Source organism: Curtobacterium sp. SORGH_AS_0776, from assembly GCF_031453355.1.
Lineage (GTDB): Bacteria > Actinomycetota > Actinomycetes > Actinomycetales > Microbacteriaceae > Curtobacterium.
Genome location: NZ_JAVIYU010000001.1, coordinates 1,582,063 through 1,694,558, shown reverse-complemented (window position 1 = coordinate 1,694,558; position 112,496 = coordinate 1,582,063). Strand labels below are relative to the sequence as shown.

Genomic DNA, 112,496 nt, shown 5'->3' with positions numbered 1-112,496 from the left:
GGCTGGTCAGAATTCGCCGCCACCCGCCCCGACTCCGGCGTCTGCTCCCTCATCATACGCCCGGCACTCACACCGGGCAGGCGACCAGTTCGCGCGCTCGAGCGCGAGGTCGCCGATGGGGTTGACGCCGGGTCCGGCGGCGAGGGCGTGGCCGACGAGGGCGTGCAGGCACTTCACGCGGGTGGGCATGCCACCGGCGGTGATGCCGTCGATCTCGTCGACGTGCTCGATCGACTCGCGATCGGCGAGGTAGGACTCGTGCGCCGCGCGGTACTGCTCGGCGACGGTCGGGTCCTCGAGCAGGGCTGCCAGCTCGGGCATGACCTGGTTGGCCTCGAGGGTGCTGACCGCAGCGGTGGCCGCGGGATGGCACAGGTAGTACAGCGTCGGGAACGGGGTACCGTTCGACAGCCGGGGCTTCGTGGACACGACGGTGGGGTTGCCACAGACGCAGCGAGCAGCGATCCCGATGACGTCACGCGCCGGTCGGCCGAGCTGCGCCGAGACGACCTGGATGTCGCGTTCGGAGGGCGGGTCGAAAGGAGGGGTCGTCACGGGTACGTGAGCCTACCGGAGTCCCGCGCGTCGTCCTACTTCGTGTCGCCGGTGCCGGAGACGTCCGGTGCGACGAGCTGCTGCGTGGTCTCGTCGGTGAGCCCCGAGGTCAGCACGGACGACAGCATCGCCTGCACCCAGTCGACCTTCGGCGTCTGCACGGTCGAACTCACGGGCGTGCCGGAATCGGTCGTCGGCGTCGACTCGGCCTTCCGGTTCTCGCTGCCCATCACGAGGTAACTCTCCTCGCCCGGGTACACGTAGAGCAGTCGGTCCCGAGCCTGCGCCTCGATGTACGCGGGGTCGTCCCAGCGCGCGACGTCCTTCTTCTTCTGGGCGACGTCGGCCTTCTGGCTCGCGACCTCGCGCTGCTGCTGGGCGATCTGCTCCTGCTGCTGGATCAGGGTCCGGAGTGACGGTGCGAGCACGACGACGAACAGCACGATGATGGCCAGCATGAGCAGGCTGAACCCGGAGAACCGGATCGAGCGGTACCACGGCTGCTCGGACGAGCCGCCCTCGGGCAGCGCCACGGGGACTCGGCGGACACGGGGCTTCTGGCTGGGCACGGTCCGACGATAACCCGCCGGCGGCCCTGCTGGCGGTCGGCACGCGGCCGTTCGGCGCCCTCTCAGCGGGCGATCCAGGAGGCTCGGCGCACCCCCGGAACGCTGCCAGCGCCCGGCACGCGGTCGCGCAACCCGCCGCGGGCGATCCGCTGAGGTCGCACGATCGGTCGCCCGCGTCCGGCTGAAGCGGCAGTTCGTGCGACCTCGACGGTCGGCGCGCGGCATGCCGTGCGACCTCGGCGCCCGAACGACGAGACGCCGCCCTCCCGGAGGAGGACGGCGTCTCGCGGAGGCGCTGGGTTACAGGGAAGCCGAGCGCGGGAAGGCCGAGCGGCCCGCGTAGACCGCGGCGTCGCCGAGCTCTTCCTCGATGCGGAGCAGCTGGTTGTACTTCGCGACACGGTCCGAGCGGGCCGGGGCGCCGGTCTTGATCTGGCCACCGTCGACCGCGACCGCGATGTCCGCGATCGTGGTGTCCTCGGTCTCGCCGGAGCGGTGCGACAGGATCGCCGTCATGCCGTGGCGCTGCGCGAGGGAGACGGCGTCGAGGGTCTCGGTCAGGGTGCCGATCTGGTTCACCTTGACGAGGATCGAGTTCGCGGCCTTCTCGTCGATGCCCCGCTGCAGGCGCGTCGGGTTCGTGACGAACAGGTCGTCACCGACGATCTGCACCGTGTCGCCGAGCTCGGCGGTCAGGTGCGACCAGCCGGCCCAGTCGTCCTCGGCCAGCGGGTCCTCGATCGTGGCGAGCGGGTAGTCGCGGACGAGCTCGGCGAAGTAGGCCGTGAACTCCTCGCCGGAGAGCTGCTTGCCCTCGAACGCGTACTTGCCGTCGTGGAAGAACTCGGTGGAGGCGACGTCGAGGCCGAGCGCGATGTCCTTGCCCGGCGTGAAGCCGGCCTTCTCGATCGCGGCGAGCAGGAAGTCCAGCGCGGCGCGGTTGGACGCGAGCTCCGGGGCGAAGCCGCCCTCGTCGCCCAGGCCGGTCGCGAGGCCCTGCTTCTTCAGCTCGCCCTTGAGCGCGTGGTAGGTCTCGACGCCCCAGCGGAGCGCCTCGGAGAAGGACTCGGCGCCGTAGGGCACGAGGAAGAACTCCTGGATGTCGACGTTGGTGTCGGCGTGCGCGCCACCGTTGACGACGTTCATGAGCGGGACGGGCAGCGTGTGCGCGTTCGGACCGCCGAGGTAGCGGAACAGCGGCAGGTCGGCCGAGTCGGCGGCCGCGCGTGCGACGGCGAGCGAGGCACCGAGGATCGCGTTCGCACCGAGGCGCGACTTGTTCTCGGTGCCGTCGAGCTCGATGAGCGCGGCGTCGACGAGGCGCTGGTCGGTGGCGTCGAAGCCCTCGAGCGCCGGACCGATCTCATCGAGGACCGCGTCGACGGCCTTGAGGACGCCCTTGCCGCCGTAGCGGGAAGCGTCGCCGTCACGGAGCTCGTACGCCTCGAACGCACCGGTGGAGGCGCCGGACGGGACGAGTGCGCGCGAGACGACCCCGTCGTCGAGCAGGACCTCGACCTCGACCGTCGGGTTGCCTCGGGAATCGAGGACTTCGCGTGCGCCTACGGCGTCGATCTGGGCCACGGGGTACTCCCTACACGTTCGGTTGTGGTGATTGCGGAGTCGATCCTAGCGAGGCGCGGGTGAACACGAGGCGTGCATGACGGGCGACTGTGGAGAACTCACGCCAGCGGGCGGAAGTCCACACCCTCGAGCGAGTGTGTGTCGGCACCCACTGAGGCGAACGCGTCGAACCCCTGCGCGACGAGTCCCGCGAGGAGGTTCTTCATGTTCTTCGTGCGTCGCTCGAGCCGGACACGACGGTGCCCCTCGAGCGCTTCCGCCTTGAGCGCCGCGAGCCGGACCGGGTCGACGTCCTTGTCGTACACGAGCACGACGGCGTCGGACTCGGCGGACTCGGGGAGCGTGACGAGGTCGACGAGCCGCTCGAACCCGAGGGAGAACCCGACCGCGGGCACGTCCTGCCCGAGGAACCGGCCGATCATGCCGTCGTAGCGCCCACCACCGCCGAGGCTGTAGCCGAAGTCGGGGTGCGCGACCTCGAAGATCGTGCCCGTGTAGTAGCCCATGCCACGGACGAGTGTCGGGTCGAAGCGCAGGTCGACGCCCGGGAGCGCCGAACGGAGTCGCTGCAGGTCCTCGAACGCGTCGGCGTCGAGCCACGTGGCTCCCCCGACGGCGTCCCAGTCGGCGGCCTCGAGCGTGCGGATCGTGTCCTCGAGCCCGGGGAGCTCGACGCCGACGGTCTCGCGGAGTTCTGCCGCCACGCCGTCCGGCCCGATCTTGTCGAGCTTGTCGATCGTGATGAGCGCACGGTCGGCGGCGGTCGGCTCGGTGATCCCCCACGACCCGAGGAGCGCGAGGAGGATCCGGCGGTCGTTGATCCGGATCGTGGTGCCCTGGATCCCGAGCGCGTCGAGGGCAGCGGTCGTCGCCCGGATGAGTTCGATCTCGGCGAGCTGCCCGGGCTCACCGAGGATGTCGATGTCGCACTGCACGAACTGCCGGTAGCGCCCCTTCTGCGGGCGTTCGGCACGCCAGACCGGGGCGATCTGCACCGACCGGAACACCGACGGCAGTTCGGCCCGGTGCGTGGCGTAGAAGCGCGCGAGGGGCACGGTGAGGTCGAACCGCAGCCCGAGGTCGGCGAGGTCGAGCGGCGCACCGGCGCGTTGCAGGTCCTCGGTGGAGAGCCCGCGCTTCATGACCGCGAACGCGAGCTTCTCGTTGTCGCCGCCGAGGCCCGAGTGCAGGCGGGCGGCGTCCTCGACGACCGGGGTCTCGATCTCGTCGAACCCGTGGCGCGCGTACACGTCGCGGATCACGCCCAGGACGTGCTCGCGCCGGGCCTTGTCTGCCGGGAGGAAGTCACGCATACCACGGGGAGCCGTCACGGTCGGAGCCATGGATCGATTCTGGCAGATCGACCTCCCCGGCTTGCACACGTTCCGACCGACTGATATTCTTCATCCAGAACCTCGGTTCGGCGGGTGCCTGATCCATCCGACGGACCGATCGCGTGGGCAACGTGCTGCAGTGTGCCCCGCGGTTCGAGTGGGCTGCTCCATCGGCACCGCATCCCTGGTGGTGCCGTCGGCCCGCTCGCGGGCGTCCTCCTTTTTTCGGGTTGGGAGGACGCCCGCACTTCCCTCGCCCGCGGCCCCAGCACCGCGCAACCGCACTCGCACCGCGCACCGCGCACCCGCACCGCTCGGGCGCGGCAGGTCGCCTCACTCTCCGACGCGGCCGGCCGACTCCAGCTCCACGACCGCGGCACGCAGACTGGCGATCGGGTCGATCCCGGTGCCACGCGCCTCCGCGATCATCGCGAGCACGGCGGTCCCCCACCCGGCGTCCACGACGGCACCACCGGCGCCTTCCACCCGCGCATCCCGACCGGGACCCGTGTCCGGAACCGCACCGGCGTCCGGAACCGCACCCGCGGCCCTCGATCGCGCCCCCGCACCCGCAGTACCAGCGTCCGGGACGCCACCCGCGCCTCCCGACCGCGCCCCCGCGCCCGCCGCCGCGACGACGGAGGCGACGACCGCGTCGGAGTCCCCCCGTTCCTCCAGGCGTTCCAGCAGCTTCACGGCCCGCTCCATCGGCGGCATCGCCCGGGGGACCCCGTCGAAGACGCTCCGCCGCGAGGACTTCTCCGCAGCCTTGGCCGCCCGCCAGACGCGCACGACGTCCTCCTCGGTGTCCGCCCGCTCGTCCCCGAACACGTGCGGGTGCCGGCGCACCATCTTGTCCCGGGCGCCGGCGGCCACGTCCTCGAGGTCGAACGACTCCGCGAGTCCCGCGTGGAGGACCACCTGGTAGAGCACGTCGCCGAGCTCCTCGCGGAGTTCGTCGTCATCCCCGGAGTCGATCGCGTCGACGAGCTCGTACGACTCCTCGACCGCGTACCGCGCCAGCGAGGCATGGGTCTGGGCGCGGTTCCAGACGCACCCTCCGGCGGGGTCGAGCAGGCGGTCGACGACGGTGACGAGGTCCGAGACGGCGGTCATGCGGTCATCGTGCCACGCAGCACACGGTGGACGCCGCGGAAGGGCGGCCGGTATGCTGTACGTGGCGTGTCGGGAAGTCTGGTCGACGATCTCCCACCCGACCCTTCTCCGACGGAGCTCCATGCCGGCAATCGTCCGTTCCCCCCGCTTCAGCGCCATCGCACTCCTCACCGCGGCCGTCCTCGGGCTCGTCGTGGCGAACTCGCCGCTCGGCCCCGGCCTCGAGCACCTCTTGCACGTGCACGCCCCGTGGGGTGCGGTCGGACTCGACCTCTCGGTGTCGCACTGGATCAGCGACGGGCTGCTCGCGGTGTTCTTCCTGCTCGTGGCGATCGAGCTGAAGCACGAGCTCGTCGCCGGTGAGCTGTCGAACCCGAAGACGGCGGTCATCCCCGCCATCGCGGCGGTCGGCGGGGTGCTCGTCCCGGCCGGCATCTACCTCGTCGTGACGACGGGGACGCCGTACGGGCACGGGTGGCCGATCCCGACCGCGACGGACATCGCCTTCGCGCTCGGCGTCCTGGCGATGTTCGGTCGCGGGCTGCCCTCGACGCTCCGGGTGTTCCTGCTGGCCCTGGCGGTGCTCGACGACCTCATCGCGATCATCATCATCGCCGTCGTCTTCGCGCACGACACCGACTTCCTCGCGCTGGCCGGCGCCGTCGTCGTGCTCGCGCTCTTCTGGCTGCTCGGCAAGGCCCTGCGCCCCGGGCGTCCCGGCCAGGCCTGGGTCATCGCGGGCATGGTCGTGCTCGGTGTCCTCACGTGGTGGCTCGTGTACCACTCGGGCGTGCACGCGACGATCGCGGGCGTGGCGCTCGGGCTCGTCCTGCCGCGCCGCCCCGGGCACACGCTGCACGAGAACGTCGAGCCGTGGTCGAACGCGATCGTCCTGCCGGTGTTCGCCTTCGCGTCGGCCGCGGTGGTGGTGCCCGCCGTCGGCATCGGGGAGCTCTCGCCGACGTTCTGGGCGGTGGTGCTCGCGCTGCCGGTCGGCAAGGTGATCGGCATCACGCTGTTCGGGGCGGTCGCGACCCGGATCTTCCGGGCGCCCGGCCGCTCGACGCTGTCGTTCTGGTCGATCGTCACGGTGGGGGTGCTCGGCGGGATCGGGTTCACGGTCTCGCTGCTCATGAACGAGCTCGCCTTCGCCCGCAACGAGGAGATCCTCGACGAGGGTGTGCTCGCCGTCCTCGTCGGCTCGGGCATCGCGATCGTGGCCTCTGCCGTCGTGGTCAGCCTGCGGGCGCGTCGGTACCGGGCGCGGCGGGAGCTCTCCGAGGCCGAGGCGAGCGAGTAACGGGGTCGCGCGGGTCCGAGCGCGTCCCGCGGGGTGCTGTCCCGGAACGACATCGTCGCCGTCGTACGACGACCACGATGTCGTTCGTTGCACGCGCGCACTCTTGCACGCGCGCTCGGGCGACGTTGTCGCTGTCGTACGACACCGACAACGTCGCATCGAGTCCGCACCGAACAGCGCGCACGCCCGCACGCGCCCGCCCGCGCGCGCACCGTCGCCACGCAGGCGCGCGACGCCAGCCCGCCCGACTACGCCGCCGGCGTCTCCGCCGGCGCCTTCGACGCCCCGTACACGGCCGTCAGGATGCTCTCCACCCACTGGATGAGCGCAGCGTCCGGCAGGGTCTCACCGTGCGGCTTCGGCAGCGGGATGCTCGCCGCGTCCTGCTGCGGGAACCACCGGGCTCCCGGGAACATCCGCTTGAGCCGCACCTGCGCCGAGTCGGCGAGCTCCTTGCCCGCGACCCGCAGGTTCGACCCCATCACGACGACGTCGGAGAGCCCGACCTGCTGCGCCATCCGGCGGAGGCGTGACACCTCGACCAGGGTGAGCACGGCCTGCGGCGGCTGGCCGTACCGGTCGGTGAGCTCGTCGAGGACCATGTCGATGCCCTCGGCCTGCGCCGCGGGGGCGGAGGCGGCGGAGAGCTTCTGGTACGCCTCGAGCCGGAGCCGCTCGGACTCGACGTAGTCGTCCGGGATGTGCGCGTCGACGGGGATCTCGAGCCGGAGCTCGGTCTGCCCCTCGGCGACGTCCCCGCGGAACTGCGAGACGGCCTCGCCGATCATGCGCAGGTAGAGGTCGAACCCGACGCCCGCGATGTGGCCGGACTGCTCCCCGCCGAGCAGGTTGCCCGCCCCGCGGAGCTCGAGGTCCTTCATGGCGACCTGCATGCCCGCGCCGAGCTCGTTGTTCGCGGCGATGGTCTCGAGGCGGTCCTGTGCGGTCTCGGACAGGGGCTTCTCGGCGTCGTAGAGGAAGTACGCGTACCCGCGCTCACGCCCTCGGCCGACACGACCGCGCAGCTGGTGCAGCTGCGACAACCCGTACTTGTCCGCCTTGTCGATGATGAGCGTGTTCGCGTTCGCGATGTCGAGGCCGGTCTCGATGATGGTGGTCGAGACGAGGACGTCGAACCGGCGCTCCCAGAAGTCGACCATCACCTGCTCGAGCGTCGACTCGGACATCTGCCCGTGCGCGACGGCGATGCGGGCGTCGGGGACGATCTCGGCGAGGTGCGCGGCGACGGACTGGATGTCCTTCACGCGGTTGTGCACGTAGAACACCTGTCCCTCGCGCAGGAGCTCGCGGCGGATGGCGGCGGCGACCTGCAGGTCGGACTGCGGCCCGACGAAGGTGAGGATCGGGTGGCGGTCCTCGGGTGGGGTGGCGAGGGTGGACATCTCGCGGATGCCGGTGACCGCCATCTCGAGCGAACGCGGGATCGGCGTCGCGGACATCGCCAGGACGTCGACGTTCGTCTTGAGCTTCTTGAGCTGGTCCTTGTGCTCGACGCCGAACCGCTGCTCCTCGTCGATGATGACCAGGCCGACGTCCTTGAACTGGATGCCCTGCGACAGGATCCGGTGGGTGCCGATGACGATGTCGACCGTGCCGTCGGCGAGGCCCGCGATGGTCTCCTTCGACTCCTTCTCGGTCTGGAACCGGCTGAGGGCGCGCAGGTGCACGGGGAAGCCGGCGAAGCGCTCCTGGAAGGTCTCCATGTGCTGGCGCACGAGGAGCGTCGTGGGGACGAGCACGGCGACCTGCTTGCCGTCCTGCACGGCCTTGAACGCGGCGCGGATCGCGACCTCGGTCTTGCCGTAGCCGACGTCGCCGGAGAGCAGGCGGTCCATCGGGATCGGCCGCTCCATGTCGCGCTTGATCTCGTCGATGGTGGTGAGCTGGTCGGCGGTCTCGGCGAACGGGAACGCCTCTTCCAGCTCGCGTTGCCACGGCGTGTCCGGGCCGAAGGCGTGCCCCTTCGACGCCATCCGCGCGGAGTAGAGCTTCACGAGGTCGACGGCGATGTCGCGGACGGCCTTGCGCGCCTTCGACTTCGCCGAGGCCCAGTCCGAGCCGCCCATCTTCGACAGGGTCGGGGACTCGCCGCCGACGTACCGCGAGAGCTGGTCGAGCTGGTCGGTGGGCACGAAGAGCTTGTCGCCCGGGTACCCGCGCTTCGACGGCGCGTACTCGAGCACGAGGTACTCGCGCTGGGTCTTCACCGCGTTGCGGCCGCCGGAGCTCACCTCGCGCGAGACGAGCTCGACGAACTTGCCGATGCCGTGCGTGGCGTGCACGACGACGTCCCCGGGCTTGAGCTGCAGCGGGTCGACGACGTTCTTGCGCCGGCTCGCGAGCTTCTTGACGGTGCGCGCGCCCTGCTGGACGCTGCGGCCGTAGAACTCGGCCTCGCTGAGGACGGCGATGCGCGGATCCGGGGTGGCGAAGCCGTGCTCGACGGTGGCGGTCGTGACGACGGCGACGCCGGGCTCGGGAGGCGCGGTGACGGTTTCGGCACGGGCGGCGACCCCCGCGTCGGCGAGCACCTGCACCGCCCGTTCGACCAGTCCCTGGCCCTGGGCGGTCACCACGACGGCCCACCCGTCGTCGGTGAGCTGCTTCACGTGCGCGATCGCGCCGTCCGCGCTGCCGGCGAAGCTCGGGATCGCCTCGGCCCGGACGCGGATGTAGTCGCCCGCCTCGGCCACGGCTTCGGCGTCGGTGAGCACGCGCTCGGCGTCGCCCTCGTCCAGCCCGGAGTCGAACGGGGAGACCGTCCACCAGGTGCGCTGCCCGCGGCCGTTCTTGAGCTGCTGGACGGTGAGGAAGTTGCCGGCGTCGAGGTCGATCGGCGCCTGCGCACCGGCGACCGCGGCGCTCCACGCGGCCTGCAGGAACTCGGTGTTCGTCTCGGCGAGGCTGTGCGCGCGGCCGCTCACCCGCTCGGGCGAGAACACCGCGATGACGGAGTCGTCCGGCAGGTAGTCCGTGACCGGCACGAGGTCCTGCACGAGCGCGGGGGCGAGGGACTCCATGCCCTCGACCGGGATCCCCTCGGCGATCTTCGCGAGCATCTGGGAGAGGTTCGGGAACTCGTGCAGCATCTCGCGCGCCCGCTGCCGGACGTCGTCGCTCAGCAGGAGTTCGCGCGAGGCCGTGAGCTCGACGGAGCCGAGGTCGTCGTCAGTCGTGCGCTGGTCGGCAACGGAGAAGGCCTTGATCGCCTCGATCTCGTCGCCGAAGAAGTCGACGCGGACCGGGTGGTCGGCCGTCGGCGGGAAGACGTCGAGGATGCCGCCGCGCACGGCGAATTCACCGCGGCGGGTGACGAGATCGACCCGGGCGTACGCCATGTCCACGAGCTGCCCGGCGATGGTGCCGAGGTCGTTGCCGCGGGACTCGGTGCGGAGGGCGATCGGCGCGAGGGAGGTGAGGTTGCCCGCGATCGGCTGCAGCGCCGCCCGGACGCTCGCCACCACCACGGTCGTGCGGCGCTCGGCCACGGGGGCGTCCTGCCACGCGGCGAGCTTCCGGAGGGTCGCGATGCGCGTGCCGACGGTCTGCGCGCTCGGGCTGAGCCGTTCGTGCGGCAGGGTCTCCCACGCGGGGAACTCGAGGACCTCGGCATCGGGGAGGTAGCTGCCGACCGATGAGCGGACGGCCTCGGCCTCGCGCCCGGTGGCCGTGATCACGAAGACGCACTGTGGCCCGGTGCGTTCGGCCAGCAGGGCGCCGAGCAGTGGCACGCGCAGACCGTCGACGACCGAGAAGTCGGCGTCACGGGGTGCGGCGCGGAGGACGCGATCGAACGCGGAGGCGCGCGTGAGCGCAGGGATGATGCCCGAGATCGTCACTCAGCAGATGGTACCGGCGGCCCCCGACACTCGTGCAGCCGTGCGCGGGCGGCGAACACGCAGGTGTCGCGGCAGCCGGGGTCAGTGCCGTCGGTCGGTCGGCCTCGTCGTCCGTCGCCAGAGCAGCAGCAGCATGCCGGAGGCGATCCCGGCCACCGCGACCAGGGCGAGCGCGCCGGTCGGCCCGGGGGCGCCCGTACTGGCGAGCGTCCCGCGGACCGCGGCGGTGCCCTCGGCGTCCGGGTCCGGGGCGGCGACCGCCGACGGCGCGGGGGCCGGGACGTTCCGGGCATCGGGAGCAGATGCCACGGGCGTGCTGCTCCCCGTGTCCGGACGCGGGTCGGCCGGAGACGACGCACCGGGCGCCGGCACAGCGCCCGACGGCGACGGTGCCGGTGCCGGTGCCGGGCCCCCGGGCGACGGTGACGGTGCAGGTGCAGGTGTCGGCGCCCCGGTCGACGGCGACGGTACCGGCGCTGGCGCTGGCGTCCCGGCCGAGGGCGGGGCCGGGGTGCCGCCCGACGACGGCGGCACCGTCCCGGTCTCCCCGGACGGTGGTTCCGCTCCCCCGACCGGCGTCGCCTCGACCACGCGGCGCTGGTTGTAGTCGGCCACCGCGATCCGGTCCCCGGGCCCGACCGTCACGGCCGTCGGGTTCATCATCGGCGACCCGTCCGGCGCACCCGACAACGCGACCGCCCAGTCGCCGTCCTGCCGCACGTACACCCGCCCACCGCCGTTGTCGCCCACGACGACCGAGCCGTCCGCCAGCAGGGCGACCCCGCGTAGGCGCACCCGTCCCTGGTCGTCGCGGACGGTGCCGAGGGAGGTCACCGTCCCGGTGCGGCGCTCCACCTGCCAGACGCCGTCCGTGCTGCCGTCCGCCACCGTCAGCACGGAGCCGTCCGCCGACAGTGCGACGCCGGCCGGATCGGTCCACGGGCCGTCGACCGCGCGCCAGACGGGATCGGACGCGGAGGTGTCCGTCTCCCAGAGCGCGCCGCTGCCGGGAGCGGTGGCGAAAAGCCGCGCGCCGTCCACGGCGAGTTCGGAGACCGCACGCGACGAGGGCCCGGGGAAGCGGCGCGCGACGTCGTGCCCGTCCACCACGGCGATCGTCCCGGGCCCGCCGGTCGTGGTGCGACGACCGGCTTCGGCCACGAGCAGTCGGCCGTCGTCCGCCTCGACCAGTGCGGACGGGTTCCACATCGACCGGTCGTCCGTGCCGAATGGGACCACGACCGACCACGTGCCGTCTGGGTCACGTCGGACGACGCCGTTCCCGGCGAAGTCGGCGACGAGGAGGGCACCGGAACGCGTGTACCGAACGTCGACGGGAGCGGAGAACGACGTCGCGGCACCGGGAGCGTCCGTGGTCGCCGTCGTCGGACTCCAGGTCGCCGCTGCCGCCGTGGCGGACGCTGACACGCCGAGCGCCGCAGCCGTACCGGTGACCGCGAGGAGCAGGACGACGCCGACCGCGGACGGCGACCACCATCGAGTCGGTGGACCGGACCGGTGCAGCGCCACGGGAAGACCCCCTCGTTCGTCGGGGATCGGGCATCCCCGGCCAGAACCTACCGACCACGGGGGACGCCGTGGTCCCCCAGTTCGGGGACCGAGCGCTCAGGACGGGGCGTGCACGCGCTGCTGTGCTGCGAGGAGCCCGAGGTCCGCGATCGCCTCGACCGCGTCGGCGCCGTCCGCCAGCAGGTTCGGCAGCGTCTTCTTCTCGGTCGGCGAGAAGTCACGCAGCACGTAGTCGGCCGGGTCCTGGCGCCCGGGGGGTCGGCCGATGCCGATCCGCACGCGGGTGAACTCGTTGGTCCCCGTGGCCTTGATGATGTCGCGCAGGCCGTTGTGCCCGCCGTGCCCGCCACTGCCCTTCAGGCGGACGGTGTCGAACGGCAGGTCCAGCTCGTCGTGCACGACGACGAGGTCGGCCGGGGTGGCGCTGTAGAACCCGAGCACGCTCGAGACCGGGCCACCCGAGGTGTTCATGAACGACCCGGGCTTGGCGAGCACCAGGCGGGGTCCCCCGGGAACCAGGCGCCCCTCGGCGACCTGGTTCGGGGTCTTGTGCTTCTTGAACGTCGCGCCCATGCGAGCGGCGAGTTCGTCGAGGACCATCTGGCCGACGTTGTGACGGTTGCCCGCGTAGCCGGGCCCGGGGTTCCCGAGCCCGACCACGACGAGCGTCTTGCCTGTCATCAGCGTCGGCCAGATGTCCGCGGAGGGGTGTTACTCGGAGTCGGCCGGGGCGGAGCCGCCCTCGGTGCCGGACTCGGCGCCCGCCTCGGCAGCGGCCTCGTCGGCGGCGTCGTCGTCGGCGGTGCCACGCGGGGTGACGATCGCGACGACGAGTGCCTCGGCGTCGGTCTCGAGCTCGGCGCCCTCGGGGAGCTGGAGCTGCGAGGCGTGGATCTGCGTGCCGTCCTCGAGGCCCTCGACGTCGACGACGACGTGCTCGGGGATCGAGGTGGCGAGCACCAGGAGCGAGACCGTGTTGAGGTCCTGCACGTGGATGGTGCCGGAGAAGGACTCGCCCTCGACGACGACGGGCACGTCGACCGTGACCTTCTCGCCGCGGCGCAGGACCACGAGGTCGATGTGCTCGATGATCTGGCGCACCGGGTCACGCTGGACGTCCTTGACGAGGGCGAGCTGGGCCGCACCCTCGATGTCGAGGTCGACGACCGCGTTGGCGGTACGGACGAGCAGCATGGTCTCGTGGCCGGGCAGCGTGATGTGCTTCGGCTCGGTGCCGTGGCCGTAGACGACCGCGGGGATCTTGTCGGCGGCACGGAGCTTGCGAGCAGCGCCCTTGCCGAACTTGGTGCGGACTTCCGCTGCGAGCTTGGTGTAGTCGGCCATGGTGTCTCCTGGTCTCGGGGACGACACCGGGGTGCCGGCATCGTGGGGGTCTGTGGTGTTGCAACTCGAACGCGTGCACGCGTGAGGAACGTTCCCAAGCTGGGCCGGGTCTCCCACCGCGTCGATCACGGCCGCGCATGCGCGGCCCTCGCCGAAGTCAGTCACCGAGTCTAGCAGGACCGATCCGGGCGTGTCGCACCGTGCCCTGGACGTCGGCGCAGGCGGCCTGGAGGCGCGGTGCGGGCCCGCACCGCGCCTCCAGGACGCAGGTGGTCGCGTCAGTGGCCCGCCGCTTCGGCGCCCTCCGGCACCTTGAGGAAGGACAGCACCACGAACGCGAGCACGTAGAGGCCGACGAACGTCCAGACGACGCCGCCGGGGCCGCCCCAGGGCAGCACGGCGCTGACGACGGCGTTGCCGAGGAAGGTCGCACCACCCGCTGCGGTGGCGTACATGGCCATCGCGGCGCCACGGCGCTCCTCGCCGGCGAAGGCGGGGACGATCGCGCCCATCGGCGTGAACCCGGCGAGCATGATGCCGAAGACGGTGCCGGCGGCGGTCGCCAGCCAGAAGCCCCACTCGGAGCCGGCCGGCACGAGGTGCGGGACGTACCACCACGCGAGCAGGCCGATCGCCGAGGCGCCGATGCCGAACCACTTCACGGTGCGGATCCAGCCGATGCGGTCGCCGAGGGCGCCGAAGAACGCGTTGAACAGGATGTTGCCGGCGTAGACGATCACGGTCATCGTCAGCCACTTCGACTGGCCCCAACCGAGCTCCGTGCCGATGATCGCGGGCATGATCACGAACATGCCGAACTCCGGGGCGGTGTTCACGAGCCGGATGAGGACCGCGAGCAGGACCTTCGGGCGCTTGACGCAGACCTCGATGCCGCTCGCGATCACCCGGGCGGCGGAGTGCGAGCGCGGCGCGATCCGACCGAGGCCGGTGGGCTCGTGCACGCCGAACCGGACGATCGCCCAGCCGACCGCGACGAGGAGCAGCGACAGCGCCATCGACCAGGTCTCCCCGGTGTGGCCGCCGCCGAACGCGGGGATGGTGCCGATCGCGATGAGCGAGCCGAGCGTCGGCAGGCCGCCCGTGAAGACCACGTAGAACCAGCCGACGGCGGTGGCGTTCCGCTCGCGGGCGACCGTGTGGTTCACCCAGCAGAGGAAGGAGAACGCGAACAGCGGGAAGCCGAGGCCCCGCAGGAAGTACGTCAGCGCGATGAGGCCGACCGAACCGGTGGGCAGCGCCGCGAGGAACGCGACCTGGAACACGACCCAGAGCACGGCGCCGATGGTCATCACCCGGCGCGGGCCCCACAGTTCGGACAGCACGCCGGCGAAGTACGACGCGACGAGGACCGCGACGCCGTAGAGGCCGATCACCATCGCGGCGCTGTCGACCCCGCCGGAACCGAGCGCGGCCGCGATGTGCGGGGAGATGAAGTTGGACTCGATGCCGTCGCCGGTCATGAAGACCAGGACGCCGAGGAAGCCCCAGCGAAGCGGGTGCGGGATGCCGAGGCGGGCGAGGAGTCCCTCGCGGGTGGCTGCCGGCGGTGGTGCGGCGGTGCCGAACTCGGGCGCGGTGACGCCGTGCGGCGGCGTGAGGGTGGTGGTGCGGGCGGTGCGGGGTTCCGACATGTGTCGTCTCTCCTGGAGGGGCCCCGGAGTGCTCGACCCGGCATCGCGGCATGTCTCCGGGGTGCGCCGCGCGCCGTGCAGCGCCTCGCCCGCGCAGTGGCTGCGGGTGGGGTGCTGCGTCGGCGATGATGCGAGTCCTGTACCCGGGCCGCCCGGTGCTGTCGTCGGGGCGGACCCGGCGGACCATCGCCGGCCCGAAGCATGGTGCCCGAGATTAGACCGCTCCAACGCAGTCCGTCAAGAACGACAACTGTTGGGTAACGATGTGGGCTCCGGGGCCGCTCGCAGAGTACTGGTCAGTCCACGTCGGACGGCGCCGCCGGTGCCAGGTCGCGGATGAACTCGTCGAGGTGCCGGTCGACCTCGCGTTGATCGGGCTCCGCCGCGCGCAGGACCGCGGCGTCCGAGGCCGTCACGTGCAGAAGCCGCTGCCACTCGGCGTCGTACAGCGCCTCGCGGTAGCCCGACGAGTCCTGGCAGGCGACGTCCCGCTCGGCGATCGCGACCTCGGCGTCCTGCACCGGCGTCGACACCAGGTTCGTGCCGTAGTCCATCCGCATCGACTGCGAGGGCATCTCGCTCGGCGCTCCGGGCAGGTCGCCGACGGCGGCGTCCGCCATGCACGTCCGCCAGCGCGCCGCTGCCGTCACGACCGTCTCGTCGTTCCGCGCGGCCGTCCCGGCGAGGAAGGTCAGACGCTTCGCGGTCATCGAGGCGCTCTGCACGCTGCCGTCCGCGTCGGCGGTCCCGACGGTGCGTTCGGCCTGGCGGAAACAGCGGGTGACGGCGGACTGCGAGGCGTCGGCGAAGGCGGCGTTCCGCTCCGGGTCGTCACCCCACGCGCGGCGGCCGTCCCGGTTCGCGCCGACGGTCGACGGCGCGTGGTAGCCCCGCGTCCGCGCGGTGTCCTCGTCGAGCGGGCGGGTCGACGACAGCGCCGGGGCCGGGTTGCCGCGCTCGGGGGGCTCCGCCGCATCCGAGGCCGCTTCGAGGCCGTCGAGGGTCGCCCACGGCGGCGGGAAGTCGATGCCCGCCTTCCGCAGACACGGCTGCATGACGAGGTCCTCGCCGTAGGAGGCCTTGTCCGACCCCGGCTGGACCCAACCGTCCAACGGCATCGCCCACGTGGCGACGTCCCGCTCGACGGTCGGCTCGATCGCTCGGTCCGCCGGTTCGGGGAGGGCGTGCACGACGCCGGCGCCGAGTCCGACGAGCACGAGGGCGAGGGTGCCGGTCTTCGCGGCACGGATGGTGAGTCGCATGGTTCCCCCTAGGCGCGGACGAGGCCGCGTTCGTGTGCGGTGATGACGACCTGGATGCGGTTCCGGAGTCCGAGCTTCGTGAGCACCGCGCGCACGTGGGACTTCACGGTCGCCTCGCTGAGGAACACGGCAGCGGCGATCTCCTGGTTGCTGAGCCCCTTCGCGATGAGCAGGAAGACCTCTCGCTCGCGGGCGGTCAGGGCGTCGAGGACCTCGTCACGTCGGTGCGTCTCGACGGGCACGCCCTGGGCGCGCAGGAGGTCGAGCGCCTCGGCCTCGGTCGGTGCCGGGCGCCCCTCGTGCACGTCGCGGATCGTGGCGGTCACGACGTCCGGGAGCGCGTCCTTCGTGAGGAACGCCGCCGCCCCGCCCCGGAGTGCGGCGAGCACCGCGTCGTCGCGGCGGATCGTGGTGAGGGCGACCACCCGGGGCCGGTCCTCGCCGGTCGCAGCCAGCCGGGCGAGCGTCTCGATGCCGTTCAGCACCGGCATGCGCAGGTCGAGCAGGAGGACGTCGGGCTGCACGGACGCGCACAGCTCCAGGGCCGCGGCGCCGTCCCCCGCGGTCCCCACGCAGGTCATGTCGGGCTGTGCGTCCAGGAGCATCTGCATGCCCGACGCGAAGAGTCGTTGGTCGTCGGCGACCGCCACGCGGACCGGGGTCACCGGGCCGCCTCCAGCTCGCCGACGACCGCCACGGGCAACCACGCGGTGACGACGAACTCGTGCTCCTCGTCGCCGGCCCCGGCCCGCAGCCACCCGCCGACCAGTCGGGCCCGCTCCTGCATCCCCGCGATGCCGGAACCGCGACCGTCCGCGACGACGAGCGGGACCGCCCCCGTCGACGTGACGACCACGCCGAGCCCGGGGCCCCGCCAGTCGAGGACGACCCGGACGGTCGCCGTGCGTCCCTGGTGCTTGAGCGCGTTGGTCAGGCTCTCCTGCACGATCCGGTGCACGGCGCCCTGCACGGCCGGAGCGAGGGAACCGGGCTCGCCGTGCTCCTCGAGGACGGCGTCCATGCCGAGCTCGCGCATGTCGGCGACGAGGTCGGGCAGGTGCGTCAGCCCGTGCGGCGCGTCGGGTCCGGTGCCCTGGATCCGCTCGACGAGTGCCCGGACGTCGCCGAGTGCGGAACGACTGACCTCGGCGATGTCCTGCAGTGCCCGGGAAGCGTGCTCGTCCCGCACCGCGATCGCCGCGGCCCCCTGCGCCTGCGACACCACGACGGCGAGCGAGTGGGCCAGCGAGTCGTGCACGTCGCGGGCGATCCGCGCGCGCTCCTGCTCGGCCCGCAACTCGGCGCTCGTGACCTCGGTCTCGTGCTCGGCCCGGGCCGTGCGGACCCGGGCGAGGCCGATCCGCCACGTCGCGCCGATCGCCACGCCGACCGCCCAGGCGATCCCGCTGCCGCCGGCGATGGTCAGCGCGAGGAACACCAGGTCCGAGCGGGTGCCCGCGGTGGACCCCGTCCAGGTCGCCCACACGTCCTGGTCCGCCGCGGAGGCGACCACCATCGCCCAGGCAGCGGCAGCGCTGCCGACGCCGAGCGCCGGGATCGCGAGCCACCGCAGGAGGTCGGAGCGTCCCGCCCCCACGATGCCGGCGACGATCGCGATCGCGAGGTACTCGGGCCAGACCGTCGCATCGGGGCGCGCGAGCAGCCGCAGCGCCTGCAGCAGTGGCACACCGGCGATCATCCCGAGCGCGGTCGCCGGCATCCAGGCCGCGAGCCCGATCGCGACCGCGAAGGCGACGAGGACGACGACGTGGTCGGCGTCCGTGCGGCTGGCCTCGGCGACGAGCCACAGCACGAGGTAGACGGCCCCGGCGATCGGGGCGACGAGGTGCCGTGCACGGCGACGGAGGAAGAAGCGCATGCGGCCGAGCGTAGGGGCGGTGTCCGGCGGGGAGCGAGCGCTGGAGGCGGCTTTCATCCGAGTGGATGAGGCTCGGCCAGTGGTCAGCGGCCGACCTCGCGTCGGTGTTGCTGGGCGGCCGCGAGGATTTCGCGGGCTCGGTCGCTCGTGGTCTCGGCATCGTCACGGGCGTGCCCGAGTCGCGTGACCTCGGCCGTGGCGTCGGCGAGCTGGCGTTCGAGGTCGGTCCGGCGGGCCTCGGCGGTCGCGAGGGCGTCCTCGGCCGCGTCGAGTGCGGCGTCGGCGTCGCGGGAGTCCGTCCGTGCGGCCGTCTCGGCCTCGCGCGCTGCGCGGCGTTCGGCGGCAGGGTCGGTCTCGCGTGAGGAGTCCGGGGCAGGCTCGCGGTCCGGCTCGCGGTCCGGCTTACGTTCGGGCTTGTGGCCCGGCTTGCGTTCGGGCTTGCGGTCGGGTTTCCGGGAGGCGCGGGTCTTCCCCGCCGCGCGTCTCCCCTCCGTGATGGGGATCGGCGCCGCGCCGCTCCCCGACCACGCATCGGGCACCGCATCGGGATCGGCGAGCGCCCCGTCGAGGTCCACGTCGTCGAACCCGGCGCTCTCGAGCGCGCGGGACGAGGAGCCCGGAGCGCACCGCGGCACCGGCGTGCGGGTCCGCCATCGCGGCCTCGATCGTCGCCCGCACCTGGTCGAGCACGGCCGGTGTCACCGGGTGCCCGGCATCGGACGCGAGGTCGGCACCGGCCTGCGTGAGCGCGTCGACCACGCCCGCTCGCTGACGCCGGAGCTTCCGGATGACGGTCGGGTCGGCGTCCGCCTGTGCCTGGCGGATGGCGGGTCCGAGGTCGACGGCCTCGTCCAGTGCGCCCTCGTGCGCCAGCAGGTCGATGACCCAGGCGGCCGGCGCCGGCTTCCGGAGGCCGCCGATCGCCGTCGCGAGGGCACGGTCGTCCTTCCGGACCGCCCGCTGACGAGCCGTCCGCTCGGCGACGAAGTCCGCGGGCGCGACGAGGAGCAGTTCCCTCGCCACGTCCGCGAACCCCATGCGGCCCAGCTTGCCCGCTACCAGTCGTGGACGGTGCCGTCGGCGAGGCGGTTGAAGGGCAGGTACGCCTGCTCGTAGGGGTACTTGCCCGCTTCGTCGACGTCGAGCGAGACCCCGAGGCCCGGCTCGTCGCCGGGGTGCAGGTACCCGTCGGTGAAGGTGAAGGTCTGCCGGAACACCTGGTTCGTCTTCGGGCCGTGCTGCATGTACTCCTGGATGCCGAAGTTGTGGATCGCCAGCCCGAGGTGCATCTGCGCCGCGAGGCCCACCGGCGAGATGTCGGTCGGCCCGTGGAACCCGGACTTGATCTGGTACATCGCGGCGTAGTCCATCGTCTTCTTGAGCGGGGAGATGCCGCCCATGTGGGTCACGGCGCCGCGGACGTAGTCGATGAGCTGGTCGCGGATGATGTCCTTGAAGTCCCAGATCGTGTTGAAGACCTCGCCGATCGCGAGCGGCGTCGTGGTGTGCTGCCGGACGAGCTTCAGGGCCTCCTGGTTCTCGGCCGGGGTGCAGTCCTCGAGCCAGAACAGGTCGTACGGCTCGAGCGACTTGCCGAGCTTCGCCGCCTGCAACGGGGTCATCCGGTGGTGGCCGTCGTGCAGCAGGGGCAGTTCGGGGCCGAACTCGTTCCGGACGGCCTCGAACACGGTGGGCACGTGGCGCAGGTACGCCCGGGTGTCCCAGTCCTCCATCGCGGGGAACGCACCGCGCTGCGCGGGCTCGAAGTCGTAGCGGACGCCCTCGTTCCCCGTCGTCGTCTTGTTCGACGCGATGCCGTAGATCGACTCGAGGCCGGGGACGCCCGTCTGCACGCGGATCGAACGGTAGCCCTCGGACTGGTGCTCACGGATGGAGTCGAACAGCTCCGGCAGCTCCTTGCCCGAGGCGTGGCCGTACGCCATCAGCCCGGTCCGGGAGGCGCCGCCGAGCAACTGGTACACGGGCATCCCCGCGACCTTGCCCTTGATGTCCCAGAGCGCCATGTCCACCGCGGCGATCGCGGCCATCGTGACCGGACCCCGCCGCCAGTACGACGAGCGGTAGAGGAACTGCCAGGCGTCCTCGATCCGGCTCGCGTCGCGGCCGACCAGCAGCGGCACGACGTGCTCGGACAGGTAGGTGGCGACGGCGAGCTCACGACCGTTCAGGGTGGCGTCGCCCAGCCCGGTGACGCCGTCGGCGGTGGTGAGCTTCAGCGTCACGAAGTTGCGGTTCGGGCTCGTGACGATGACCTCGGCGCGGTCGATCAGTTGCCCACGGTCGGCCGACGCCCACGTGTCCGGACGTCCGGCGGTGGGATCGGTCGCCGCGCCGGCGTCGGTCGCACCCGGCACCGGGGCCGCGGGGTTCGTCGTGGTGTCGGTCATGCGTGGACTCCTTCGTCGGTTCTCGTGCGCTCCGCGGTGTCCCGCGCGGCACGGATGCGGTCGGCCGCGGCGGTGATCGCCGCGACGACGGGGGTGGTGTCGAGGTCGGGGGCGATGACGCGCAGCACGTCGTGCACGTCCGAGTCTGCCCCGGGGGCTCCGTCGTCGCTCACCAGGTCGGGCTGCTCGGTCAGGTGCAGCCACCACGCCGCGATGGCGGTCGCGGCACCGGGACCGATGCCCGCGGACGGGTCGCGGTCCAGCCGGTGCCGGAGCACGTCGACCACGCGGACGGGGAGCTTCTCGGAGCCGCCGGCGGCGATCTGCCGGAGGGTGTGCCGGATCCGGGGGTTCGCGAACCGGTCGACCAGGGCGTCCCGCGCCGCGGCGACCTCGGCCGCGGGCAGCGGGAGCTCGAGCACCGCTTCGTCCCAGAGCTGCTCGACGGCCGCCCGGCAGACGGGGTCGCCCATCGCGGAGGCGACCGTGTCGTGGCCGAGCTGCAGACCGAGGTACGCCAGCAGTGAGTGGGACCCGTTCAGGAGCCACAGCTTCCGCTGCTCGTACGGGGTGACGTCGTCGACGATGCGGACGCCGGCGGTCTCCCACGCCGGACGGTCGATCCCCGCGAAGCCGTCCTCGAGCACCCACTCCGCGAAGGGTTCGGTGACCACGGGCACCCGGTCGCCGTCGAGCGCACCGGGGAGCTCCGCCAGCGCCGCCACGTCGTCGTCGGTCGTGGCCGGGGTGATCCGGTCGACCATCGACGAGGGGAACGAGACGTTCGCGTCGACCCAGTCCTGCAGCGCCGGGTCGGACACGGCGGACGTCACCGCGTCACGGAGCACGTCGCCGTTGTGGGTCAGGTTGTCGAGGCTGACGAGCGCGATGCGCCCCGACCTCGCGGTGCGGCGGGCTTCGAGCCCCTCGACCAGGCGGGCCGGGATGTCGGAACCGGACCGGTAGCCCTGCTCGGTGACCGTCAGCGTGACGACGGTGGTCGCCGGGGACGCGACAACGTGCCTCCAGGTCGAGGAGTCGCTGCCCGGGTGGGCGGCAACGATCGTGTCGACCACCTCGGCGTCGTCGCCCGAGGCGGCCCGGGTGACGAGCGTGTACCGGCATCCCTGGGCGTCCAGCGCGTCGGCCGTGTCCGGCGAGCGTCCGGTGAAGGCGGTGATGCCCCACGGCTCGCCGGCGGCGTGCGCCGTGTACCAGGCGAGGTGGGCGCGCGCGAACGCACCCACCCCGAGGTGCACGATGCCGGGTCGGCGATCGGTCATGCCGACACCGGTACGAGGGACCGCAGGTACGCCAGGTTGTCGGCGGTGCGGGCCTCGAGCGGGAGGTCGGTGGAGAAGTCCTCGATCGTGACCCAGCCGTCGTAGCCGACCTGGCGGAGCGCGTCGAGGTACTCGGAGACGGACGCCTGGCCGGTGCGCAGCGGTGCCCACTCGTTCTGCCAGATCGTGCTGCCGTCGGCCCGGGTGTCGCCGGTGTCGGCCCAGCGGGCGTTCTTCACGTGCGCGTGGGCGAGGTACGGGCCGAGGAGCTCGAACGCGGCGAGGTGGTCCTCGTACCCCTCGATCACGAGGTTGCCGAGGTCGTGGATGACGCCGACGTGCTCCGGGTCGAGGCCGTCGACGAGCCGGAGCGCCGCCGACGCCGAAGGCGTGATCGTCATGTGGTGCAGCTCGACGAGTGCCTTCACACCGAGCTCGGTCGCACGCGAGACGGCCCACTCGAGGTCCGCCCGGGTGCGGTCGAAGATCTGCGTGTAGGTCTCGCCGGTGCGCTCCTTCTCCTGCCGGTACATCGGCATCGAGACGCGGACCTGGCGGGCGCCGAGCTCGCTCGTGACGCGGAGCATGGTGTCGACGCCGTCACGGTTCGACGCCTGCTGGTACCCGCCGATGCCGGAGTACTCCAGCCCGGCGGCGTCGGTGGTGCGGGCGATCTCGCCGACCTGGTCCTCGATGCCGGTGAACTGCCACGTGGAGTTGTTGCCGGCCCAGAATGAACGCCCGGCGGGCACCGTCTCGCCGGAGGCCGGACGGTCGTCGACGATGCGCCATTCGATGCCGTCCCAGCCCTGCTCGGCGAGTGTCTGCGCGGCCTGTGACGGGGTCCAGTCGGGGGTGGAGGCGGTGAACACGGAGAACTTCATCGGGTGGCTCCTTCTGCTGCGTGTGCGCCGACGACGGGGACGACGTCGTCGTACGCGCCCTCGATCACGTCGTCGATCCGGACGGGCTTGCCGAGCGTCGCGCTGACGTAGAGGCCGCGGACGGTGGCGAGGGACACGAGGGCCGCGTCGACCGTGACGCCGGGTTCGCGGCCGTCGCGGATCGCCGCGACGATGTCGGTGTACTGCCGGGCGTGACCGGCGGCGAAGTGGTCGGGTTCGGCCGGGCCGCCGACGACGTGCTCCGGCGGGACGACCTCGTCCTTCTGGTCGACCGCGCCGGCGACGGCCGTGGCGTTCGCGGTGGTGGACGCGGACTCGAGCGTCGCCGCGTCGGGGGCGATGTGGAAGTACGCCAGGCGGTCGTCGTCGACGATCGCGGACCCGTGCGTGCCGTAGACGGCGTAGCGGGCGGAGAGGCCCGGGTACGCGGCGGTCGTGCAGTGGATGACGCCGAGCGCTCCCCCGGCGAACCGGACGGTGGCGACCGCGGTGTCCTCGACCTCGATCCGGTCGTGCGCGAGCAGGCCGGTCTGCGCCGAGATCTCGACCGGACGGCCGAGCGCCCAGACGAGCAGGTCGACGGTGTGCACGCCCTGGTTCATCACCGCGCCGCCGCCGTCGAGCGCCCAGGTGCCGCGCCAGTCGCCGGAGTCGTAGTAGCCCTGCGAGCGGTACCAGGCGACGCTCGCGAGGCCGGAGGTCACGGTGCCGAACCCGCCGTCGTGGGCGGCTGCTGCAACGGCGGCGGAGGCCGGGTCGAATCGGTGCTGGCTGATGACGCTCGTCACCAGTCCGCGCGCTCGTGCGGAGGCGGCGAGTGCGGCGATCTGCCGTGCGCGGGGCATCGTGGTGTCGAGGGGCTTCTCGATGACGACGTGCTTGCCGGCGGCGAGGGCGGCTTCGGCCAGCTGGACGTGCATGCCGGACGGCGAGCAGATCGCGACGACGTCGATGTCGGTCTGCGCGATCGCTTCCTCGATGGTGGACGTCGTGATGGGGCGGGTGACGCCCATCGCCTCGATCTCGTCGGCGGCGCTCGTGGCCGCTGCGGGGATCGCGTCGACGAGGGCGACGACCTGCAGGTCCGGGTGGCGGACGGCGACCTTGGCGTGGTGGCGTCCGATGACGCCGGCGCCGACGACGGCGAGCTTGAGCGGGGTGGGTTCGGTCATCGCAGGGTGACTCCGATCTGGTCGGTGAGCTTCCGGAGGGCACGACCGGCGCGGCCGAACGCCGCGGGGCCGGAGAATCCGCCGAGGTGGGTGAAGTCGCTGAGGTGCGGCTCGAGCGAGGCGTAGCCGGAGTACCCGGCGTCGCGCAGCGCGGTGAGGGTCTGCAGCAGTTCGCCGTCGCCCTCACCCGCGGGGACCACCGACGAGTCCGCGGCGAGGGCGTCCTTGACCTGCAGGTAGTCGACGTACGGCGCGAGCTGTGCCCATCCGTCGGTGAACGGCTTGACGCCGCACTGGACGTAGTTCGCGTTGTCCCAGGCGAGTCGGAGCGCGGGCGAGCCGACGCTCTCGACGATGTCGAGCACGCGTGAGGGGACGTCGCCGTAGATGTCCTTCTCGTTCTCGTGCAGCAGCGTGACGCCCTCGCGCTCGGCGAGGTCGGCCAGGGCGCGCATCCGGACGAGGACGTCGTCGCGGACGGCTTCGGGCTGCCGGCCCTCGAAGTAGAACGAGAAGATCCGGATGTTCGTGGTGCCGAGGGCGTGCGCGGCGGCGATCGCGCGGCCGAGTCGTCCGACCTCGTGCTCGACGGGCTCGTCGACCGAAACCTTGCCGATCGGCGAGGCGATGGCGGACACGGTCTGCCCGCGTTCCTCGAACAGACGGTGCAGGCCGGCGAGCTGGTCCTCGTCGAGGTCGACGACGTTCACCCCCCAGGCGCTGCGGACCTCGATGGCGCTGGCGCCGAGCGCCTGCAGCACCGCGACCTGGATCGCCGGATCGGCGTCGATCTCGTCGCCGAAACCGGAGAGTTCCCAACTGGGCTGGGTCATTGCATTCCCTTCATGCGACCAGCCTGGAGGCGCGGGGCGGGCTGGCACCGCGCCTCCAGGCAGTCTGTGGACAAGTCGGCGGACTGCACAGCGCTACTTGACGGAGCCGGCGGTGAGACCGCCGACCAGGTAGCGCTGGAAGATCAGGTAGAGCGCCACGACCGGGACCGCACAGACGATCGAGGCGGCCATCATCTGGCCGTAGATCGGGACGGCGCCGCCCTCCTGCGTGGTGCCGAGGACCTGCAGGACGACCGCCACCGTACGGGTGTTGGGGGTGGTCATGATCGTCGAGAACAGGACGTCGTTCCAGCCGAGCAGGAAGGCGAAGATCGCCGACACGACGATGCCGGGCCACGAGAGCGGCAGGACGATCTTCGTGAGGATCTTGGTGCTGGACGCGCCGTCGATGCGGGCGGCCTCCTCGAGTTCCTTCGGCAGGCCGCGCAGGTACGTGACCATCACCCACGTCGAGAACGGCAGGGCGAACGTCAGGTAGGTGACGAACAGTCCCCAGCGGGTGCCGATGATCTGCACGCCGGTGGCGCTCGCGATGTTCGAGAACACCACGAACACGGGCAGGAGCAGGAGCGTGCCGGGGATCGACTGCAGCGCGAGCAGGCCGCGGAGGAACGTCAGGCGTCCGAGGAAGCGGAACCGGACCAGCACGTACGCGGTGGAGACGGCGAGCGCCGCGCTCGCGACGGCGACGGCACCGGCGGTGAGCATCGAGTTCACGAGCCCCTCGCCGAGTGCGACCGTCGACCAGATGTCCACGTAGTTCGCGAGCGTGAACTCCGAGGGGAAGTACTCGCCCCGGGCCACCGCGACGTCGGAGTTGACCGACCCGAACAGGATGTAGAGCACGGGGACGGCGATGAACGCGATGATCACCGCGATCACGAGGATGAGCAGCCAGCGCGGCAGGAGCCGGGTGACGTCGGTGTCGTACGGACGCTTGTGCCGACGGCCGCGGTCGCCGGCGGTGATGCTCTCGGTCAGCGTCGCCGTGGGGCGGGTCCGCGTGGAGGTGGTGAAGGCGCTCATGCTCGGGCTCCGTCGATGTCGGCGGCAGCGGCCGGGGTCGCTGCCGCGAGGGTGCGCCGGTCGGCACGACGCTGCTTGCGGTCGGGGCCCGCGTCGTCACCGGTGTCGAGCTTCACGGCCCGCAGGTAGACGAACAGCGGGATCGCGACGATCACGAGGGAGCAGATCGCCATCGCCGCGGACAGGCCGAAGCGGAACGACTGGAAGCTCGCGATGTACGTGAGGACGGGCATCACCTCGACGCTCGACGGCAGCGGGATGCCGAACAGCACGAACGGGAGGGTGAAGTTGTTGATGTTGTGCAGGATCGCGATGATCACCGCGAGGCTCAGGGGTCCGCGCAGGTACGGGAAGATGATGTAGCGGAGCTTCGCCCACCAGGTCACCCCGTCGAGTGCGGCGGCCTCGTGCACCTCGTTGTCGACCGCCTGCAGTCCGGCGAGGGAGAGCAGGTAGACGAACGGCCAGCTCGTCCAGATCATCACGCCGGCGAGCGCCCAGTACGACGCGGAGCCGTTCAGCCAGAGCACGTCGGTGTGCAGGATCGAGTTCACGACGCCCTGCGGCTGGAGCATCGTCCGGAAGAACGTGCCGACGACGAAGGCGGGGAGCACGTACGGGATGAGGTAGATCGACCGGACGAGTCCGCGACCGGGGAACCGGTTCTGCGTCGAGATCGCCGCGGCGACGCCGATCGGGACGGTGACCGCGGTGACGAGCACCGAGATGGACACCGAGATCCAGATCGAGTGGAGCAGGGGCGAGTCGGTGAACGCCTCGGCGAAGTTCGCGAACCCGACGAACGGGGCGCTGAACCACTGGCGGAGCGTGTACTGGTCGAGGTCGAGCATCGCGATGTAGAAGCCCACCAGGAGCGGCACCACGATGACGGCGAGCATGAGGACGCCGCCGGGCAGCAGCATCCAGAGCGGACGCTCCCGCTTGTACAGCGGGGTCGTGCCGTGCGGACGGACCTCGCGGTCACGCGACTCGGTCGCGCGCGGCGCGGGGGTCTGGACCTGCGTCATCACAGGCCTCCGTTCTTCTGCCGGTCGAGCGTGGACTGGGCGTCGTGCTGCGCCGCCTTGAGTCGCGCACGGAGCTGGTCGTCGGTGACCTCACCGCTCTTGAGCGATGGGATGGACTGCACGACGACGTCCACGAGGGAGAGTTGGATGTCCGACCAGGCACCGGTGAAGGCGGTCGGCTTCGAGAGCTTGCCGGCGTCGATGATCGGCTTGAGCTGGGGGTTCGCCGCCGCGAGTTCGGCCGCGGCGTCGGAGTTCGTCGGCAGGTTGCCGAAGAGCCTGTAGTACTCGAGCTGCGCCTTCGGCGTGCTGAGCTGCTTGATGAAGTCGAACGACAGGTCCTGCTTCTTGCCGTAGTCGGCCACGACCCAGTTGTCGCCGGAGAGGATGCTCGCCGCCTCGATGCCGCCGGACGGACGCGACGTCGCTCCCGGGGGCACCGTCGGCAGGAGTGCGAACTCGTACTTGCCGTCGACGGGGGTGTTCTTGAACGAATTGATCGCGGTGGTGGTCGTCATCGGGAAGAACGCCGCCTTGCCCTCGGTGAACTGCGCGAGGGCCTGGGCGTTGTTCCACCCGATCGCGGCCTTGTCGACGACGCCGTCCTTGGTGACCCAGTCGAAGTAGGTGCGGTAGGCGTTCTCGACGGCCTTCGAGTCGATCTCCGCCTTGCCGTCCTTCGAGACGATCGTGTTGCCGGCGTTCTGCGCCATGCCCCAGACGAACTTCCACGGGTCGAAGCCGTCGGCGTAGGCGATCGCGAGGCCGTGTCGGCCACCCGTGGTGGTGGCCTTCGCGTCCTCGGTCAGCTGGTCCCAGGTCGTGGGCATCTCTGTGATCCCCGCGTCGGCGAGCAGGTCCTTGTTCACCGCCATCACGAACGGTCGGCTGGCGAACGGGATGCCGATCTGCTTCGAGGTGCTCGGTCCGGAGATCCCGAAGGACGCGGGGTCGAACTGGTCCTTGCCCCCGACGGCCTTCCACTCCTTCGAGCCCATCTCGACGAAGGCGCCGGTGGCGTACGCGGTCGGCGTGAACGTGCTGCCGATCGCGTACACGTCCGGACCCTGCCCGGAGATGACGCTGGTCTGGATGGCGGTGAGCTCCTCCTGGGCGGACGAGTACGTCTCCCACTGGACGTTCGCACCGGTGGTGCGCTTGAACTCAGCGGCGACGTCCTGCTGCCACTGCTTGCGTTCCTTGGGGTAGGTGGTGTCCGCGCCCATCATGACGCGGAGGGTGTTCGGGTCGTCGCCGCTGCCGTTCACCACGGCGCATCCCTGGAGGGACAGCGCAGCGAGGGCGACCACGGCCGCGGCACCGATCACGGTGCGGGCATGAAGTCTTCGCGTGTTCACGGGGGTTTCCTCCTCGAGACCTCCTCCGGGCGGCACTGCCCGGTCGACCCACTGTCGCGCGGTTGGCAACATGCGGCAATCGGTTGCCACTTGTTGCCAGACCGGTTTACGTTCGCTGCACCGGCGCACCGAGGCACCGGCAGACCGCACCGGCGCACCGAGGCGCAGGCCGGACGACGGAGGAAGCGTGACCGACACCGACACCGCCCGGCGGGTGACCATCCGCGACATCGCCGACGCCACTGGTGTGGCGCCGTCCACGGTGTCCCGGGCGCTCTCCCTGCCCGACCGTGTGAACCAGGCGACGCAACAGCGCATCCAGCAGGCCGCCCGGGAACTCGGCTACGTCCCGAACTCGCAGGCCCGGGCGCTCACGTCCGGCCGGACCCGCGCGGTCGCCGTGCTCGTGTCCGACATCACGAACCCCTTCTACTTCGACGTCATCCGCGGGACGCAGCACCAGCTCGCCGGTGCCGGGTGGACGCAGCTCCTCGTCGACACCGAGGAGTCCGCCGACGCCGAGATGGCCGCCCTCAGCGCGATCGCCGGGAAGGCCGACGGGGCCGTGCTCACCGCGTCGCGACTGTCCGACGCGCAGATCGCCCGGTTCGCCGAACGCACCCCGCTCGTCGTGGTGAACCGCCGGCCCGCCGGGGTCCCCTCCGTGCTGATCGACACCCCCGGCGGGGTCGAGCAGGCCGTGCAGCACCTGGTGTCCCTCGGCCACCGGGACATCCTCTACGTCGCCGGCCCGGACAGCTCGTGGTCGAACGAACGCCGGTGGAAGGCCCTCGTCCGCGTCGCCAAGCGCCTCGGCGTGCGGGTCGGCCGCGTCGGGCCGCACGCGCCGTTCGTCGACTCGGGGGCAGCGGCCGCCGACGCCGCGGTGCACGCCGGTGCCACCGCCTGCATCGCGTTCAACGACCTGATCGCGATCGGCATGCTCGCCCGACTCCGGGAGCGCGGCGTGCGAGTCCCCGAGGACATGAGCATCGTCGGCTGCGACGACATCTTCGGCGCGGACTTCTGCAACCCGCCGCTCACCACGATGACGTCGCCGATCGAGCGCGCCGGCCGGGTCGCGATCCGGATGCTCCTCGGCCGGCTCGGCGCGATCCCCGCCGACGAACTGCCCGGCGAGCACATGAGCGGCGCGGTCGCGCTGCCGACCCACCTCACCGTCCGCGAGTCCACCGGTCCCGCACCCGTCCCCCACGCGTCATGAAGGAGTCGACGATGACCCAGACCACCACCGCCACGCCGCTCGCCCCGCACCCGGACCGGCTCTTCGCAGCCGACCCGGGAGCGCGAGCGGTCGCCCGCACGGTCTACGACGCCGTCAAGGACGCGCCGATCATCTCCCCCCACGGGCACGTCGACGCCGCCCTCATCGCGGACGACCAACCGTTCGAGGACCCCGCGTCGCTGCTCATCACGCCGGACCACTACGTCCTGCGGCTCCTGCACGCGAACGGTGTCGGACTGGAGGCGCTGGGTCGCGTCGACCTGTCGGGAACCGGCACCGTGCCTCCAGGACGATCCATCTGGCGGAACCTGGCCGAGCACTGGGACGACTTCCTCGGCACCCCCGTCCGCTACTGGTTCGAGACGGAGCTGCACGACGTCTTCGGACTGACGGAGCAGCCGTCGGCCGCGAACGCGGACGCCCAGTACGACCACATCGCCGAGCTCCTCACCACGCCCGCGTTCCGTCCGCGCGCCCTGTTCGACGCCTTCGGCATCGAGGTCCTCGCGACCACGGACGCGCCCACCGCCGACCTCGCCGCGCACGCGCGGCTCGCCGCCGACCCCACCTTCACCGGCCGGGTGGTCCCCACGTTCCGCGCGGACGCCGTGTTCGACCCGTCGGGGTCGGACTGGAGGCACGTGGTCGCGTCGATCGGTGGGGCCGCCGGCATCGACACGGGAACCCACGACGGGCTGTTGGCGGCTCTGCGCGCACGTCGCCAGTACTTCGTCCAGCACGGTGCCACCGCCACGGACACCGGGGTCCTCGACGCCGGGTCGACGCCGCTGTCGGCCTCGGAGCGCTCGCGGATCCACGCGGCCGCGATGCAGGGTCCGTCCGGTGTGACCGCGTCGGAGGCCGTCGCGTACCGCCACGACATGCTCTACCGGTGGGCCGAGATGAGCGTCGAGGACGGTCTCGTCATGCAGCTCCACCCCGGGGTGCTGCGGAACCACCACGCCCCCACGCTCGAGCGCTTCGGGCCGGACACCGGGCACGACCTGCCCGCGGTCGGGTCCTTCACCGAACCGCTGCGGCCGCTGCTCGAGTCGTTCGGGACCGCGCCGGGGTTCCACCTCGTGCTCTTCACCGTCGACGAGACCGTGTTCTCCCGCGAGATCGGCCCGCTCGCCGGCTTCTACCCCGCCGTGTACGCCGGCGCTCCCTGGTGGTTCATCGACACCCCCGCGGCGATCGGCCGGTACCGGGCGGCCATCACCGACTCGGCGTCGTTCACGAAGACCTCGGGGTTCATCGACGACACCCGGGCGTACTGCTCGATCCCGGCGCGGCACGACATGGCTCGCCGAGCGGACGCGGCCTACCTGGCGTCGCTCGTGGTGACGCACGAGCTGTCCGAGGAGGACGCGGTGCGGACGGCGCGTCGGATCGTGTCGGACATCCCGAGGGCGACGTTCAAGCTCTGAGGCGGCGGCTCCGGGCCGGGCCGCTGTGTGCGAGGTTCCGTGCTCGGTGGGACGCTCGCGGCGTCGCACGCAGTACGGAACCTCGCACCGTGCGGATCTGTGTCACATGAGTTCGGCACCCGATCCTCGGAGGAGGTCGAGGGACCGCCGGATCTCGGCCTCGGCCGCGTCCGGAGGCGGGGACCAGTTGCACTCGAGTGAGACCGGACCGCGGTAGCCACCGTCGTGCACGGCCGCGAGGAAGTCGCGCCAGACGTCGTCGCCTCCCTCGGCACCGAGCGGGCGACGGTCGCGATCGCTGACGTGCACGTGGCCGATGCGGGCGCCGTGCTCCCGGAGGACGTCGAGCGACTCCCCCTCATTCCGGATGTGGAACAGGTCGGCGACGACATCCACCCCGTCGACGGCCGCGTCGTCCAGGAACCGGACGGTCTCGGCGACGGAGTTCAGGACGTTCGTCTCCGAACGGCTCAGCGGCTCGAGCACGATGCGGAGGTCGTTCGCCGCGGCGGTGTCCCGGGCTGTGCGGAGCACCTCGGCGAAGCGGCGGTGGGCCTCGGTCTCGGGCATGCCGTCGGGTGCCGTGCGTGCGGTCCCCGAGCCGAACACGATCTTCGCGCCCGGGTCGGCGACGGAGTGGACGATCGGGAGGACGGCCCCGAAGTAGTCCCGGACCGCGTCGGGGTCAGCGGTCAGCAGCGGGAGGTCGCCGGGGACGAGGATCGCGAAGGAGGGGAAGCGGTCACCGGCGTAGCCGTCGTCGAGCACCCAGCCGCCGCCGTCGCTCTCCGGCCGGATCGCCAGGTTGCCGGCGATCGTCGGCTCCACATGGTCGGCGCCCGCGCGACGGACCGCCTCGGTCAGTGCTGCTCCGGCGACGACGCCGAATCCGGTGAACGACATGGGGTCCATGCAACTCGGGGTGCGGCGGTCCTGCAGTCGTTGCCGTCCGTTGCCACGGGTCCGGTCAGTCGGCGGACTCGACGAGCTCGGAGAGCGCTCGGGCGATCTCGGGCACTGCGTCGAGGCGCCCCTCCGCGATGGCGACGATGAACTCGTACGCCTGGTCGTTCGTCGCGGTCAGCCGCCGTCCGTTCACGCTGAGGAAGACGACGAGGAGCATGAGCCCGACGCGCTTGTTGCCGTCGACGAGGGCGTGGTTCCGCACCGCCGAGTGCACGAGCGCCGCGGCCTTCTCGACGATGGTCGGGTAGGCATCAGCACCGCCGACCGATGTCGCCGGCCGCGCGACGGCGGCTTCGAGCAACCCGACATCGCGGAGGAGGAATCCGTCGCCGAGCGTCCGACGAGCGATGTGCAGCGCTTCGTCGGTGGTGAGGTGGATCACCGACCGAGCCGTTCCAGCGCCTCGGCGTACCGCGGGAGTTCGCGGTCGAGGATGCTGTCGATCAGGTCGCTCCGGCTGTGGTGCTCGATGTACTCACGGATCGCGGCCCGGGCGATCTCCTGCATCGAGCGCTCTTCGAGATCGGCGCGCTTCCGCAGCGCGCTCGCTTCGTCGTCGTCGAGTCGGAGCGTCATGGCCATGCGGTTGATGGTATCACTCGTGATACCTGCAGCCAGGAGGCTGGTCACGGGCGCCAGCCCGGGGTCACGAGGCCGGTCTCGTAGGCGAAGACGACGAGCTGGGCGCGGTCGCGGGCGCCGAGCTTGATCATCGCCCGGGAGACGTGGGTCTTCGTGGTCATCGGGCTGACGAAGAGGTGCTGGGCGATCTCGGCGTTCGTCATGCCGACGGCGACGAGCTGCATGACCTGACGCTCGCGGTCGGTCAGGACGCCCAGCTCCGGCGCGAGGGACGACGGCTTCGCGTGGGTGGCGTACGCCTCGACCAGGGAACGGGTCGCCCGGGGCGAGAGCAGGGACTCCCCCGCGACGACGGTTCGGATCGCCCGGAGCAGTTCGGCCGGTTCGGTGTCCTTCACGAGGAATCCGGCAGCCCCACCGCGGATCGCCTCGAACACGTAGTCGTCTTCCTCGAAGGTGGTGAGGATGACCACGTGCACGCCTCCGAGTTCGGGGTCGGCCGAGATCCGTTGCGTCGCCGCGAGCCCGTCGGTGCCCGGCATCCGGATGTCCATGAGGACGACGTCGGGGCGTTCCCGCCGTGCGACGTCCACCGCGGCGTCGCCGTCGCCCGCCTCGCCGACGACGGTCATGCCGGGTTCGGCGTCGACGAGTGCGCGGAGCCCGGCGCGGACGAGCACCTGGTCGTCGACGAGGAGCACGCGGATCGGGTCCGGGGCGATGCTGGCCGTGGTCATCGGGCGTCCTCGGGGTCGGTGCCGACCACCGGGAGGCGCGCTGCCACCCGCCAGCCGCCGTCGGTCGTCGGTCCGGCGGACAGGGTGCCGTCGACGGCGTTCGCACGTTCGCGCATCCCGATGATCCCGTTGCCGGTCGGGGCGAGCGGCTCGGTGGAGCCGACGTCGGCCACCCGCGGCTGGGACGGGCGGTCGGCGACGACGAGGTCCACGACGTCCGGGCCGATCGAGATCGACACGTCGGCCCGGTGTCCGGGGGCGTGCTTCATGACGTTCGTCACCGACTCTTGCACGATGCGGAACGCGTTCCGGTCCGTGATGCCGTGCACCGCCGATCGGTCGCCGTCGACGGCCAGGGTGACGTCGACGCCCGCGGCACGCGCTCGTTCCACCAGGTCGGCGACGCGGTCGAGGCCGGCGGTCGGGGCGCGCTCCGCCCCCTCGCGGTCGGGCGCTCCGTCGGGCGCTCCGTCGACCGAGCGGAGCACGCCGAGGATCGTGCGGAGTTCGACGAGGGCGTCGCGGCTGGAGTCGCGGATGTTCGCGAGGGAGTCCCGCGTCTGGTCCGGGAGGTCGGCGCCGAGGTGGAGGGCGACCCCTGCCTGGAGGTTGATGAGGGACATGCTGTGTGCGACCGAGTCGTGGAGCTCGCGGGCGATCCGCACCCGTTCGTCGGCGGCCCGACGCCGGTCGGCCTCGGCGCGCTGACGACGGCGTTCCGCGACCCGTTCGAGCCGGACCCGGACGAGTTCGGACACGGCGATCGTCACCGTGACCCAGGCGATGCAGAGCAGCACGGCGCTGAGGTCGAGCACGGACGAGCGGCCGAGGACGGCATCGGCGGTCGGGAGCACGACGACGGCGAGCGCCGCCGAGGCGACGACCCACCAGCGGTGTCCGCGGAGCCAGGCGTTGGCGAGCGCCATCGTCAGCGCGGCGACGAACGGCCCGCGCGGACTCACGACGAGGGCGTACCCGATCGTGGTCGCGAGGGTCAGGAGCAGCACCGACCGTGGCCACCGCCAGCGCCACGGGAGCACCACGACGCCGGCCACGAGGAACCCGATCGCGAGCGGGCCGAGGTGCACCGGGTCGACCGCACCGGTGAACGCGTGCCGTGCCCCGGGTGGGCCGGTCGAGCCCGTCCCGACACCGGGTCCGACCAGCACGCGCGATGCGAGCAGCGTCCCGACGATCTGCAGGAACGCCACCGGCAGGACCCGACCGACCCGGGCGAAGCGACGACGCCCGACCCAGCGGGTGCCGTCGCTCGCCGGGTCGGCGAGGGTCGGGGCGGTGTCCATGGCTCGAGCCTAGGGTCGGCTCCCGCCCGCGGCATCGGGCGTGCGCACGACCTGTGGACTACTCCCGCGGGAGTAGTCGGGTGTGGAGGAGGACGTGCACTACGACTGCGGGAGCAGGCGGAAGTGGGGCTGCGGGACGGACGCGCGCCGCGCCTCCCGGGCCGAGTCTTGGACGGTCGTGACAGCGACGCCGAACCGACCACAGGAGGTCACCATGCTCACCACCATCGCCGCCACCGCGCCCTACTGGAACGGCGGCGGGTTCCCGTTCCCCGTCTTCCCCGCGTTCTTCTTCGTCGCGTTCCTCGTCGTGTTCCTCGTGTTCGGCGTGCTCCGGCGTGGCAGCTGGCGGGCGCGGTCGGACGCCCGCTCGGTGCTCGCCGACCGGTTCGCCCGCGGCGACATCGACGCCGAGGAGTACCGGTCGCGGCTGTCCGAGCTCAGCCGGAAGTGACCGAGAGCGCGGAGAGGATCGCCGTCACCGTCTCGTCGACCGAGCCCTCGATCGACACGGTGACGGCGGCCTCGTCCGGCTGCGGTCGCTCGAGCGTCGCGAACTGCGAGTCGAGCAAGGAGCTCGGCATGTACTCGTGGTGACGGTGCGCCTGGCGGTCGGCGATCAGGTCGTGCGAGCCGTCGAGGAAGGCGATCACGAGGGTCGGCGCCGAGGTGCGGAGCCGGTCGCGGTAGACACGCTTGAGCGCCGAGTTTGCCATCACGCAGCGGTGGCCGGAGTCCTCGACCTCGGCGATCCGCGCGGCGCAGGCGTCGAGCCAGGGCCAACGGTCCTCGTCCGTGAGCGGGATCCCCTGCCGCATCTTCTCCTTGTTCGCGGCGGGGTGCAGGTCGTCCGCGTCCACGAAGACCGTGGGCTGCCCCTCGGCGGCGAGGGCGTCGGCGAGGGCCTGTCCGATCGTCGACTTGCCGGAACCGGAGACCCCCATCACGAGCAGGGGCGGGAGGACAGCGCGCTCGGTCATTCCTCCACCGTATTGGGCCGGCGAACAGTCGTCCCCAGTTGCCGTAACACCCGGGCGGTCCCAGGCTGCGGACCGTAGGTTGGTGCCGAACGTCAGGACGAAGGAGACCTCGTGGCAGAGAACAACGGACAGGCGAACATCGGCGTGGTCGGTCTGGCGGTGATGGGTTCGAACCTCGCTCGGAACCTCGCCTCGCGGGAGGGCAACACCGTCGCGGTCTACAACCGCACGTACGCCCGCACCGAGGAACTGCTGAACGAGCACGCGGACGCCGGCTTCATCGCGTCCGAGTCGATCGACGACTTCGTGGCCTCGCTGTCCAAGCCGCGCACGGCCATCATCATGGTGCAGGCGGGCAAGGGCACCGACGCGGTCATCGAGCAGCTCGCGGAACGCTTCGAGGAAGGCGACATCATCGTCGACGGCGGCAACGCCAACTTCCACGACACCATCCGCCGCGAGCACGACCTGCGCGACAAGGGTCTCAACTTCGTCGGCACCGGTATCTCCGGCGGTGAAGAGGGCGCCCTGAAGGGGCCGTCGATCATGCCCGGCGGTTCGAAGGAGGCCTGGGAGACCCTCGGCCCGATCCTCAAGTCGATCGCCGCCGTCGCCGAGGGCGAGCCGTGCGTGACCCACATCGGCACCGACGGTGCCGGCCACTTCGTGAAGATGGTGCACAACGGCATCGAGTACGCCGACATGCAGCTCATCGCCGAGTCGTACGACCTGCTCCGCCGCGTCGGCGGGCTCTCCGTCGAGGACCTGGTGAAGGTGTTCGACGAGTGGAACGGCGGCGACCTCGAGTCCTACCTGATCGAGATCACCGTCGAGGTCCTCAAGCAGCAGGACGCCGACACGGGCAAGGCCCTCGTCGACGTCATCCGCGACGAGGCCGGGTCGAAGGGCACCGGCGTGTGGACCGTGCAGAACGCGGTCGGCCTCGGAATCCCCGTCTCCGGCATCGGCGAAGCGGTGTTCGCCCGCGCGGTCTCGTCCAAGCTGGTCCAGCGCGCTGCGGTGCAGCAGGCCTTCCCGGACCGTCCCGCCATCGCCGAGGTCCCGGACAAGTTCGAGGACGACGTCCGCGCGGCACTCTACGCGTCGAAGGTCGTCGCGTACGCGCAGGGCTTCGACCTCATCATCGCCGGGGCCAAGGAGTACGGCTGGGACATCAACCTCGGCAACATCGCGAAGATCTGGCGTGGCGGTTGCATCATCCGCGCGCAGTTCCTCAACCGCATCGTCGAGGCGTACGACAAGAACCCCTCGCTCGAGTCGCTGCTGGTGGACCCGTACTTCGCGAACGCCGTGCAGGAGGGCGAAGCCGCGTGGCGTCGCATCGTCGGCATCGCGGCGGCGTCGGGCATCCCGGCGCCGGGGTTCTCGTCCGCGCTGTCGTACTTCGACTCGCTCGCCTCCGACCGCCTGCCCGCCGCGCTCATCCAGGGGCAGCGGGACTTCTTCGGCGCGCACACCTACCAGCGCATCGACAAGGACGGCACCTTCCACACGCTCTGGTCTGACGACGACCGGCGTGAGGTCGAACAGGAACCGTCGACCCACTAGGCAGCGGCGACGACCGCACCACGAGAGGGCCTCGCCGATCGGCGGGGCCCTCCGTGTTCCCCGCCACGCGCTACGCGCTACGCGACGATGCGTTCGCGCGCGAGGTCGGCCACGAGCCGTTCCATCCGTGGGCCCCGGCCCAGCATCCGCCGCGAGCCCGGCGCCGCACGGACGAAGAACGTCGCCACCGCTGTCGTGTCGTCGGGCCGGACGTAGTGCATGGCGATCGCCCACGACCGGCCGTCGCCGTGCACGTCCTCGAGCCCGACGTGCACCATCCGGCTCCACCGGATCACGAGCAGCCGGGTCGCACGACGTTCCTCGAGTTCCCACAGCGAGGCCTCGGTCGCACCGAATGCCCACGTCACCCGGTGCCCGAGCGCGACGTCCGGCCGGACGGACTCCACAGATGCCCGGAGCTCCGGGGTCGGGGCCGCCGGGACGAGCCACACCGTCGGGTCGATCCGGCGGATCGCGAGGGCCAGGGCTTCGTCCTCGTGCCGCCGTCGGAGCGACCAGCCCCGCAGCACGGCACCGGCGATCACGAGGAGGCCGACACCGATCACGGCGACCTCGGCGATGCCGAAGAAGGTCAGGTCGGCGTCGGGCGTGGTGGACACCACGATGATGCGTGCCGTGAGCAGGGCCGCCCACACGCCGACGATGATCCAGCGGAGCACCAGGAGACGTCGTGCCTGCGACATCGGGTGGCGGTCCCGTCGCCGGGCGCGACCGAAGCGCGGGACACGGTCGGGACGCCTCAGCACCCCTCGATCCTCGCATGCTCCACCCGCGACCGGCTGGCCGGCACCGGTGAACGCCCGACGAACCAGCGGACCCGCTCGTGCGGGGTACGGGTCGTCCACGGGCGCGGACACCGCCGGCTCTGTCCACCGCATGCACGACTGTCAGCACACACGCGGCACGGTCGACCTACGCTCGGCCCGTGACCACTGACCTCGCGCCCGCCCCCGTGGCGGTCTCGCGCCCCCGCCTGCTCGCGGCCGCGACGGGCATCGTCGCCGCGCTCGCGTTCTGCGCCGCCGCGGAACTCGGTGCCCTCGTCCTCGGTGGTGCCGGCAGCCCCCTCGTCGCGGTCGGTTCGGCGGTCATCGACCTCGCGCCCCCGGGCGCGAAGGACCTCATGGTCACGCTCTTCGGTACCGGCGACAAGGTCGCGCTGTTCGTGCTCATGGCGGTCATCGTCGCCGTGGTCAGCGCCGGGGCGGGCATCCTCGAACGCGCCCGCCCGCCGTTCGGGGCCCTGGTCTTCGCCGTGGGCGGTGTCCTCTCGCTCCTGGCCGTCACGACCCGTTCCGGCAGCGGCACGCTGGACGGGGCTCCGTCCGTGCTCGGGGTCGCCGCGGCCGTCGTCGTGCTCCGGCTGCTCACCGCCAGGCTCCGCCGATGGGAGTCGGCAGCCGCCGTGCCCTCCGCCGCACCGCGACCCGCCTCTGCGGAACGTCGCGCCTTCCTGGTCTGGGGTGTGACGGCGGCGGCCGTCGCGGTCGTGGTGGGCGGCGCCTCCCGTCTGGGCACCGCCGCCGCGCAGGCGACCGATGCCGCACGCCGGGCCGTCCGGCTGCCGACCCCGGCGACCACCGCCCCCGCGGTCCCGGCCGGGGCGTCGCTCGACGTCGAGGGCATCACGCCCTACGTCACCCCGAACAGCGACTTCTACCGGATCGACACCGCGCTGCGGGTGCCGTCGGTCGACACCGCCGACTGGAAGCTCCGCATCCACGGAGCCGTCGACCACGAGGTCGAGCTCACGTGGGACGACCTGCTCGCCCTCCCGCTCGAGGAACACCACGCGACGCTGAGCTGCGTCTCGAACGAGGTGGGCGGGGACCTCATCGGCACCGCGCTCTGGCTCGGCTACCCGATCCGGAAGCTGCTCGAGCGTGCCGTGCCCCACGCGAGCGCCGACATGGTGCTGTCCCGCAGCATCGACGGGTTCACGGCGGGCACGCCCCTCGACGTCCTGCAGGACGACGGGACGGCCGCGCTGCTCGCCGTGGGGATGAACGGCGAGCCGCTGCCGCCGGAACACGGGTTCCCGGTGCGCATGGTGGTCCCGGGGCTCTTCGGCTACGTGTCCGCGACGAAGTGGGTCACCGAGCTCGAGGTCACGCGGTTCGCCGACGCCCAGGGCTACTGGACGCCGCGCGGCTGGTCGGAACGCGGTCCGGTCAAGCTGGAGTCGCGCATCGACACCCCGCGTGCGGGCGCGACGGTCGACGCCGGTTCGACGGTGGCGATCGCCGGGGTCGCGTGGCAGCCGCACACCGGGGTGAAGGGCGTGCAGGTCCGGGTCGGGGACGGGGCGTGGGAAGAGGCGACCCTCGCGGACTCCGTCTCGGCCGACACATGGCGGCAGTGGGTCTACCGGTGGACGCCGACGAAGGGGTCGCACCGCATCCAGGTCCGCGCGGTGAGCGCGGACGGTGAAGTGCAGACGAGCGTCGAGCGGCCCCCGGCTCCGAACGGGGCGTCGGGATGGCACACGGTCGAGGTCCGCGCGGCCTGAGACGGTGCGGGCCGTCCACCGTCACGGACAGGAGGCGCGACCCGCCTCGACGACGCGGGTCACCTCGACGACGCCGGTCACCTCAGCCGGGACGCGTCGCCACGACACAGGTCCCGTCGACCTCGTCGTCGGACTCGACGGCCACCGCGAGGCCCGCAGCCTCGAAGACGGCCGCCGACGTCGGTGCCTGCGCAGCCGACACCTCGATGACGACCGCACCCCCAGGTCGGAGCCACTCCCCCGCCCCCGACGCGATCCGCCGGTGCAGGTCGAGCCCGTCCGCCCCGCCGTCGAGCGCGACACGGTGCTCGTGGTCACGGGCCTCCGACGGCATCATCGGGATGGACCCCGTCGGCACGTAGGGCGCGTTCACGGCGATGACGTCGACGAGCCCGCGGAATCGGTCTGGCAGGGGCGCGAAGAGGTCCCCGGCGACGACGATCCCGCGGTCGCCGATGTTCTCCGCAGCGACGTCGACCGCCGCCGGGTCGATGTCCGCCGCGACGAGGTCGAGGGCACCGACACGACCGAGGAGCGCGACCGAGATCGCCCCGGCACCGCAGCAGAGGTCCACGACACGGTCGTAGCGGTGCAACCGGCGTGCGGCCTGCTCCACGACGACGGTGGTGCGGGCCCGGGGCACGAAGACGCCCGGCGTCACGCGGAGGCGGTGCCCGTCGAACGCCGCCCAGCCGAGCACGTACTCGAGCGGTTCGCCGCCGAGCCGCCGCTGCACGAGCGCCCGCAGGCGAACCGCGTCACCGTCGCCGGCCTCGAGCAGGAGGTCCGCCTCGTCCTCGGCGAAGACGCTGCCCGCGGCCCGGAGTCGGGCCGCGAGCGCGTCGCGCACGGGTGCGGTCAAGCGGCACCGTCGAACATCGAGGTGACCGACCCGTCGTCGAAGACCTCGTGGATGGCGCGGGCGATGAGCGGTGCGATCGGCAGGACCTCGAGGCGGTCCCAGCGCTTGTCCTCCGGCAGCGGCAGGGTGTCGGTGACGACGACCCGGTCGATGAACTCGCTCTGGAGCAGCTCCGTCGCGGGGTCGGAGAACACCGCGTGCGTCGCCGCGACGACCACGCCGGTGGCACCGGCGGCCTTGAGCGCCTCTGCTGCCTTGGCGATGGTGCGACCGGTGTCGATCAGGTCGTCGACGAGCAAGCACACGCGACCCGAGACGTCACCGACGATCTCGTGCACGGACACCTGGTTCGGCACGAGCGGGTCGCGGCGCTTGTGGATGATCGCGAGCGGCGCACCGAGCTTCTCCGACCAGATGTCGGCGACGCGCACGCGGCCCATGTCCGGCGAGACGACAGTCAGCGTCGACGGGTCGAGGGTCTGCTGGAAGCGCTCGAGCAGGACCGGCATGGCGAACAGGTGGTCGACCGGGCCGTCGAAGAAGCCCTGGATCTGTGCGGCGTGCAGGTCGACGCTCATGATGCGGTGCGCACCAGCGGCCTTGAACAGGTCGGCGACGAGTCGCGCCGAGATCGGCTCGCGACCACGGCCCTTCTTGTCCTGCCGCGCGTACGGGTAGAACGGCGCGACGACGGTGATGCGCTTCGCCGACGCGCGCTTCAGGGCGTCGACCATGATGAGCTGCTCCATGAGCCACTCGTTGATCGGCGCGGTGTGGGACTGGATGACGAACGCGTCACAGCCGCGGACCGACTCGTCGAAGCGGGCGTAGAGCTCCCCGTTCGCGAAGGTCCGTGCATCGGTCGGGACGAGGTCCACGCCGAGTTCCTCGGCGATCTCGGCCGAGAGCGCCGGGTGTGCTCGCCCTGAGACGAGGACGAGTCGTTTCTGGCCGGTCGTTTTGATTCCGGACAAGTGCGGTGCTCACTCCCTGACCCCGCGGGGCCGTGTTGATCGGCCCGAGAGCCGTCAGATCTGTTCGCCGTTCGCGCGCCGAGCGGCCTCGGCAGCCGGCGAACCGGGTCGGTGTTCCTCGACCCATCCGTCGGTGTTGCGCTGTGGGGCGTAGCTGATCGCCAGCGACCCGGCAGGGACGTCCTTGCGGACGGTCGTACCCGCGCCGGTGTACGCTCCGTCACCAATCCTAACCGGGGCGACGAACACGTTGTGCGACCCTGTACGCACGTTCGAGCCGACCTCGGTCCGGTGCTTGTGCACCCCGTCGTAGTTCGCCGTGATCGTGTTCGCGCCGATGTTCGAGTCCTCGCCCACCTCGGCGTCGCCGATGTACGACAGGTGCGGCACCTTGCTGCCCCGGCCGATCGTCGCGTTCTTCGTCTCGACGAAGGTGCCGATCTTGCCTCCGTCGCCGAGGATCGTGCCCGGTCGCAGGTAGGCGAACGGCCCGACGGAGGCGCCGTCGCCGATGACCGCGAGGGTCGCGTCGACGCGGTTCACCACCGCGCCGACGCCGACCTCGGTGTCGCGCAGGGTGGTGTCCGGCCCGACGACCGCGCCCGAGGCGATCGCGGTGGCGCCGATGAGCTGGGTGCCCGGGAGGACCTCGGCGTCGGGTTCGATCGAGACGTCGAGGTCGATCCACGTCGTCGCCGGGTCCTGCACCGTGACGCCGGCGAGCTGGTGCCGACGGACGATGCGCGCGTTCAGCACCCGGGCGGCGTCGGAGAGCTGCGCCCGGTCGTTGATGCCGGCGACCAGCCAGGGGTCGGTCAGCGTGACGACGTCGATGCGCGCGCCCCGCGCCCCGATGAGTGCCGGCGCGTCGGTGATGTACTTCTCGCCCTGCGCGTTCGCCGTGGTGAGCGACGGCAGGACCGCACGGAGGTGCGTGACGTCGAAGGCGTAGATGCCCGCGTTGGCCTCGGTGATCGTCAGCTGCTCGGCGGTCGCGTCCTTGTGCTCGACGACCCCGACGAACGCGCCGTCGGCGTCGCGGACGATGCGGCCGAGGCCCGTCGGGTCCGGTGCGATCGCGCTCACGAAGGTGGCGCCGTTGCCGCCGCCGACGTGGGCGTCCACGAGCGCGCGGAGCGACTCGGCGTCGAGCAGCGGAACGTCACCGGACAACACGACGACGGCGCCGTCGAAGTCCGCCGGCAGCGCCCGCACCGCGACCTCGACCGCACGGCCGGTGCCGGGGACGTCGTCCTGGTCGACCACGATGGCGTCGGGGGCACGCTCGGTGACCTCGGCCGCGACGAGCTCCCGTTCGTGCCGCACGACCACGGCGACGTGCTCGGGCTCGAGGGACGACGCCGTCCGGAGCACGTGCGCGATGAGCGGCAGCCCGGCGAGGCGGTGCAGGACCTTCGGGGTGGACGACTTCATGCGCGTGCCCTGCCCGGCGGCGAGGACGACGACGGCGATGCGCTGGTCGGTCATGGCTCCATCCTGGCGCACGCTCGCTGCGGAGTCCGGCGGAACCGCGCGGTGGGCGCAACCGTGCGCGGAACCGCAGCTTGCAGGCGGGCCGGCACCGCGCCTCCTGGCCTGGACCGAGTGCCCACCCGTGCCCGTCAACCGAGCTCTGCGGCGTCCCCGACTCCGCACCGTGAGACCGCAGCGATCGTGCTGCGGTGGGACCCGGCACCGAACTGCACGCTCGCGATCCGTCCGCCGGTCCCGCTGACGACGTACTGCGGACTCCCGTCGTTGTAGGCGGACGTCGAGTAGCGCACGTCGAGTCCGTCCGCTTCCCACGCCGCACCGATCAGCTGCTGCGTGCCTCTCGGGTCCGCCACGCCGCCTCCGATCCGGGTGACGTTGACGAGGGCCCCGCGGCTGCCACCCTCGAGCACGCAGTCCTGCGTCCAGGAGTTGTCCTGTGACGGGTCCCATTCGACAGGGGACGCGCGCATCGTCTCCGCGATGAACGCTTCGGCGACGGCGCCCTGCTGCTGGGTGGTCGGGACGGACGCCGTGGGAGTGCCCGCTCCTGGTGGGTTCATCGCACAGCTCACCAGGGCGAGGCCGGTCAGGCAAGCGGTGACGAGACCGGTCAACCGAGCTCTGCTGCGTCTCCGGTTCCGCACTTCGACACTCCGCTCATGGTGGTCTTGGTCGTCGCCGCGCCGAACTGGATGCGCTCGACGGCGCCGCCGTCGCCGTTCACCAGGTACCGCTTCGCACCCGACGTCATCTCGTCCGTCGAGTACTCCACCTCCAGTCCGTCCGCCACCCAGGCCGTGCCCACCGCCTTCGTCACGGCCTCCGGGTCGTCGACGCCCGCACCGGTCCGGACGATGTTGTAGAGCGCGCCCGCCGAGCCGTCCGCGAGCACGCAGTCCTGCGCGTACTCGTCGGACTGGTCCGCGTCCCAGTCCACCCCCGAACGACGCATCGTCTCCTCGACGGAGTCTGCCGCCTGTCGGCGCTGGTGCTCTGCGGTCGGTACAGCCTGCACGGTGTCCTCCTTGGTCGGGGTGCCCGCCGCGCAGCCCGCGAGCAGGATCGCGGCGAGCAGCACCATCCCGATCGTCATCGATCGTCTGGAGGAGATCGGCCTCGAACGCCGCCTCCACACGCTCACCCGAGCTCCGATGCCACGACGACCGCAGAGGCGCGCACGGATGCCCGCACCTCAGCCGAGGTCCGCTGCGTCACCCGTCCCGCAGTGGGAGACCGCGGCGAGCGAGCTTCGAACGGTCGCTGCACCGAACTGGATGCGTTCGACGTCGCCACCGGCACCCTTGACCACGAACTGCCGGCTGCCGTCGTTGAGCGACGACTCCGAGTACTTGACCGTCAACCCGTCCGCAGCCCACGACCGGCCGACGGTCCGCACCGCAGCCTCGGGGTCGGGGACACCCGCGCCGATGCGGGCGAGGTTGTAGAGCGCTCCGGACGTGCCGTCACCGAGGAGGCACTCCTGGGCGTACTCGTTCGCCTGCGAGTCGTCCCACGTGACGCCCGAGGTCCGCATGGTCGCGTCGACGTAGGCGGCGGCGAGATCACGCTGGTGCTGGACGGTCGGTGTGCTCGGTGTGGTCTCCACGGAGGTGCCTCCTGTCGGCGGACCCGAACACGCGGCGAGCGCCAGTGCCAGGGCGAGGGTCAGGGCGAGTGCGGGCCCGGCTGCCGTGCCTCGGGGGCGTCCGCTCACAGTGTCGGTCCCATCAGGTTGTCGAAGTAGTCCTGCTGCAGGGCGCTCACCCCGGCGTCGTCCGCGGGAGTGAGGTCCTCGCCTCCCACGAACGTAGCCTGCGCGACGTTGTCGAGCGACTCGGTCCCGAGGTTGAAGTACCCCTGGCTGCCGCCGTAGCCGATCGGGTCGTGTGTGGTCACGCCGGCACCCTCGCTGGGGTCCCCACCGTTCGTCCCGAAGGTCGTCGCGCCGAACGAGGCGTCCATCGGGTCCTGGCGACCGCTGCCTGCTCGGCCGACCCAAGCCCACTGGTCTCGCGGGTCGTCCGTGAACGGGATGCCCGGGCTCCCCTGGCCGGCGTAGACGTGGTCGGCCGCGATACCAGACGCACCTCCGACGTCCTGCTCGATGCCTGCCGAGGCGACGCTGACGAAGGAATCGACGTGCACACCGTGATCGTGGAGCGCGTCCGATGCCACCGTGGTCCCGTAGGAGTGCCCGACCACGTTGAGTGTCGGAGAATCGGGACGCGCCGCCCCGAAGCCGAGGAGGTCGGCACTGAGCCGGTCCGCCCCGGCCCGGGCCGCGTCGCCGTGCAGGACGCCCATCGTGGTGAGGCCGCTCGGTACCGGCGGCGCCTCGTAGTTCATCCACGCGACGACCGCGTGCTCGGCGCGGGTCGCGTTCTTGCCCTCCTGCGCCGTCCAGAGGTTCTGGGCGGCGGTGGTCCACCCGGTCGTGTCCTTGGTCGTCGTGCCCATCCCCGGCACCATGTACGAGACGTTCGTGGCCGTGTCGAGGTCGCCGACCGCCACCGCAGCGAGCGGCGGCTGGTGGTCGGTGGCGAGCGTGAGCAGCGCGCGACCGGGCTTCGCCGTCGACGCCAGGGTCTTCTCGATGTTCCGGTACGCGTCGAGGTTCGCCTGCGCCGCCTCGATCGACTGGTCCGCCGCCTGCGACGCCGGCCACCCGAGCCCCACGCGCCGCTTCTTCGCGTCCGCGAGGTCCTGCTCGGCCTGGGCCACGGCCGACACGAGCGTCATCCGGTTCGCCCCGTCCCGCGCCCAGGCCGGCAGCCCCGCGAGGTTGCCGACGACCGCGGGCAGCGATGCGATGAGCGCGTCCTGGGCGGCGGTGTGCTCGGCGCCGGTCGTGTCCTTCCCACCGCCCAGGGTCTTCCAGAGCGCGGCGACCTCGTCGGGCGACATGTCGGCGATGCGGTCGGCGAGGTTGCGGTCGAGCATGAGGAGCGCGCCGAGCTCGGTCGGCGACAGGCCCGCGAGCATCGACGCGAGGTCCTCGTCGGACGCGCCGACACCACGTCCCTCGATGCTGCCGAGGCGTCCGAGCGTCTCGGGGCCGGTGATCACCCGGAGCAGCGCCTGGTCGGCCGTCGTGCGGTCCTGCACGAGCTGCTCCCACCGCGCGTCGAGCGCCGCGGACCGGTCGCCGGCGTCGGCGATCGCCCGCTCCGCGTTCGCGAGGCTCTTGGCGTCCGCCTCGGTCGCGTCGTCGGCCTTCGCGGCGGAGCGGAGCGTCGGCAGCGTGAGCTGCTGTCCGGCGAGCTCGGCCGCGACGGTCCCGCGCTGCAGGCGGATCGCGTCCGCGTCGTCCTTGATGCGCTGGACGTCCTTCGCGTACTGGTCGAAGGCGTCCCCGGCGGCGTCGAAGAGCGCCCCGAGGCCGGACGCGCTCGGCCGCATCTCGTCGAGCAGTGCCGCGAAGCGGGTCTGCGCGTCGCCCTTCCACGTCGGCGATGCGGTGACGTCGGACGCCGAGGCGATCTTCGCCAGGGCGTCCTGCACGGCGTCGGCCCGGTCGTGCCAGTGCTTCCCCAGGGCGGTGATGCCGGCGGGGTCGCCGACGTCCGGCTCCTCGCCGCTCACTTGCCGTCCGCCTGCTTCGCGAGGGCGGCTTCCTGCGCGTCGACCTGCGCACCGAGGTCGTGCGGGAAGGTCGCGGCCTGCTCGAGGGCCGCGTCGACGGCGTCGATCATGCCCTGGTGGGCGAGCGACAGGCCGGCGGTGCGGCTGACCACCTCGGTCACGCCGAGGCAACCGGTGTCGAGACCGGTGAACCGAGCGGTGTCCGCACCGAGTGCGGTCCGGGCGTCGGTCAGCGCGGTCGCGACCGCCGCGAGCGTCTCCGACTCGATCCGCAGTTCTGCGGCCCCCATGTGTTCCCCCCGTCGTTCCCCCGTGGACGTCGGAGACGATAGCACCGCGGTCTCCGACACGCTCGGACTCAGCGCCCGCCCACCGGCTCCCGCTTGACGAACGCCATGAGCACCAGCCCCGCCACGAGCACGACGACGACCCCGAGGATCCCGTACCGCGTCGACCCGCCGACCGTCACCGCCACCCCGAAGAGCGCCGGCGCGAGGAACGACGCCGCGCGTCCGGTCGTGGCGTAGAGGCCGAAGAGCTCGCCCTCGCGGCCGGGAGTCGCCAACCGTGCCAGGTACGCCCGCGAGGACGACTGGACCGGCCCGACGAACAGCGCCAGTGTCAGGCCGAGGACCCAGAAGCCCGCGGTGACGTTCCCCACCGCGAACACGCCGATCCCGCACACCGCGAGCCCGACGAGCGACACCGTGATGATCGCGCGTGACCCGAACCGGTCGTCGAGCCTGCCGGACAGGAACGTGGCGATGCCCGCGACGACGTTGGCCGCGATGGCGAAGAGGATCACCTGCGACGGGCTGAAGCCGAACACCTGCGCGGCGACGATCCCGCCGAAGGTGAACACGGCGCCGACGCCGTCGCGGAACACCGCGCTCGCCAGCAGGAACGCCAGGACGTTCCGGCGCTCGCGCCAGAGCCGAGCGATGTCCCGCCCGAGGTCCCGGTACGCCCCGAGCAGGCTGCCGGCGCGCGAACGGTCCGGCGCGGCCTCGGGGACGGTGACGAACAGCGGGATCGAGCTCACGGCGAGCCACACGGCGGCGATGCCGATCGCGACGCGGACGTCCCACTGCCCGGAGGCCACGGTCGCGGGGAGCTGCAGGAGCCCCGCGACGTCGCCCCCGCCGAAGTCCTGGATGCAGAGCACGAGCAGGACGACGAGCAGCACGATGCCGCCGAAGTACCCGGCCGCCCAGCCGATCGCCGAGACGCGTCCGGTCTGCTCCCCCGACGCGACCTGTCCGAGCATCGCGTTGTAGCCGACGCTCGCGATCTCGTAGGCGACGGTCCCGATGCCGAGCAGGGCCGCACCGAGCAGCAGGTACGGCTGGCTCGGCGCGACGAACACCATGCCGCCGATCGAGAGCGCGATGCCGATCGTGGCGATGAGCACCGACCGGCGCCGGTGCCCGGACGTGTCCGCCAGGCGTCCGACCGCCGGGGCGACGAGCGCGACGACGATGCCGGCGATCGTCAGTGCCGTCGACACGACGGCCGCGTTGTGCGCGAGCTCCCGCTCGACGAGCGCCTTCCCGGCGGCGGACGTGTCGGCGACGAGCGCCGGGTCGACGAACGCGCGGCTCGCCAGGTAGGTGCTGAAGACGAAGGTCGTGACGACCGCGTTGAACGCCGCGGATCCCCAGTCCCACAGTGCCCAGGACACGAGGGCGCGGCGGTCGGTGCGCTGCGGCACGGCAGCCGCGGGTGAAGCCGTCATGCGCGAACCGTAGCGCGTCCGGGTGTCGCGGCGGTGGCCCCAGTGGGGGCGTCCCGACGCGGGTCGCGTGCCCTGGTGGCGACTCCAGGACGGACGGGAGGGACGGTGCGGGCCCGCCCCGTCCCTCCCGTCCGTCGTCCGGTCACGTCGCGGACGGCACGCCGCCCGGGTAGACGACCGACTTGAGCGACTCGGGGTCGGTGTCGCTCTCGAGGGCCTCGCGGACGTCGTCGAGGGCGAAGCGACCCGTGACCAGCGAGTCCAGGTCCACCTGCCCCGACGCGACGAGCTCGATCGCGACCGGCCACGTGCCGGTGTACCGGAAGATCCCGGTGACCGTGACCTCGAGGTTCTGGATGTGCTCGACCGGCAGCGTCATCTCGGAGTTGCCGAGCCCGACGAGGACGGCGGCCCCGGCCGGTCCCACGGCCTTGATGCCGTCGGAGACGGCCCGCGGCGCACCACTGGCGTCGATGAAGGCGTCGAACGGCGGCAGGTCGGACGCCACGGAGACCACGGTGGGGTCGACGGTCTCGGTCGCGCCGAAGGAGAGCGCGCGCTCGCGGCGCTCCGGGACGAGGTCGCTGATGACGATCCGCGAGGCACCGAACGCCCTCGCGGCCTGCGCGCAGATGATGCCGATCGGACCGGCCCCGGCGATGAGCACGCTCGACCCGGGGACGATCCCGGCCTTGCGGACCGCGGCGATGCCGACGGAGAGGGGCTCGAGCAGGGCTCCGGCCTCGAACGACACCGAGTCGGGCAGCGTGTGCGCGAACTCGGACTCGATCGTGACGAACTCGGCGAACGCCCCGTCCACCGGGGGCGTCGCGTAGAAGCGCATGTGTGGGCAGAGGTTGTACCGCCCGGCGAGGCACTGGGCGCAGCGGTGGCACGGTCGCTGCGGCTCGATCGCCACGCGTTCCCCGACGCGGGACGGGTCGACGCCCTCGCCGACCGCGGTGATCGTGCCGGAGAGCTCGTGGCCGAGCACGAGGGGCTCCTCGACGACGAAGTCCCCGATCCGGCCGTGCCGGTAGTAGTGCACGTCGGAGCCGCACACGCCGACCGCGGCGACCCGGACGAGGACGTCGCCGGGGTCGACCGCGGGGACGGGGCGGTCCTCGACGGTGAGGTCCTGGGTGCCGAGCAGCACGCTGACGCGCTGGGTGGAGGTCATGCGGTTCTCGCTTCCTCGGCCGCGTCGTCGCGGCCGGACGGGTGGGTGGTCGTGGGGGTGGGTTTGGCGGTGGCCGGCACCGCGTCGGTGATCCGGTCCGGGTCGCGCAGCAGGGCGCCGAACGCGATCTCGGCGGCCCCGTGCACGAGCACGTCGGACCCGAGCGCTGCAGGCACGATGCGGAGCCGGTCGGCGGTGCCGGTCATCGACTGCGCTCGGACGTCGTCGAGGATCCGGTCGCCGACGTGGTCGAGCAGCACGCCGAGGAAGCCGCCGAGCACGACGACCGACGGGTTCACGGTGTGGATCGCGTTGCGGAGGGCCGTGGCGAGGGCTGTCACCTGGCGGTCCACGACCCGTTCGACCTCGGGTCGGTCCTCGGCGAGCGCCGCGGCGAGGGCGACCAGGTCGTCCGGAGCGGTCCCGGCCGCGGTCGCCAGGGCGTCACGGGAGGCCTCGGTCTCGAGGCAGCCGACGGCACCGCAGTGGCACCGGATGCCGTTCGCCGCGACGAAGGTGTGTCCGAGCTCGCCCGCGTACCCGTCGGCACCGCTCAGCGGACGGCCGGCCGTGATGACCCCGCCGCCGATGCCGCTCGCGCCGCCGTTGAGGTACACGAGGTCGTCGACGCCCCGGCCGCTGCCGGCGAGCCGTTCCGCCCAGGCGCCGACGTTGGCGTCGTTCGCGGCCCGCACCGGCAGCCCGGTCCGTTCGGCGAGGGGCCCGGCGAAGGGTGCGTCGTGCCAGCCGAGGTGCGGTGCGTACTGGACGGTCCCGTCCTCCACCCGGACCGTTCCGGGCACGGCGACCCCGATCCCGACGAGCCGGAGCGTCGCGGTGCCGGCCGACCCCGGACGGATCCGGTCGAGCAGCCCGGCGACGGTCTCGACGGCCTCTGCGGGCGTGGGCGGACGGTGCTGCGGTTCGACGAGGCGGCTCCGCACCGTGCCGTCGAGCCCGACGAGGGCGACCGAGACGGCGTCGACCTCGACCGTGACCGCTGCCGCCACGACGTCCGGCGCGGCCCGGACGACCGGACTCGGCCGCCCGACGCCGGTCCCCGGTGCACCGGCTGCGGGGAGGTCCTCGTGGAGGAGGCCGCGGTCGACGAGTTCGCCGACGAGCGCGAGGGTCGTCGAGCGGTTCAGGCCGGTGCGCCGGGTGATCTCGGCGCGGGTGATCGGCCCCTCCTCGTGGACGAGCCGAAGGACGCGCGCCGCGTTGCCCGGCGCCGGCGCGGGCGTCGCGGCGGTCGTGCTCGTCATCGGTCCCTCGTCTGGTCGGTGGCGGGTGGGTTGGCGCCGGCCCGAGTCTCGGGCCGGCGGACAGTTTCGCGGACTCCGCGCCGCGAAACCTTCCGCGTGGCCGAGTCTCGGCGCCGCGGGCCGCGCTACCGCGAGCGCGAGAACGCCGCGTCGAACGCGGCCTCGGGCGGCGCGATCGTGCCCAGTTTCCGGACGAACGCCAGTGCCTCCGGCCCGCCGACGAGCCGGTCCATGCCGGCGTCCTCCCACTCGACGCTCGTCGGCCCGGCGTACCCGATGTGGTTCAGCACGCGGAACACCCGCTCCCACGGCACGTCCCCGTGCCCGGCGGTGACGAAGTCCCACCCGCGCCGGGGGTCGCCCCACGGCAGGTGCGACGACAGTCGTCCGTTGCGCCCGTCGAGCTGCTTCACCGACTCCTTGCAGTGCACGTGGTACACCCGGTCGGCGAAGTCGAGCAGGAACGCGGCGGGGTCGAGGTCCTGCCAGACGAAGTGCGACGGGTCGAAGTTGAACCCGAACGCGGGGCGGTCGGCGAACACCTCGAGCGTCCGCTTCGCCGTCCAGTAGTCGTAGGCGATCTCGGAGGGGTGCACCTCGAGCGCGAAGCGGACGCCGACCTCCTCGAACACGTCGAGGATCGGCGACCACCGGTCGTGGAAGTCCTGGTACCCGGCGTCGATCATCGACGCGGGCACGGGTGGGAAGCCGGCGACGGTCTTCCAGATCGAGGACCCGGAGAACCCGGTGACGGTGTCGACCCCGAGCGCCGCGGCGGCACGCGCGGTCCACTGCAGTTCCTCGGCGGCACGCTGCCGGACGCCCTCGGGGTCGCCGTCGCCCCACACGTGCGGCGCGAGGATGTCCTCGTGCCGCTGGTCGATCGGGTCGTCGCACACGGCCTGGCCGGTGAGGTGGTTGGCGATCGTCCAGACCTGCAGCCCGTTGCGCTCCAGGATCGCCTTGCGGTCCGCGACGTACGCGGGGTCCGTCGCGGCGCGGCGGACGTCGAGGTGGTCGCCCCAGCAGGCGATCTCGAGGCCGTCGTACCCCCACTCGCCGGCGAGACGTGCCACCTCTTCGAAGGGCAGGTCGGCCCACTGGCCGGTGAAGAGGGTGACCGGCCTGGAGGCGCGGGTCGTCCCCGCCTCGTCGGTTCCGTCCGTCGTCGTCATCGTCGTCGTCCTTCCTCGCTGCGTGTGCTGGTCACCATGATCCCGGGGTCGCGCCGGCGGGGACCGTCTCCGGCCGGTCGACGCGGGACGCCACCGTCACGACGGTGTGCTCCCGCGAGGCGGTCTGGACGGCCTCCATGACCTCGAGGACGTGGAACGCGAGGTCCCCCGACGCCCGGTGCGGCCGGCCGGTCGCGATCGCGTGCGCCATGTCCGCAAGTCCGTACCCGCGGCCGGCGTCGGCGTACCCGGCCGACACGGGCAGCTCGCGCCACTCGCGGTCGTCGGCCGTCGCGATCGACACCGGGTCCGAGAAGCGGTTCGGGTCCGGGACGGCGAGACTGCCCGCGGTGCCGTGCACCTCGAACAGCGGCGCCCGGGTCGCCCACACCTCGAACGACACGGTGACCGTGGAGACGACTCCGCTGGCGTGTTCGAGCACGGCGACGACGTGGGTGTCGACGTCGACGGGGATCGGTGCGCCGGCGAACGGCCCGGTCGCGATGGTCCGCTCACGGGTCGACCGGGTGGCGCTGCCGCTGACCCGGGCGACGGGGCCGAAGAACTGCACGAGGCTCGTCAGGTAGTACGGCCCCATGTCGAGCAGCGGGCCGCCGCCGGGCTGGTAGTAGAACGCCGGCGCCGGGTGCCAGAGTTCGTGCCCCGGCGCGCTCCACGACACCGCGGCACCGACCGGGTCGCCGATCAGCCCGTCGTCGAGTGCTGCGCGCGCGGTCTGGATCCCCGTCCCGAGCACGGTGTCCGGCGCGCTGCCGACCCGCAGGCCCGAGCGTGCGGCCAGTTCGAGCACCGGTGCGGCCTCGGCCGTCGCGAGTGCGAGCGGCTTCTCGCCGTAGACGTGCTTGCCGGCGTCGAGGGCCCGGGTGGCGACCTCGGCGTGCGCGGCCGGGATCGTCAGGTTGAGCACGACGTCGACGTCGTCCGCGGCGAGGAGCTCGTCGACGCTCGTGCCCCGGACGCCCCGGGCGTCGCCGACCGACCGGGCGCGGTCGACGTCGAGGTCCGCCACGGCCGTGAGCGCCAGGCCGGGCAGCGCCGGGAAGTGCTCGAAGTACTGCTGGCTGATGTTGCCGACACCCACGACACCGACCCGCAGTGCCGGACCGTTCACCGGGCTGCCCACAGGAGTCCCCTCTCGATGATCGTGCGGAGCGGCTGCGACTCGACGACCTCGAGCCGGTGCCCGGGTGCCGAGACGAACACGCGTCCCTCGCCCCACTGCCGGGTCCAGATCGCCTGCGCCGTGACCGGACGGTTCCAGGCGTCGAAGTCCCGCGCCTCCTGCGTGGTCGTCGCCAGCACGTCGTTGTACTCGTCGGAGAGCACCCAGTACTGCTCGGTCACGAGGTCGAAGTCCTCGATGCCCTGCGTGATCGGGTGCTCGTGCCCGAGGTCGGTGATGTGCACCGTGTACGGGATGTAGTTGTCGGACTGCTCGCCGGTGCGCTCCGACGGGTGCTTGCCCGCGTGGTGCGCGAACTGGCCGCCGATCATGTGGAGGTAGTCGGCGGTGTTGCGGAACGCGTCCGCGATCCCGCCGTGCCAGCCCGCGAGGCCGGCGCCGCCGAGGACGGCCCGCTGCAGCCCGGCGAACTCGTCGTCGGCGATGGTGGACATCGTGACGACCTGCACGATCAGGTCGACGTCCGCCATGACCGACTCGTCGGCGTACACCGCGGTCGAGTCCGACACCCGGACCTCGAACCCGTTGTCCCGCAGGAACGGGACGAACGCGTCGGTGGTCTCGACCGGCATGTGCCCGTCCCACCCGCCGCGGACGACGAGGGCGTGCTTCGTCGGAGCCACTCAGATCACCGTCCAGGCGCTGCCGTCGGCGGCGCTCCGCTCGACCGCGTCGAGGACCCGCTGCACGTGCAGCCCGTCCTCGAACGACGGCGACGGGTCGGTGCCCGCGACGATCGCCTCGACGAAGTCCTTCACCTCGTGGCTGAAGGTGTGCTCGTACCCGATGAGGTGCCCGGTCGGCCACCAGGCGGCCATGTACGGGTGCTCGGGCTCGGTGACGAGGATCCGCTGGAAGCCCTGCTCGCCCGCGGGTGCGGTGGCGTCGTAGAAGCGCAGCTCGTTCATCGACTCGAGGTCGAACTGGATCGCACCCGCCGACCCACTGATCTCGAGCGTGAGGCCGTTCTTCCGGCCGGTCGCGTAGCGCGTCGCCTCGAACGAGCCGATCGCCCCGTCGGCAGCGCCACCGGCGAGCCGTCCGAGGAAGAAAGCAGCGTCGTCGACGGTGACCTGCCCGCGTTCGGTCGAGGCGGTGCCGGACAGCCCGACGCCCTCGGCCATCAGCGGACGTTCGGTCACGAAGGTCTCGAGGGTGCCGGACACGGTCGACAGCTGTGCGCCCGTGACGTGCTCGACGAGGTCGATCGCGTGCGCGCCGATGTCGCCGAGCGAGCCGGAGCCGGCGAGCGCCTTGTCGAGCCGCCACGTCATCGGGCCGTCCTCGTCGGCGAGCCAGTCCTGCAGGTAGAGCGCGCGGACCTGTCGGACGGTGCCGAGCCTCCCGTCCTCCACCAGCCGCTTCGCGAACGCGATGGCGGGCACCCGGCGGTAGCTGAAGCCGACCATCGCGCGGACGCCGTCCGCCCGTGCGGCGGCGGCCGCCGCGGTCATCGCCTCGGCCTCGGCGACGGTGTTGGCCAGGGGCTTCTCGCACAGGACGTGCTTGCCGGCCTCGAGCGCCGCGATCGCGACCTCGACGTGGGACGAACCGGGCGAGCAGATGTCGACGACGTCGATGTCCGGGTCGGTGACCACGGCACGCCAGTCGGTGGACGCGGCCTGCCAGCCGTACTGCTGCCGCGCCGCCTCGGTCCGTTCCGGGTCACGGCCGACGATGACGGCCATCTCCGGTTCGACCCCGAGGTCGAAGAACCTCGGTGCGGTGCGCCACCCCTGTGAGTGCGCGGCTCCCATGAAGCCGTGGCCCACCATGGCCACTCGAAGTCGGTCCTGTGCCATCCGCTCGCTCCCTTGCGATCACGTCCTTGCCAGAGTCAACACTACCGCTTATGTTGGGCGCGGCAACATTTTGTTTCGACGACGAACGGTGACCACCATGGCAACGACGCCCACCCGTGCAGACAAGTTCTCCTTCGGTCTCTGGACCATCGGCTACAACGGATCCGACCCCTTCGGCGGCCCGACCCGCCCCGCCCTCGACGTGGTCGAGGCCGTCGAGAAGCTCGACGAGCTCGGCGCCTACGGCCTGACCTTCCACGACGACGACCTCTTCGCGTTCGGCTCGACCGACGCCGAGCGCCAGACGCAGATCGATCGCCTGAAGGGCGCCCTCGACGCCACCGGCATCGTCGTGCCGATGGTCACGACGAACCTCTTCTCCGCCCCGGTGTTCAAGGACGGCGGCTTCACCTCGAACGACCGCCAGGTGCGCCGGTTCGCGCTCCGCAAGGTCCTGCGCAACATCGACCTCGCCGCCGAGCTCGGCGCGTCGACGTTCGTGATGTGGGGCGGCCGCGAGGGTGCCGAGTACGACAGCGCGAAGGACGTGCAGGCCGCGCTCGAGCGCTACCGCGAGGCCGTGAACCTCCTCGCCCAGTACGTCACCGACAAGGGCTACGGCATCCGGTTCGCCATCGAGCCGAAGCCGAACGAGCCCCGCGGCGACATCCTGCTGCCGACCCTCGGCCACGCCATCGCGTTCACCGAGACGCTCGAGCGTCCGGAACTCTTCGGCATCAACCCCGAGGTCGGCCACGAGCAGATGGCCGGGCTGAACTTCACGGCCGGCATCGCCCAGGCGCTCTACCAGGGCAAGCTCTTCCACATCGACCTCAACGGTCAGCGCGGCATCAAGTACGACCAGGACCTCGTCTTCGGGCACGGCGACCTGCAGAACGCGTTCTCGCTCGTCGACCTGCTCGAGCACGGTGCACCCCAGGGCGGCCCGGCGTACGACGGCCCCCGCCACTTCGACTACAAGCCGAGCCGCACCGAGGACATCACGGGCGTCTGGGACTCCGCGGCCGCGAACATGCGCATGTACCTCCTGCTCAAGGAACGTGCGCAGGCGTTCCGCGCCGACCCCGAGGTGCAGGCAGCGCTCGAGGCGTCCAAGGTCGGCGAGCTCAGCACCCCCACCCTGAACGACGGCGAGTCGTACGACGCGTTCCTCGCGGACCGCTCCGCGTACGAGGACTTCGACGCCGACGCGTACTTCGGCGGCAAGGGCTTCGGCTTCGTGAAGCTGCAGCAGCTCGCCATCGAGCACCTCATGGGCGCTCGTGGCTGACCTGGTCGCAGGGGTCGACTCGTCGACCCAGTCCTGCAAGGTCACGATCCGTGACGCCGTGACCGGCGCCGTCGTCCGGGAGGGACGCGCGTCCCACCCGGACGGCACGTCCGTCGATCCCCGCCATTGGTGGGACGCGCTCGGCACCGCCGTCGCGGACGCCGGCGGGCTCACCGACGTCGGCGCCGTCGCGATCGCCGGGCAGCAGCACGGCATGGTGGCACTGGACGCGGACGGCCGCGTGGTCCGCGACGCACTGCTCTGGAACGACGTCCGCAGTGCCGACGCGGCCGCGCAGATGGTCGCGGAGCTGGGCCAGGAGGCATGGGTCGCCCGCACGGGTCTGGTGCCGGTGGCGTCGTTCACCGGTACCAAGCTGCGGTGGCTCCGCGACGCGGAGCCCGAGAACGCCGGCCGGGTCGCGGCCGTCGCCCTCCCTCACGACTGGTTGTCGTGGCGGCTGCGCGGGTACGGTCCGGCCGACGAGAGTCCGCTCGGTCCCGACCTCGACGCCCTCGCCACCGACGGCTCCGACGCCAGCGGCACGGCCTACTGGGACCCGGTGCGGCGCGAGTACGACGCGGAGCTGTTCGAGTCGGCGCTCGGACGACCGATGCGCGTCGCCGGAGCCACGGGCTCCCCGGACTCCGTCGTCGTGCCGCGGGTCGTCCTGCCCGACGAGGCGATGGGCACGCTCACCGCGGACGTCCAGCTGCCGAACGACGCCGTGGCACCTTCGGGGCTCCTCGTCGGCGCCGGACTCGGCGACAACGCCGGGGCAGCGCTCGGCCTCGGACTCGGCCCGGGTGACGTCGCGGTGTCCCTCGGCACGAGCGGCACGGTCTTCGGGGTCACCGACGCCGAGGTGCGCGACCCGAGCGGGACCGTGGCGGGCTTCGCCGACGGGAGCGGGTCGCGCCTCCCGATCGTCACGACGCTCAACGCGGCGCGCGTGCTCGAGGTGATCGGCGGCCTGCTCGGCGTGGACCACGATGCGCTCGGCGAGCTGGCGCTGCAGGCGCCGGCGGGTGCCGACGGGCTCGTGCTCGTGCCGTACTTCGTCGGCGAGCGCACGCCGAACCGACCGGACGCGACGGCGTCGCTGCTCGGCATGACGCCGGGGACGACGGACCGGGCGCACCTCGCCCGGGCCGCGGTCGAGGGGATGCTGTGCGCGCTCGCGGACGGCCTCGCGGCGGTCGAGGGCACCGGTGTCACCGTCGAGCGGCTGCTGCTCATCGGCGGTGCGGCGCGCAACGAGGCCGTGCGGGTCGTCGCTGCGCAGGTGTTCGGTCGTGACGTCCTCGTGCCGGAGCCGGGCGAGTACGTGGCTGCCGGCGCGGCGAAGCAGGCGGCGTGGGTGCTCACCGGGAGCCTGCCGGCGTGGGAGACGGCGACCACGGTCGTGGCCGGCGACCCGCACCCCGAGGTGCTCGAGCAGTACCGGGCCGCCGCGCGCTGAGCGGCTGCTCGTCCGTTCGTCCGTTCGCGGACACTCCCGCCCCCGACGCCGTCCACCACGGCGTCGGGGGCATCATCGTCCCCGGAGGAGACCACATGCCGTACACCGACCTGCCCCTCGACGCCCTGCGCGCCTACCGACCCGACGTCCGCCGGCCGGACGACTTCGACGCCTTCTGGGCCGAGACCGTCGCCGACGCCCGGGCCGCCGGGTCGGGCACCGACCCCGTCCTCGCCGCCGCCGACACCCCGGTGACCGGACTCGTCATCGAGGACCTCACCTTCCCGGGCTTCGCCGGCGACCCCGTCCGGGCCTGGGTCTCGCGGCCGGTCGACGCCGCCGGGCCGCTGCCGGTCGTCGTCGAGTTCCTCGGTTACAACGGTGGTCGCGGGCTGCCGGGCGAACGCGTCTCGTGGGCCCTCGCCGGGTACGTGCACGTCGTGATGGACACCCGCGGCCAGGGCAGCGGGTGGGGCTCCGGCGGCGACACCCCGGACCCGCACGGCTCCGGCCCGCACATCGGCGGCTGGATGACGAGCGGCATCGGGTCCCCCGCCGACCACTACTACCGGCGCGTGTACACCGACGCCGTCCGACTCGTCGACACCGTCCGCTCGCTGCCGGGCGTCGACCCGGACCGCATCGCGCTGACCGGTGGGAGCCAGGGCGGCGGGATCACCATCGCCGCGGCCGCGCTCGTCGAGGCCCACGTCGGCCCGATCACGGCGCTGCTGCCCGACGTCGCGTTCCTCAGCGACTGGGAGAACGGCACCGCCGTCGCCGTGGGTGGTCCGTACCTCGAGCTCGCGCGGTACCTGTCCGTGCACCGCGACGCGATCGACACCGTGTGGGACACGGCCGCGTACTTCGACGGGGTGCACTTCGCGGCGGGGATCACCGCGCCGGCGCTGTTCTCCGTCGCGCTCATGGACGACGTGGTCCCGCCGCGGACGACCTTCGCGGCGTACAACGCGCTCGGCTCGGTGGACAAGGCGATCGAGGTGTACCCGTACAACGGGCACGAGGGTGGTGGGTTCGCGCACTGGGAGCGGCAGGTGGCGTTCCTGCGCGAGCGGGGCTGAGCCGGGGGCGATCGCAGTGTGCGGGCGGCAGATTTTCTGAGATAATGGCTCATCACAGAAAATCCGAGGTTCGACTCATGACGTTGCTTCCCGAAGCCTGGCCGTCGCTCGATTTCGAGGATCTGCAGTGGCAGAGCCGGTACACGGAGCACGGCCCACGAGCCGCTCGCCGGGAAACGATCACCGAGCCGTACCGAGCAGCGGTCCCGCCCCGCATCGCGCACCGTTCCATGCGGCTGTCCGACGCCGTGTCGGTCCTCGCAGACGAGGCATCGACAGCACTCACGCGCTTCGATGAGTCCCTCGGGAGCGAGGTCGCGCCGTTCGCCCCGCTGCTGCTCCGCTCGGAAGCGGCTGCCTCGTCGCAGATCGAACACCTGACGGCGAGCGCGCGGCAGATCTTCACCGCGGAACTCGGCGGCGTCGGCAAGCGCAACGCAGGCGAGATCGTGTCGAACACTCGCGCGATGCGCACCGCGATCGAGTTGTCCGACCGGTTGACGACGGAGACCGTGCTGGCCATGCACGAAGTGCTGCTCCGCGGTGACCACCGGCACGAGGCCGGGCGGTTCCGCGAAGAGGCCGTGTGGATCGGCACCAGCGGGCGAACGCCGGTCGGCGCTGACTACGTGGCGCCGGCCTGGGAACGCGTCCCGTCGCTGGTCGACGACGTGATGGAGTTCGCGCGTCGACTCGACCTGCCCAGACTCGCGCAGGTCGCGGTGACGCATGCCCAGTTCGAGACGGTCCACCCGTTCACCGACGGCAACGGACGCACCGGCCGGGCGCTCCTCCAGGCGATGCTCCGGTCGAACGAACTCACCCAGAACGTGACGGTGCCGGTCTCCGCCGGCCTCCTCACCGACACCGCGGGGTACGTCCGAGCGCTCACCGACTACCGCCGGGGAGACATCGAGCCGATCATCCGTCTGGTCGCCGAAGCCTCCTTCGAAGCGATCGGCAACGCCCGCGAGCTCGTGGACGAGATCTCGTCGATCCGAGCGCGCTGGCGAACGGCCGTCACGGCCCGTCGCGACTCCGGCATCTGGCAGGCGCTCGATGTGGTCGCGCGGCAGCCCGTCCTCAACGCATCGACCCTCGCAGCCGAGATGGGCGTCGAGGCGAAGAACGTGTACCCCCACCTCGACCGACTCGTCGCCGCTGGCATCCTGACGAAGAAGAACGAGTACCAGCAGGGCATCCTCTTCCGGAACGACGAGGTGCTCGGGGCGCTCGATGCGTTCGCCGCACGCGCCGGACGACGCGGCTGAGCCGGGCGCGCGGGTCAGTACCAGCGGCGGACGAACTGCTCCAGGACGTTCTTCACCACCTGGACCGGGCCCGGCGTGGGCTCCCCGCTGTCGCGGCCGATCCGGCGCAGCAGGGCCGCCTGGGCATCCTCGTACTCGGCCACCTCGTCGGCGGAGTAGTCCGACGGCGGGACGGTCCGGATGGCGCTCACCGCCTCGAGCCGCTCCAGCCCCCACCGGAACCCGACCGGGTCCGGCGCCGCTTCGACGAGCGCCACGAGGGCTGCGTCGGAGTAGGTACCCCGGGGGTCGGCTGCGGCGGAGATGAAGTCCGTCAGCCCGCGGAGCGCCGGCTCCGACCCGCCGGCTCGCATGTGCACGCGCCGCGCTCGGCTGCAGAGGTCGTAGAGGAGTCCGTCGTCCACGGACCGAGCGTGGCACACCGGAGTGCCTCCACGCCACCAGGACTGGGTACTCCCCCGTCGGTCGTCGCACTCGTAGGCTCGGTCGCCGTGACCGACATCGCTCCCGGAGCCCACGTGCCCGCCACCCGACCCGACGCCGCGCCGACCGCTGGCGCCCCGACCGCGGTCGCTCCGCTGAGCCTCATCGCGGTCGTGGCCATCGCGCTCGCCTTCGTCGCGCCGATCGGCGGGGTCGTCGTCGGGTTCATCGCCCGCCGTGAGGTCCGGCGCACCGGCGAGCGCGGCGACGGCCTCGCCTTCGCGGCGGTGCTCATCGGCGCGACGCTGACGCTCGTCACGGTCGTGCTGCCGGCCGCCGTCGCCGCGTCCGGCTTCCTCGGGTTGGGCGTGCCCTTCGCCCTCGGCCTGCCGTTCGGCGAGGGCTCCTGACAGTCAGCTGCCGACGAGTGACGTGACCGCGTCGACGACGATCTGCCGTCGCCGCGCCGGCACCACCGCGCGCGTCAGGGCCTCGGACTCCGCTGAGGCCTCGCTCCAGAACGCCGCGAGGTGCAGCACGAGGCCGAGCAGCACGGCGGGTCGGTAGCTGCGCGGCAGGACGCCGGCCCGCTGCGCCCGCTCGACCTCGGCGACCATCGTGGTCCGGCGTTCGACGATCGCCTCGAGCGGAGCGGCCGCCGCGCGCTCGAGCCGGTGCCAGGTCGCCAGCCGCTGGGCCCAGGGCCGCTCGGTCCACGAGTCGTGCAACCGGCCGGCGAACCCGGGCAGGTCGTCGGTGTCGAGCGGGACGAGGTCGAAGGTCTCGGCGACGGTCTGCTCGACGAGGGCGTCGAACAGCCCTTCTTTGCTGCCGAAGTAGTGGAAGACCTGCGCTTTGTTGCTCGACGCGGCGGCGGCGATCCGCTCGACCTTGCCGCCGACGAGCCCCGCCGCGGCGAACTCGTCGCGCGCGGCGAGCAGGAGGCGTGCGCGGACGGCGTCGGCGGCTGGGGGCGTGAATCGTGCCATGCCGACCACCGTACCGATCCGGACGGTCGTCCCGGGGCGTCAGCGACCACCGTCCCCGCGGATCAGGACGACGCCACCGTGACGAACAGGTACACGGCGAGCGCGACCGAGCAGCACGCGATCGCGACGCGGAGGACCCCGTGCGGCACCCGCCGGGCGACGGTCGGTCCGATGAGACCGCCGACCACCGCCCCCGCGCCCAGGGCCACGGCGGCGGACCACACGACGTGCCCGGACACCGCGAACACGACCGCCGGCAACAGGTCCGCGGCGAGGAGCAGCACGTTCTTCACGGCGTTCGCACGGTGCAGGGACGGCTCCCCGGTGAGCAGCAGCACGGCGATCATGAGCACACCGGACCCGGCGCCGAAGTACCCGTTGTAGACGCCGACCCCGACGATCCCGGCCGCTGCGGCGGTGCCGTGCCCACCCGCGGCGTCACCGGCGGCCCGGGCACGACGACGGTCGTTGAACGGCTGCAGCAGCAGGAGCAGTCCCCCGGCGAGCACGAGGAACGGGACGATGCGGTCGAAGAGGTGTGCCGGTGTGACGACCAGGAGCACCGCGCCCGCGAGCGAGGCGGCGACGGTCGTCGGCATCCAGCGACGCAGGACCGCGGGTTCGGCGCGGACCTCGTGACGAGCCCGGAACGCGGAGCTCGCACCGCTGCCGATCAGCGCGACGGAGTTCGTGACGTTCGCGGCGAGCGGTGGGACCCCGACGGCGAGCAGCGCCGGGTAGGCCACGAGCGATGTGATGCCGCCGGCGGTGCCGATCACCCCGGCCACCACGCCCGCGACGACGAGGATCCCGACGGTCAGCACGCTCCATGCTGACACGGCGCGGTGGCCGGGGGTGCGATCAGTTGATGCAGGTGCCCTGCTTGCCGTACGCGTTGCCGACCGGGGTGGACGACGGGGTGGCCGCGGGCGCGGACGACCCGGCACCGGACGAACCGGAGGCGCCGGAGCCGGACGACCCGGAGCGAGCGCCCGAGCCAGCCGAAACCAAGCCCGTAGAGCCGGAGCCGGGCGAACCCGAACCCGCGCCGGAACCGGACCCGGCAGCGCCCGCGGCCCCGACCGTGCGCCCGTCGGTCCCGAGCACGAGCGTCACCCCCGACACCGTGGTCGAGCGGACCGCCGTGGCTCCGGGGACCGCCGCGACGACGGCCTTCGCGGCGGCCTCGGCGCCCTTCGGGTACTCGACCACCGTGGCCGCCGTGGTGGTGGTGTCGCTCGGCGCCCCGACCACGAACCCCTTCGCCGTGAGCGCTGCCGAGGCGGCTGTCGCACCGCCCGGCAGGGAGCCGCCGTTCTGCACGGACACGTGCACGCTCGACGGGGACGCCGCCTTCGCCGCCGTGTACGCCGCGGGCGCGCCCACGATGCCCTGGATGAACGCCGGCACCGCGCCGAAGTCCACCGCCACCGTCGAGTAGCCGTCGATGGTCGGGGTCCCCGCGGTGGGGATGGTCGTCGACCGGATGCTCGACAGGTCGATGCTGCGGAACGTGTTGACGAGGCTGGGGATGCTCAGGCCGTCGTCGATCTGCACGGCGTCCCCGACACCGTGCAGCAGGTCCGACACCTTCACCGGGTTGAGGAGGGTGCCGGCGGAGAGCACCTTCCGGGCCTCCTGCGAGAGGAAGTACTGCTGGCGGACCTCGCGGTCGAGGTCACCGCGCGGCAGCCCGTCGCGCTGCCGGACGAAGGAGAGCGCCTGCGAGGCGTTCAGCGTCGAGTTCCCCGCGGGGAGGTCGACGTTCGAGTTCGGGTCGTGGGCTGGTTCGTTCAGGCAGACCTGGATCGGCCCGAGCGCCTTCACGAGCTGGTAGAAGCCGAGCAGCGAGACGCGCACGAAGTGGTCGATCTGCAGGCCGCTGATGTTCTCGATGGTCTGGATGAGGAGGCGCATGCCCCCGGCGTCACCGCCGCCGTTCGCCGCACCGTCCGAGAACGCGCTGTTCAGCTTGAACGTGCCGTGGCCGGGGATCGGCACCCACGAGTCGCGCGGGAACGAGATCATCGTCGCGCTGCCCCCGCCCGCGGGGATGTGCAGCACGATCATGGTGTCGGTGTTCGTCGCCCCGTCGTCGAGCTGCGTGCCGAGCTCGGCGAGCTCCTGCGGGGTGGCATCGGCCGGACGGTGGTCGTCCCCGACGAGCAGGATGTTCTCGGCCGACCCGTCGACGTCGGCGGACGCCGAGGGGTGCGGGAGCGCCACGTGCACCTTGGTCACGGCGCTGTCGAGCTGCGCGTAGGACCAGGCCGCGTACCCGCCCGTGAGCACGAGTGCCATCGCGAGGACGCCGCCGATCGCCGGGAAGAGGGTGCGAGCTGCGCGCCGCTGGCGACCGTGTCGCACGGCACCGCGCTCGGTCGGCACGATCGGGTGCTGGCCCCCGTCAGGTTCGTCATGCATGGCGTCACCCTAGGGACGGTCGCTGCACGCGTGCGGAATCCGCCTGCGGAGCGGTTCAGCGTCCGACGCGCGAGAGCGACTCCGACAGGGCGTCCCTCGTCGCGAGGAGCCGCTGCGCCCGCGCGTCCATGTCGTCCCGGATCGCGACGACCTGGTCGATGATGCCCGGGCACTGGTCCTCGACCTTCCGGCCGCGGGTGCACGGCAGGACCTGTTCGATGAGCGCCGTCGGCAGCCCGAGGTCGAGGAGCATCTTGATCGTGCCGACGGTCTCGACGTCGGACTCGTCGTAGTCGCGGTAGCCGTTGGCCCGGCGCTCCGGTCGGATGAACCCGAGCTGCTCGTAGTAGCGCAGCGACCGCGCACTCGCCCCGCTGGCCCGGCTCAGATCGCCGATCTGCATCGTCGCTGCTCCTCGCTTGACCTTGACACTGATGTCAGAGTTTAGCGTGCCGTCCATGCAGATCTTCGTCATCGGCGGCACCGGCTACTTCGGCTCGGTCCTCGTCGAACACCTCCGTTCCGCCGGCCACTCCGTCACCGCGCTCGCCCGCTCCGAGCAGAGCGCCGCCCGCCTGCGAGCGGCCGGCGCAGTACCCGTCGCCGGCTCGATCACCGACACCGAGGTGCTCCACACCGCAGCCGCGGCGGCCGACGCGGTGGTGTACGCCGCCTCGGACTACGCACCGACCGCGCAGTCGACCGAGGACGAGCTCGCGGCCGTCCGCGCCGTCACCGCCGGAGCAGCAGAACCCGCCGGAACGAACGGAACGCCGGGAACCACCGGGACCTCGGGCACCGCCCCGAAGCCCGTCGTCTACACCTCCACCGGACTCGTCTACGGCTTCGACCCGACGGACGTCACCGAGGACGCAGTGCTCCCCGAGGTCAGCGCCCAGCCGGTCAAGGCACAGGCCGAACGCATCGTGCTCGGCGCGCCGGGCATCACCGGGATCGCCGTCCGCGCCGGGCTCGTCTTCGGTCGCGGCGGGACCGGGCTCGTCACCGGCCTCATCGAGGCCGCGGTCACGAACGGCGCCGCGACGTACATCGGCGACGGTACGAACGCCTGGTACCCCGTGCACGTCGACGACCTCGCCGACCTGTACGTCCGGGCGATCGAGCACCCGGTCGCCGGCGTCGTCAACGCGGTCGGTTCGGTGCCGTTCACCTTCCGGGAACTCGCGGAGGCGATCGGCACCCTCACCGGCACCCCGAGCGTCTCCGTCCCGCTCGAGGTCGCCGAGGCGCAGATGGGCCCGGCGGTCCGGACGCTGACGACGTCCACGCACCTCCTCGCGACGAAGGCACGGGCCACCTACGGCTGGGACCCGTCGGAGCGGTCACTCGTCGAGGACGTCCGGAACGGGTCCTACACGGCTCCGCCGCGCCCCTGACTCACCGCGCTGGCGGGGACCAGACCGGTGTCCCGCCGACGGCCTCGGCGATGCGTCGACTGACCGCGCCGAGCTGCCGCACCTGGGCCGGCGTGAGCGCGTCGAAGACCACCCGCCGGACGAGCGCCTGGTGCGCCGGCGTGGACGCCACGACCTGCTCGTGCCCGCTGTCGGTGAGCACCGCGAGGGTGAACCGCCCGTCGGTCGGGTCGACCACGCGGCGGATCCACCCCTTCTGCTCCAGCCGGGTCACCGCGCGGGACAGCCGCGACAGGGTGCAGCTCGCGGCGGCGGCGAGCACGCTCATCCGCAGCGTCCGGTCGGGTTCGCTGTCGAGGGCGAACAGGACGCCGTGCTCGAAGTGCGTCAGGCCGGCGTCACGCTGCAGCTGCGCGTCGAGTGCGGTCGGCAGTCGTTCGAGCACGGTCGCGAGGGCGACCCAGACCTCGAGCTCCTCAGCGGTGAGCCCGGTGGAGGCGACGTCGTCCGGCATGGGGAGAGCGTACCACCGTGACTTGCTCAGGCAAGTGAACCTGCGTACATTGACTTGCCCAGGCAAGTGAACTGACACGACAGGAGTACGACGTGGATCTCGACATCAGAGGCCGGACGGCGTTCGTCAGCGGCTCCACGCAGGGCATCGGGTACGCCGTCGCAGCAGCCCTCGCGGCGGAGGGAGCCCGCGTCGTGCTGAACGGACGAAAACGCACGGGGGTCGACGCTGCCGTCGCCCGGTTGCGAGCGGCACTTCCCGGCGCCGAGGTGTCCGGGATCCCGGCGGACTTCGCCGACCCGGCGCAGGTGGACGCGCTGCTCGAGCAGCTCCCGGAGGTCGACGTGCTCGTGAACAACGTCGGACTGTTCGGCCTGGCCGACTTCGGATCGGTCGACGACGCCGAGTGGCAGCGGTACCTCGACGTCAACCTGATGAGTGGCGTCCGGCTGTGCAGGGCACTGCTCGACCCGATGCTCGAGCGCGGCTGGGGCCGGATCGTGTTCGTCGGCAGCGAGTCCGGCGTGAACGTGCCCGTCGACATGGTGCACTACGGCGTCACGAAGGCCGCCGTGATCGCGCTCGGCAACGGCCTGGCGAAGCGGACCCGCGGGACCGGCGTCACCGTGAACACCGTCCTCGGCGGCCCGACCTGGTCCGACGGGGTCGCGGCCACGATCGAGACGATCGCGGCCGCGCAGGACGCCCCGGTCGAGGCCGTGCAGGCCGCGGTGATCGGGCAGAACCGCACGACCCTGCTCGAACGGTTCATCCGGCCCGAGGAGATCGCGGACCTCGTCGCCTACCTCGCCAGCCCGCGGGCGTCCGCCACGAACGGTGCGGCGGTCCGCGCCGACGGCGGGGTGCTCACCGGGATGCTCTGATCCGGACACCGGCCACGAACGGGACGGGAGGCGCGGTGCGAGCCCGCACCGCGCCTCCCGTCCGTCCCGTCGTCGGTGCGGTCAGACCCGCTCCCAGGTGACCGTGCGCCGGTCGGACGGCTCGACCTCGCGCACCGGCCCGGTGACGCGGACGACCGCACGCGCCGTGGCGGACCCGGGGACGGGCGCGGGGCCGGTCCCGCCGCCCACCGCGACGATCCCGTCGGCGCGCACCCCCACCGGTCGGTCCGGACGCCGCGGCGTGGGACGCGATCCAGACCTCCACGTCCCCGGGTTCGACCACCTTCCGCAGGGCGCGGTCGGTGAACGCGAGGCGCTGGACGGGCACGCTGAACCGCAGGCGCACGGACTCCCCCGGGCCGAGCGCGACCCGGGCGTACCCGAGCAGCTGGGCGACCGGCCGGGTGACGCTCCCCTGCACGTCGTGCCCGTACACCTGCACCACGTCCTCGCCCGCACGCTCCCCGGTGTTCCGGACGGTCACCCATGCGTCGAAGGCCCCCGCGCTGGACACGGTCGGGTCGACGACGAGGTCCTCGTACGCGAAGGAGGTGTACGAGAGCCCGAACCCGAACGGCCGGACGGGCGTCGAGTCGGTCGCGGTCACGTCGGACGGCCCGCCGAGGCGCGGGTGCAGGTACGTGTACGGCTGGGCACCGGCAGCCCGCGGGAGCGAGACCGGCAGGCGACCGGACGGTGCGGCGGCGCCGGTGAGGAGCTCCGCGATCGCGAGACCACCGCCCTCGCCGGGGAAGAACGCCTGCACCGTCGCGGCCGGACGGGGAGCGTCGCCGTCGAGCGCCCACCCGATGGCGTACGGCCGTCCGGTCAGGAGCACGACGACGGTCGGCGTGCCGGTGGCGACCACCGCCTCGACGAGCTCGCGCTGGACGCCCGGCAGGTCGAGGGACTCGGTGTCGTTCCCCTCGCCGACGGTCCCGCGGCCGAACAGTCCGGCCTGGTCGCCGACGACGACCACCGCGACGTCGGAGCGCTCCGCGACCGCGACCGCGTCGTCGAACCCGGAGCGGTCGTCGCCGGTCACGGAGCAGCCCGCGGCGAACCGGACGGTGTCGGCCCCGAGCGACTCCGTCAGCGCCTCGCGCACGGTCGGGATGGCGAAGCCGAGCGGCAGGTCGGGGTGCGCGGCGAGCACGTGGTTGGCGAAGGAGTAGCACCCCTGCAGGGCCTCGGCGCGATCGGCGTTCGGCCCGATCAGCGCCACCGACGCCCCCGGGGCCAGGGGCAGGACCGGGGCCTCGGGTCCGTTCGACAGCAGCACGAGCGACCGCGCCGCGAGCGCCTTCGCGAGCGCCCGGTGCCGAGGGGTGTCGAGGTCGATCCCGGTCGGTGGCTCGTCCTCGAACGCGTCCGGGTCGAGCAGCCCGAGCCGCTCCTTCTGCCGGAGCACGCGGAGCACAGCGCGGTCGACGAGCGCCTCGTCGACGTCACCGGAGCGGACACGGTCGACGAGCGGCGCGAGGTAGGCGTCCCCGGTGGGCAGCTCGACGTCGATGCCCGCGGTGAGTGCGAGTGCGGCCGCTTCTCCACGGTCGGCGGCGACGCCGTGCATGACCTCGAGGAACGCGACCGAGAAGTAGTCGGCGACCACCGTGCCCTCGAACCCGAGGCGGCCGCGGAGCAGGTCGGTCAGCAGGTCACCGTTCGCAGCGACCGGCACGCCGTCGACCTCGGCGTACGAGTTCATGACGCTCCGGGCCCCGCCGTCGCGCAGTGCCATCTCGAACGGCGGCAGGAAGACGTCCGCGACCTCGCGCGGCCCGGCGTGCACGGGAGCGTGGTTCCGCCCCGCCTGCGACGCGGAGTACCCGAGGAAGTGCTTGAGGGTCGCGTCCACCCCGGCGCGCTGCAGGCCACGGACGTACGCGGTGCCGATCGTCCCGACGAGGTACGGGTCCTCGCCGATGCACTCGTCCACCCGCCCCCACCGCGGGTCGCGGACGACGTCGAGCACCGGGGCGAGGCCCTGGTGCACGCCGAGCTGTCGCATCGAGTCGCCGATCGCCTCGCCGACCTGCTCGACGAGCTCCGGGTCGAAGGCGGCGCCCCACGCCAGCGGCGTCGGGAACGTGGCGGCCTTCCAGGCGGCGAGCCCGGTGAGGCACTCCTCGTGCACGAGTGCCGGGATCCCGAGTCGCGTCTCGCGCTTGAGTCGTCGCTGCTCCGACCACAGCCACGCCGCGCGCTCGTCCGGCTCGACGGGGCGGGTGCCGTAGACGCGGGTGAACTGCCCGAGGCCGTGGCGCGTGACGTCGGCCAGGGTGCGGCCGTCGGCGTCGTCGTGCGCCGCCATCTCCCCCTGCATCGGGGCGACCACGCCGTTCTGGTCGAGCCAGTAGCCGACGAGCTGCGCGGTCTTCTCCTCGAGCGTCATGGCGGCGAGCAGGGCGGTCGCGCGGTCCGCGCCGGTCGCGTCCTCGACACGGCGCGGGTCGGACTGGAGGCGCGGCTCACGCCCGACGGTCCGCGTCGCGTCCGTCGCCGTCACCCCTTCACCGCCCCGGTCAGGCCGCCGACGATGCGCTTCTGGAAGATCGCGAAGAACACGAGCGCCGGGATCATCGAGAGCGACGTGAACGCGAGCACCCGGGCGGTGTCGACCGAGTACTGGGACGCGAACGCCTGGACCCCGAGCGGCAGCGTGTAGGTCGACGCGTCGTTCAGGATGAACAGCGGCAGGAGGTAGCTGTTCCAGCTGCCGATGAACGCGAGGATGCCGACCGTCACGACGCCGGGGAGCGACAGCGGGACGACCATGCGGAAGAAGAACCCGAGCTTGCTCGCGCCGTCGATGGCGGCCGCCTCCTCGAGCTCGTCCGGGATCGCCCGGAGGAACGGCACCAGGATGATGACCGTCGTCGGCAGGGCGAACGCGATCTGCGGGAGGATCACGCCCGCCAGGTTGTTCGTCAGGCCGAGGTCCTTCACGAGGATGTAGAGCGGCGTGATGGCGACCGTGATCGGGAACATCAGACCGGCCGCGAACAGCGAGTAGAGCGCGCCGCTCCCCCGGAACCGGTACCGGGCGAGCACGAAGCTCACCATGAGGCCGAGCACGACCACGCCGAGGGTGGTGGTGACGCCGGCGATCACCGAGTTGCCGAGCTGCTGCCAGAACACGCCGCTCGTCAGGACGTTGACGTAGTTGCCGATCTGCCACGGGTTCGGCAGCCCTGCCGGGCTCGCGGTGATCTGCGAGTTCGTGCGGAACCCGCCGAGCACGATGTACGCGACCGGCCCGATGCACACGGCGATGAACAGCAGCGCGATGAAGTACGTGCCGAGGTTGCGCTCACGCCGGACGGGTCCGGTGTCACGCTGGCGGCGCTTCGGCGCGACGATGGAGGCGGTGGCGGTCATCGGTCGCTCTTCTCGGTCAGGGCGCCGGCGGTGTCGCGGCGCAGGACGAACCGCTGGTAGACGAGGGCGACGACCAGCGAGATGAGGAAGATCACCACGGCGACGGCGTTGCCGTACCCGTAGTTGCCGGACAGGCGGCCGTTGCCGACCATGTAGGTCGCCATCGTCGAGGTCCCGGCGGTCGAGGCGATGTACTGCCCCCAGATGATGTAGACGAGGTCGAACAGCTGGAGCGACCCGATGATCGACAGGAACGCCCAGATGCGGAGCGTCGGTCCGAGGAGCGGCAGCGTGATGCGTCGCTGGATCTGCCAGTAGCTCGCGCCGTCGAGCTGCGCGGCCTCGAACAGTTCCTCGGGGATGCTCTGCAGGCCGGCGAGGAAGAGGATCACCGCGAAGCCGATGTACTTCCACGAGATGATCCCGAGCAGGGTCCACAGCGCGATGTCCGGGTTCGACAGCCAGTCGTTGCGCAGGCCGCCCAGACCGATGCTCTGCAGCAGGTCGTTCAGGGCACCGCTCGACTGGAGCATGAGGCTCCACCCGGTGCCGACGATGACCTCGGAGATGACGTACGGCAGGAAGATGAGGACGCGGATGAGCCCGCGGCCGCGGATGCGCTGGTTGAGCAGCAGCGCGAGCACGATCGCGATCGGACCCTGCACGACGAGCGAGCCGATGACGATGAACAGGTTGTGCCAGAGCACCGCCCGGAAGTCGGGGTCGGTGAAGATCACCGTGTAGTTCTGCAGGCCGACGAAGTCGACCGGGGCGCCGTAGCCCTGCCACTTGTAGAAGCCGTAGTAGGCGGCGAGTGCGACGGGCAGGATGACGAACCCGACGAACATGATCACCGCCGGACCGGCGAGGACGGCGATCTCGACCCGGGTGCGGACGTCGGTGCCCTTGCGGGCCCGGCGGGCCGGGGCCGACGGCGAACCGTCGGCCCCGCCCGTGCGACGCCCCGTCCCGGCCGGCGCTTCGTTCGAGCGCGGTGCGACGGAGGTGGTCATGTGTCTCAGCCCTTCGCCGCGGCCTGGTTGACGGTCGACACGATGTCCGAGACGGACCCCTTGCCGGCGAGCAGGTTGACGACGCTGGTGTTGAGCGCGTTGCCGACGTTCTGGCCGTAGAGCGTGTCGAGGTAGTTCGAGACGAACGGGGCGTCGTTGTACGCCTTGAGCACCGTGGTCAGGTACGGCTCGGTCACGACCGACTGCGCGTCCTTGTTCGCGGGGATCGAGTTGAACGCCTTGTAGTAGTTCTCCTGCACGCTCTTCGTGGTGACGAAGTTGAGGAAGTCGGTGCAGGCCTTCTTCGGGGCCTTCGCCGAGCAGGAGAGCCCGCCCACGGCGCCCATCATCGAGCCGGGCGCACCCTTGCCGCCGGAGACCTCCGGGAACGGGAAGAAGCCGAGGTCCTGCAGCGGCTTGCCGTCCGGGGTGAGCGAGGAGATCACGCCCGGGTCCCAGGCGCCCATGAGCTCCATCGCGGCCTTGTGGTTCGCGACGAGACCGGCTGAGCTGCCGGCGCCCTGCTGGGCCGAGGTGGTCAGGAAGCCGTCGTTGAAGGGCTTCGTGTCGAAGAAGGCCTTGGTGTCCTCACCGGCCTGCTTCCAGCACTTGTTGTCGAACTTCAGGTCCTGCGCGGTCTTGTTGAGCACGTTCGACGAGCAGGCCCGCAGTGCGAAGTTGTAGTACCAGTGCGCCGCGGGCCAGGCGTCCTTCGCACCGACGGCGACCGGCTGGATGCCCTTGTCCTTGAGCTTCTGGATGTCGGCGTTCAGCTCGTCCATCGTGGTCGGCGTGCCCTCGATACCGGCCTCCTTGAAGAGGTCCTGGCTGTACCAGATGCCCTCGGGGTCGACGTTCGTCGGCATCGCCCAGGTCTTGCCGTTCAGTTCGAAGGCCTTGAACGATCCGTCGCTGATCCCGCTCTTGGCACCGGAGCCGATCGAGTCGGAGATGTCCAGCAGCTGGCCGGCGTTGACCATCGCGGCCATCTTGCCGCCGCCGCGCTGCGAGAACACGTCCGGGGCGGAGTTCGAGTTGAGGGCGGTCTGGAGCTTGCCGTCCAGGTCCTCGTTCTGGATGGCCTGGATCTTGATCGTGACGTTCGGGTTCTTCGCCTCGAACGCCTTGACGGTGTCCTGCCAGAAGGCCTTGCCCGGCCCGGTCGTCGAGTTGTTCCAGAAGGTCATCGAGACCTTCCCGTCGCCGCTGTCGCCCCCGGCGGCGTCGCTGCCGGCCGAGCAGCCTGCGGCCACCAGTGCTGTCGCCCCGATCAGCGCGATGGCTGCCGTGGCACGGATCTTCCTCGTCATCGTGGATCTCCTGAAGTGTCGTCGTTGACAATCAGCGACATCGACTGCCGCTGCGGAGAGCGTGCCAGGTGCCATCAAGCCATGTCAATCGATATCGATAACGTTTTCTTTACCAATTTGCGCGTCAGCTCAGCGGTACGGTGTGCACATGGACACGGCCCTCGGCATGCGTCCCGGAGCCGGCCGGGTCACCATCGCGGACGTCGCACGCGCTGCCGGGGTCTCGATCCCGACCGTGTCGAAGGTGATCAACCAACGCGACGGCGTCGCCCCCGCGACGATCCTGCGCGTGCAGGAGGTCGTCGAGCAGCTCGGCTACGAGACCTCGCTCGTCGCACGCAGCCTCCGCAGCTCGCGGACGAACGTCATCGGCATCCTCGTCACCGAGTTCGAGCCGTTCTCGACCGAGCTCCTGCGCGGGGTGTCCGGCGCCACGACCGGCACCGGGTACGAACTGCTCGCCTACGCCGGGCTCGTGACCGGTGCCGAGCAGAAGGGATGGGAACGCCGGTCGCTCTCGCGGTTGTCCGGCACGCTCATCGACGGCGCGATCGTGGTGACCCCGAGCACGGCGCTCTCGACTTCGTCGATCCCGGTCGTGGCGATCGACCCGCACACCGGCCCCGAGGGGCACGCCACGGTCGACTCCGACAACGAGGCCGGGGCCGTCCAGGCAGTCGAGCACCTCGTCGCGCTCGGGCACACCCGGATCGCGCACCTCCGGGGTCGTCCAGACCTGGCGTCGGCACAGCTGCGCGAGGCCGGCTACCGACGCGCACTGGCGGCAGCGGGCCTGTCGGTGGACGAGTCACTCGTCCGCGACGGCGGCTACCAGGAGGACCGTTCGGCCGAGGTCGCCCGCGACCTGCTCGCCGGACCGGACCGTCCGACCGCGGTGTTCGCGGCGAACGACTCGTCGGCGGTCGGTGTGCTCCGTGCCGCAGCCGAACTCGGACTCAATGTGCCCGGGGACCTGTCGGTGGTCGGGTTCGACGACGTGCCCCAGGCCGCGACCACCACGCCGCCGCTGACCACCGTCGCACAGCCCCTCGTCGAGCTCGGCTCGCGGGCGGTCGAGATGCTCCTCACGATGCTGCGCGGCGAGCCGACGTCGGACCACGTCCGGCTGCCGACGACCCTGCGCGTGCGCCGGAGCACCGGACCGGCGCCCGCGGACCGCTGACACCGCGCGGCGGACCGCACCGTCAACGCCGCACCGTCAGCGGCGGACCGCACTGTCAGCGCCGCAGCGTCTGCTTCGGGTACTCCCCGAACCGCTCCGCGTACGCCGCCGAGAACCGCCCGAGGTGCGCGAACCCCCACCGGCGCGCGACGTCCCCGACCGCCCCGGCGAGCGGATCGGTGTCCAGCAGCTCGGCGCGCACCCGGTCGAGGCGCACCTGCCGCAGGTACGTCAGCGGGGACACGTCGAACACCCGACGGAACGACTCCTGCACGGAGCGCACGCTCAACCCGGACGCCGCCGACAGGTCGCCGATCGTGACGGGCTCCGCGGCGTGGTCGTGGACGTACTCGACCGCGGCGCGGAGCCGGGCGTTGCGCGGTTGCCCGAGCACGGCGGGCAGGTCGTCGAGTTTCGGCGGGAACATGTCGAGGAAGACCTCGGCAGCGGTGACCTTGGCGGCCTGCCAGGCGACCGAGTCCGTGCCGCCGACGCGCAGCGACCGTGCGAGCGCCGTCAACGCCCCCTGCCAGCGCCGCGCCGTCTCGGACCCCGGCACGTGTCGGTCGTCGAAGCGCAACGCGTGGTCGCCGACGTCGGTGCGCGTCACGGCGACCCGGCGGACGAACGCTCGATCGAGGTGCACGACCCGCTGGTCGTAGTCCGCGGTGCGGAAGGCGTAGTCGTGGTCCGGCGGGAAGAGCGCCGGGGCGTCGAGCGGCAGGACGTACCGCTCCCCCGACCGTTCGATCTCGGCGGTGCCGGAGCTGATCCAGGTCACGACGTAGTCGCCACCGGCCGGCACCACCCCGGAGAGGGCGCCGCGCAACTGGGACCGGCGGATGGTCACCTCCGCGTCGCCGATCGCCGTGTACCGGTAGTCGAACGGCGCCTCGGTCACTCGCGCGTCCCACCGCTCCCCGCGGTAGACCGCGCCGAGATCGCGCGCGGCGTCTTCCGGACGGCCGCCGGACACCTCGAACCGGACGGTCGCAGGTGTCGCGGTCTGCTCGTCGCCGAAGTCGTCGGTCAGCGGGTCAGCCATGCGACCTCCCGCACTGCGGTTGTCCGGATTCCGTGCCACCCCTCGTTATCTGGATACGCTGGTCGGGTGAGCGCGGCGTATCGTTGCGCGGAACCGATCCGCACCGAAGGGGCGACCGCGTGAGTGAGATCGACCTGATGGCCGCCGTCACCCGGCTCGAAGCCGCGATGGGAGCGCTCCGCGGTCGACTCCGCGAACACCTGTCGGTCTCCGGCTCCGACCTGACCGTGCTGCAGTTCGTCGCCCGCGCCGAGGCCGCCGAGCGGAAGGTGCGGGTGAAGGACCTCGCGTCGCACCTCGGCCTGAGTGGCCCGGCAGTCACGGGCACGGTCGATCGGCTCGAACGGGCGGGACACCTGTGCCGTGTCCCGAACCCGGACGACGGCAGGAGCCGGTACATCGAGCTGACCCCCGAGACCGAGCGTGCGTACGCGTCGGCGATGGACAGCACGAACGAGCATCTGCACGAGCTGTTGTCCTCCTTCACGGATCGGGAGCGGGCGAAGTACGTCCGGGTCATCGACAGGGTCATCCAGGCGCTCGAGTTCGGCGCCCCGACCCCTTGACGGCAGAGTACGGGCGCTGGCGAGCGCACCTCGAACGTTTGTCCACCAAGCGCACTTAGGTAAATTCCCGACCTACTTTGCCGGACGCGGAACGCTCTCGCCCGTACCGTCACGAGGGGACGCCCCCGATCGGGGGTACGAGGACGACGGGGAGGAAACCATGGGCAAGTACGAATCCCAGCAGGGCGTCGACCCGGTGCGCATCGAGACGTTCCGTCGGATGCGCAAGCGGTGGAAGTACGGCGAGCTGCAAGACGGTGCGGGCCTCTACGAGGACTTCTTCACCGACACCGATCGCGACCCGCGTCGCCGCTGACGACGGGTCGCGATCGGACGGGAGGCGCGTGGCGGGTCCGCCACGCGCCTCCCGTCCCGTTCCGGGCCCGGTTCAGCCCTTCACCGCGCCCGACGTCAGACCGGACACGATCGACCGGCGGAACACCAGCACGAGGATGACGATCGGCACCGTCGCCGCCACGCTCGCCGCGAAGATCTGGGCGAACGGCACGGTGAACTGCGTCCCGAACAGGGCGATACCGACCGGGATCGTCCGGAACGAGTTCTCGCTGTTGAACGTCAGCGCCATCAGGAACTCGCTCCACGACGCCGTGAACGTGAACACCCCGACCGTGAAGAGCCCCGGCTTCGCCATCGGCAGGATCACGGAGAGCACCGTGCGCCAGGCTCCGGCACCGTCGATCTCGGAGGCCTCCTCGATCGTCGAGGGGATCCCGACGAGGTAGTTCCGCATGATCCAGATCGCGAAGGGCAGGTTGAACGCCACGTACGGCACGATCAGCCCCGGGTAGGAGTTGAGCAGCCCGAGGTTCCGCTCGAGCAGGTACAGCGGGGTCAGCACGGCGATCGCCGGGAACACCGAGAGCATGAGCAACGAGGTCATGATCGCCGTCCGCCCGCGGATCCACCGCCCGGCGAGCGCGTACCCGGCGAGGAACGACAGCGCGAGCACGATCACCGTCGTCGACACCGACACGATGACGCTGTTCACCATGTACTGGCCGAGCGCGTTGTCGCGGAACGCCACCACGAAGTTGTCGAGGGTGAACGACTGCGGGAAGGCGGTCGGCGGCGACTGCCCGATCTCGGACGCCGGCTTGAGCGACGTCGACACGAGCCAGTACAGCGGCAGCGCGGTGAGCACCGCGATGACGACACCACTGACGTTGACGGTGTTGACCCACTTCCGCCAGCCCTTGCGGACGCGTTGACGGGGCATCAGGCATCCCCTCCCTTCGCCTGGTTCCGGAACGCCCGGAGGAACAGCAGACACCCCGCCGCGACGATGATCGCCGTGGACGTCGCGATCGCCGCACCGGGGCCGATGTTGATGTCCTGGAAGAGCACCTTGTAGCCCATGATCGCGAGCGACTGGGTGGCGGTGCCCGGACCGCCGTTCGTCAGCACGAACGGCAGGTCGAACACGCCGAACGCCTGCAGGATGCGGAACAGCACCGCGATGGTCAGGGTCGGCGTGAGCTGCGGGAGCACCACCCGCCAGAACGTCTGCCAGGTGCTCGCGCCGTCGAGCTCGGCCGCCTCGTAGTGGTCCTCGGAGATCTGCACGAGCCCCGCGAGCAGGATGATCGCCACGAACGGCGTCGTCTTCCAGATGTCCGCGACCATCAGCCCGGTGATCGCGGGCACCGGTTCGCCGAGGATCACCGGGGCCTCGCCGAACAGCCCGAAGAACCAGGTCGCGACGCCGTACGTCGAGTCGTAGATGTACTTCCAGAGCTGCGCGTTCACGATCGTGACGAGCGACCACGGGATGAGCATCAGCGCCAGCATCCATCCCCGGGTCGCCCCGAGCCGCTCGAGCACGAGGGCCACGAGCATGCCGAGCACGAGCTCGACGAACACCGTCACGACCGTGTACAGCACGGTGAACCCGAGCGCCCGGTACCAGTCCGCGCTCTGCAGCAGGGCCGCGTAGTTGCCGAGGCCGAACGACCGGATCGTGAACCCCTCGTAGCCGACCTCGACGTCCGCGAAGCTCAGGACGATCGAGTAGACCACCGGGAAGATCGTCACCGCCGCGACGACCAGGAGCGCCGGGGCCGCGAAGCCCCACGCGCCCCGCGCGCGGATGCGGTCGAGACGCGACCGCCCGCTGAGGCGGGGCGGCGGGTCGAGGCGACCCGCGCCTCCTGGACGGGTCGACGACCGCGTCGCGGTGCCGGCGCTCACAGTGCCTCGCCTTTCAGGGCGAGCGCGATGGCCGACGCCATCGTGCTCGTGCCGCCGTCGACGGACGCCTGGCCGCCGAGGATGCTGTTGCCGTTCTGGTACACACCCTGCGAGACCTTCGGGTAGTACGCCGTCGACGTCGGACGGGGCACGAGGGTGATGCCCGCGGCGGTGTCGTACGTCGGGCGCTGCTGGCGCTTCGCGTCCTCGCTCGTGAGCGACTCGCTCCGGGCCGGCAGGACCCCGCCCTCGCGGGTGAGGAACTGCTGCGCCGTCTCGCTCGACATCCAGCTCGCGAACGTCAGCGCTGCTGCGGGCTGCTGCGTGTGCGGGTTGATGTAGTTGCCCCACCCGCCGATGGTCGAGTGGTGCTCGTCCTGCCCGTCGAAGGTCGGCCGCGCGGCGAGTCCGACCTTGCCGGCGACCTGGCTGTCCGGCCCGTTCGCGATGCCCCACGCGTACGACCAGTTGCGGAGGAACGCCGCTCGGCCGCCCGAGAACGCGTCGTTCGTGTCCTGCTCCTGGTACGTCAGGGTGGCGCGCGGGCTGGCGCCGTCGGTGATCAGGGACCGCATGAACTCGAACGCACGTTTCGTCTCCGAGCTCGTGGTCTCGGGTCTCGTCAGGTCGTCGTTGAGCAGCGAGCCGCCGGCGTCCGCGACGAACTCGGTGACGTTGCAGGTGAGGCCCTCGTACACGTCGCCCTGGAACGCGAACCCGTAGCTGACGTCGCCGGTGTCGACGAGCTTCGCCGCGGTCTCGCGCACTTCCTCCCACGACCCCGGAACCTGCAGGGAGTGCTTGGCGAGCAGGTCCTTCCGGTACAGGAAGAACGACTCGTCGATGTAGAGCGGGAACATGTAGTACGTGCCGTCGACGCTCGCGGCCTGCCGGAGCCCCTCGGGGAACTGGTCGAAGAAGTCCGCACCGACGAGCTCGTTCACCGGGGTCGCGAGCTTGTTCTTCGCGAACTGCCCCGGCCACGCGACGTCCCCGAGGTAGACGTCCGGGGTGCTGCTGCCCGCGGCGATCTGGGTGGTCAGGCTGGTGCGGTTCGTGTCGGTGTCGCTCGGGGCGCTCACGATGCGCACCCGGATGTTCGGGTGCTCCTTCTGGAACTCGGCGATGAGCCGACGCCGCAGGTCCCCGCCGTCCTTCGACGCGACCTGGCCGGCCCACCAGCTGATCGTGACGTCACCCTCGGGAGGGTCAGTCGGCCACTCCTGGACCGTGGTGCGCTCGGGTCGGGTGGAGCAGCCGGCGAGCAGCAGCACCCCCGCTCCCCCGAGCAGGAACATCCTGCGGTCGATCGCCATCACGTCCTCCTCGACGTCCCCTGGTGCGAACCTGTACGTCCACACAACCAAACCGACCCTGGGTGCCCGGTGGGTGCGGCGACGGGAGGCGCGGTGCGGGGCCGACCCGCGCCTCCCGTCCGTGGGGCGGTCGCGTCCGCCCGCGGCGAGGCCCCGAGACTCGGCCATGCGGACACATTCGCGGTGTCGGAGCCGCGAACGTGTCCGCCCAGGCGAGACTCGGCGAGCGCCCTGCGCGCCCCGCGCGCCGGTCAGGCGGGCGCGGGTGCCGTCGACTCGGCCGTGCGGAGGGTGCAGGGCAGCAGGAAGTGCGGCAGCTCGTCGGACTTCCCGTCGAGTTGGTCGATGAGCGCGTCCGCCGCACGGGTCCCGAGTTCGCGCCCCGGAGCCACCATCGTCGACAGCCGCGGGTAGTGCTGGTCGGCGTTGGCCTCGGACGAGGCGATGCTGAGCACCGAGACGTCCTCCGGTACCCGGCGCCCGGCCGCGTACAGGCCGACGAGCAGCCCAGCGGAGGAGTCGTCCTTCATCACGAGCACGGCGCTCACGCCGGGGTCGAGCGCGAGCATCTCGCTCGCCGCGGCACGTCCGCCGTCGCTCCCCGGACCCGCGGTGACCACGGTGCCGCCGAGCCCACGCGCGGCCGTCACCTGCCGGAAGGTGGCCTCGGCGCGGAGGTGCGGCGCGTAGCCGGCCATCGGCGTGCCCTCGAGGTCCTCGAGCACGAGCGCGAACCGCCGGTGCCCGAGCGACTGCAGGTGGTCGATGCTCGACTCGATCGTGGTCTCGAAGTCGATGTCGACGAACGGCAGACCACTGCTGTCCCGGGTGCGGCCGATGAGCGTGAACGGCACGTCGAGCGCGGTGAGGACGGCGACGCGGGGGTCGTCCATCCGCACCTCCATGAGGATCACACCGTCGACGAGTCCCCCGGAGACGAGGTCGTCGAGATCGTCGCCGGCGGGGTCGACCGGCCAGAGCACGAGATGGTAGCCGCGCTCGGACGCCCGCTCGGCAGCGCTCATGAAGAACTGCGAGGTGGTCGGGCTGAAGCGGTTGCCGGTGGTCGGGAACAGCAGCGCGATGATCCGGGTGCGGCGGCTCGCGAGCGCCCGAGCGACGACGTTGCCGCGGAACTTCAGCTCGCGCATCGCCGCCTGCACGCGGGCGGTCGTCGCGGGGGTGACGTACTTCGTGCCGTTCACGACGAAGGACACGGTGGCGATCGACACACCCGCCCGATCGGCGACCTGCTGCATCGTGGCCATGCCGCTCAGCCTACCGTCCGGGATGCGAAAAAAGCGCTTTACAGGTGAAGCGCTTTTCTGTTAGCTTCTCGCCCCAAGGAACACAGCGACGATGACGTCAGCGGATTCGTGGTTGCGCGCCTGCCCCCTGCATCCGTCAAGAGAAGAGCTCTGCAATGAAGCAAAGATTCCCCTCCCCGTCGCGCCGGACCCGCGCCCTCGTCGGCGCGGTCGCCGTGCTCGCCACGATCCCCCTGGTCCTCACCGGGTGCTCCGGTTCCGGATCGGCCTCGTCCGGTGGGAGCAAGGCCCTGACGATCGAGGACTACTACGACGCGACCTACAACCCCGTGTACAAGCAGTGCGCGAAGGACGTCGACGCGACGGTCACGATCAACCACGTCGCCGGTGCCGGTCTGATCTCGAAGGTGCTGCAGCAGGCGTCCTCGCGGACCCTGCCCGACGTGCTCATGCTCGACAACCCCGACGTGCAGCAGATCGCGGCCTCCGGGGCACTCTCCGACCTCAGCGACTACGGCCTCAGCGCCGAGGGCGACGTCCCCGGCGTGAAGGCGGCGAGCACCTACAAGGGCAAGCTCTACGGCCTGCAGTCGAACACGAACTCCATCGCGCTCTACTACAACAAGAAACTGCTGGCGGACGCCGGCGTGCAGCCGCCCAAGACCTGGGACGAGCTGAAGGCCGCCGCGAAGAAGCTCACCTCCGGGTCCACGTACGGCTTCGCGATGAGCAACATCAACACCTACGAGGGCACCTGGCAGTTCCTGCCCTTCTTCTGGTCGAACGGCGGTGACGAGAAGGACATCGCGACGCCCGAGGCCGCGCAGGCCCTGCAGCTCGTCGAGGACCTGCAGAACGACGGCTCGATGTCGAAGAGCTCGATCAACTGGGCCCAGGCCGACGTGAACAGCCAGTTCCTCGCCGGCAAGGCCGCGATGATGATCAACGGCCCGTGGCAGCTGCCGGCCCTGAACGCGAAGAAGGGCCTCGAGTTCGACAGCGTCCCGATCCCGACCCGCACCGGCTCGGAGACCGTCGCACCGCTCGGCGGCGAGGCGTTCACCGTCCCGCAGACCGGCGACAAGGACAAGATGCAGCTCGCCGCCAAGTTCGTCGGCTGCCTCCACTCGCAGAAGACGCAGAAGGCCCTCGCCGAGGTGAGCGGCAACGTGCCGACGAACCTCGAGGCCGGCGCAGCATGGGCGTCCGACCACCCGCAGGTGGCCTCGTTCGTCACGACGGTGAAGACCGCCCGTGCCCGCACCGGTGAGCTCGGACCCGACTGGCCCAAGGCCGCGACGAAGATCTACACCGCCGTCCAGCTCGCCCTGACGGGCAAGGCCGACCCCGAGGCAGCGCTCGAGCAGGCGCAGTCCCAGAGCCAGTAGTGCACGAGGGAGCCGGCCACCCGGCCGGCTCCCTCCCCACCCTCGGAAGGAGCGGTTCCGGCATGAGCGCCACGACACAGACCCGACCACGGACCCAGGCGTCCGTCCCACCACCACGACCCGGCCAGCGCCGCGCGCGCATGCGGATCGGGATCACCCGATGGCTCTTCGTCATCCCGGCCGCACTCTTCGTGGCCGTGTTCTTCGGCTACCCGGTCGTGAAGAACATCATCATGTCCTTCCAGGACTACACGACCAAGACCTTCTTCACGGGCGAGGCCCCATGGGTCGGGCTCGGCAACTACATCCAGGTGTTCCAGAGCTCGGTCTTCGCGACGAGCGTCGTGAACACCGCGCTGTTCACCGCCGGCTCGATCATCCTGCAGTTCGTGATCGGCCTCGCCCTCGCACTGTTCTTCCGGCGGCACTTCCCGCTGTCGGGGTTCTTGCGCGGACTGCTCCTCCTGCCGTGGCTGCTCCCGCTGATCGCGTCCAGCGCGGTCTGGAAGTGGCTCCTCGACCAGGACAGCGGCGCGCTCAACCAGCTCCTCGGCGTGGTCGGCATCGCCCCGGTGCCGTGGCTGGTCAGCCCGAGCCTCGCCCTCATCGCCGTCATCGGCGTGAACGTCTGGCTCGGCATCCCCTTCAACACGACGATCCTCTACAGCGGGCTGCAGTCCGTGCCGCCGGAGCTGTACGAGGCCGGCGCGCTCGACGGCGCCACGGGCTTCAAGGCGTTCTGGTACATCACCTGGCCGAGCATCCGGAGCGTGGTGAGCGTCGTGATCGTGCTCGGGGTCGTCTACACGCTGAAGGTCGTGGACATCATCCTCGGCCTCACCGGTGGCGGCCCGGCGAACTCCACGCAGACCCTGGCCACGAACGCCTACCACCAGTCCTTCATCAACTTCCAGTTCGGCATCGGAGCCGCCGTGAGCAACGTGCTCATCGTCGTCTCGTTCGTCTTCGCGATGGTCTACATCGCGATCTCCAGGAAGGCGGTCGACGAATGAGCGTCGGACTCGCGAACCAGACCGTCACCGCCACCAGGGCGATCACCACGAAGCGCAGTGCACGGGTCCCCGGACCGAAGCGCGGCGTCAAGGGCATCCCGCTCACGATCCTCGGCTGCGTGTTCCTCGCGATCATGGTGTTCCCCGTCTACTGGATGGTGAACACGAGCCTGCAGGCCACGTCCGGGGCCGCCACTGCGACCTGGTTCCCGTTCTCCCCCACCTTCCGCGGGTACGAGACCGCGTTCGCCCAGCAGGGGCAGAACTTCCTGTCGAGCATGATCATCGGCCTCGGCACCGTCGTGCTGACCCTGGCGATCGCGACCCCGGCCGCCTACGGGCTGGCTCGGTTCAAGATGCGCGGCACCCGGGTGTTCCTGCTCGTGCTGCTCATCACGCAGATGATCCCGGCGATCGTCATCGCGAACGCGCTCTACACGCTGTTCAACAACGTCGGGCTGCTGAACAGCTACATCGGGCTGATCCTGGCCGACAGCGCCGTCCAGGTGCCGTTCGCCGTGCTGCTCATGCGTGCGTTCATGGAGTCGATCCCGCCGAGCCTGGTCGAGGCCGCGCTCGTCGACGGCGCGAACGACTTCCGGGCGTTCATCTCGATCGTCCTGCCCATCAGCCGGAACGCCATCGTCACGGCGGCGCTCTTCACGTTCCTCGGCGCCTGGGGTGACTTCCTCATCGCGCTCACCCTGACGTCGACGACCGCGGTCCGGCCGATCACGCTCGGCATCTACAACTACATCGGTTCGAACGTCACCGACTGGGGGCCCGTCATGGCGACGTCGGTCCTCGCGTCGCTGCCGGCGGCCGTGCTGCTCATCGTTGCCCAGCGGTACATCTCCGCCGGCGCTCTCGGCGGCGCCGTCAAGTGACGGCAGCCCACGCCGGGCTGCCGGCGACGACCACGAACCCCAGCCAGAAAGGCACACCATGACCACCACCCCGCTGCGCATCACCGTCTGGGGCGAGAACGTCCACGAGCAGGTCGAGCAGCACGTCGCCGAGCGGTACCCCGACGGCATGCACGGCGCCATCGCCGACGGCATCCGCGAGAACCTCCCGGACGCCGTCGTCCGCACCGCCACGCTGCAGGAGCCCGAGCACGGCCTCACCGACGAGGTCCTCGCCCAGACCGACGTCCTCACCTGGTGGGGCCACGCCGCACACCAGGACGTGGACGACGCCGTCGTCGACCGCGTGCACAAGCACGTCCTGTCCGGCATGGGCCTCGTCGTGCTGCACTCCGGCCACTGGTCGAAGATCTTCGGGAGGCTGATGGGCACGACCTGCACGCTCCGGTGGCGCAGCGAGCACGACCAGGAGCTCGTCTGGACCGTGAACCCGCAGCACCCCATCACGCGCGGCGTCCCGAACCCGATCGTCATCCCCGAGCAGGAGATGTACGGCGAGTACTTCGACGTCCCGACCCCCGACGAGCTCGTGTTCATCTCGGGCTTCACCGGCGGCGAGGTGTTCCGGAGCGGCATGACCTACCGCCGCGGCCTCGGGAAGATCTTCTACTTCTCCCCCGGCGACCAGGACTTCCCCGTGTACCACCACAAGGACGTCCGACGCGTGATCGCGAACGCCACCGAGTGGGCGCGGCCGGAGCGTGAGCGGGAGATCCCGACACTGCGCCGGTACGACCTCGGCGAGTACTTCGACGGCCAGCACTACCGCGGCCCGTTCGACGACGCACCGGTCGAGGAGCACGAAGGGGCACAGGCATGACCCTCCGCGTCGTGCAGGTCGGCGCCGGCGGCATGGGCCGCGCCTGGCTCGCCACCGTCGCGGCCGACCCGGACGTCGAGCTGGTCGGCATCGTCGACCTCGACCTCGACGCCGCCCGGGCCGGAGCCGCGGTCGCCGGCGACCCGACGATCCCCGTCGGCACCGACCTCACCGCCCTCGCCACCGAGACCGGTGCCGAGGCCGTCCTCGACATCACCGTCCCGGTCGCGCACCACCCCGTCACGCTCGAGGCCCTCCGCGCCGGACTCCCCGTCCTGGGCGAGAAGCCCGCGGCGCAGACGGTCGCCGAGGCGCTGTCGCTCGCGGCCGCCGCCGAGGCCACCGGCAAGCTGTTCATGGTGTCGCAGTCCCGGCGGTACAACGACCACCTCGTCGCCTTCCGGCAGCACGTCCGTGGGCTCGGGGGCGTCGGCGGGCTGAGCACGCGCTTCGCCAAGGCCCCGCACTTCGGCGGCTTCCGCGAGGAGATGGACGACGTCCTCCTGCTCGACATGGCGATCCACGCGTTCGACTCCGCGCGCTACGTGCTCGAGCGGGACCCGGTGTCGGTGTACTGCGAGTCGTGGAACCCGGCGTGGTCCTGGTACCGGGGCGACGCCGCGGCCGCCGCGGTCTTCACGTTCGAGGACGACGTCCGCTACGTGTACGACGGCTCGTGGTGCGCACCGGGTGCCGAGACCTCGTGGAACGGCGACTGGCGCGCCTCCGGACCCGCGGGCACGGCGCTGTGGGACGGCGACCACGACCCGTGGAGCGACCTCGACGGCACGCCGGGCGCACCGGACGCGGCCCCGAGCGTCGGCAACGAGATCGCCGGCGCACTCGCGTCCTTCGTCCGTGCGGTCCGCTCCGGCGAGCGCCCCGACGGCGAGGTGCACGGCAACGTGATGAGCCTCACGATGGTGGACGCCGCGATCGCGTCCGCCCGCACCGGGCGGCGCATCGTCATCGACGAGGTCCTCGAGCAGGCGCACGCCACGGCGCTCGAGGTCGAGCAGGACGAAGCCATCCGGGAGCGGCTCGCGTCGTGGGGTTCGGTGCGCAGCGCGCTCGCGACGGGGTCGCCGGACACGGCCGCGCTCGGCTGAGCGACGCTGGCGGTCCAGGAGGCGCGGTGCGGGTCGCGACGCGACCGTCGCGCCGGGCGCGGTGCGGGTCGGACCCGCACCGCGCCTCCCGTCCGTCCGTCCACCGTGCGCACCGGCGGCGACCCGTCACCGTTACGGTGGCCGTGTGCGTGGACAACGGTCGTCGGACACCCCAGCGGCGGGGACCCCGCTGCTGCTCGTCGCGGCCGACCCCCGCCGTCGCACCGGACGGACGCCGTGGGGCCGGGTCCTCGTCGGTGTCGTCATCGCCGCCCTCGTCGGGGGCGCGGCGGTCGCTACGGCGGGCACGCTCGTCTCGCAGCGCATCGCGGAGGGCTTCGCCGTCCGTGACGCGACGTCGGACACCGCCGCACTGGCGCGGGTCGTCGTCGAACCGGCCCTGGTGGACGCGATCGCCGATCCCGACGCTCCCGAGTCCGAACGGGTCGCAGCGCGCGCACGACTGGCCGACGCGGTCGCCGGCGAGCTGCGGGCGGGCTCCGCGGTCCGGATGAAGCTCTGGGCGGCGGACGGGACGGTCCTGTGGTCCGACGAACCGCGGCTCGTCGGCGAACGGTTCCCGCTGGGCGACGAGGACCTCCAGGCGCTCGACACCGACCGGTCCGACGCCGAGGTGTCCGACCTCGCCGAGCCCGAGAACCGCTACGAGCGCGGGCACGGTCCCCTGCTCGAGGCGTACCAGGCCGTCCACACCCCGTCCGGCCAGGCCCTGTTGTTCGAGGCGTACGAGCGGTACGACGACGTGGTCGCCCGGGCCGCCGACCTCCGCGGAGCGTTCGCCGCGCTCGCGTTCGGGACGGTCGCCGTCGTGCTCGCGCTGCTCGTGCCCCTGCTGCTCTGGCTCCTCCTGCGGATCCGGTCCGGGCAGCGCGCTCGGGAGCGCCTGCTCGGTCGTGCGCTCGACGCCGAGGCCGCCGAACGCCGACGGATGGCGGCCGACCTGCACGACGGCCCGGTGCAGGACGTCGCGGGCCTCGCCCTGTCGCTCGGGGCGGACCCCGCCACGACGGACGCCGCGGCCGCGCTCCGTCGGGCGGTGTCCTCGCTCCGCGGCTCGATGTCCGCGATCCGGCCCGCGGCGCCCGAACGGGACGGCCTCGGTGCGGCGCTCGACGACGTGTGCGCCCGGGCCCGCGCCGCCGGGCTCACCACGAGCGTCCACGTGCCGGAGTCGGTCGACGCGTCGCCGGCAGCCCTGCTCGCCGTCGTGCGGTTCGTCCGCGAGGCGGTCGCCAACGTCGTGACGCACGCGCACGCCTCGGTCGTCGACGTGCAGGTCGGTACCACCGGGCCCGGCCCGAGCGTCGACGCGGCTGTGGACCGTGGGCTCGTCGTCACCGTCACGGACGACGGGGTCGGGTTCGATGCGACGCGTGCCACGGACCCGGGACGGCCGGGGCACCTCGGCACCACGCTCCTGCGCGAGATCGCCGAGGACACCGGCGGCTCCCTCGAACTCGACACCGCGCCCGGCGCCGGCACCACCTGGCGGCTGACCGTACCGGTCGACGCCGAGGCACTGCGGTGAGGGTCCTCGTCGTCGACGACCACGCCCTCGTCCGGAGCGGGCTGGGCGCCGTGCTCGCGGCGACGGACGACTGCGAGGTCGTCGGCGAGGCCGCCACGGGTGAGGAGGGCGTCGCGCTCGCGCGGGAGCTCCACCCGGACGTCGTCGTGATGGACCTGTCGATGCCCGGTGCCGGCGGGGTCGCGGCCACGGCGGCACTGCGGTCGGCGATGCCCGACGTCCGGGTGCTCGTCCTCACCACCTTCGCCGACGACGGGCGGGTCCGCGCTGCCCTCGCGGCCGGGGCGACCGGGTACCTGCTCAAGGACGCGGCCCCGGACGAGGTCGTCCGCGCCGTCCGCGCAGCAGCCCGCGACGAGACACCGATCGACCCCCGGGTCGCCCGGGCCCTGCTCCCCGCGGGCACGGCGGACACGAGCACCGACGTCCGACTGCCGCCACGAGAACGCGACGTCCTCGTCCGGATCGCCCGGGGTCTGTCGAACCGGCAGATCGCCACCGAACTCGGGATCGCCGAACGCACCGTGAAGGTCCACGCCGGCAGCCTCTTCCGGCGCATCGGGGTGGCCGACCGCACGAGCGCGGCGCTCTGGGGCAGGGACCACGGGTACTAGTACCAAGGTCCGATGGTGCGGTCCCGGTCGGGCGGCGACGATCGGTGTCGAGGGGTACGCACCCCAGCACACCAGGAGGCACACCATGTCCAGCACGCACCAGCGCCACGGACGGCGCATCGGCATCGTCGCCGCGGTCACGGCCGGCGTCGTCGCAGCGGTCGCACTCGCCGGGGTGGCCCCCGCGAACGCATCCGGCAAGACCTCGACCGGCGGCGACTACGCCGTCACCGTCAACGGCACCACCACCAACCCCGCGGTCGGGAAGGACGTCAAGCTCAAGGACGTCGCCGTCTCGGGCACCATCGCGGTCCGCGGCAAGCACAACGGGTTCGACATCCGCATCGCCGACCTCGGCGTGTACGACTACACGCTCACCGGCGCGCCCGACACCCAGCGGATGGTGACGAAGCCCACCGTCGTGTTCGCGTCGAAGGTCCCCTCGCTGACCGCCGCGCAGCTCGCCAGCACGAAGCTGTCCTCGCTCGAGGTCAAGGACGACACCCTCGTCGCGATCTTCGCCACCGGTGCCGGCAAGCTCAAGGTCCAGGCGAAGGACGGCGCGCAAGGCGGCATCTTCCAGATGGAGACCGAGTTCGCTCAGCCGGTGACGTTCACGCACACCCTCGGCGCCGGGCTCTTCTACTTCACCAACCCGTACACCGGGAAGATCAACTTCGGCGACGGCACGCCCGCGGTGGCCTCCGGGAGCGGCGCGCACCAGATGCTGCTCGGGAAGGACAGCCCGCAGGTCGCGACGAAGACCTCGCAGACCGCGACCACGACGACGTGGACCGTCCAGCCCGGCGGGCGCATGGGCGGGGTGCTCGGCGAGGACGCCGTGGAGCTCTCGCAGGGTGCGACGAACTGCACGAGCCAGTGCCAGGCGCAGAACCAGGTCCGTGGCTCCCTGCCGGTGCCGCCGGACCCGGTGGACCCGCAGCCGCTGGTGGTCGCGGTCCGCTGACGCGGACGGAGCGCGCGGGAAGCACGGGAGGCGCGGTGCGGGTCGGACCCGCACCGCGCCTCCCGTGCGTGTACCGTCCCACGCAACACCGGGCTGGCGGGCGAACGGGGAACGCGATGCGACAGATCATCGGGACGACACTCATCGTGGCGCTGGCAGCGGCCGCACTGATCGGTGTGGCGCCGCCGGCGAACGCGGCCGGATCGGGCACCATCGCCGTGCAGCTCGCGACGCCGGACGGCACCCCGATCCGGTTGGCGGACGTCGAACTCGCCGTGATCGGCTTCGACACCGTCGTCGGGACCGCCACCACCGACGTCGACGGCACCGCGACGTTCGCCGGCATCCCCGCCCCGGACACCGTGACGGTCACCACACGGCAACTCCCGCCGCGCGGGACGGAGACCTACGCCCCCGGACTCCGTTCGGACATCGCGGTCCGCGGTGGCACGACGGTCGCGGTGACCGTGCCGCTCGTCCGTGGTGCCACCGTGCAGGGTGGGGTGGTCGGCCCCTCGGGTCCCGCTGCCGGACGGCTGATGTACGCGTGGAACGAGGACACCTCGCAGGTGTTCCGGACGACCTCGGACAGCGCGGGACGGTACTGGTTCCTCGGGTTGAGCACCGGTCAGTACCGCATCGAGGCGTACGCCAGCGGCACGGCTTCGCCCGCCGTGTGGAAGACGCGGGTGTACCAGCAGCGGGGGACGCTCCCGGCATCGCAGGTGACGCTGTCGCAGCACTACGCGCACAGCGACTACGACCTGGCCGTCTTCGCCAACACGGCGTCCCGCACCCCGTCGCCGCAGCTCAGTGCCGCGAGCGTCGTGGTGACGGAGGCGACGAGCGGGGCGTCGTTCTCGACCCGGTTCTCGACGCTGCTCGACGACGAGCAGACGGCCCAGTTCCAGATCCCCTCCGGGCAGTACGTGGTCGAGCTCCGGACGACGGCGACGACCACGACGCCGTCGCGTGTCCTGTGGCTCGGCCGTCCGGGAGGCGTGTACCGGTACGTGACCGACCGGGCGCAGGCCGTCCCGGTGAGGGTCGTGTTCGGCGGGTTCAACGGGTGGGGTGGAACGGTGCCGGAGGCAGCGTCGCGCTGAGTGCTCGCGCACCGACGGGTGCACCGCGACCGCTACTCGGCGGCGAGTCGCTCGAGCACGCGGCGAGCGGCGGAGGACATCTCGGGGCGGACGCCGAGGCGCTCCAGGTACTCCGACACGGACTGCATCTCGTGCGCCCGTCGCACGGCGTGCTTCCTGCTGCCCGACTCGTACCGCTCGATCTTCGCGTCCGCGTCCCCGGAGAGCTGCGCCGCGATCTGGGCGTGCACCCACTCCTCGCACCCCGCGGCGCGTCCGGCCTCGAGCGCCTCGACGACGACGGTCGCCAGGCTCTTCATGAGCACGCTCCGGAGCAGCTTCCGGGAGGTCGCGGTGCCGGCCGGACCGTCGACGTACTCGACCTCGGAGCCCAGGGAGGTGAGCAGCTCCCCGAGGACGTCCGCGGCACCGCCCGACACGATCGTCTCCGTCGCGGCTCCCTTGAGCGGCACCGGTCCGAGGATCGCGACGTCCGCGAAGCGACCTCCGGCTGCGACGATGCCGTCCTCCGCGGCGACCATGTCCTCGGGCGAGGCGGTCGTGAAGTCCGCGTAGACCGCGCCGGGGGTGATCGCCCCCGCAGCGGTCTCCGCGATCGACCGGCTGAGTGCGGCTCCGGTCAGGACGATCGTCACCTCGCTCGCGGCGACGACCTCCTCGACCGAAGCGAGCCGCTCGACGCCGCTCGGTGCCGGCGTCGGAGCGGGATCGAACCCGCGGACGCGGTGGCCGGCGGCGACGACAGCAGCCGCGTAGATGGCTCCGGCCTCGCCGAGGCCGATGAACCCGACTCGCATGGTGTTCCTCTCCTGCGAGCCGTGGCTCGCGTCCTACCGACCGACCGCCTGCGCGGCCCGACGGATCTCCGGGACCAGTGCCTCCAGTCCCGCTCTGTCGTTGTGTTCTGCCGGTCCGGACGCCGACACGGATCCGATCACGGCTCCGTGCTGGTCGAAGACCGGCGCGCTGACCGCGGCGACGGCGACGTCACGCTCGGCGATGGAGACGTGGAAGCCGTTCCGGTGGATCTCGTCGAGCGACGAGCGCAGCTCCTCCGCGCTCACCGTGCGTCCGTTCCCGTCCGTCGTGTCGCCGCGGTGCGCGAGGATGTCGTCCCGTTCCGCCGGCGAGGTGAACGCGAGGATCGTCTTGCCGGCGCCGACCACCAGCGGCAGCCGTCGACCGACCGGCAACTGGTAGCGGAGGGGATCCCGACCGTCCACCCGCGCGGTCAGGATGCGCTCCTGGCCGGTCCGGACGTAGAGCGACGTGGTCAGGTGTGTCGAGTCGGCGAGCTGCTGGAGCACTGCGCGTGCGCGGGTCGTCAGTGGGTCTCCGACGAGGTAGCCGTGCGCCAGACCGAGCGCCCCCGCTCCGAGCCGGTACTCCCCGCCCTCCTGCTGCACGAGGCCGCGGCGCTGCAGCACCCCGACGATCCGCAGGGCGGTCGCGGCGTGCAAGCCGGTGCCTCGGCTCAGGTCGACCAGACGCAGCGGACGGTCGCTCCGTTCCAGCAGTTCGAGCACGTCGAGCGCGCGTTCGACGCTGCGGACCGTCGGCTGGGTGGTGTGCCCGTCGGTTGCCATGACGCCATTGTGGCGGACCGCCCTGCTGGACCGTCACACGGACCTCGCCGAGGCGACGATCTCGTTCCGGATCCGGGTCTCGTCGGCGTGCTTGGCCTCCGCGCGGTCCAGCACCGCGGCCGCTTCGGCTGCCGGCACCACCGCGACACCGTCCCCGTCGGCGACGATGACGTCCCCGGGGTGGACGACGACACCGCCGATCGCCACCGGGACCCCGACGCGGAAGGGTCCGTTCCGGTAGGGACCGGCTGGTGTGACAGCGCGGGCGAACACCGGGAAGCCGAGTTCCTCGAGGTCGCCGACGTCACGGACGGCGCCGTCGATGACGAGTCCGACGCAGCCCCGTGCGCGGAGACGCTCGGCGATGAGCTCGCCGACCAGGGCTCGGTCGCGGACACCGTGGCCGTTCACCACGAGCACGTCACCGGGACGGAGGGTGTCGATCGCTTCGTGGACGCCGGCGTTGTCGCCACCCGCGACCTCGACGGTCCGGGCGGTGCCGGCGGTCCGCGCTCCGCGCCAGACGGCTGCGATCTCGGCCTCGACGACCCCGAGGCGCTGCATGGCGTCGCCGATGTTCGCGACCGGGAGTGCGCCGAGTCGCTGGACGACGTCCGGGGTCACGGGCTGGTGGGTGTGCTCGGTCATTCGTTCGACTTCCATCCGTGTGCGTAGGCGAGGAGCAGGGTCCAGATCCCGAGGGCGCCGCCGACACCGAACGTCCACGGAGCGAGGACGGAGACGACGCCGGAGACGAGCGCGGCGTTCAGGACCAGGACGCCCACGAGCTGCAGCAGCACCATGACGGTGCCGAGCGCGAGCATCGAGACGAGCAGGACGACGAACACCGTCGTCATGCCGGCGGCGATTCGCTGCCGGGTCGGACCCATCGCGGGTCCCGTGGAGTCTGCCAAGGTGCAGTCCTTCCGATCGGTGGGGCCGGGCTCAGTGCGGGACGGGCAGCCAGCCCGGCCCGATGAGCGCGGCGATGAGCAGGATCGGGATCACGTACAGGACGACCAGCGGGACGAAGGTCTTCACCGGGTTCACCCCCGCGATCCCGGTCGCGATGTAGATGGCCGAGGCCCCGGGCGGTGAGGCACCTTCGGTCGATGCGGCCACCAGCACGACGCACGCGGCGAGCACGGGGTCGACCCCGGCGACGACGAGGACGCTGAAGCCGATCCCGCCGATCGTGGCGATGGTCGCGGTCGAACTGAGCGGCCCGGCGACCAGCACGACCATGACGGCGACGATGACGCTCATCACCACCGGGGACGCGTCCAGCCCGTTGAGCACGGCGGCGAGCTGGTCCGCGAGTCCGAGTTCGGTCAGCACCGCTCCACCGGCGAAGGCGAAGACGAGCGTCGCCCCGATGTCGCGGTAGCGCGGGGCGGTCTTCGCAACGAAGTCGTACCAGCCGCGGGCACCCTTCGGCAGCTTCTTCCGACCGAGGAGCAGGGCCAGCAGCCCGAGGAGCACGGGGATCCAGACGACGATGCTGATCGTGTCCGCCGCCTCCTCGCCGAGGGCACCGGTCACGAACGCACCGCTCGGACCGAGGGTCACGAAGACCGGGACGAGGATGCCGAGGAACACGAGCAGCGACGTCCACCCGTGTCGGAAGGACTGACGGAAGGGGCGGATGTCCGCAGCCGGGACACGCTGGATGCGGTGCCGACGGACGAAGTACGCGATCACGATGAGGCGCCACAGCACGCACCATGCGGCAGCGACGAACATCGCGGGCAGGAGTTCGCCGACCGTGACGAGCGGCGCGACGGTCGCGGTGCCGATGAGGATGAAGAACGAGGCGCTCGGCGGGATCACCGTGCCGTTGCCGGCGTTCCCCGCCACGACGGTGGCAGCGACCGGTGCGGGCCACTGCGAGCGCTTCATCCACGGGATGGTGACGGTGCCGAGGGTCGCCGCGTTCGCGGATCCGGAGTGCGCCACCGATCCGAACAGCGCCGAGCCGACGGTCGCGACGTACCCGGCGCCGCCGGGGAGCCGGCCGAGCATCGAGTTGAGGATCTCCACCTGCCGGTCGATCACGCCGGTCGACGCCAGCAGGAACCCGATGAACGTGAAGGCCAACGCGGCGAACACGATCTCCTCGTTGAAGGCGTCCTGCAGCCCGACCACGAGCAGCTCGAGGAACCGCGTCCCGCCGAACGCGCAGACGACGAGGAAACCGACGACCATGCCCTCGCCGATCCCACGGCGGAGCGCGACGCTCCAGACCACGATCGTGCCGATGTAGGCGATCAACGCCCAGACGGCCAAACCCATGTGCGACTCACTCTCCGTTGAGGGTCATTTCACCTGATGCAACTTGTTTGCACCTGTTGAAAGAGCAAAGCAGGCCGGAGCGACTGCGTCAAGGGGGCGCGGCCACGGACGGACCGGGCACACCGGAACGGTCTCGTCCGGGCGGTCACCGATGCCGGCCGAGTGAGGTCCCGGCGGAGGACGGTCATCAGCGGCGCGAGCAACGGCCGGGCTGGGGCGCCCGACTGGCTCCCACTACGCCGCAGACAGGCTCCCGTCGGACATCGCCAGGAACGACCTCGCGACCACCCTGCTCGCATGCATCATCGGCACGCGTCGTCCAGCGCCCTCAGACGATCACGGCACTGTCGGTCACCGTCGCGAAGCTGCCGTCGAGGGCGGCCATGAACGCGGCGTGCACGACCGCACCGGCAACCACGGTGTCCCCGTGCCGCAGGTCGGGAGCGGCACAGGCGTCGGACACGACGGTGCACGTGTAGCCGAGCTCGTGCGCGGCCCGCGTGGTCGAGTCGATGCACATGCTGCTCATCATCCCGACGATCACCAGCTCGGCGACCCCTGCATCGTCCAGCATGCCCTGCAGTCCGGTCTCGGTGAAACTGTTCGGATGGTGCTTCTCGAGCACGACCTCGCCGGCGGTGGGTCGGACGGACGAGTGGAACTCCAGCCCCGGCGTCCCGGGCCGGAAGAAGGTGGCCGAGGGGTCCGTGCTGACGTGGAAGACGTGGATGACGAGCTCGCCCGACCTGCGGAACGCGTCGAGGACGGTTCGGGCAGCGGTCGCCGCGGCAACGGACTCGACGAGTGGGAACGCACCACCGGGGAAGTAGTCGAGCTGGATGTCGACGAGGACGAGAGCACGGGTCATGTCACGAGTATGGCGGCCCGGACTCACGGAAATGCGCGGCGGACGCCGCCCTCCGCGGATGAAACGATGGTGATCAAGTCGGACACCACCTCGGACAGCGGTCGAGCAGCGTTGAGCTCGTGCGTGCATCCGGCGCGGAGCAGCGGCTGCACTTCGACGAGATCCGCCTCGATCATCCGACGCTCGAGAGCGGTCTTCCCGTAGGGGTTCGTCGTGCGGCGCGTGACCCGATCAAGCATCACGTCCAGCGGAGCAGTCAAGAGCACGATCGCATCGAACCGCTCGTAGAACTCGGACTGGTTCCGCACGCATCCCTGGACGAACAGCGACCGGTCTTCCGCCGCGTCGAGGAGCCCGGAGATCTTCGCCTCGACCCACATCCACTCGCCCTGGTGCGCTTCGTCGGGTGGGTCAGGCAAGGGGCGGTACTCACGCCATCCCGGGTCGTCGGTGTCCACGGCCCGGTAGCCGTACTTCGCGAGCTCCACCAGGGCGGACGACTTCCCGGTTCCCGACATCCCGGTGATCAGCACCTTCGACACAGCCCCAGCCTAGGACCGGACAGTCTGGCCCACGCGCGAGGAACCTCGAGCGGCTCGCGGCCGGTCAGGGACGGAACACGGCCCTGACACACCCGTCCGTCTTGTCCTTGAACATGGCGTAGCCGCCCGGTCCTTCCTCGAGGGGCATGACGTGGGTGGCGAGGTGCTCGGTGAGGATCTCGTCGTGGGCCATCCGCTCGAGGAGCATGGGGATGTACCGGTGCCCGTGCTGTTGTGCGGAGCGGAGCGTGAGGCCCTTGTTCATCACCGCCCCGAGGGGGAACTTGTCGACGAAGCCCCCGAACACGCCCAGGGCGAAGACGCTGCCGCCCTTGCGTGCGGCGAAGATCGCCTCTCGCACGGCTGTGGGCCGGTCGGTCTGCAGTCGCAGTTGCTGCTTCAGCTGGTCGTACGCGAAGTCTGGTCCGTCGCGGTGTGCCTCCATCCCGACCGCCTCGATGCACACGTCGGGACCGCGGCCGCCCGTGAGCTCACGGAGTTCGGCTGTCACCTCGCTCGTCTCGTAGTTCATGGTCTCCGCGCCGATGACCTGCTCCACCTGCGCCAGTCGCTCCGGGAAGCGGTCGATCACGATGACGCGTTCGGCGCCGAGCAGCAGCGAGGCGCGTGCCGCCATCTGTCCGACGCCTCCCGCGCCCCACACCCCGACGGTGTCTCCTGGACGGACGCCGCCGAGCTGCGCTCCCATCCATCCTGTCGGAGCGGCATCAGAGGCGAAGAGCGCCCGCTCGTCGCTCACCCCTTCAGGCACGGTGAACGCGCCCTGGTCGGCGAAGGGCACGCGGATGTACTCGGCATGACTCCCCGCCCACCCGCCCAGTGCATGCGAGTACCCGTAGCAGCCTCCGGGTGCCTGGCCCCAGAGCATCTCGGGTATGCCCGCGTTGGGGTTGCCGTTGTCGCAGAGCGAGTACAGCTCATGGCGGCAGTACCAGCAGTTGCCGCAGCTGATGAACGAGCAGACCACGACACGTTCGCCGACGTCGTGCTTCCTGACCGCCGACCCGATCTCGACGACCTCGCCGAGGAATTCGTGCCCCAGTACGTCGCCTGCCCGCATGGTCGGGACGTATCCGCCGAGGAGGTGGAGGTCGGATCCGCAGGTCGTGCTCAGCGTCACCTTCACGATGATGTCCTGCGCGTTGAGGATCTGAGGGTCTTGCACGTCCTCCACCGCGAGCTCGTTCACTCCGGTCCAGCACAGCGCCTTCACAGCACACCCCCACCCCTGGCCTCGTCTTCCGCGGTGTCGACCGCGCGCCCCAGCAGGGTGCTCGGACGACGTCCGTGCGGCCGTGGGGTCGCACGCAGCACCTCGCCCGTCTCGAAGACCTGCTTGGCATCGCGCAGAGCCTCCCGCAACAGCATGTTCGGGTCGCCGTCCACCGGGACCTCGCCGCCGTCCCGGAAGCGAGCGTGCACTTCGAACCCCTTGCCTCCGGACGCAGGCTCGATCCGGATCTCCAGCAGCCCAGCAAGGCGCTGCAACGGCTCGGGGTAGCCACCGCTCTCGAAACGCTCGGCCGAGCCCAGGACGGTGACCGCCTTCCACCCCTGCGGGTGTGTTCCGTCCCCGTCCGACTCCCGTTCCCGCTTCACGAGCGACCGGGCGACGAGGCCCGCCGCGATGCCCGCGACGCCGACACCGACGACCGCGGCCGTTCGACCCGCCATGGTCACGCCGCCTCGCCGGGCTTGAGGACGACCTTCGTCCACCCGGCATCGCGGTTGTCGAAGTGCTCGTAGGCATCCGGCGCCTGAGCGAGCGGCAGCTCGTGGCTCACGATGAACGACGGCTTCGCCTTGCCAGCAGCGATGAGATCGCGGAGCTGACGGTTGTACTTCTTCACGGGCGCCTGCCCGGTCCCCATCGTCTGGCCCTTGAACCAGTGCAGTCCCATGTCGAACGCGATGCGCCCGTGCTTCGCCAGTTCGTCGGGTCCGCCCGGGTCCTGCGGCACGAAGACGCCGACGGTGCCGATCCGTCCGGTGAACCGCACCGACTGGACCAGTCGATTGAGCGTGAGGTTCGGTTGCTCGTCGCCGACGGGGTCGTGCGCTTGGTACCCGACACACTCGCAGCCGTTGTCCGCTCCGAGCCCCATCGTCTGCTCCAGCACGGCTTCCACCGGATCGACCTTCGAGTCATCGATGGGGATCGCACCGATCGACTCAGCCAGGCGGAGGCGGTCCGGATGCCGATCCACCACCATGACCTTGCTCGCACCGCGGATGGTGGCGGACAGAGCAGCCATCAAGCCGACCGGTCCGGCACCGTAGATGACCGTCTGGTCCCCCGGCCCCACCCCAGCCATCTCGGTCGCGTGGTAACCGGTGGGGAAGATGTCGGCGAGCATGACGTAGTCGGCGGACTTCTCCTCCGCGTCCTCGCCCAGGCGGAGGCAGTTGAAGTCGGCCCAGGGGACGCGAAGGAGCTCGGCCTGTCCGCCCGCCCACGGTCCCATGTCCGCGAACCCGTACGCCGCTCCCGCCCACTCCGGCACGGGTTGCGCGGTGAGGCAGTAGTTCGTCAACCCGCGCTCGCAGTTCTTGCAGTGACCGCACGCCACGTTGAAGGGGAGGACCACGTGGTCACCGACCCGTATCTTGTCCACGCCGTCGCCGGCTTCGATCACCTCACCCATGTTCTCGTGACCGAACCACCGTCCGGTCTCGAAGCTGGTGCGGCCCTCGAACATGTGGAGGTCCGACCCGCAGATGTTCGTCGTCGTGATCCGTACGAGCACGTCGGTGGAGCGCTCGATGCGCGCATCCGGGACGTCTCGCACCGCGACGCTGCGCGGCCCCTCGTACACAACTGCCCTCATGATCGTCTCCTCTGTGCGGATGCCTCGAACACGCGCGGTCCCGTCGACCGCTCGGCAGGGCCATGACACGCCTGGCACCGAGGACACACCATCGGCAGACATGCCCATGCGTCCGGCGGGCTCGGGACGCACCCCCACCGACCGACGGTGGTAGACCGAGGCAAGACGTTTTCGGACAGTTCCGTTCACTCCTGCTGGCGATGGTCCTGAGGTGGTCGAGTCCCGTGTCACGCACCGGTGCGATCGAGCTCGCTGACATCGCTGCGCGCCCGTCCTCCGTCCACGAGCGGGCTCAGGCCATGTTGGACGAGGTGCGCGCCCAGATCCCGTTCGACGGCGCGTGGATGGCGCTGGCCGAACAGGGCGGTACCGCCTACAACTCGGTGGCGAGCACCGACCTCGCGGAGTCGAGCGTCCGCTACATGAGCGGCCCCGAGATGGCACGCGACATCGAGATGGCCGGGCTCGATCGTGAGCGGCCGCCCACCAGCATGTCGGACCTTCCCGAGTCGTCCCGCGACCTGCAGAGTCGGGCCGCTTGTCTGTCCGCGGGGTTCCACGAGACGCTGTCCGTCGCGCTGTACGAGCGTCGGGGGCGACACGTGGGCTTCATGACCGTGCTGTTCCAGAGCCCGGAGCCACCCACACGGTCCCTCCGCCGACGCCTCGCTCGCATCGTCCCGGTCCTCGCGGCGGGGGTCGACCCGCTGCGGACGCTCGCAGCATCAGCGGCCTTCGTCGACGGGGCCCGAGCTGGGGCGGTCCTCCTTCCCGGGCACGGCGTCATGCGCCTCCCGGGCTTGTCGGACGACGGACTCCTGGCCACCGGTTCGGCGCTGATCGAGGCGGCCAGGGACGCGATCGACGACGGGCAGGACCATGCGGTGTTCCTGTGGCCGCTCGGGAGCCGTCGGTCGCCCGACCTCTACGAGCGGGTGACGGTACTGGGCTGCGGCAGCGATCTGCACGCCGTGGTCCGCGGTGTGGTGCTGCTGTCGTCGGCCCCGGACCGGCGGGGTCTGACGCCACGGGAGCTCGAGGTGCTCGGACACCTGATCGAGGGGTGTTCCAACGTCGAGATCGCCCGGGCGCTGAGGATCGCTCCCCGCACGGTCGCCGCGCACCTCGAGCACATCCTGGTCAAGCTCGACGCCACGTCACGCACGCTCGCCGCCGTCCGGGCCGAGCGTGCCGGCCTCTACGTCCCCCTGTCCGGATCACGGCACGGCTGACCGGATCGCAGCGCAGCCGAAGCGCAAGCCGGACCGTCGCGAGCGGCCGCCGTCCAGAAGGGAAGAGTCATGTCACACCTGTCCGTGAAGGCCTGCATCGCCGTGGTCGTCGGCGTCGCGGTCGCGGTGATCGCCGGGCTGCTCGGTGTCCCCGACCTGTCGGCGCTCCTCGGCTGGTCGACCGCCGCGCTGGTGTTCCTCGTCTGGGCGTGGTCGACGGCCTGGCCGGCCGGCCCCGAACGCACCCGTTCCCTCGCCCGTCACGAGGATCGCTCGCGACGGATGGTCGACGTGCTCATCATCGTCGCGACGTTCCTCAGCCTGGTCCTGGTGGTCTTCGCGCTCTTCCGGAGCCAGCAGCACGACGCGGTCGGCTCGGCCGCCGCGATCCTCGCAGTGGTCGGAGTCGTGGCGGCCTGGGCGGTCATGAACACCGTCTACGCGTTCAAGTACGCGCGCATGTACTACATCGACGACAGGCACCGTTTCGACTTCGACCAGGACGAGGACCCGTCCTACAGCGACTTCGCGTACACCGCGTTCTCCATCGGGATGGCCTACAGCCCGGGCAACATCGTCCAGTCGTCCACTCCCTCCCGCCGCATCGCCATGGGCCATGCGCTGCTGTCCTACTTCTTCGGCACGTTCGTGGTCGCGGTCGCCATCAACCTCATCACGGGTCTCACCCAGGGAGGGTGAGATGCGCGCGTTCGCTCCGTGCCCACGAGGATCCGGGTGCGGGGAGACGAGATGACACCCTTGCTCGCGGTGTCACGGTCTGCCAGCGTTGGGACATGGGCGACGACGTGACCACGCTGCGTCGCGTGCCGGGCTTCCTCCCCTACTGGTCGGCCGCGACCGTCTCGTCGTTCGGATCAGCCGTGAGCGCGGTCGCCGTGCCGGTCCTCGTGGTGACCGTGCTGCACGCCAGTCCGTTCGAGCTCGGTCTCGTGAACGCTGCCCAGTTCCTCCCCTACGCCGTGTTCGGTCTGGTCGTCGGCGCCTCCGTCGACCGCTTCCGGCGGAAGCCGCTGCTGATCTGGGCGAGCATCGGTCGCGGCGTGAGCCTCGGTGCGATCCCGGTGCTGTGGTCCACCGGGGTCCTGGACCTGTGGGCGACTGCGGCGGTGCTGTTCGTGTTCGGCATCCTGTCCGTCGTGGGGTTCGCGGCAACGCAGTCGCTCCTCCCCAGGATCGTGCCGCGCCCGCTCCTCCTGGCAGCGAACGCGCGGGTGGACCAGAGCGACGCGGCGGCGCAGACGGCAGGCCCGGCGCTCGGCGGGGTCCTGGTCAGCATCGTGACGGCGCCGGTCGCGATCGCGCTCGACGCGGTGAGCTACTTCGTCGACGCGTTCCTCATCGCCCGGGTCCGCGTCGTCGAGCACCAGCCGGCGCGGCCGGCCAGGACGAGCCTCCGGAGTGACATCGTGGACGGGCTGCGCTGGACGTACGGCAACGCAGTGCTCAGGCCGCTGGCCCTGTCCACCCACGTCTGGTTCCTCGCCAACGCCGCCGGCCTGACGGTGTTCGCGACCCTCGCGCTCCGCACGCTCGCGCTCCCCGCAGCGCTGTACGGAGCCGTCATCGCCGTCAGCGGGATCGCGATGCTCGTCGGCGCGACCGCTGCGACACGCCTCGGCACCCGGTTCGGTGCCGGCCGGACGATCATCGCCGCACGAGCCGCCTACCCGATCGCCTGGGCGGCCATCACGCTCGTGACGCTCGGTACCGGCGGTGCAGCACGGCCGACGACGGTCGTGGTCCTGTTCGTCGCCTTCGCCCTGCACGGTGCCGCAGCAGGCTGCGAGAACGCGAACGAGATGGTCCTCCGCCAGACCGTCACACCGGACGCCCTCCTCGGCCGGGTGAACGGCACGATGCGCAGCGCGAACCGGACGCTCGCTGCGGTGGGAGCAGTGGGCGGGGGTGCCCTCGTGACCCTGACCGGGGACGGCTTCGCGCTGCTCGCCGTGACGGTCGTGTTCGCGGCTGCCGTCGTCGTCGCTGCGTGGTCTCCACTGCCAAGCGCCACCGTTCGCTAGGAAGGCTCCGCAGCGCGCGGTCACCCCGGCCAGGACTCCCGCGACCACGACCCGTCCGCGCGCCGCTGGTAGGCGAGCCGGTTGCTGGCCGCGTCCGTCGCCCCGCGCCAGAACACCATCCGCACCGGTGTGAGTGCGAACCCCGCCCACGTGCTCGGCGGCTCGAGTTCGGTGCCGGCCCGTTCGCGGCCGAACGCCGCCCAGGCCTCCCGGCGCCGAGCCGGCGTGTCCGCAGCGGACGCGTGGTCGTTGACCCACGCGAGCACCTGCAGGTACCGCGTCCTGGCCGCGTAGGCCGCACGGGCCTCGTGGTCGGAGACGGGCGCCACGTCACCGACCACGACGAGCTGGCGCGCGGCCTCCGGCCAGTGCAGGGTCACCGCGGCACGGGGCACTGCCGCGAGTTCGGCGGCCTTGCGGCTGCGCGAGTCGGTGTGGAAGTGCAGGCGCTCCCCGTCGAACAGGGAGAGCAGGACCGTCCGGGCGTCGGGGTAGCCGTCGAGCCCGACAGTGGAGAGGGTCATGGTCGGACCCGGGGCGTCCGCCGCCGCAGGGAGCCAGGATGCCGCGAGGGCCAACGGGTCCGTCGGCACGGGCGCATCGTCGACCCCTCGCGGCACGGTCACGAGACCGAAGCGTCGGCGGGGCGGGCCGCCGCCGGACGACTCACCGCCGGGTCGAACCGCGCGATCTCGTGCAGCGACGCCACGGCCTCGGCGACGGAGTGCTCCCAGAGGACGGCACCGTACGACGCCGTCGCCCGGCTGGCGTCGCCGACGACCCCGGGGGTCCCGAAGTCGTCGGACAACCACCCGAACGACACCGGGCCGCCGTTGAAGGCGATCTTCTCGAAGCCGGCGATGTGCTCCGGCACCCATCGCTCCGCGAGCGACATGTCGACCAGGTCGGGGCGCAGGTGCAGGATCATCGACGTCTCCGCGGCGCCGCCGTGGATACCCAGCCCGAGCTCGTCCGCGTCCTCGCCGTCCGGGCCGGGGACGCGGGCGAGGGTCGGCATGAGGAACGTCTTCAACCCGTAGCGCTTCCGGATCTCACGCAGGGCGACCTGCAGCAGCGCGACGTTGCCGCCGTGCCCGTTGGCGAACACCAGGGTGCCGGCACCGGTGAGGGCGACCGCGCGGCCGATCTGGACCGCGGTGTCGAACATCGTGTCGCTGTCGAGCCACACCGTGCCGGGCGCCCAGCTGTGCTCGTCGGACTTCGTGAACGACAGCGTCGGGAGCTGCCAGACGTCCAGCCCCTCGGCGGCCGCCTGCTCGACCGCCGCCCCGCCGATGTGCTCGGCGAGGAGGTGGTCGGTCAGGAGCGGCAGGTGCGGGCCGTGGTGCTCGACGGCGCCGGTGGGCTGCACGACGATCGTGTCCGGTCCGAAGCCCGCCGCGACGGCCGGACCCGACAGTTCCGCGAGCCGACGCGAGCGGACCGTGCCGATGCCGGCGCTCACTTGCCGAATCCCGGGACGACGGGCTGCGCGGACGCGGTGGAGCCACCGCTGACCACGAGCGACGGGTCGATGACGTGCCCGGGGTTGAGCAGCCCCGCGGGGTCGGTGCGCTGCTTCAGCGCCACGAGCTCCTCGACGCCGTGGTCGACGTAGTACTGGTGCGGGCTGTGCACCCGGACGCCGAGTCCGCGGAGCACCGGGTAGCCGGCGTAGACGTCCTCGGCCCCGGTGTACGGCGCGGTGAGCATCCCGATCGGTCCGACGTGCGCGGCCTCGATGTGGAGCATGCCGCCGGGGTAGACGGCCTCGACCTCGGCGATCCGGTCGATGAGCGCCTCGCCGCCGACCTCGACGTGGAAGTACTCGGTGTCGCTCGTGTTCCGCTTCAGCCACCAGATCGGGTGGTTGTACGACAGCATCGACACCTTCGTGGTCTGCTGCAGCCCCTCGCGGACGTCCAGGACCTCACCGCCGGCGGCCTCGATGCGTGCCCGCGCCTCGTCGAGCACGACGTCGTCGATGATCGCTCGCAGGCTCGCCCGGTCGTCGGGGACGGCCAGGTCGGACGGCAGCGTCGCGGCGATCTCGGCGCGGTCGGCGCTCACCAGCCGCGGCACCGGGTCGAGTCCGCGCAGCGTGCGGACGGCGACGAGCGCGTCCTCGAAGGTGGGGAACGCCGCGTAGACGGCTCGCCACTCCTGCAGCGGCTCGAGCCGGACGGTGGCGCGGGCGATGACGCCGGCGGTGCCGTAGGTGTGCACGAACGGCTGCGCCTCGTCGCCCTCGACGTGCAGCAGCTCGTCGGCGCCGGGGAGCGCGACGTCGAGCGCCGTGACGAAGCCCTGCCAGTTCGACCCGTGCGCGATCGACCCGGTGCCGCCGGAACCACCGGACAGGAAGCCGCCGATGGTCGACTGCGCGGTGGACGGGTACATCCAGAGCTGCTGGCCCGTTGCGGCGGCCGCCTGCTCCAGGGCGACCATGGACGCGCCGGCCTCGGCGGTGATCCAGCCGTCGCCGACCTCGACGACGGCGCGTGCCCGCGACGTGTCGAGGACCAGGCCGCCGTGCAGCGGGATGCCCTGGCCGTAGTTGCCGGTGCCCTTCCCGCGGGTGGTGACGGGGACGCCGTGCCGGACCGCGGCCTGCAGGGTGGCGGCGATGTCGTCGGCGCTGGCCGGCGACGCGACGAGGTCGGCGAGGCCGAGGGGCAGCTGCTCGCTGAGGATGGGACTCATGGTGGCCTCGTCGACGGAGGCGCGGGCCCGCGTGCGCTCGTCGGCGCTCACGCCGCGCTCACCGAGCAGTGCGACGAGCTCGGCGCGCAGCGCCTCGACGGGGGTGGGGGTGACGGTGGTCATGCTCACTCCTGGTGGGTGGGTGGTGCGGGGACGACGGACGGGAGGCGCGGGGCGGCGTGGCACCGCGCCTCCCGTCCGCTTGTTGGTCGGCTCCCGTTCGACGGGAGCCGACCGGTGTCAGGAACCCAGACCGATGGACTTGTCGAGGAACTCGTTCGTGTACAGGTCGGAGGGCTTCAGGCCGCTCTTGACGTCACCGGTGCCGGCGAAGACGGGCGTCGCCTTGGCGATGAAGTCCTGCATGCGCTGTTCGTCCATCGACCCGATGTAGCCGTCGGTGTCCTTCGCGAGGCCGAGCTTCACCATCTGGGCCGCGGCGAACGCGCCGACCTTCGAGTCGTAGGTCCAGCCGTTGTTGTACTGCTGCACGAGCTTCGTGATGAGGTCGTTCGTGGCGCCCGGGGACTTCAGGTAGTCCACGTCGGCCTGCTGCATGACCGGCACGAGCTTCTGCAGGCACGGCTCGAGCTTCTCCAGGTCACCGGTACGGACCGACATCGCCTCGGGGTAGGGGTTCCACCCCGTGCTCGAGACGAGCGCGTAGTCGACCTTCTTGCCCCAGGCCGCGACCTGGTTCTGGTAGATGTACGGCTCGGCGGTCGCGAAGCCCTGCTGGGCGTCCTTGCCGCCCGCGGACACGAACTTCGACGGGGTGCCGTCGTAGCTGCCGTCGAGGACCTTCTTCGGCAGGATCCCGGACTGCTCCAGGTAGGTCATGTACGCGGCACCGTTGAAGTAGCGGACGACGCCGCCGTCCTTCTCGAGTGCCTTGCCGAGGCTCTTGATGCTGTCGACCTCCGGGTACGTCTTCGGGTCCCACATGATCGACATCGGGGACTGGTCGTTCTCGGCGAACACCGCCGTGGTGGGCAGGTTGCCGGAGAACTGCACCTGCTCGTCCGTGGACATGTACCCGAGGGTGATGTCCTTGTCCTGGTACATCTGCGACGCGACCTTGGTGTAGCCGATGGCCGGGCCGCCAGCACGGATCTCGAGCTTGACGCCGGTGCTCTTGCCGTTGGCGTAGAGGTCGCCGGTGACGGTCTTGCCGGAGGAGTCGATCACCGGGTTCGGGCCGAGCATCTGGTAGAGGTGGCCGTGCTCGCCCTCGGGGTTCCAGTCGGTCTGGACGACGACGGTCGCGGGGCACGCGCCGGCGAGGTCGACCTTCGGCCCGGAGGCGGTCGACGAGGTCGCGGCGGTCGTCCCGGTGCTGCCGGACGACCCCGCCGCGCAGCCGGTGAGGGCGATGGCGGTGGCGGCGAGGGCGGCGGTTGCGACGCCGAGGCGGGAGGTGGTGCGCATGGAGGCTCCGTTCGTGGTGCGGGTCTCGTGGTGCTGTGGTGGGAAGGGGTGTGGGTTCTGGGGGGGATCAGCTGAAGTCGTGCCAGCGGCCGACGGCCAGGCGGCCGATCAGGCCGAACACGAGGAAGACGGCGACGCCGTAGAGCGAGGCGATCAGGATGGTCGCGTACAGCTCGGGGCCCATCAGGCGCGATGCGGTCACCTGGATGAGGACGCCGAGCCCGGGGTTGCCGCGCTGGAAGAACTGGTCGCCGACGATCGCCCCGATGACGCTCAGCCCGGCGGAGGTGCGCAGGCCGACGAAGATCGACGGCAGCGCGGCCGGGAACTGCAGCTTGACGAGCTGGGCGAACCGGCCGGCACGCTGCAGCTGGAACAGCTCACGCTGCGCGCGGTCGGCGGACTGCAGTCCGAACAGCGTGTTCGACACCATCGGGAACAGCGCGATCATCACGGTGACGATCACGCGGCTGACGAACTCGTAGCCGAACAGGGCGCCGATGAGCGGCACGAGGGCGAGGATCGGCACGCACTGCAGCACCACCGCGTACGGGTACAGCGAGTTCTCGAGCCACTTCGCCTGCGCCATCGCCATCGCCCAGACGACGCCGATCACGATCGCGAAGCCGAGGCCGGTGAGCGAGACGACGGTGGTGCGTCCGAGGGCGGACCAGAGGTCGGAGCCGAACGTGGACGGCGACCCGTCCGGCATCGTCGGCGCGACGATCGCCTTCGCCACGAGGTGCGGGTACGGCACGAGGAAGGCCAGGCCACGGACGTGGTCGTAGTACGCGGCCGCGGCGTACCAGATGCCGACGAGCACGGCGAGGACGACGACGGGCTGCCACCACGCGATGCCGCGGCGGGCCCGAGGAGCGGCGCGACGGGCGGCGGCCCGGACCGCGCGGGTCTCGGCGGCCTCCTGCAGGGTGACCATCAGCGGTGTCCTTCCCGGAGCGCGTGCGAGACCTCGCCGACCAGTTCGGCGAACTCGGGTGTGAAGCGGATGTCGGGGTCGCGGGGCATCGGGAACGGCACGTCGAACCGGCCGACGATGCTGCCGGGGCGCCCGGACATCACGATCACCTCGGTGGAGAGGTACACGGCCTCGGACACGGAGTGCGTGATGAAGAGCCCGGCGAACTGCTGCTCGACGAAGAGCCGGAGGAGCTCGTCGTTGAGGCGTTCGCGGGTGATCTCGTCGAGGGCACCGAACGGCTCGTCGAACAGGAAGAGCTCCGGGTCGAGGGTGAGCGACCGGGCGAGCGAGACCCGCATCCGCATGCCGCCGGACAGCTGCTTCGGCAGGTTCGTCTCGAAGCCGTTCAGGCCGACGAGCTCGATGGCGTGGGCGGCCTTGGCGGCTCGCTCGGCCTTCGGCACGTGTCCGAGCTCGGCGAGCAGCTCGACGTTGCCCTGCACGGTGCGCCAGGGCAGGAGCGTGGCGTCCTGGAAGACGTAGCCGATGCGGTCGGCCGCGACACCGGCCGACCCGTCCGACGCGGTCTCGAGGCCGGAGGCGATGCGGAGCAGCGTGGACTTGCCGCAGCCGGACGGGCCGACGACCGAGACGAACTGGCCGCGGTCCACGGTGAGGTCGACGCCCTGCAGGGCGATGGTGCCGTTCGGGAAGGTCATCTCGACGTTGCGGAAGTCGAGCAGCGTGTCCGTCGTGGCGACGGGTGGCGGGGCGGTGGTGGTCACGATCACCTCGGGTTCTCGGTGCGGGCGGGCGGAGGGGTCAGGCGGGGACGGCGGCCGCGGCTGCGGCCGGCGCGGCGACGGTCCGTCGCACCTCGGTGCGGGCGACGAGTCGCCCGCGGGACAGGACGATGCGGTCGGCGGGGGCGTTCGCGACGGCGTCGGTGACGCTCGTCGCGGCCACGGCGAGCAGGTCGGCGCGCCGCCCGGGGACGGGACCGGCGGCCGGGAGGCCCATCACGCTCCGGGCGGTGTCGCTCACCATCGCGTACGCCTGGTCCGGCGTCACGTGGCCGGCGGAGACGAGCAGCGATGCGGTCTCGAAGGCGTCGCTCCGGCCGACCGGGTTGAAGGGGTCGCGGACGTTGTCCGCGCCGGCGGCGACGCGGACGCCGGCGTCGAGGAGCGCCTGGATCGCGGTCAGTCCCCGCGGCGTGGCGACCGGGTACTGCCAGCCCTGCAGGTACAGGTTCGTGATCGGGAGCGTGATCACCCCGAGGTCGGCTGCGGCGACGTCGGCGACGACCTCGGCGAGCCGCTCCGGCCCCAGGGTGCCGAGCCGGACGCAGTGCCCGGCGGAGTACTGCCGGTCCCGTCGCAGCGAGCGGGACGCCCGGGCGTAGTGGTCGAGGGTCACCGGGCCGTCGAGGCTCTCGTCGGCGTGCAGGTCGACGCCGAGGCCCCGTCGGTGGGCGATGGCGAGGAGTCGGTCGACGTCCGCGAGGGGGTCCTCGGCGAGGTGCGGGGCGCCGCCGACCAGGTCCACGCCGAGGTCGAGCACCGCCTCGACGTGCTCGTCGGGGGCGAGCGGGCCGGCGAGGGCGACGAGCTCGATGTCCATCAGGCCGGCGAGTTCGTCGCGGACCTGCACGAGGGCACGGGCGCCGCGCAGGGCCTGCTCCGTGGTGGCGGGCCGGTCCGCCGCGCTGTGTCGGCCGCTGAGGACGTCGACGTGACTCCGGACGGCCGTGGTGCCGGCGGCGAGCAGCGTGAGGGCGGCGGTCCGGGCCCGGTCGGCGATGTCCTCGACGGTCATGGTGGTGGCGTGCGCGGTCCACGAGGCGATCGCGGCACCGAGGTCGCCGAGCGGCGGCCGGATGACGTCGGCGCTGAGGGCCTTGTCGAGGTGGGCGTGCGGTTCTGCCGGTGCGGTCAGGAGCAGCCGGCCGCCGAGGTCGATCGTCTCCTCCGCCGGCGCCGCGAGGGTGCCGGCCGGGGCCACGGCGGAGACGGTCTCGCCGTCGATCGCGACGTCGACCGACCGGCCGTCCGGCAGCAGCGCGGAGCGCAGGAGGGCGATCGGGCGGGGCACTGACGAGTCCATCCGGAGCCTCTCGATCGTGTGTGAGAATGTTGATCGCATCAACATCTCCGATGCTAGGGCGGCAGTGTTTCCCTCTCGTTTCGAGGCGGTTGCCGCGTGTGACGCCCGCCCCGACGCGACCGGGAGCGGGAACGAGCGTTCCGGCCGAGCGGTCGGAACGGCCCCACCGAGGACGAGAGGAGCGCGCGTGAGCACCGGCACCACCACCGAGACCGACCGCGTCGTCGACGACCAGACCCAGCGGATCGGTGAGCACATCCGTGCCCGTCGACGCGCCGCACGACTGACGCTCGTCCAGGTCGCCGAGTTGACGGGGCTGTCGCACCCGTTCCTCAGCCAGGTCGAGCGCGGGCACTCCCGCGCCAGCATGGTGTCCCTCGAGAAGATCGCCGCGGCGCTCGGCACGACCCAGGTCGAACTGCTCGCCGCCGGTGCCCCCGAGCGACCGGAGCACGAGGTCCGCCTGCCCGAGGTCATCCGTGCCGGCGAGGGCGCCCGCGGACCGTTCTCGAGCGGCGAGGCCCGGCTGCTCGTGCACGCCGGCCCACACGCGTTCGAGCCGCTGGAGTGGGTCGGCGACAACACGGACCTCGGCGAGTACTTCGAGCACCACGAGGACGAGTTCCTCACCGTGCTCGCCGGCCGCGTGCACCTCGACCTGCGCGGACGGGAACCGCTCGACCTCGGGCCCGGCGACTCGGCGTACTACCGCGGCGGCACCGGCCACCGGTGGTGCAGCGCGGACGGCAGCCGCTTCCACATGATCGTGGTCAAGGAGACCCCGCGCGCCGGAGCGATCGCGTGAACGCCGTGCCGGAGCGTCGGCGACTGCGCGTCGCCGCCCGCCACCAGGTCGCCACGGACGTCGTCGCACTCGACCTGGCCCCGGTCGACGGCCCGGCGCTGCCGGACTGGGAACCCGGGGCGCACGTCGACCTCGAGGTCTCCCCCGGGACCGAGCGCCAGTACTCGCTGGTCACGACGACGGCCGACGGGCACTGGCGCATCGCCGTGCTCCGCGAGCCCGACGGCCGCAGCGGATCGGTCGCCGTGCACGAGGGGCTGGCGGTCGGCGACGAGGTCGTGGTGGCCGGACCGCGGAACCACTTCGGCCACGACCCGGCGCGCCCCGCGGTCTTCGTCGCCGGGGGCATCGGGATCACGCCGATCCGGTCGATGATCGCCGCCGCCGAACGCGCCGGCACTCCGTGGGAGCTCCACTACGCGGGGCGGTCCCGCGACCGCATGGCGTTCGTGCACGAGCTCGTCGCCGCGCACCCCGACCGGGTCGTCGTGGCGGCGGCCGACGAGGGCGTCCGGCTCGACGTCGACGCGCTCCTCGCCGCACCGCGCGACGCGGTCGTGTACTGCTGCGGGCCGCGCGGGCTCATGGACGCGGTCGAGGCCGCCGCCGCGCACTGGCCGGCGGGCAGCGTCCGCGTCGAGCGCTTCGAGCCCGCTGCGGACGTCGACGCCCCCGGCGAGGCCTTCGAGGTCGAGCTCACGGTCACTGGCGTCACCGTGACGGTTCCAGCCGACCGGACCCTGCTCGAGGTCGCGGAGGACGCCGGCGCCTTCGTGCTCTCGTCCTGCCGGGAGGGCACGTGCGGCACCTGCGAGACCCCCGTGCTTGAGGGCGAGGTCGAGCACCGGGACACCGTGCTCAGCCCCGAGGAGCAGGCCGACGACCGCACCATGATGGTCTGCGTGTCCCGCGCCCGGCGCGGCTGCCCGCGACTGGTGCTCGAACTCTGACCGGACGGACTACGGACGCTCGGTGCCGTCGAGCGGACCGCCGGTGAGCGCGGACAGGCGCTCCAGGCCTGCTTCGGCCACGAGCTGTCGGGCGAGCGGACGCGCCCGTTCGACCGCCTCACGCACGTCCACCCGGGTGACGTCGCCGTCCGCGACGCTCAGCTCGCCGTCCACCCAGACGTCGCGGACCTCGCGGCTGCCGGCGACGAAGACCACCGCCTGGTAGGGGTCGTGGACGTTCGCGAGGGTCGGGGAGTCGCCGTCGAGGACGACCAGGTCTGCGCGCTTGCCCGGCTCCAGCGAGCCGATCTCGTCCTCCATGCGCAGGGCACGGGCGCCGCCGATCGTCCCCATCTCGAAGGCCTCGCGGGCGCTCATCGCGGTGGCCTGCAGGTCCCGCACCCGAGCGAGCAGCGCGGCCGTCTTCATCGCCTGCAGGAAGTCCTGGGAGTCGTTCGACGCCGGGCCGTCGACCCCGATGCCCACCGGGACGCCGAGCGCACGGAGTTCCGCGATCGGGGCGATGCCGCTGGCGAGGATCCCGTTCGCGACCGGGTTGTGGGCCACGCCGACGCCGTTGGCCGCGTACCGCTCCCGGTCCTCGCGGTCCACCCAGACGCTGTGCGCGGCGATCACCGGGACCTGGAACATGCCCGTCGCCTCGGCGTGCCCGATGGCCGTCCGTCCGGTGCGCTGCCGGGCCGCGGTGACCTCCTCGCGCACCTCGTGGAAGTGCACGTGCACGCCGTGGCCACCGGCGACCGCGTAGTCGACGTGCTCCTGCCAGGTGTCGTCCGTGTACCGCCCGATCGACGAGACGCCGACCCGGAACGTGCTGTACCGGCTGGCGGCGGCGGCCTCGCGCAGGGCCTCGAACTCCTCCAGGATGGGCGTCGCGCCGAAGTCGCGGTCGACGTCGCCGGAGCCGAACGACACGACCCCGCGCAGCCCGAGGTCCTCGAGCGCCTGCACCACACCGGGTGTCGCCGGTTCGTCCGGCACCGGGTCCGCGCAGAACATGTCGTTCGCCGTCGTCACCCCGCTCCGAAGCAGCTGGATGCCCTGCAGCACCGTGCCCGCGTACGCCTTTTCCCGGGTCATCACCGGGTTGACGCGCCCGATCAACGCCGTGAGCCACTCCCACAGCGTGTACTGCGAACCGATCCCCGTGATGAGCCCCTCGCTGAAGTGGCCGTGGGTGTTCACGAAGCCGGGCGTGACGATGTCGTACGCACCGCCGCGCACCGGCGCGTCCGGGTGGGCCGCGGCGAGGTCGGCGTACGTGCCGACCGCGGCGATCCGGTCGCCGTCGAGGAGCACGGCTCCGTCGCGGATCGCGGCGGGCGTGGCAGCGCCGTCGGGTGCTGCGGTGAGCACCCATCCGGCGCGGATCAGGGTCTGCGTCATGGGGCGAACCTACGGTCCGCGTGTTCCCCGGGTGTTTCCGCCCGGTTACCCCGCGATGCCGACCGAGGGTCCTGGAACGCCGGGACCGAGCAGCCACGCCGTCCGTGCGCACCCCGTCCGAGCGCACCCCGTCACGGACCGGAAACAGGGGACTGCTAGAAACACCACCATGCTGACCGTCACCGGAGCCCTCCGCGTCCTCGTCGACCCCCGGACCGAACGGGAGGGCGACGTCGTCGTCGACGACGGCAGTGACCTCGTCACCACCCTCGACGCATCCGGGTGCGTCGTCACGGCCGGTCTCGTCAACGCGCACCACCATCTCCTCCAGACCGCGTTCCGCACCCTGCCCGGGACCCGCGGCGTGCCGATGGCGGACTGGCTCCCGACCATGGCCGCGGCGTACGGACGGGTGGGGCACGACCCCGAACTGTACGCACTGGCGGCGTCCGCCGGAGCCGCGGAGGGCCTCCTGTCCGGCGTCACGACGATCGCCGACCACCACCTGAACTGGCCCGCGGAGGCGACCACGGACGACACCGTCGCGCTCGCCGCGGCCACCGTGGGCGCGGTCCGCGGCCTCGGCGGTCGGGTCGTCTTCGTCCGCGGCTCGGCACGGGACGACCCGGACCGCGCGGCGGCCTCGGCGGACGCGATCGCGTCACGACTGCTGCACGACGACGCCGTCGGCGGCGTGGACCCGGACGGCGGGCTCCAGGTCGCCGTCGGTCCGGCCGGCGTGCACTCCGACGGCGAGGCGACCTTCCGCGCGCTCGGCGAGGTGGCGGCGCGACACGGACTCCGCCGGCGGACCCAGGCCAACGAACAGGTAGACACCGCGATCGCGCTCGAGCGCTACGGCCGTCGTCCGCTCGACCTGCTCGAGGAATGGGGGTGGCTCGCGCCGGACGTCACGATCGCGCACCTCTGCGACGTCACCGACGACGAGATCGCCCGGCTCGCGGCAGCGGGCGTCACCGCCACGCACGCACCCGGGTGCGACGTGCCGATGGGCTGGGGCATCGCTCCCGTCGCACGGCTCGCCGCGGCCGGGGTCCCGGTCGGCCTCGGCACGAGCGGCGGCGGCAGCAACGATGCCGGACACCTGCTCGCGGACGCCCGGCTCGCCATGCAGGTGTCGGCGCTCGTCGGGCCGCAGCTGCCGGCGCGGCACGTGCTCGGCGCGGCGACGGAGGGTTCCGCGGCGGGGCTCGGGCGCCCGGAGCTCGGGCACCTCGGCGCCGGGAGCGCGGGCGACCTGTGCGTGTGGGACGTCTCCGGGGTGGCGGACGCGGGAGTCGCCGACCCCGTCGCGGGACTCCTCTGGGCCGCCCCCGGGCGGCGGCCCCGACACGTCGTCGTGGGTGGGCGCGTGGTGGTGCGCGACGGGGAGCTCGTCGCGGCGGACGAGCGGGAGATCGCCGCGCGGCTCGCCGAACGACTGGCCCGGACACCCGCCGTCGCCTGACCCGATCGTGCGCCGCCGGCTCAGCTCGCGGACACCGCCCGGCGGTGGATGGGACCGGCGCCGTCGACGAGCGCACCGCCGCCGGCGCCCGTCCGGACCGCGATCACCTCGGCCATGATCGCGACCGCCATCTCCGCCGGCGTC

110 protein-coding genes (1 of these 110 running past the window's edge) are annotated in these 112,496 nt (G+C 71.8%); 32 read left to right on the top strand and 78 right to left on the bottom strand.

All coding sequences use genetic code 11. The features are described from left to right. Positions 1-6 precede the first annotated feature (6 nt). The 5 genes from QE359_RS08565 to QE359_RS08545 form a co-directional block, all read right to left on the bottom strand. Positions 7-555 carry a DUF501 domain-containing protein gene (locus QE359_RS08565; RefSeq protein ID WP_309778848.1) on the bottom strand — a complete coding sequence of 183 codons (549 nt, stop codon included), beginning with the start codon at positions 553-555 and terminating at the stop codon, positions 7-9. Between the two features lie 35 nt (positions 556-590). After that, the gene (locus QE359_RS08560; RefSeq protein WP_070416773.1) at positions 591-1,124 is read right to left on the bottom strand and encodes a septum formation initiator family protein; all 534 of its coding nucleotides are present in this window, start codon (positions 1,122-1,124) and stop codon (positions 591-593) included. A 300-nt stretch (positions 1,125-1,424) separates the two neighbouring features. Beyond that, entirely contained in the window at positions 1,425-2,708 is a 1,284-nt protein-coding gene (gene eno / locus QE359_RS08555; protein WP_309778847.1) for a phosphopyruvate hydratase, read from the bottom strand. Between the two features lie 98 nt (positions 2,709-2,806). Next, positions 2,807-4,051, bottom strand: a complete 1,245-nt coding sequence (hisS, locus tag QE359_RS08550; protein ID WP_309778846.1) for a histidine--tRNA ligase — start codon at positions 4,049-4,051, stop codon at positions 2,807-2,809. A 324-nt stretch (positions 4,052-4,375) separates the two neighbouring features. Next, positions 4,376-5,158 (bottom strand): MazG family protein, encoded by a 783-nt coding sequence (locus QE359_RS08545; protein ID WP_309778845.1) that lies wholly within the window; start codon positions 5,156-5,158, stop codon positions 4,376-4,378. 121 nt (positions 5,159-5,279) lie between these two features. On the opposite strand from QE359_RS08545, the gene nhaA reads away from it, so the two are divergent. Beyond that, positions 5,280-6,458: a Na+/H+ antiporter NhaA gene (gene nhaA / locus QE359_RS08540; RefSeq protein ID WP_309778844.1), complete on the top strand. Its 1,179-nt coding sequence runs from the start codon at positions 5,280-5,282 to the stop codon at positions 6,456-6,458. Between the two features lie 248 nt (positions 6,459-6,706). Here the strand turns inward: nhaA and mfd are convergent, their stop codons facing one another. The 9 genes from mfd to QE359_RS08495 form a co-directional block, all read right to left on the bottom strand. Then, on the bottom strand, positions 6,707-10,318 hold the full coding sequence (gene mfd / locus QE359_RS08535) for a transcription-repair coupling factor (RefSeq protein WP_309778843.1): 3,612 nt from the start codon (positions 10,316-10,318) through the stop codon (positions 6,707-6,709). Positions 10,319-10,399: 81 nt separating this feature from the next. Next, positions 10,400-11,848, bottom strand: a complete 1,449-nt coding sequence (locus QE359_RS08530) for a hypothetical protein (RefSeq protein ID WP_309778842.1) — start codon at positions 11,846-11,848, stop codon at positions 10,400-10,402. A gap of 96 nt (positions 11,849-11,944) precedes the next feature. Then, complete coding sequence (gene pth, locus QE359_RS08525; protein WP_070416779.1) at positions 11,945-12,529, bottom strand: aminoacyl-tRNA hydrolase; 585 nt, start codon at positions 12,527-12,529, stop codon at positions 11,945-11,947. Between the two features lie 30 nt (positions 12,530-12,559). After that, on the bottom strand, positions 12,560-13,192 hold the full coding sequence (locus QE359_RS08520) for a 50S ribosomal protein L25/general stress protein Ctc (protein ID WP_309778841.1): 633 nt from the start codon (positions 13,190-13,192) through the stop codon (positions 12,560-12,562). Between the two features lie 278 nt (positions 13,193-13,470). Further along, positions 13,471-14,844, bottom strand: a complete 1,374-nt coding sequence (locus QE359_RS08515) for an RbtT/DalT/CsbX family MFS transporter (protein ID WP_309778840.1) — start codon at positions 14,842-14,844, stop codon at positions 13,471-13,473. 296 nt (positions 14,845-15,140) lie between these two features. Continuing rightward, positions 15,141-16,106, bottom strand: coding sequence for a hypothetical protein (locus QE359_RS08510; protein ID WP_309778839.1), 966 nt, complete (start codon positions 16,104-16,106; stop codon positions 15,141-15,143). Positions 16,107-16,114: 8 nt separating this feature from the next. Next, positions 16,115-16,771 carry a response regulator transcription factor gene (locus QE359_RS08505; protein WP_309778838.1) on the bottom strand — a complete coding sequence of 219 codons (657 nt, stop codon included), beginning with the start codon at positions 16,769-16,771 and terminating at the stop codon, positions 16,115-16,117. Then, on the bottom strand, positions 16,768-17,985 hold the full coding sequence (locus tag QE359_RS08500; protein ID WP_309778837.1) for a histidine kinase: 1,218 nt from the start codon (positions 17,983-17,985) through the stop codon (positions 16,768-16,770). Before QE359_RS08500 ends, QE359_RS08505 begins: the two co-directional genes overlap by 4 nt. An 83-nt stretch (positions 17,986-18,068) precedes the next feature. After that, positions 18,069-18,560 (bottom strand): hypothetical protein, encoded by a 492-nt coding sequence (locus tag QE359_RS08495; RefSeq protein WP_309778836.1) that lies wholly within the window; start codon positions 18,558-18,560, stop codon positions 18,069-18,071. Positions 18,561-18,690: 130 nt separating this feature from the next. Here QE359_RS08495 and QE359_RS08490 point away from each other — a divergent pair, with 130 nt between their 5' ends. After that, a complete protein-coding gene (locus QE359_RS08490; RefSeq protein WP_309778835.1) occupies positions 18,691-19,101 on the top strand; it encodes a hypothetical protein in 411 nt (136 codons plus the stop codon). Here the strand turns inward: QE359_RS08490 and manD are convergent. The 8 genes from manD to QE359_RS08450 all read right to left on the bottom strand — a co-directional run bounded on the left by manD (position 19,041) and on the right by QE359_RS08450 (position 28,019). Further along, entirely contained in the window at positions 19,041-20,393 is a 1,353-nt protein-coding gene (gene manD, locus QE359_RS08485) for a D-mannonate dehydratase ManD (RefSeq protein WP_229086823.1), read from the bottom strand. The genes QE359_RS08490 and manD overlap by 61 nt on opposite strands. Next, positions 20,390-21,676 (bottom strand): mannitol dehydrogenase family protein, encoded by a 1,287-nt coding sequence (locus QE359_RS08480; RefSeq protein WP_309778834.1) that lies wholly within the window; start codon positions 21,674-21,676, stop codon positions 20,390-20,392. Before QE359_RS08480 ends, manD begins: the two co-directional genes overlap by 4 nt. Next, on the bottom strand, positions 21,673-22,560 hold the full coding sequence (locus tag QE359_RS08475) for a sugar phosphate isomerase/epimerase family protein (RefSeq protein WP_309778833.1): 888 nt from the start codon (positions 22,558-22,560) through the stop codon (positions 21,673-21,675). The genes QE359_RS08480 and QE359_RS08475 overlap by 4 nt, the downstream gene beginning before the upstream one ends. Continuing rightward, positions 22,557-23,753 (bottom strand): Gfo/Idh/MocA family oxidoreductase, encoded by a 1,197-nt coding sequence (locus QE359_RS08470; protein WP_309778832.1) that lies wholly within the window; start codon positions 23,751-23,753, stop codon positions 22,557-22,559. Before QE359_RS08470 ends, QE359_RS08475 begins: the two co-directional genes overlap by 4 nt. Further along, a complete protein-coding gene (locus QE359_RS08465) occupies positions 23,750-24,586 on the bottom strand; it encodes a sugar phosphate isomerase/epimerase (RefSeq protein WP_229086827.1) in 837 nt (278 codons plus the stop codon). The genes QE359_RS08470 and QE359_RS08465 overlap by 4 nt, the downstream gene beginning before the upstream one ends. 93 nt (positions 24,587-24,679) lie before the next feature. After that, complete coding sequence (locus tag QE359_RS08460; RefSeq protein ID WP_071303147.1) at positions 24,680-25,633, bottom strand: carbohydrate ABC transporter permease; 954 nt, start codon at positions 25,631-25,633, stop codon at positions 24,680-24,682. Beyond that, a complete protein-coding gene (locus QE359_RS08455; protein WP_309778831.1) occupies positions 25,630-26,661 on the bottom strand; it encodes a sugar ABC transporter permease in 1,032 nt (343 codons plus the stop codon). The genes QE359_RS08460 and QE359_RS08455 overlap by 4 nt, the downstream gene beginning before the upstream one ends. Then, positions 26,661-28,019: an extracellular solute-binding protein gene (locus tag QE359_RS08450; RefSeq protein WP_309778830.1), complete on the bottom strand. Its 1,359-nt coding sequence runs from the start codon at positions 28,017-28,019 to the stop codon at positions 26,661-26,663. Before QE359_RS08450 ends, QE359_RS08455 begins: the two co-directional genes overlap by 1 nt. A gap of 187 nt (positions 28,020-28,206) precedes the next feature. Between QE359_RS08450 and QE359_RS08445 the strand changes: the two genes are divergently transcribed. Beyond that, complete coding sequence (locus QE359_RS08445) at positions 28,207-29,244, top strand: LacI family DNA-binding transcriptional regulator (RefSeq protein ID WP_070416787.1); 1,038 nt, start codon at positions 28,207-28,209, stop codon at positions 29,242-29,244. Positions 29,245-29,255: 11 nt separating this feature from the next. Then, positions 29,256-30,695: a glucuronate isomerase gene (gene uxaC / locus QE359_RS08440; RefSeq protein WP_309778829.1), complete on the top strand. Its 1,440-nt coding sequence runs from the start codon at positions 29,256-29,258 to the stop codon at positions 30,693-30,695. 102 nt (positions 30,696-30,797) lie between these two features. Here the strand turns inward: uxaC and QE359_RS08435 are convergent, their stop codons facing one another. From QE359_RS08435 to QE359_RS08415, 5 genes are all read right to left on the bottom strand, one after another. Next, positions 30,798-31,598 carry a sugar phosphate isomerase/epimerase family protein gene (locus QE359_RS08435; protein WP_309778828.1) on the bottom strand — a complete coding sequence of 267 codons (801 nt, stop codon included), beginning with the start codon at positions 31,596-31,598 and terminating at the stop codon, positions 30,798-30,800. Positions 31,599-31,662: 64 nt separating this feature from the next. Next, a complete protein-coding gene (locus tag QE359_RS08430) occupies positions 31,663-32,043 on the bottom strand; it encodes a type II toxin-antitoxin system death-on-curing family toxin (RefSeq protein WP_309778827.1) in 381 nt (126 codons plus the stop codon). Continuing rightward, a complete protein-coding gene (locus QE359_RS08425) occupies positions 32,040-32,243 on the bottom strand; it encodes a ribbon-helix-helix protein, CopG family (RefSeq protein ID WP_305739221.1) in 204 nt (67 codons plus the stop codon). Before QE359_RS08425 ends, QE359_RS08430 begins: the two co-directional genes overlap by 4 nt. Positions 32,244-32,287: 44 nt before the next feature. Further along, on the bottom strand, positions 32,288-32,980 hold the full coding sequence (locus tag QE359_RS08420) for a response regulator transcription factor (protein ID WP_261645677.1): 693 nt from the start codon (positions 32,978-32,980) through the stop codon (positions 32,288-32,290). Beyond that, positions 32,977-34,284 carry a histidine kinase gene (locus QE359_RS08415; RefSeq protein ID WP_309778826.1) on the bottom strand — a complete coding sequence of 436 codons (1,308 nt, stop codon included), beginning with the start codon at positions 34,282-34,284 and terminating at the stop codon, positions 32,977-32,979. The genes QE359_RS08420 and QE359_RS08415 overlap by 4 nt, the downstream gene beginning before the upstream one ends. Before the next feature lie 214 nt (positions 34,285-34,498). Here QE359_RS08415 and QE359_RS08410 point away from each other — a divergent pair, with 214 nt between their 5' ends. Further along, positions 34,499-34,738 (top strand): hypothetical protein, encoded by a 240-nt coding sequence (locus QE359_RS08410; RefSeq protein WP_309778825.1) that lies wholly within the window; start codon positions 34,499-34,501, stop codon positions 34,736-34,738. Here the strand turns inward: QE359_RS08410 and QE359_RS08405 are convergent. Continuing rightward, positions 34,725-35,264, bottom strand: coding sequence for a gluconokinase (locus QE359_RS08405; RefSeq protein ID WP_309778824.1), 540 nt, complete (start codon positions 35,262-35,264; stop codon positions 34,725-34,727). The genes QE359_RS08410 and QE359_RS08405 overlap by 14 nt on opposite strands. 111 nt (positions 35,265-35,375) lie before the next feature. On the opposite strand from QE359_RS08405, the gene gndA reads away from it, so the two are divergent. After that, positions 35,376-36,833: an NADP-dependent phosphogluconate dehydrogenase gene (gene gndA, locus QE359_RS08400; RefSeq protein ID WP_309778823.1), complete on the top strand. Its 1,458-nt coding sequence runs from the start codon at positions 35,376-35,378 to the stop codon at positions 36,831-36,833. A gap of 77 nt (positions 36,834-36,910) precedes the next feature. Here gndA and QE359_RS08395 read toward each other — a convergent pair whose 3' ends face one another. Beyond that, entirely contained in the window at positions 36,911-37,537 is a 627-nt protein-coding gene (locus QE359_RS08395) for a hypothetical protein (RefSeq protein WP_139199359.1), read from the bottom strand. Positions 37,538-37,779: 242 nt separating this feature from the next. Here QE359_RS08395 and QE359_RS08390 point away from each other — a divergent pair, with 242 nt between their 5' ends. Next, on the top strand, positions 37,780-39,363 hold the full coding sequence (locus QE359_RS08390; RefSeq protein ID WP_309778822.1) for a molybdopterin-dependent oxidoreductase: 1,584 nt from the start codon (positions 37,780-37,782) through the stop codon (positions 39,361-39,363). Between the two features lie 82 nt (positions 39,364-39,445). On the opposite strand, the gene QE359_RS08385 is transcribed toward QE359_RS08390, so the two are convergent. The 15 genes from QE359_RS08385 to QE359_RS08315 form a co-directional block, all read right to left on the bottom strand. Continuing rightward, positions 39,446-40,225 carry a putative protein N(5)-glutamine methyltransferase gene (locus QE359_RS08385; RefSeq protein WP_309778821.1) on the bottom strand — a complete coding sequence of 260 codons (780 nt, stop codon included), beginning with the start codon at positions 40,223-40,225 and terminating at the stop codon, positions 39,446-39,448. Beyond that, a complete protein-coding gene (locus tag QE359_RS08380) occupies positions 40,222-41,199 on the bottom strand; it encodes a ribose-phosphate diphosphokinase (protein ID WP_022907051.1) in 978 nt (325 codons plus the stop codon). Before QE359_RS08380 ends, QE359_RS08385 begins: the two co-directional genes overlap by 4 nt. A 54-nt stretch (positions 41,200-41,253) precedes the next feature. Beyond that, a complete protein-coding gene (gene glmU, locus QE359_RS08375) occupies positions 41,254-42,687 on the bottom strand; it encodes a bifunctional UDP-N-acetylglucosamine diphosphorylase/glucosamine-1-phosphate N-acetyltransferase GlmU (RefSeq protein WP_309778820.1) in 1,434 nt (477 codons plus the stop codon). A gap of 134 nt (positions 42,688-42,821) precedes the next feature. Further along, positions 42,822-43,307, bottom strand: coding sequence for a hypothetical protein (locus tag QE359_RS08370; protein ID WP_309778819.1), 486 nt, complete (start codon positions 43,305-43,307; stop codon positions 42,822-42,824). Next, complete coding sequence (locus QE359_RS08365; protein ID WP_309778818.1) at positions 43,304-43,786, bottom strand: hypothetical protein; 483 nt, start codon at positions 43,784-43,786, stop codon at positions 43,304-43,306. Before QE359_RS08365 ends, QE359_RS08370 begins: the two co-directional genes overlap by 4 nt. A 99-nt stretch (positions 43,787-43,885) precedes the next feature. Next, positions 43,886-44,299 carry a hypothetical protein gene (locus tag QE359_RS08360; RefSeq protein ID WP_309778817.1) on the bottom strand — a complete coding sequence of 138 codons (414 nt, stop codon included), beginning with the start codon at positions 44,297-44,299 and terminating at the stop codon, positions 43,886-43,888. Between the two features lie 104 nt (positions 44,300-44,403). Then, on the bottom strand, positions 44,404-46,275 hold the full coding sequence (locus QE359_RS08355) for an alpha/beta hydrolase (RefSeq protein WP_309778816.1): 1,872 nt from the start codon (positions 46,273-46,275) through the stop codon (positions 44,404-44,406). Then, positions 46,272-46,565, bottom strand: a complete 294-nt coding sequence (locus tag QE359_RS08350; RefSeq protein ID WP_070416800.1) for a hypothetical protein — start codon at positions 46,563-46,565, stop codon at positions 46,272-46,274. Before QE359_RS08350 ends, QE359_RS08355 begins: the two co-directional genes overlap by 4 nt. Before the next feature lie 68 nt (positions 46,566-46,633). Beyond that, positions 46,634-48,010, bottom strand: coding sequence for an MFS transporter (locus QE359_RS08345; protein ID WP_309778815.1), 1,377 nt, complete (start codon positions 48,008-48,010; stop codon positions 46,634-46,636). Positions 48,011-48,152: 142 nt separating this feature from the next. Beyond that, positions 48,153-49,190 carry an NAD(P)-dependent alcohol dehydrogenase gene (locus tag QE359_RS08340; RefSeq protein ID WP_309778814.1) on the bottom strand — a complete coding sequence of 346 codons (1,038 nt, stop codon included), beginning with the start codon at positions 49,188-49,190 and terminating at the stop codon, positions 48,153-48,155. Further along, entirely contained in the window at positions 49,187-50,455 is a 1,269-nt protein-coding gene (locus QE359_RS08335) for an ROK family transcriptional regulator (protein WP_309778813.1), read from the bottom strand. Before QE359_RS08335 ends, QE359_RS08340 begins: the two co-directional genes overlap by 4 nt. Positions 50,456-50,580: 125 nt before the next feature. Further along, positions 50,581-51,630, bottom strand: coding sequence for a sugar phosphate isomerase/epimerase family protein (locus QE359_RS08330; RefSeq protein ID WP_309778812.1), 1,050 nt, complete (start codon positions 51,628-51,630; stop codon positions 50,581-50,583). A 31-nt stretch (positions 51,631-51,661) separates the two neighbouring features. Then, complete coding sequence (locus QE359_RS08325; protein WP_309778811.1) at positions 51,662-52,774, bottom strand: Gfo/Idh/MocA family oxidoreductase; 1,113 nt, start codon at positions 52,772-52,774, stop codon at positions 51,662-51,664. After that, a complete protein-coding gene (locus tag QE359_RS08320; protein WP_396127755.1) occupies positions 52,759-53,406 on the bottom strand; it encodes a ThuA domain-containing protein in 648 nt (215 codons plus the stop codon). The genes QE359_RS08325 and QE359_RS08320 overlap by 16 nt, the downstream gene beginning before the upstream one ends. A gap of 51 nt (positions 53,407-53,457) precedes the next feature. Beyond that, positions 53,458-54,636 carry a Gfo/Idh/MocA family oxidoreductase gene (locus QE359_RS08315; RefSeq protein WP_309778809.1) on the bottom strand — a complete coding sequence of 393 codons (1,179 nt, stop codon included), beginning with the start codon at positions 54,634-54,636 and terminating at the stop codon, positions 53,458-53,460. Positions 54,637-54,733: 97 nt separating this feature from the next. On the opposite strand from QE359_RS08315, the gene xylA reads away from it, so the two are divergent. From xylA to QE359_RS08295, 4 genes are all read left to right on the top strand, one after another. Then, on the top strand, positions 54,734-55,927 hold the full coding sequence (gene xylA, locus QE359_RS08310; protein WP_092384350.1) for a xylose isomerase: 1,194 nt from the start codon (positions 54,734-54,736) through the stop codon (positions 55,925-55,927). Continuing rightward, positions 55,920-57,389 (top strand): FGGY family carbohydrate kinase, encoded by a 1,470-nt coding sequence (locus QE359_RS08305; RefSeq protein WP_309778808.1) that lies wholly within the window; start codon positions 55,920-55,922, stop codon positions 57,387-57,389. Before xylA ends, QE359_RS08305 begins: the two co-directional genes overlap by 8 nt. A 95-nt stretch (positions 57,390-57,484) precedes the next feature. Next, entirely contained in the window at positions 57,485-58,471 is a 987-nt protein-coding gene (locus QE359_RS08300; protein ID WP_309778807.1) for an acetylxylan esterase, read from the top strand. A 77-nt stretch (positions 58,472-58,548) separates the two neighbouring features. After that, complete coding sequence (locus QE359_RS08295) at positions 58,549-59,742, top strand: Fic family protein (protein WP_309778806.1); 1,194 nt, start codon at positions 58,549-58,551, stop codon at positions 59,740-59,742. 14 nt (positions 59,743-59,756) lie between these two features. On the opposite strand, the gene QE359_RS08290 is transcribed toward QE359_RS08295, so the two are convergent. Then, positions 59,757-60,146 (bottom strand): hypothetical protein, encoded by a 390-nt coding sequence (locus QE359_RS08290; RefSeq protein ID WP_309778805.1) that lies wholly within the window; start codon positions 60,144-60,146, stop codon positions 59,757-59,759. Positions 60,147-60,233: 87 nt separating this feature from the next. Here QE359_RS08290 and QE359_RS08285 point away from each other — a divergent pair, with 87 nt between their 5' ends. Further along, entirely contained in the window at positions 60,234-60,575 is a 342-nt protein-coding gene (locus QE359_RS08285) for a DUF4190 domain-containing protein (protein ID WP_309778804.1), read from the top strand. A gap of 3 nt (positions 60,576-60,578) precedes the next feature. On the opposite strand, the gene QE359_RS08280 is transcribed toward QE359_RS08285, so the two are convergent. The 4 genes from QE359_RS08280 to QE359_RS08265 all read right to left on the bottom strand — a co-directional run bounded on the left by QE359_RS08280 (position 60,579) and on the right by QE359_RS08265 (position 63,981). Continuing rightward, the gene (locus tag QE359_RS08280; RefSeq protein WP_309778803.1) at positions 60,579-61,154 is read right to left on the bottom strand and encodes a TetR family transcriptional regulator; all 576 of its coding nucleotides are present in this window, start codon (positions 61,152-61,154) and stop codon (positions 60,579-60,581) included. A 62-nt stretch (positions 61,155-61,216) separates the two neighbouring features. Further along, entirely contained in the window at positions 61,217-61,978 is a 762-nt protein-coding gene (locus QE359_RS08275) for a sulfite exporter TauE/SafE family protein (RefSeq protein ID WP_309778802.1), read from the bottom strand. 37 nt (positions 61,979-62,015) lie between these two features. Next, positions 62,016-63,578: an LCP family protein gene (locus tag QE359_RS08270; RefSeq protein WP_309778801.1), complete on the bottom strand. Its 1,563-nt coding sequence runs from the start codon at positions 63,576-63,578 to the stop codon at positions 62,016-62,018. Between the two features lie 55 nt (positions 63,579-63,633). Continuing rightward, positions 63,634-63,981: a MerR family transcriptional regulator gene (locus tag QE359_RS08265; RefSeq protein WP_071303125.1), complete on the bottom strand. Its 348-nt coding sequence runs from the start codon at positions 63,979-63,981 to the stop codon at positions 63,634-63,636. A gap of 55 nt (positions 63,982-64,036) precedes the next feature. Between QE359_RS08265 and QE359_RS08260 the strand changes: the two genes are divergently transcribed. Next, a complete protein-coding gene (locus tag QE359_RS08260) occupies positions 64,037-64,975 on the top strand; it encodes an NAD-dependent epimerase/dehydratase family protein (protein ID WP_309778800.1) in 939 nt (312 codons plus the stop codon). A 1-nt stretch (position 64,976) separates the two neighbouring features. Here the strand turns inward: QE359_RS08260 and QE359_RS08255 are convergent, their stop codons facing one another. After that, positions 64,977-65,468 (bottom strand): MarR family winged helix-turn-helix transcriptional regulator, encoded by a 492-nt coding sequence (locus tag QE359_RS08255; RefSeq protein WP_309778799.1) that lies wholly within the window; start codon positions 65,466-65,468, stop codon positions 64,977-64,979. A 92-nt stretch (positions 65,469-65,560) separates the two neighbouring features. Here QE359_RS08255 and QE359_RS08250 point away from each other — a divergent pair, with 92 nt between their 5' ends. After that, the gene (locus QE359_RS08250; protein WP_309778798.1) at positions 65,561-66,352 is read left to right on the top strand and encodes an SDR family oxidoreductase; all 792 of its coding nucleotides are present in this window, start codon (positions 65,561-65,563) and stop codon (positions 66,350-66,352) included. On the opposite strand, the gene QE359_RS08245 is transcribed toward QE359_RS08250, so the two are convergent. Genes QE359_RS08245 through QE359_RS08230 form a run of 4 tightly spaced genes read right to left on the bottom strand, consistent with a single transcriptional unit; the run spans position 66,336 to position 72,077 of the window. After that, a complete protein-coding gene (locus QE359_RS08245) occupies positions 66,336-68,882 on the bottom strand; it encodes a glycoside hydrolase family 3 N-terminal domain-containing protein (protein WP_396127725.1) in 2,547 nt (848 codons plus the stop codon). The genes QE359_RS08250 and QE359_RS08245 overlap by 17 nt on opposite strands. Then, a complete protein-coding gene (locus QE359_RS08240; protein ID WP_309778797.1) occupies positions 68,879-69,754 on the bottom strand; it encodes a carbohydrate ABC transporter permease in 876 nt (291 codons plus the stop codon). The genes QE359_RS08245 and QE359_RS08240 overlap by 4 nt, the downstream gene beginning before the upstream one ends. Next, positions 69,751-70,767 carry a sugar ABC transporter permease gene (locus QE359_RS08235; protein ID WP_309778796.1) on the bottom strand — a complete coding sequence of 339 codons (1,017 nt, stop codon included), beginning with the start codon at positions 70,765-70,767 and terminating at the stop codon, positions 69,751-69,753. Before QE359_RS08235 ends, QE359_RS08240 begins: the two co-directional genes overlap by 4 nt. 5 nt (positions 70,768-70,772) lie before the next feature. Beyond that, entirely contained in the window at positions 70,773-72,077 is a 1,305-nt protein-coding gene (locus tag QE359_RS08230; RefSeq protein WP_070416820.1) for an ABC transporter substrate-binding protein, read from the bottom strand. A 148-nt stretch (positions 72,078-72,225) separates the two neighbouring features. Here QE359_RS08230 and QE359_RS08225 point away from each other — a divergent pair, with 148 nt between their 5' ends. Further along, positions 72,226-73,260, top strand: coding sequence for a LacI family DNA-binding transcriptional regulator (locus tag QE359_RS08225; protein ID WP_309778795.1), 1,035 nt, complete (start codon positions 72,226-72,228; stop codon positions 73,258-73,260). A gap of 55 nt (positions 73,261-73,315) precedes the next feature. Here the strand turns inward: QE359_RS08225 and QE359_RS08220 are convergent, their stop codons facing one another. Beyond that, positions 73,316-74,305, bottom strand: a complete 990-nt coding sequence (locus QE359_RS08220) for an AraC family transcriptional regulator (protein WP_309778794.1) — start codon at positions 74,303-74,305, stop codon at positions 73,316-73,318. Positions 74,306-74,424: 119 nt separating this feature from the next. On the opposite strand from QE359_RS08220, the gene QE359_RS08215 reads away from it, so the two are divergent. Beyond that, positions 74,425-74,871 carry a MarR family transcriptional regulator gene (locus tag QE359_RS08215; RefSeq protein ID WP_309778793.1) on the top strand — a complete coding sequence of 149 codons (447 nt, stop codon included), beginning with the start codon at positions 74,425-74,427 and terminating at the stop codon, positions 74,869-74,871. Between the two features lie 160 nt (positions 74,872-75,031). Next, positions 75,032-75,187, top strand: a complete 156-nt coding sequence (locus QE359_RS08210) for a hypothetical protein (protein ID WP_309778792.1) — start codon at positions 75,032-75,034, stop codon at positions 75,185-75,187. A 72-nt stretch (positions 75,188-75,259) separates the two neighbouring features. On the opposite strand, the gene QE359_RS08205 is transcribed toward QE359_RS08210, so the two are convergent. From QE359_RS08205 to QE359_RS08190, 4 genes are all read right to left on the bottom strand, one after another. After that, positions 75,260-76,108, bottom strand: coding sequence for a carbohydrate ABC transporter permease (locus tag QE359_RS08205; RefSeq protein WP_083295042.1), 849 nt, complete (start codon positions 76,106-76,108; stop codon positions 75,260-75,262). Then, positions 76,108-77,079: a carbohydrate ABC transporter permease gene (locus QE359_RS08200; RefSeq protein ID WP_175473726.1), complete on the bottom strand. Its 972-nt coding sequence runs from the start codon at positions 77,077-77,079 to the stop codon at positions 76,108-76,110. The genes QE359_RS08205 and QE359_RS08200 overlap by 1 nt, the downstream gene beginning before the upstream one ends. Next, entirely contained in the window at positions 77,076-78,395 is a 1,320-nt protein-coding gene (locus QE359_RS08195; protein WP_309778791.1) for an ABC transporter substrate-binding protein, read from the bottom strand. Before QE359_RS08195 ends, QE359_RS08200 begins: the two co-directional genes overlap by 4 nt. A gap of 251 nt (positions 78,396-78,646) precedes the next feature. Continuing rightward, positions 78,647-79,663 carry a LacI family DNA-binding transcriptional regulator gene (locus QE359_RS08190; RefSeq protein WP_309778790.1) on the bottom strand — a complete coding sequence of 339 codons (1,017 nt, stop codon included), beginning with the start codon at positions 79,661-79,663 and terminating at the stop codon, positions 78,647-78,649. A gap of 155 nt (positions 79,664-79,818) precedes the next feature. Here QE359_RS08190 and QE359_RS08185 point away from each other — a divergent pair, with 155 nt between their 5' ends. The 9 genes from QE359_RS08185 (at position 79,819) to QE359_RS08145 (ending at position 89,155) form a co-directional block, all read left to right on the top strand. After that, positions 79,819-81,051, top strand: a complete 1,233-nt coding sequence (locus QE359_RS08185; protein WP_309778789.1) for a sugar ABC transporter substrate-binding protein — start codon at positions 79,819-79,821, stop codon at positions 81,049-81,051. 62 nt (positions 81,052-81,113) lie between these two features. Then, a complete protein-coding gene (locus QE359_RS08180; protein WP_374115124.1) occupies positions 81,114-82,064 on the top strand; it encodes a carbohydrate ABC transporter permease in 951 nt (316 codons plus the stop codon). Next, entirely contained in the window at positions 82,061-82,951 is an 891-nt protein-coding gene (locus QE359_RS08175; RefSeq protein WP_229086959.1) for a carbohydrate ABC transporter permease, read from the top strand. The genes QE359_RS08180 and QE359_RS08175 overlap by 4 nt, the downstream gene beginning before the upstream one ends. Before the next feature lie 58 nt (positions 82,952-83,009). Beyond that, the gene (locus QE359_RS08170; RefSeq protein WP_309778788.1) at positions 83,010-83,810 is read left to right on the top strand and encodes a ThuA domain-containing protein; all 801 of its coding nucleotides are present in this window, start codon (positions 83,010-83,012) and stop codon (positions 83,808-83,810) included. Beyond that, positions 83,807-84,919, top strand: coding sequence for a Gfo/Idh/MocA family oxidoreductase (locus tag QE359_RS08165; RefSeq protein ID WP_309778787.1), 1,113 nt, complete (start codon positions 83,807-83,809; stop codon positions 84,917-84,919). The genes QE359_RS08170 and QE359_RS08165 overlap by 4 nt, the downstream gene beginning before the upstream one ends. A gap of 145 nt (positions 84,920-85,064) precedes the next feature. Further along, entirely contained in the window at positions 85,065-86,468 is a 1,404-nt protein-coding gene (locus QE359_RS08160; protein WP_309778786.1) for an ATP-binding protein, read from the top strand. Continuing rightward, the gene (locus tag QE359_RS08155; RefSeq protein ID WP_309778785.1) at positions 86,465-87,082 is read left to right on the top strand and encodes a response regulator transcription factor; all 618 of its coding nucleotides are present in this window, start codon (positions 86,465-86,467) and stop codon (positions 87,080-87,082) included. The genes QE359_RS08160 and QE359_RS08155 overlap by 4 nt, the downstream gene beginning before the upstream one ends. Positions 87,083-87,167: 85 nt before the next feature. Next, positions 87,168-88,049 (top strand): hypothetical protein, encoded by an 882-nt coding sequence (locus QE359_RS08150; RefSeq protein WP_309778784.1) that lies wholly within the window; start codon positions 87,168-87,170, stop codon positions 88,047-88,049. Positions 88,050-88,165: 116 nt separating this feature from the next. Continuing rightward, positions 88,166-89,155: a carboxypeptidase-like regulatory domain-containing protein gene (locus QE359_RS08145; protein ID WP_309778783.1), complete on the top strand. Its 990-nt coding sequence runs from the start codon at positions 88,166-88,168 to the stop codon at positions 89,153-89,155. A 32-nt stretch (positions 89,156-89,187) separates the two neighbouring features. Here the strand turns inward: QE359_RS08145 and QE359_RS08140 are convergent, their stop codons facing one another. The 10 genes from QE359_RS08140 to QE359_RS08095 form a co-directional block, all read right to left on the bottom strand. Further along, positions 89,188-89,952, bottom strand: coding sequence for a DUF1932 domain-containing protein (locus QE359_RS08140; protein ID WP_309778782.1), 765 nt, complete (start codon positions 89,950-89,952; stop codon positions 89,188-89,190). Between the two features lie 33 nt (positions 89,953-89,985). Next, positions 89,986-90,741 carry an IclR family transcriptional regulator gene (locus tag QE359_RS08135; protein ID WP_309778781.1) on the bottom strand — a complete coding sequence of 252 codons (756 nt, stop codon included), beginning with the start codon at positions 90,739-90,741 and terminating at the stop codon, positions 89,986-89,988. A 33-nt stretch (positions 90,742-90,774) separates the two neighbouring features. Next, complete coding sequence (locus tag QE359_RS08130; RefSeq protein WP_309778780.1) at positions 90,775-91,404, bottom strand: methyltransferase; 630 nt, start codon at positions 91,402-91,404, stop codon at positions 90,775-90,777. Next, positions 91,386-91,655, bottom strand: coding sequence for a hypothetical protein (locus QE359_RS08125; RefSeq protein ID WP_309778779.1), 270 nt, complete (start codon positions 91,653-91,655; stop codon positions 91,386-91,388). The genes QE359_RS08130 and QE359_RS08125 overlap by 19 nt, the downstream gene beginning before the upstream one ends. 31 nt (positions 91,656-91,686) lie before the next feature. Next, positions 91,687-93,033, bottom strand: a complete 1,347-nt coding sequence (locus QE359_RS08120) for a TRAP transporter large permease subunit (protein WP_309778778.1) — start codon at positions 93,031-93,033, stop codon at positions 91,687-91,689. Between the two features lie 328 nt (positions 93,034-93,361). After that, positions 93,362-93,901: a cysteine hydrolase family protein gene (locus QE359_RS08115; RefSeq protein ID WP_309778777.1), complete on the bottom strand. Its 540-nt coding sequence runs from the start codon at positions 93,899-93,901 to the stop codon at positions 93,362-93,364. A gap of 23 nt (positions 93,902-93,924) precedes the next feature. Then, positions 93,925-94,434: an AAA family ATPase gene (locus QE359_RS08110; RefSeq protein WP_309780410.1), complete on the bottom strand. Its 510-nt coding sequence runs from the start codon at positions 94,432-94,434 to the stop codon at positions 93,925-93,927. A 73-nt stretch (positions 94,435-94,507) separates the two neighbouring features. Beyond that, entirely contained in the window at positions 94,508-95,638 is a 1,131-nt protein-coding gene (locus QE359_RS08105; protein ID WP_309778776.1) for a zinc-dependent alcohol dehydrogenase, read from the bottom strand. Positions 95,639-95,673: 35 nt separating this feature from the next. Further along, entirely contained in the window at positions 95,674-96,138 is a 465-nt protein-coding gene (locus QE359_RS08100; protein ID WP_309778775.1) for a hypothetical protein, read from the bottom strand. A 2-nt stretch (positions 96,139-96,140) separates the two neighbouring features. Next, positions 96,141-97,292, bottom strand: a complete 1,152-nt coding sequence (locus QE359_RS08095; protein WP_309778774.1) for a glutathione-independent formaldehyde dehydrogenase — start codon at positions 97,290-97,292, stop codon at positions 96,141-96,143. A 299-nt stretch (positions 97,293-97,591) separates the two neighbouring features. Between QE359_RS08095 and QE359_RS08090 the strand changes: the two genes are divergently transcribed. The 3 genes from QE359_RS08090 (at position 97,592) to QE359_RS08080 (ending at position 100,566) form a co-directional block, all read left to right on the top strand. Continuing rightward, positions 97,592-98,524: a LuxR C-terminal-related transcriptional regulator gene (locus QE359_RS08090; RefSeq protein ID WP_309778773.1), complete on the top strand. Its 933-nt coding sequence runs from the start codon at positions 97,592-97,594 to the stop codon at positions 98,522-98,524. A 69-nt stretch (positions 98,525-98,593) separates the two neighbouring features. Further along, complete coding sequence (locus tag QE359_RS08085) at positions 98,594-99,223, top strand: DUF1345 domain-containing protein (protein WP_309778772.1); 630 nt, start codon at positions 98,594-98,596, stop codon at positions 99,221-99,223. Between the two features lie 95 nt (positions 99,224-99,318). Then, positions 99,319-100,566 (top strand): MFS transporter, encoded by a 1,248-nt coding sequence (locus tag QE359_RS08080; RefSeq protein ID WP_309778771.1) that lies wholly within the window; start codon positions 99,319-99,321, stop codon positions 100,564-100,566. Positions 100,567-100,586: 20 nt separating this feature from the next. Here QE359_RS08080 and QE359_RS08075 read toward each other — a convergent pair whose 3' ends face one another. The 7 genes from QE359_RS08075 to QE359_RS08045 all read right to left on the bottom strand — a co-directional run bounded on the left by QE359_RS08075 (position 100,587) and on the right by QE359_RS08045 (position 107,722). After that, the gene (locus tag QE359_RS08075) at positions 100,587-101,090 is read right to left on the bottom strand and encodes a pyridoxamine 5'-phosphate oxidase family protein (protein WP_309778770.1); all 504 of its coding nucleotides are present in this window, start codon (positions 101,088-101,090) and stop codon (positions 100,587-100,589) included. Positions 101,091-101,188: 98 nt separating this feature from the next. Next, positions 101,189-102,031, bottom strand: a complete 843-nt coding sequence (locus tag QE359_RS08070) for a creatininase family protein (RefSeq protein WP_309778769.1) — start codon at positions 102,029-102,031, stop codon at positions 101,189-101,191. After that, the gene (locus tag QE359_RS08065) at positions 102,028-103,392 is read right to left on the bottom strand and encodes an FAD-binding oxidoreductase (RefSeq protein ID WP_309778768.1); all 1,365 of its coding nucleotides are present in this window, start codon (positions 103,390-103,392) and stop codon (positions 102,028-102,030) included. Before QE359_RS08065 ends, QE359_RS08070 begins: the two co-directional genes overlap by 4 nt. Positions 103,393-103,509: 117 nt before the next feature. After that, entirely contained in the window at positions 103,510-104,697 is a 1,188-nt protein-coding gene (locus QE359_RS08060) for an ABC transporter substrate-binding protein (protein ID WP_309778767.1), read from the bottom strand. Between the two features lie 67 nt (positions 104,698-104,764). Beyond that, positions 104,765-105,634, bottom strand: coding sequence for an ABC transporter permease (locus tag QE359_RS08055; protein WP_071295296.1), 870 nt, complete (start codon positions 105,632-105,634; stop codon positions 104,765-104,767). Then, on the bottom strand, positions 105,634-106,401 hold the full coding sequence (locus QE359_RS08050) for an ABC transporter ATP-binding protein (protein ID WP_254789361.1): 768 nt from the start codon (positions 106,399-106,401) through the stop codon (positions 105,634-105,636). The genes QE359_RS08055 and QE359_RS08050 overlap by 1 nt, the downstream gene beginning before the upstream one ends. A gap of 37 nt (positions 106,402-106,438) precedes the next feature. Further along, the gene (locus QE359_RS08045) at positions 106,439-107,722 is read right to left on the bottom strand and encodes an amidohydrolase family protein (protein WP_309778766.1); all 1,284 of its coding nucleotides are present in this window, start codon (positions 107,720-107,722) and stop codon (positions 106,439-106,441) included. Between the two features lie 187 nt (positions 107,723-107,909). Here QE359_RS08045 and QE359_RS08040 point away from each other — a divergent pair, with 187 nt between their 5' ends. Beyond that, complete coding sequence (locus QE359_RS08040) at positions 107,910-108,527, top strand: helix-turn-helix domain-containing protein (protein WP_071295298.1); 618 nt, start codon at positions 107,910-107,912, stop codon at positions 108,525-108,527. Further along, positions 108,524-109,477 (top strand): PDR/VanB family oxidoreductase, encoded by a 954-nt coding sequence (locus QE359_RS08035; protein ID WP_309778765.1) that lies wholly within the window; start codon positions 108,524-108,526, stop codon positions 109,475-109,477. The genes QE359_RS08040 and QE359_RS08035 overlap by 4 nt, the downstream gene beginning before the upstream one ends. Before the next feature lie 9 nt (positions 109,478-109,486). Here QE359_RS08035 and QE359_RS08030 read toward each other — a convergent pair whose 3' ends face one another. Next, complete coding sequence (locus QE359_RS08030) at positions 109,487-110,884, bottom strand: amidohydrolase family protein (RefSeq protein ID WP_309778764.1); 1,398 nt, start codon at positions 110,882-110,884, stop codon at positions 109,487-109,489. 169 nt (positions 110,885-111,053) lie between these two features. Between QE359_RS08030 and QE359_RS08025 the strand changes: the two genes are divergently transcribed. Then, positions 111,054-112,352, top strand: coding sequence for an amidohydrolase family protein (locus QE359_RS08025; protein ID WP_309778763.1), 1,299 nt, complete (start codon positions 111,054-111,056; stop codon positions 112,350-112,352). A gap of 20 nt (positions 112,353-112,372) precedes the next feature. Here QE359_RS08025 and QE359_RS08020 read toward each other — a convergent pair whose 3' ends face one another. Further along, positions 112,373-112,496 carry the end of an XdhC family protein gene (locus tag QE359_RS08020; RefSeq protein WP_309780409.1) on the bottom strand. Its footprint extends 869 nt past the window's final position, so 124 of the gene's 993 nt are visible here — the last part of the coding sequence; its start codon lies beyond the right edge, outside the window; it ends in the stop codon at positions 112,373-112,375.

What these genes read in the sequence shown, in the direction of transcription:
- QE359_RS08510 (WP_309778839.1), bottom strand. Translation starts at nt 16,106, where the DNA reads ATGCGACTCACCATCCGTGCCGCGAAGACCGGCACCCTCGCCCTCGTG.
- QE359_RS08470 (WP_309778832.1), bottom strand. Translation starts at nt 23,753, where the DNA reads ATGACCGAACCCACCCCGCTCAAGCTCGCCGTCGTCGGCGCCGGCGTC.
- nhaA (WP_309778844.1), top strand. Translation starts at nt 5,280, where the DNA reads ATGCCGGCAATCGTCCGTTCCCCCCGCTTCAGCGCCATCGCACTCCTC.
- QE359_RS08240 (WP_309778797.1), bottom strand. Translation starts at nt 69,754, where the DNA reads ATGACCGCCACCGCCTCCATCGTCGCGCCGAAGCGCCGCCAGCGTGAC.
- QE359_RS08195 (WP_309778791.1), bottom strand. Translation starts at nt 78,395, where the DNA reads ATGGCGATCGACCGCAGGATGTTCCTGCTCGGGGGAGCGGGGGTGCTG.
- QE359_RS08335 (WP_309778813.1), bottom strand. Translation starts at nt 50,455, where the DNA reads ATGACGAGCACGACCGCCGCGACGCCCGCGCCGGCGCCGGGCAACGCG.
- QE359_RS08460 (WP_071303147.1), bottom strand. Translation starts at nt 25,633, where the DNA reads ATGAGCGCCTTCACCACCTCCACGCGGACCCGCCCCACGGCGACGCTG.
- QE359_RS08340 (WP_309778814.1), bottom strand. Translation starts at nt 49,190, where the DNA reads ATGACCTCCACCCAGCGCGTCAGCGTGCTGCTCGGCACCCAGGACCTC.
- QE359_RS08410 (WP_309778825.1), top strand. Translation starts at nt 34,499, where the DNA reads ATGCTCACCACCATCGCCGCCACCGCGCCCTACTGGAACGGCGGCGGG.
- QE359_RS08315 (WP_309778809.1), bottom strand. Translation starts at nt 54,636, where the DNA reads ATGGCACAGGACCGACTTCGAGTGGCCATGGTGGGCCACGGCTTCATG.
- QE359_RS08210 (WP_309778792.1), top strand. Translation starts at nt 75,032, where the DNA reads ATGGGCAAGTACGAATCCCAGCAGGGCGTCGACCCGGTGCGCATCGAG.
- QE359_RS08350 (WP_070416800.1), bottom strand. Translation starts at nt 46,565, where the DNA reads ATGGGGGCCGCAGAACTGCGGATCGAGTCGGAGACGCTCGCGGCGGTC.
- glmU (WP_309778820.1), bottom strand. Translation starts at nt 42,687, where the DNA reads ATGACCGACCAGCGCATCGCCGTCGTCGTCCTCGCCGCCGGGCAGGGC.
- QE359_RS08150 (WP_309778784.1), top strand. Translation starts at nt 87,168, where the DNA reads ATGTCCAGCACGCACCAGCGCCACGGACGGCGCATCGGCATCGTCGCC.
- QE359_RS08475 (WP_309778833.1), bottom strand. Translation starts at nt 22,560, where the DNA reads ATGAAGTTCTCCGTGTTCACCGCCTCCACCCCCGACTGGACCCCGTCA.
- QE359_RS08190 (WP_309778790.1), bottom strand. Translation starts at nt 79,663, where the DNA reads ATGGCCACGATGCAGCAGGTCGCCGATCGGGCGGGTGTGTCGATCGCC.
- QE359_RS08100 (WP_309778775.1), bottom strand. Translation starts at nt 96,138, where the DNA reads ATGGCGGGTCGAACGGCCGCGGTCGTCGGTGTCGGCGTCGCGGGCATC.
- QE359_RS08300 (WP_309778807.1), top strand. Translation starts at nt 57,485, where the DNA reads ATGCCGTACACCGACCTGCCCCTCGACGCCCTGCGCGCCTACCGACCC.
- QE359_RS08230 (WP_070416820.1), bottom strand. Translation starts at nt 72,077, where the DNA reads ATGACGAGGAAGATCCGTGCCACGGCAGCCATCGCGCTGATCGGGGCG.
- QE359_RS08415 (WP_309778826.1), bottom strand. Translation starts at nt 34,284, where the DNA reads ATGGACACCGCCCCGACCCTCGCCGACCCGGCGAGCGACGGCACCCGC.
- QE359_RS08135 (WP_309778781.1), bottom strand. Translation starts at nt 90,741, where the DNA reads ATGGCAACCGACGGGCACACCACCCAGCCGACGGTCCGCAGCGTCGAA.
- uxaC (WP_309778829.1), top strand. Translation starts at nt 29,256, where the DNA reads ATGACCCAGACCACCACCGCCACGCCGCTCGCCCCGCACCCGGACCGG.
- QE359_RS08030 (WP_309778764.1), bottom strand. Translation starts at nt 110,884, where the DNA reads ATGACGCAGACCCTGATCCGCGCCGGATGGGTGCTCACCGCAGCACCC.
- QE359_RS08365 (WP_309778818.1), bottom strand. Translation starts at nt 43,786, where the DNA reads ATGACGATCGGGATGGTGCTGCTCGCCGCGATCCTGCTCGCGGGCTGC.
- QE359_RS08435 (WP_309778828.1), bottom strand. Translation starts at nt 31,598, where the DNA reads ATGTCGTTCACCGGATTCGGCGTCGTCGCCGGAGCAGCACTGACCGAG.
- hisS (WP_309778846.1), bottom strand. Translation starts at nt 4,051, where the DNA reads ATGGCTCCGACCGTGACGGCTCCCCGTGGTATGCGTGACTTCCTCCCG.
- QE359_RS08345 (WP_309778815.1), bottom strand. Translation starts at nt 48,010, where the DNA reads ATGACGGCTTCACCCGCGGCTGCCGTGCCGCAGCGCACCGACCGCCGC.
- QE359_RS08060 (WP_309778767.1), bottom strand. Translation starts at nt 104,697, where the DNA reads ATGCGCACCACCTCCCGCCTCGGCGTCGCAACCGCCGCCCTCGCCGCC.
- QE359_RS08185 (WP_309778789.1), top strand. Translation starts at nt 79,819, where the DNA reads ATGAAGCAAAGATTCCCCTCCCCGTCGCGCCGGACCCGCGCCCTCGTC.
- QE359_RS08090 (WP_309778773.1), top strand. Translation starts at nt 97,592, where the DNA reads ATGTTGGACGAGGTGCGCGCCCAGATCCCGTTCGACGGCGCGTGGATG.
- QE359_RS08055 (WP_071295296.1), bottom strand. Translation starts at nt 105,634, where the DNA reads ATGGTCACCCTGCAGGAGGCCGCCGAGACCCGCGCGGTCCGGGCCGCC.
- QE359_RS08255 (WP_309778799.1), bottom strand. Translation starts at nt 65,468, where the DNA reads ATGCCGGACGACGTCGCCTCCACCGGGCTCACCGCTGAGGAGCTCGAG.
- QE359_RS08075 (WP_309778770.1), bottom strand. Translation starts at nt 101,090, where the DNA reads ATGACCCTCTCCACTGTCGGGCTCGACGGCTACCCCGACGCCCGGACG.
- QE359_RS08045 (WP_309778766.1), bottom strand. Translation starts at nt 107,722, where the DNA reads ATGGACTCGTCAGTGCCCCGCCCGATCGCCCTCCTGCGCTCCGCGCTG.
- QE359_RS08545 (WP_309778845.1), bottom strand. Translation starts at nt 5,158, where the DNA reads ATGACCGCCGTCTCGGACCTCGTCACCGTCGTCGACCGCCTGCTCGAC.
- QE359_RS08115 (WP_309778777.1), bottom strand. Translation starts at nt 93,901, where the DNA reads ATGACCCGTGCTCTCGTCCTCGTCGACATCCAGCTCGACTACTTCCCC.
- QE359_RS08235 (WP_309778796.1), bottom strand. Translation starts at nt 70,767, where the DNA reads ATGACCACCTCCGTCGCACCGCGCTCGAACGAAGCGCCGGCCGGGACG.
- QE359_RS08065 (WP_309778768.1), bottom strand. Translation starts at nt 103,392, where the DNA reads ATGACCACCGTCACCCCCACCCCCGTCGAGGCGCTGCGCGCCGAGCTC.
- QE359_RS08500 (WP_309778837.1), bottom strand. Translation starts at nt 17,985, where the DNA reads ATGCGCTTCTTCCTCCGTCGCCGTGCACGGCACCTCGTCGCCCCGATC.
- QE359_RS08425 (WP_305739221.1), bottom strand. Translation starts at nt 32,243, where the DNA reads ATGGCCATGACGCTCCGACTCGACGACGACGAAGCGAGCGCGCTGCGG.
- QE359_RS08140 (WP_309778782.1), bottom strand. Translation starts at nt 89,952, where the DNA reads ATGCGAGTCGGGTTCATCGGCCTCGGCGAGGCCGGAGCCATCTACGCG.
- QE359_RS08420 (WP_261645677.1), bottom strand. Translation starts at nt 32,980, where the DNA reads ATGACCACGGCCAGCATCGCCCCGGACCCGATCCGCGTGCTCCTCGTC.
- QE359_RS08145 (WP_309778783.1), top strand. Translation starts at nt 88,166, where the DNA reads ATGCGACAGATCATCGGGACGACACTCATCGTGGCGCTGGCAGCGGCC.
- QE359_RS08330 (WP_309778812.1), bottom strand. Translation starts at nt 51,630, where the DNA reads ATGACGACGACGGACGGAACCGACGAGGCGGGGACGACCCGCGCCTCC.
- QE359_RS08175 (WP_229086959.1), top strand. Translation starts at nt 82,061, where the DNA reads ATGAGCGTCGGACTCGCGAACCAGACCGTCACCGCCACCAGGGCGATC.
- QE359_RS08395 (WP_139199359.1), bottom strand. Translation starts at nt 37,537, where the DNA reads ATGTCGCAGGCACGACGTCTCCTGGTGCTCCGCTGGATCATCGTCGGC.
- QE359_RS08465 (WP_229086827.1), bottom strand. Translation starts at nt 24,586, where the DNA reads ATGACCCAGCCCAGTTGGGAACTCTCCGGTTTCGGCGACGAGATCGAC.
- QE359_RS08120 (WP_309778778.1), bottom strand. Translation starts at nt 93,033, where the DNA reads ATGGGTTTGGCCGTCTGGGCGTTGATCGCCTACATCGGCACGATCGTG.
- manD (WP_229086823.1), bottom strand. Translation starts at nt 20,393, where the DNA reads ATGACCGACACCACGACGAACCCCGCGGCCCCGGTGCCGGGTGCGACC.
- QE359_RS08205 (WP_083295042.1), bottom strand. Translation starts at nt 76,108, where the DNA reads ATGCCCCGTCAACGCGTCCGCAAGGGCTGGCGGAAGTGGGTCAACACC.
- QE359_RS08220 (WP_309778794.1), bottom strand. Translation starts at nt 74,305, where the DNA reads ATGGCTGACCCGCTGACCGACGACTTCGGCGACGAGCAGACCGCGACA.
- pth (WP_070416779.1), bottom strand. Translation starts at nt 12,529, where the DNA reads ATGACAGGCAAGACGCTCGTCGTGGTCGGGCTCGGGAACCCCGGGCCC.
- QE359_RS08520 (WP_309778841.1), bottom strand. Translation starts at nt 13,192, where the DNA reads ATGGCCGACTACACCAAGCTCGCAGCGGAAGTCCGCACCAAGTTCGGC.
- QE359_RS08260 (WP_309778800.1), top strand. Translation starts at nt 64,037, where the DNA reads ATGCAGATCTTCGTCATCGGCGGCACCGGCTACTTCGGCTCGGTCCTC.
- QE359_RS08180 (WP_374115124.1), top strand. Translation starts at nt 81,114, where the DNA reads ATGAGCGCCACGACACAGACCCGACCACGGACCCAGGCGTCCGTCCCA.
- QE359_RS08480 (WP_309778834.1), bottom strand. Translation starts at nt 21,676, where the DNA reads ATGACCGATCGCCGACCCGGCATCGTGCACCTCGGGGTGGGTGCGTTC.
- QE359_RS08025 (WP_309778763.1), top strand. Translation starts at nt 111,054, where the DNA reads ATGCTGACCGTCACCGGAGCCCTCCGCGTCCTCGTCGACCCCCGGACC.
- QE359_RS08130 (WP_309778780.1), bottom strand. Translation starts at nt 91,404, where the DNA reads ATGGAAGTCGAACGAATGACCGAGCACACCCACCAGCCCGTGACCCCG.
- QE359_RS08280 (WP_309778803.1), bottom strand. Translation starts at nt 61,154, where the DNA reads ATGGCACGATTCACGCCCCCAGCCGCCGACGCCGTCCGCGCACGCCTC.
- QE359_RS08320 (WP_396127755.1), bottom strand. Translation starts at nt 53,406, where the DNA reads ATGCCGGTCGAGACCACCGACGCGTTCGTCCCGTTCCTGCGGGACAAC.
- QE359_RS08270 (WP_309778801.1), bottom strand. Translation starts at nt 63,578, where the DNA reads ATGCATGACGAACCTGACGGGGGCCAGCACCCGATCGTGCCGACCGAG.
- QE359_RS08405 (WP_309778824.1), bottom strand. Translation starts at nt 35,264, where the DNA reads ATGACCGAGCGCGCTGTCCTCCCGCCCCTGCTCGTGATGGGGGTCTCC.
- QE359_RS08170 (WP_309778788.1), top strand. Translation starts at nt 83,010, where the DNA reads ATGACCACCACCCCGCTGCGCATCACCGTCTGGGGCGAGAACGTCCAC.
- QE359_RS08295 (WP_309778806.1), top strand. Translation starts at nt 58,549, where the DNA reads ATGACGTTGCTTCCCGAAGCCTGGCCGTCGCTCGATTTCGAGGATCTG.
- xylA (WP_092384350.1), top strand. Translation starts at nt 54,734, where the DNA reads ATGGCAACGACGCCCACCCGTGCAGACAAGTTCTCCTTCGGTCTCTGG.
- QE359_RS08515 (WP_309778840.1), bottom strand. Translation starts at nt 14,844, where the DNA reads ATGTCGGAACCCCGCACCGCCCGCACCACCACCCTCACGCCGCCGCAC.
- QE359_RS08080 (WP_309778771.1), top strand. Translation starts at nt 99,319, where the DNA reads ATGGGCGACGACGTGACCACGCTGCGTCGCGTGCCGGGCTTCCTCCCC.
- QE359_RS08265 (WP_071303125.1), bottom strand. Translation starts at nt 63,981, where the DNA reads ATGCAGATCGGCGATCTGAGCCGGGCCAGCGGGGCGAGTGCGCGGTCG.
- QE359_RS08095 (WP_309778774.1), bottom strand. Translation starts at nt 97,292, where the DNA reads ATGAGGGCAGTTGTGTACGAGGGGCCGCGCAGCGTCGCGGTGCGAGAC.
- QE359_RS08225 (WP_309778795.1), top strand. Translation starts at nt 72,226, where the DNA reads ATGGACACGGCCCTCGGCATGCGTCCCGGAGCCGGCCGGGTCACCATC.
- QE359_RS08455 (WP_309778831.1), bottom strand. Translation starts at nt 26,661, where the DNA reads ATGACGCAGGTCCAGACCCCCGCGCCGCGCGCGACCGAGTCGCGTGAC.
- QE359_RS08165 (WP_309778787.1), top strand. Translation starts at nt 83,807, where the DNA reads ATGACCCTCCGCGTCGTGCAGGTCGGCGCCGGCGGCATGGGCCGCGCC.
- QE359_RS08085 (WP_309778772.1), top strand. Translation starts at nt 98,594, where the DNA reads ATGTCACACCTGTCCGTGAAGGCCTGCATCGCCGTGGTCGTCGGCGTC.